The following is an 88,530-nucleotide window of genomic DNA, read 5'->3' on the forward strand; positions in this document are numbered from 1 at the left end:
CCATATATTTTTGGAAAACAGGAGTTAGAACAAATGAATCATACTAAAGATGCCCGCCGTATCGGCCTTGTCGATGTGGACGGGCACAACGGTTTCCCGAACCTTGCGTTGATGCGGATTTCTGCATGGCACAAGGCACTGGGTGATATGGTCGAGTGGTGGGACGGGATGCTGCCCTATGACCGCATCTATATGAGCAAGGTGTTTACCTTTTCACCGGATAACGATACGGTCATGCAGTCGGATGAGATCATCAGGGGCGGTACCGGGTACAGGGATTACGGCAGCCTGCCGGAGGAAATAGAAGCCATGCCGCCGGACTACTCGATTTACCCGCGTTACCCGTATGCTGTCGGTTTCCTTACGCGCGGCTGTATCCGTTCCTGCCCGTGGTGTATCGTCCCGCGCAAAGAGGGCGGCATCCGCCCTGCCGCGACATGGCAGGAGATCAAGCGTCCGGACAGCCGGACGATCATTTTTTTGGACAATAATGTGCTGGCGCACGAGCACGGTTTGCAACAGATAGAGGAAATGGGCCATGCGGATGTGAAAGTGGATTTCAACCAAGGGTTAGACACCCGGCTTATTACACCGGAGATCGCCGCAATGCTCGCTAAGCTGCATTGGGTGAAGTATGTGCGGCTGTCCTGTGATACGTCTGATATGCTGCCTGTGATCGCGCAGGCCGTCGCCTATCTGCGGGAAGCCGGTATCGGTACACACCGCCTGTGGTCGTATATGCTGGTGCAGGATGTAGAGGAAGCGTATCACCGCGCGCTTGTCTTGAAAGCATTAGGCATCCAGCCATTCGCACAGCCGTACCGGGACTATGACGGCGGGTGTGAGCCGACAGCAGAACAAAAGCGGTTTGCCCGCTGGGTAAACCGCAAAGAAATATTCTATACCTGCGGCTGGCATGAGTACCGCAGACGGAAATAGAAAGAGGTGCAATGATGTGAAGAAAATACGAAGTTACAGCAGTATCTGGTCTGTTGAGAAAGTCATATACGCGATCAATGATATGCGCCTGCCGTTCCCCATCACCTTTTCGCAAATGGCTTGGTTTGTCGCCTGCGAGTTTGCGGTGCTGGCGCTGGGCGGACTGCCGCCGCTCTCCATGATAGACGGTGCGCTGCTCAAGTATTTCGGTATCCCCGTCGGCGTCACATGGTTTATGAGCCAAAAAACGTGGGACGGCAAGAAGCCGTTCAGCTTTGTCAAGTCGTATACGGCCTACCTGCTGCGCCCTAAACAGACCTTTGCAGGCAAGGCAGTAAAATTCCGCAAGGAGAAAACAGGACAGCCCATTACGGCGGTTAGGAGCGTGATAATAGATGCAGTATCCGATTAAATATATCGAAAACAACCTTGTCTGGAACCATGACGGGGAATGCTTCGCATACTATGAGCTTATCCCATACAACTACTCGTTTTTAAGTGTGGAACAGAAAGAAGCGGTACACGATGCGTTCCGTCAGCTTATCGCCCAGAACAGGGACGGCAAGATACACGCCCTGCAGATCAGCACGGAATCCAGCATCCGTGCGGCGCAGGAGCGTTCCAAGGCGTATGCTTCCGGCAACCTGCGGGAAGCGGCGCTGCGCCGCATAGACGGACAGACGGAAGCCCTTGTCTCCATGATCGGGGAAAATCAGGTGGACTACCGGTTCTATATCGGCTTCAAGCTGCTGCTGAACGAGCAGGACAGCGGGAATATCGGCCGTCAGGCGGCAAATATCTTTTCCGGTTTCCTGCGGGATGTGAACCATACCCTGATGGGTGATTTCGCATCCATGCCGAATGATGAAATACTGCGCTATCAGAAGATGGAAAAGCTGCTGGAAAGCAAGATTTCGCGCCGGTTTAAGGTGCGGCGGTTGGATAAGGATGATTTCGGCTATCTGCTGGAACACCTGTACGGGAAAAGCGGCACCGCGTATGAGGACTATGAATTTCATTTGCCCAAAAAGAAATTAAAGGGTGAAACGCTTGTCAAGCGGTACGACCTGATCAAGCCCACGCGCTGCCTGATGGAAGAATACGGGCGGTACCTGCGCATATCGCATGATGACTGTGAGGCGTATACTGCTTATTTCACGATCTCGGATGTGGTCGGGGAGCTGGATTTCCCGTCGTCCGAGATTTTCTATTATCAGCAGCAGCAATTCACGTTCCCCGTCGATACCAGCATGAATGTTGAGATCATCACCAACAAGAAAGCCCTGTCCACTGTCCGCAATAAGAAAAAGGAATTAAAGGATTTGGACAACCATGCGTGGGAAAGCGGGGACGAGACCAGCACATCAATTGCGGAAGCACTGGACAGTGTGAATGAGCTGGAAACCGAACTGGGGCAAAGCAAGGAAGCCATGTACAAGCTGTCCTATGTGGTGCGCGTCACCGCGCCGGACGAGGAAGAACTCAAGCGGCGGTGCAATGCGGTACGGGATTTCTACGACGATATGAACGTCAAGCTGGTGCGCCCGGTGGGTGATATGATCGGCCTGCACCATGAGTTTATCCCGGCAAGTAAGCGGTATATGAACGACTATATCCAGTATGTTACGAGTGATTTCCTTGCGGGTCTCGGTTTCGGCGCGGCGCAGATGCTCGGGGAAAAGGACGGTATCTATCTTGCCTATGGCGTGGACACCGGCCGGAATGTGTATTTGCAGCCCGCGTTGGCCAGCCAGGGCGTGAAAGGCTCGGTCACAAACGCGCTGTCTGCGGCGTTCCTCGGCTCGCTCGGCGGCGGCAAGAGCTTTGCCAATAACCTGCTGGTGTATTACGCGGTGCTGTACGGCGCGCGGGCGCTGATCGTAGACCCGAAAGCGGAGCGCGGGAACTGGAAGCGTGATTTCCCTGAGATCGCGGACGAGATCAATATTGTCAACCTGACCTCGGACGAGCGCAACCGTGGGATGCTGGACCCCTATGTCATCATGCGCCGCCCCAAGGACGCGGAAAGTCTTGCGATAGATATTCTCACGTTTTTAACCGGCATTTCCTCGCGGGATGGCAACCACTTCCCCATCCTGCGGCGGGCGGTGCGCACGGTCACGAACAGCAAACGGCGCGGCCTGTTCTGTGTCATTGAGGAATTACGCAAAGAGGGTTCACCGCTTGCGGTGAGTATCGCAGACCATATTGAGAGCTTCACGGACTACGACTTTGCGCACCTGCTGTTTTCGGATGGGAACATCAAAAAGTCCATCAGCCTTGAAAAGCAGCTCAATATCATACAGGTGGCCGATCTGGTGCTGCCGGACAAGGGTACTTCGTTTGAGGAATTTACGACGATGGAGCTTTTGTCTGTCGCCATGCTCATTGTTATCAGCACCTTTGCGCTGGATTTCATCCATACGGACAGGAGCGTGTTCAAGATCGTGGATTTGGATGAAGCATGGTCGTTCCTGAACGTGGCGCAGGGCAAGACGCTGGCAAACAAGCTGGTACGTGCAGGCCGCGCCATGAATGCAGCGGTGTATTTCGTCACGCAGAACGCGGCAGACCTCGCGGACGAAAGTCTGAAAAACAATATCGGTCTGAAATTCGCGTTCCGCAGTACGGACATTGTGGAGATCAAAAAGACGCTGGAATTTTTCGGCCTTGACCCTGAGGACGAGGGTAACCAGAAGCGGCTGCGGAACCTCGAAAACGGACAATGTCTGATGCAGGACTTATACGGGCATGTGGGCGTCGTGCAGTTCCATCCGGTGTTTGCGGATTTCCTGCATGGGTTTGACACAAAGCCGCCGATGAAAGCCGGGGTGGCAGTATGACGTACGGGAGATATAATTTCAGACAGATAAAGCGTACAGCGGTTGCCTTGCTGATGATAACGGCAATCGCTGTTTTGCTGTTTACTGCTTTTTGCCCGTCTGCGGGCGCGGTGGGGCTGGTGGATGATAGTGTGGATGCGGCGCACGAGTACAGCCGCTACCCGCTGGAAAATTACCAGCTTGACTTCTACGTTGACAACGGGTGGGATTGGCTGCCGTGGAACTGGATAGACGGCATCGGCAAGCAGGTCATGTACGGCCTGTACTGCATCACCAACTTTATCTGGACGATCAACCTGTATCTTTCCAACGCATCCGGCTATCTGGTGCAGGAAGCATACGGGCTGGATTTTATTTCAGATGCGGCGGACGAGATCGGCCGGAACATTCAGTCTATCGCAGGCATTTCGCCCAGCGGACTTTCTTCGGATGGGTTTTATGCGGGATTCCTCCTGCTGATTATCCTGATTGTTGGCGCGTATGTGGCTTATGTTGGTCTGATAAAAAGGGAAACCACAAAGGCCGTACGCGCGGTGATGAACATGGTGATGATCTTCGTGCTGTCCGGTGCGCTGATCGCCTATGCGCCGGACTGTGTGAAGCGCCTGAACGAGTTTTCCGAGGACGTCAGCACAGCGAGCCTTTCGGTTGGGACAAAGATCGTCCTGCCGGACGCGGAGAACAGCGGCGCGGACAGTGTGGATTTGATACGGGACAGCCTGTTTTCCATCCAGGTAAAGCAGCCGTGGCTGCTTCTGCAATTCGGCGATACGGACACGGACGCGGTAGGCGAAGAACGCATTGATAACATCCTATCCGCGAGCCCCAGTGAAAACAATGGCGAGGATCGGGAAAACGCAGTCAAGGCCGAGATCGAGGACAACGGGAATACAAACCTCACGGTTACGAAAACGGTGAACCGGCTCGGCACAGTGTTTTTCCTGTTCCTGTTTAATATCGGCATTTCGGTGTTCGTGTTCCTGCTTACCGGCATGATGATCTTCTCGCAGGTGCTTTTCATCATCTATGCGATGTTCCTGCCGGTGTCGTTTGTGCTCAGCATGGCGCCGACGTTCGAGGGCAGCAGCAGGCGCGCGGTAATCAAGCTGTTCAATACGATCCTGGCGCGGGCGGGTATTACGCTTGTCATCACGGTGGCTTTCAGCATTTCCACGATGCTGTACCGCATTGCAAGCGGCTATCCGTTTTTTATCATTGCGTTTTTGCAGGTGGTCGTGTTCGCGGGGATCTATTTCAAGCTGGGCGACCTGCTCAGCATATTCTCCCTCCATGACGACGGTGCCCGCGGCATGGGCAGGTATATCATGCACCGCCCGCGGATGTTCCTGCACCATCAGCTTCACAGGCTCAACCGTACCATGCGCGCGGCGACGGCCAGCAGACCGAATGATGGCGGCAGTGCGCAGAACAGCCGTTCCAGCAGCGCATCAGGGGGAGCATACCGGTACCGCAGTAACCGGCCGAACGGTGGAAGCAGCGGGGCATCACAGCCGGGTGCTGTACACAGTTTACCGGAAACATCTGCAAAGGAGATTACGTCTGGTGGGGTATCCCATACAGAGGGCTATGCGGATAAAGCCGTTTCGGCTGATGCAGAGAACCGCAGACCGGATGCCCCTGCGGTTTATCTGCTTGGCGCAGCGCGGCAAGTATCCGGACAGTCCGAAACGGATATGCCGCGGCAGGCAGCAGATTCGGATAGTGCAGCGCCGGACAGTGCGCACAGGGCGACAGAAAGCAATGCGCGCCCGATGGCAGTCCCGGTTTCTCACAACTATGATATTTCGGATAGGAAAAATATGAAACAGGCGGAGCAGTCGTCCATACACGCAAGGCCGGCCGTAGCAGCTCCAGCGGCAAAGCCGGTGCAGGAGGAAGGGCAGCGGATAGCGGCAAAACAGCCTGCCCCGCCACAGCAGGAGCGCCCTGTCAGCCCGGTACACAGTACAGAGACACAGCCGCATGAGCGTCCGGCAGCGGTGGCAGCGCCGAAACTCGTATCATCTACAGGTAATGCGTCAAGCAATCCAGCGCCGCACAAGCGTCCGCTGGCAGCACAGCCGGTAAGTACAGTCCAACAGGCCGCGCCGCAGACAGAAGCGGCAAAGCAGCCCGTCCATGTCGGGATCCGGAGGACGGATGCAGTAAACCGTCCGGCTGTGCGGCAGGACGCAGAGGGCAAGCCTGTTATGCCTATGCAGGAAAACCATGCCGCGCGGGAACAGGACAAACCGGCGGTTTCGCGGCCTGCGGTGAAGGGTTCGGTTGTATCAAAGCGGGCTTCCGCAAAAGGGAAGGCGGGAAAGGCACAGCGGAAAAATGCTTCCTCTCCGAAAAACAGGGGGGATAGCAATACCAGCCGTACAGACAGCACGAAGGACGGGGGCGGCGGCAGATGAAACTGAAATATCTTGCGCTGCCCCTTGCAGGGCTGTTTGCCGCCTTTTTCTGCCTGCTCCTGTTGGTTGCCCTCCTGTTTGCATCAGACGAGGACGGCGGCAGGGGCGGCATTTACTATGGCGGCGCAAACCTGTCTGCCGAGGTGCTGGCGCACAGGCCGATGGTGGAGCGGTACGCGGCGCAGTACGGCATTTCCGAGTACGTCGATGTCCTGCTTGCGATCATGCAGGTGGAATCCGGCGGTACGCTGGAGGACGTGATGCAGTCGTCAGAATCTATGGGCCTGCCGCCAAATTCTCTGGATACAGAAAGCTCAATCCGGCAGGGCTGTGAGTATTTCTCGGAGCTGCTTGCCAAGGCGGACCGGCTCGGCTGCGATCTGGACAGCGTGATACAGGCGTACAACTACGGCGGCGGGTTTCTGGATTATGTAGCGTCGCACGGCGGCAAGTACAGCTTCGAACTGGCGCAGGCGTTTGCAGAGGAAAAGTCCGGCGGGGTGCGTGTTACCTACAAGAATGAAATATCCATCGCGGAAAACGGCGGCTGGCGCTACAACTACGGCAATATGTTCTATGTCCGGCTGGTATCGGAGTATTTGTATGCCGCACAGTTTGATAACGAGACCGTAAATGCGATCATGAATGAAGCACTGAAATACCAGGGCTGGGAATATGTCTACGGCGGTGCGTCCCCGACAACATCCTTTGACTGCTCCGGCCTGACGCAATGGTGTTATGGCGTGGCGGGTATCACGCTGCCGCGCACCGCACAGGCGCAGTATGACGTGACCCGGCACATCCCGTTCGGGGACGCCCAGCCCGGCGATCTGGTGTTCTTTCAGGGGACGTATAACTGCGGCGATTATATCACGCACGTTGGGATTTATGTGGGCGATAACCGGATGTACCACGCAGGAAACCCGATCGGGTTTGCAGATTTGACCAGCGCCTATTGGCAGGCGCATCTGGTCTGTGCCGGACGGGTAGGACAATGAATGACGAAAGGCAGGAAAATGATATGTTCCAGAATAGAAACAAAAGTCAGGAGAAACAGAAAAAACCGCGTGTCCTCAGCATTGGGACGCGGCGGCCGGTGGTGATCGCGCTGTGGGCGCTGCTTATCTGCGCGTTTGCTTTCGCGGTGTATAAGGATTTTACAGCGGTGGATACGCATACCGTCCATGAAACGACGGTAGTGCAGGAGGAAGTCACGGACACGAATGCAATAGAGAGCTTTGTGACCAATTTCGCCAAGGTGTATTACTCATGGGAACAGTCTGCGGCTTCAATAGAGCAGCGCACGGAAAATCTGAAATATTATCTCACGGACGAGCTGCTGACCCTGAACGTGGACACGGTGCGCAGTGATGTGCCGGTATCTTCTAAAGTGGAAGATGTGCAGATTTGGTCTGTGGAAGAAATTGGGGATAAAGTGTATAAAATTGTCTATTCTGTGTCGCAAAATGTCATAAACGGGGAGGAAAGCAGTGTTATAACGTCTGTTTATGAGGTTTCCGTGTATGTGGACGATGCGGGCGATATGGTCATCATCCAGAGCCCTACAATCACGGGCAAGCCCCAAAAGTCCGGCTACGTTCCTGAAACTGCCGAGCCGGACGGTACGGTATCCGCGGAAGAAACTACGGAGATCACAGAGTTTTTGACCACGTTTTTCACGCTGTACCCAACGGCGACGGAACAGGAGCTTTCTTATTATGTCAGCGGTGGTGCGCTGCCGGTGATTGGGAACGACAGCTATGTGTTTGCGGGGCTGGTGAATCCGGTCTTTACCAAGAACGGCGATGCTGTGACGGCGAATGTGGCGGTGCAGTATCTTGACCAGCGGACGGGTATGACGCAGGTGTCGCAGTTTACGTTGCATCTGCGGCAGGTTGAGGGGAATTGGAAAATCAGTTGTTAATATTAGAAAAACCATCCGTCCAATGGGCGGATGGTTTCCTTTTTATCAGTCATAGCTGATTTTACCGTTCTTATCACAGGTTATAGACATAGTGAGTTTTTTCCCGCCTGCATAATTGAAAGTGCAGTAGCCGGATACTTTGTTCCCCGACCGCGACGAATCGCCGGAATAACCATACGAGGAGGAAGCGGACCAGCTATCGGCCGTTGCCTTAGAAGTTACAGTATCATACTGAAATGTTCCATTCAAATAGAACGTGCCGATATAGGTGTTTCCATGATAAGCATCAGCTTTAGATGTTGCGGTTTTCTGATAAATGGCTCTGGTTGCTGCTTCGGGAACATACTCAGTTAGCGTTACTTTCAGGTAATAGCCGTCTCCACAATCAATAATTGTGGTGTTGGAAACATCAGCAGCAAAGGCTGGAATTGTAAAACATACAAGCATAAGAACTGCTAAAACTATGGAACAAATACGCTTTTTCAAAATGAAGCCTCCTAATTTTCTAACATTTCATCAGAAATAAGTTGCCCGTCGCTTTCTGTGTTAGAACGAGTAAAATAGAAATCTCCGCGTATAACTTGCTGTGCATGTATGTAATATGCAGCCAGCAATAGTAACAATACGATTAAAATGCCTATTACGAGAGTAATGACAAATCGATGCTTGCGCTTGCTAACAGCAATTTCAGTCTCGTCAACGCTTTCCAGCAGTTGTTCTGCAATCTGCTCAGGATTACCAACTTTTGCACATAGTTCGTTGTATGACAATTCCGAATAAGCCGATAATTCCTGTTTCAATCCGTTCAATAACTTGGAGCGTGTTGCTTTAGAACAGATTAGTTTGCGGGAAACTGCACGTACATATTGACGCACAATCTTATCCTCCATCATGCGTTGCCACCTCCGGTGTTTTGATGAATTTGCTGTATCGCTTTAGACATTTCAGCATAAACGGCCTCTATCTGTCGCAAATACGATATCCCATCGGAAGTGATTTCGTAATACTGGCGGACACGGTTATCGTCTGAAATCGCTTTTTGGCCTTCGCACACATACCCTTGAGATAACAGGCGTTGGATTACAGGATAGAGCAGAGAAATAGTATATCTGCCATCACTGCGTTTAGATATCTCTCGCATCATCTCATAGACATACATTGGTTGCTCAGATAGCAACAAAAGCACGAGCAAGGGATTCAATGCGCGTTTGAAGTAATCTGCAAAGGAGTGGCCAGTATCCTTGGTAGATTTGCTTTCCTTTTTCATGGTGCCACCAAACATGTTTGTTGAAATTATACTATCAGATCATTTCAGTTTCGTCAATATTTAGTATTGCTTAATAATTTGCATTTATATATAATTGGATTATCAAATTACATCATATAAAACAGTTTTTTACAAAGGGGTGATAGAAGAATATACTTTAGGAAGATTTACTATCTAATCGAGAAAGAAGGGTGAAGTATGTATAGTAAATGTAAAAGAATGGTTGGTTTATTACTGATCTGTGTCCTTGCATTGGGAGTTTCAGCCGCTGCGTTTGAAACGCAGATAGAGCCTCGTGATAATTGGCATGATTATACCGGTGAGCTTCCGGCGGATACTGGTGATGTGGAAGTTTCAACAGTTAAAAAGGCATATACAAACAACTATTTTGCTGTGTCTTGCAAATCATCGCGATCCGGATTAGGTTCTGTAAATGTTTGGACTGAAACCGGTTGGGGGGTAAATGCTTCATCTCCCAATCACCCCATTACCGCAAATGGAATAATTAATAATGTGAATTATACTAACAAACCGTCTATTCAAACTGAAGTCACACTGAATATTGATAATAATAGCGTTACCTCTACCACTTATCCAATTGAGGGTAGGTGGTCTCCATACTAAGCGTATTGCTATTATGAATTTAAGTTAAACGTATTGTATAACATATTATATGAAGATACCTTGGGGAGTGCTTATATGGCGACTTCCCAAGGTTATTTATGAGGTTAATATGAGTTGCTTAAGAATAGATATCAAAAGGTTATATAATTCAATTACTGTAAGGATAGTTTTGGGTGTGCTGTTTTTTTTAGCAATTGTAGATCCCTTATATTCTCGTTTTTTAACGCTTGATTCTATGTTTGCTTCATACTATGGAATCAACGCTTACCAGTATTGGCTTTTCAACTTTCCCGGTGGCATTGGATTTAAAGTTTATCATGCACTGTTTTTACTTCTTCCTGTATTATCGACTGGTTTTATTCTATTTTATGATCAGAAAACCTCTTTCAAAATATATAACATTGTTAAACAAGGTAGAGCAATATATTTGACTTCCAAGGTTATATCTGTGTTTCTTGTTACAATGGTAAACTCAATTGTCTCTTTTTCTATAAATATTTTAATAACATTTTCCATATTTCCACAAAATTCGATCATGACAGATGTCTATCGGATGTTTATTCCTATTGAACATTCTGCAGCAAATTTTTTTTACGAAATTTCACCTGTTTTATCAGCAGTTTTTTTCGCATTTTTAAATTCCCTGGCACTGTCTGTATTGGCGGCTTTAACTGTTATTATACATATGATATTTAGATTTCCAAACATATATGTGGCTTTTTTCGTTCCCTCTATTTTATGCCTATTAATAACTTATGGAAGTGACTTTTTACTACCTAAACGTTTTGTCTTACGAAATTTTTTGCAGCCGTTGAATTCGTGTTACGAAGGAGCTGCGCAGCTTAAGGACATACTATTGGTTTTAAGTGGATATTTTATTCTCGAAATATTATTATTTACGATTGCTTATAGAAGAAATAGGGATATAATATGATTCTATTTAGTCACAAAAGTAAATATTTTATTTGGGTGGGATTCCTTTACTTTATATTCCCGTTATTATGTATTTCTTTTTTTGCTGATACGCAAGATTTGTGGTTCAAAAACATTTTCTCAGACAAAACATTTGTTATGCTTATTATGCCTGCATTTGTGCTTGGTGCTGTCATAATAGATTCTTCTATCAGTCCAGTTATTATGGTACGTACAAAAAATAAGTTACATTCATTTACTTTGTTGCGTGATCAGCAGTATTGGTTTGCAATAATTTATACCATTATTTGGATGCTTTCTATCATTTTCATTACTCAGATTATTTTCGGAAAAATTTATGCAATATCCTTTTGGGGGTTAATTAGAGAATTTGCAAGATGTATTTGTGGATTTATTATATTTATAAATATATCTTTAATTATAAAAGTAAAATGCAAGAAAAAATATATGGCAGCATCATATATTGTAGTCTATATTTTTTTTACTGCAGAAATTTTTTCGATTGTTCCACTATTAAATAAGTTTTTCCCAATTAATATATATTTGATTTTTAGCTGGTTATTTAGAGATACTATAATAAGTTATTTAGTTATCGCCGGCTGGATAAGTGTTACATATTATCTTGGAAGAAAATCGTCCAAAAATATGGATGTCCTTTAAATGATAATAGTGTTGGAAAGAGGATATTATGCTTATTAAATTACAAGATGCTACAAAAATACTTGATCACAGATTTGTAATTAATAATATAAATTTTGAGTTTAAAAGTGGAAATATTTATGGGATTGTTGGACAAAATGGTAGTGGAAAGACAATGCTTCTACGAGCTATAGCAGGGCTAATCTGTTTAAATCGTGGTACTATTACTGTAGATGGCAAAGTTTTGAATAAAGATATATCTTTCCCGCCTGATATAGGAATCATTATTGAAAAGCCTGAACTATTACCATATCTTAGCGGGTTAGAGAATTTAAAATTACTTGCAGAGATAAGAAACATAATATCTTATGATGATATTAAGCATTATATGGATAAATTCGGATTAAATTTCAACTCCAAGCAGATTGTAAAAAAATATTCTTTGGGAATGAAACAAAAATTAGGAATTATTCAAGCAATTATGGAGGATCCTTCCTTACTTCTTCTTGACGAACCATTCAATGCGCTTGATGCAGAGTCGGTAGATATTTTGCGAAGTATATTACTTCAATACAAAGAACAGGGAAAATTAATCATTTTAACTTCCCATCATCAAGAAGATATAATGTCAGTCTGTAATCAAGTTATCCATTTACAGGATGGATGCATATTAAACTGATAGCAAAAATATCATAAAGATAATGCCGCTTCAAGATGAGGCGGCATCATTTCTGTTATAAGTGGTTATAATGTATTCTACTAATTCCGGCGTTAGTCCGCATATATCGGCTATTTGATAAAGAGTATAGCCGCATTGAGCATAGTCCTGAATCTCAGTTGCTGGATGCAACAGCAGCGCCATAAAACGGTTCGCTTCTGTTTCCAGCTTGTTTACAGAATAGAGCGTGTTTGCTCTCAGAAATGGTGTATTGCTTTTCGGGTGTAAGATTGCATGTCCTAATTCGTGCGCGCATACTTGCCGCTGTCGCTCTTTTGAAAGGTCTTGATTGATATGTATGAACTTGATTCTGTGTGTGCGGCTGTAATATCCTCTGATACTTCCAAGGGGTTCGTGGAGAACTCGAATACCGAGTTTTGCAGCGATTGTGAACGGGTCTCTGGTATCACATTTTCGGCATAACATATCGACCTTATGCTTTATTGACAATATGCAGCACCTCTATTTCATTTCCGGTACTTTTTTGGAGTAAACTTTTGCTTGGCAATCCGTTTGGAAATTTCAAGCTGGTTTTGCAGGCTAATGCGCAGGAGTTCCCGCGTTTCATCGTCGATTGGCTCACCATCAAACATCAGGCTTGCTTCGGCGTCGCCAAGATCACCTAAAATCATATCCAGTCTTTTTGCTATGTCACGCTCGTCCCGCCTTGTCAGGACGGGCGTTTCTTTTTGCTCCATGTTAAGTAAAAATTCAATCGGCACATTTAGGTAATCGGCAATTTTTGAAAGGTTTTTAGTAGAAAGGTTTTTCTTTCGTCCCACTTTGAGATCGGACAGCGATGCACGGCTTATTTTACATTGCCTGCATAGCTCTGTAACTGTAATTCCTTTTTCCGCGCACAATGCAGCTATTTTGTTGTACAACTCTGACATAAAATCACCCGTCCATTTGTAGTATATGCCAAAATTACGTAAAAACGAAATTTTACACGTTGACACTTACGCGACAGAATAATATAATTCACTCATAGATTTCGCTAAAACGTAATTTATAGAACAAATATATAATATTACACTTTTATGTAAATGTCAATAGAAAGGAAGTAGTTGACCATGAAAAAAAGGGAACTTTGCTCGTTTGGTAAAAAAATTAACCATCGGCTTATTGCTCTTGAGCAAAGCAAAGGCTGGCTGATCGAAGAAGTCAAGCGGCACACAGGGTTATATTTTGACCGCTCCTATCTTCGCAAAATCGAAACCGGACAGCTTGCGACGCCGAAAATCGTGGATGCGATATGCGAAATACTTGGCATCGCTGTTCAGGGTGATTATACCAAAAGGAAAGACCAATAAAATGTACTTTTTGAAAAAGGAAAGCGGATTACATATGCACCTTGAAAATTGAATATACAGGCAGCAGATACAAAACTGTTTGCGCCGAGCTGCGGTACCCATGCGCGGGGACGCCGGACAAGTCCGGCAGAGCGGTAAACCATGACGGTACGAAATACGGGGCGGCACCCGTAAAGCGACGACACGCAGACAGATAATGAGACTTCCGCCCAGCCACAGACACAAGCAATGGGGGCGGCTGATGTGAGAACCACGCAGAGGTAAAACGGCCTATGGAATCGTTCGCCAGCGATCATCTGTCTGCTTCCCCACAAGCCGGGGCGTTGAGAACAAATAGGCTTGGCAGCAGGAAAGGATGTGTCTAAAGTGTTTTAAGGTTTTGCGGCAGACGGGAGATTACTGTCTGTCGCGCGTACATCACAACAAGCAGACAGGATGTGAATGAAATGCCAGATTGGGAAATCCAACCAAAGAAACATAAATACGAGGTTGGCGAACGTGTATTAGTGCGGCCCGCAATCATAGATTGTATCTGGGCAAAAACCAGTTGCCGTAAGACCGTACCTGCTACTGTTATCTTTGTCCATCCGGACGACCGGTTCATTGTAGCAGAATATCAGGTATGTGCTTCGTTCTTTGGCAGGACGGTATCTACGATACGGGAAAGTTTTTTAATTCCAAAAGTTCAGTGTTTGGAGTGGGAGTGAAATAAATGTATAAACGTGGTGATGTGTTTTGGGCTGATCTCAGTCCTGTTATTGGTTCAGAACAGGACGGCGTGCGTCCTGTTGTAATTTTGCAAAATGATATTGGAAACAAATACTCGCCTACGGTGATTGTAGCGCCGCTTACAAGCAATTTGCATCGGGACAAGCATCTTGTTACTCATGTGCCCGTCTGTATGCAGGGCTTGCCGCAATATTCGGTTGTGTTGTTAGAACAGATACGGACAGTAGATAAAGCACGACTGGGGAATTTTGTCGGTGTAATGGATAAAGAGACATTGAATAAGATTGATGAAAGTGTGATGTGCAGTTTGGGGCTGACGGATGGATTTAGAACATAGAGCAATCGCCCGTCTGCGGTTGGCAGCGGAAATGAGCGAAGCCTATTACGGTAAGCCATTGATTATTACAGTGAGTGGCGGGAAAGACAGCGATATATGCCTGTACCTTGCCGCCACTTCCGGTATCCGCTATGAGGTCATGCACAACCATACCAGCGTGGATGCACCGGAGACTGTATACCACGTGCGCGAGCAGTTCCGGCGTTTGGAGCTCGCCGGTGTGAAATGTACTGTCAATTACCCGACTTACAAGGGCGTACCGGTCAATATGTGGATGCTTATACCGCAAAAGCTGATGCCGCCCACAAGAACAGTAAGATACTGCTGTTCGGTGCTGAAAGAAAGCGGCGGCGCTGGCCGCATGATTACGACGGGTGTCCGCTGGGCGGAAAGCGCCAGCCGCCGTACCAAACGCGGCATTTACGAGAGTATGCCGCACGATCTCAGCAAAAAGGTCATTATCAACAACGATAATGCAGATACCCGCCTTTTGTTCGAGAGCTGCAAATTGCAGGCGAAGCGGGTCTGCAATCCCATTGTGGATTGGTCGGACTATGATGTGTGGTCGTATATCCATGCTGAGAGAATACCGATAAATCCGCTGTATTCGTGCGGCTTCCATAGGGTCGGTTGTGTGGGTTGCCCGATGGCAGGACGTCGAATGCGTCTGTTTGAGTTCGGCCGGTATCCCACGTATCAGCGCGCCTACATCCGTGCCTTTGAGCGAATGCTCGAAGAACGTGTTGCACGCGGCAAGCTCGACAGCACATGGCGTGCTGGGACAACTGGCGAGGATATATTCCGCTGGTGGATGCAGGACCGGAATATCGAGGGACAAATGAAGATTGAGGGCTTTGACGGATAGAGCCCAGGTATGTACCGTGCGGATTCCCGCGCGGTTTTATTATATACACGCCAAATTTCAAGGGGGTGGTTCCAGTGTGCTACTCGGTGCATGGTTAATCCATGCAGTATCGGTTTGGAAATAAGTTTGAGATGGAGGGATGAGGAAATGGATTTTTTGAAGAAACGGCTCAAGCGGCTTACGTCGATGGGGCTGGCATTGCTCTTGTCTGCGTCGGCGTTTCCGGCCACGGCCTTTGCCGCGTCGGACAGCACCAGCACGCTTGCCGAAGTAACGGCAAAGTATATCGACGCGGAAAACGGCAAGGAGATTGCCGAGCAAGAGATATATAGCGTAACACATGAGGAACGGCAGCCGCAGGAAATCGAGAACTACACCTACGTCGATTACACGGAAAACGTCGAGTACGTCTACTCCCATAAGGATCTGACTTATATTGTCGGCTACCCGGACGAAAGCGTGCGGCCGGATGCTTCCATGACCCGTGCAGAAGCAACTACGGTCTTTTACCGTCTCTATGACGGCGAGTATCCAGAGTTTGAGCGCCGCATGTCAAACGGCACGTTCGAGGACGTCAAGACGGATTACTGGTTCTACAAAGAAGTCGAAACGCTGTATAACATTGGAATTGTAGACGGCACGGATGAACACAAATTCTCGCCGGATGCGCCCGTCACCCGCGCGGAGTTTGCCGTCATGGCGGCGCGGTTCGCCAATTTGGACTACGAGGGCGGCAATCTCTTTGACGACGTTCCCAACGGCCATTGGGCGTACAGCTATATCAATGCAGCCGCAAACGCTGGCTGGGTAGAGGGCTACCCGGACGGCAGTTTCCGGCCGGATGAGCCGATCAGCCGTGCCGAGGTCGTGCGGCTGGTAAACGGTATGATTAACCGTAACGTCACGCTGGACAAGCTGAAAGAGCTGGGCATCGAATGTCCGTACAATGATCTGGTTGAGAATCACTGGGGTTACTGCGATCTGATAGAAGCCAGCATTCCGCACAGCGCGGAAGAATGGCACGGCCTCAGCTACAATGACGGTATTTACAACATCATCGTTGAAAAATTCATAGACCAGAACGGCAAGGAACTTGCTGAAACTGTCACCACAGCGGGCAAGGAAGAAAGTTCACCCAAGGTCATCCCGGCATACGAGTACCGCGGCTATATCCGCACGATCGTTTATCAGTACACGAACGGTGATGCGATCCCGTCCATTGAAAAGACGGCGAACGCCAAAACCGCCAATGTAGGCGATACCCTGACCTATACGGTGAAGCTGACGAATGATGAAGCAGCTTCTTCCGCGTGGAAAGAAGTCGTCCTCACCGACGAAATTCCGGACGGCTTGACTTTCGCGGATGGCAGCGTGTACGTAGAAAGCAAGGCGGCAAAGCACTCGTTTGAAAACGGATTGCTTTCTGTCCCTCTGGGCGACATTGCCGCAGGTCAGACGGTTTCAGTCACTTTCAAAGCAACCGTGAACAGCGATATGTACAACCAGACGATCTACAACACCGCAGTCGCCGAGGGCGCAAACGGTATCGTTAAGGATGAAAGCGGTAGCGAAACCGGCAAGTATGAGGACACAGACGACGGTGTTTATATCAACAAGGGCGACACCGCGCCCTATGTGGAAAAACGTGCGGACAAGCCTTCCGCCGAGGTCGGCGATAAGATCACCTATACCGTCACGCTCGGCAACGCAGAGGGTGCCGTTTATGAAATCGAAAACGCTTCCATGACCGACATTATCCCGGCGGAACTGGATTTTGTGGACGGCAGCGTGCAGGTAGACGGTGTAAGTACAGGTTATTCATTCGATAACGAGACCCGTACCCTGACCGTGCCGCTGGACAGAATTGCACCGAATACAAAAACGACGGTTACTTTTGCAGCGACCGTCAATGAATCGGCCTACGGCAAAACAGTTTACAACACTGCGGTCATGTCCGGTGACAATATTTCGGACACCGAGGGCACAGACGACGGTGTTGCCATCGGTGACGGTAAAGCCCGCCCCAGCATTGAGAAGTCGGCGGACAAGTCCTCTGCCAAGGTCGGCGACAAGATCACCTATATTCTGACGCTCTCTAACAGCGAGACCGCGACTGTACCCGTAGAAAATGCGGCCGTTACTGATGTTATCCCTGCTGGCCTGACGTTCGAGTACGGCTCGGTCATGCTGGACGGCAGCGGCACGAGTGATTTCACCTATGATGAAAATACCCGCCTGCTGACGGTAAACGTCGGCAGCATTGAGCCGGATACCAGCCGCACGGTTTCCTTTGTGGCGACCGTCAACGAAGATGCCTACAATACGACGATTCAGAACCTTGCCACCCTGACTTCGGACAACACCGAGCCGGTACAGGACAAGGACGACGGCGTTGTCGTTGCAGACGGTATGACCGACCTGTCCATCAACAAGAGTGTTGATAAATCTTCTGCTCGTGTCGGTGATACTCTGACCTACACGGTACAAGTCTCCAATGGTGCGGGTGCAGAGGTAAATATCCGCGACACGGTGATGCGGGATGCTATCCCGGATGGCCTGACCTTCCGCGGCAACGTCACAGTGGACGGCTACTCAACGGTATATCAGTATGACAATGAAAACCGAACCCTTTCTGTTCCGCTGGATGCGATCGCCCCCGGCCAGACGAAAACTATTTCGTTTGATGTGCTGGTGAACAGTGATGCCTACGGCATGATGATTGAGAACACGGCGGTCGCTTCCGGCAGCAATGCGCCGGATACGGAGGACACGGATGACGGCGTCACCATCGAGAACGGCACGCCGGACGGCCGTGCGGGTGCAAAGTCAGCCAATAAAATGACCGCGCGCGTGGGTGATACAATCACCTACACGATCACGCTGGAAAATAGCGCAATGGCAACGGCGGACTGGACCGGCGTTACCGTGACCGATGCTCTGCCGGATGGTGTGACTTTCACAGGCAACGTCCAGAAAGACGGTCAGGCAACGACGGAATATTCCTACGATTCATCTTCACGCACGCTGACGCTCACGCCTTACGCAATCGCACCGGATACGCAGGTGGTGTACACCTTTGATGTGACGGTAGACGAGGGTATGCAGGGCGAATTTATCGTCAATACGGCTATTCTGACGGATGGCAACGAGCAAACGCCGCTTCCGGATGCAGGCGTGCAGATCAACAAGGGCGAAGCCGACCCGATTGTAACTAAGTCCGCGAGCGTGACCAAAGCTGATATTGGCGATATGTTCACCTATGAGATCACGGTCAAAAATGGCGATAAGGCTACTGCGCCGTGGAAAAACGTCGTGGCATACGACACGCTTCCGGCTGGCGTGAAGTTGATCGGCAACGTGTATCTGGATGGTAAGGTGGCGCTGCATAAGCTGAACGGTAACGCGCTGTCCGTGCTGGTGGGTGATTTGGCTGCAGGCGAAAGCGTAGTAATCTCCTTTGATGTGCAGGTACTTGACACAGCGGCCGGTACGACCCTTCAAAACAGCGTGGATGTGACCGGCGATAACGGCATCGGCACGGCAACAGATGACGGCGTAACCGTACCGGAGGTTGAGCCGCAAAACCCTAATGATGCCACCGGCTTCTATGTCACAAAAGATGTGGATAAGACGGTGGTTGATGTAAGTAAGGATGCCGACGAAGTATCCAGAACGGCAACATTTACGGTTATTGTTGGAAATCACAGTGATATAATGTGGGAAAACGTCGTGCTGAAAGATACGCTGGATACCTCTGTGGTAACGCCTGTTTTGCAAAACAATGTTTATGTGAACGGAGTCCTAAGTAATAAATGGAGTTTTTCAGGCAAGGCATTCACTCTGGAATTGGGTGACATTGCACCCGGCCAATCGCATAAAATTTTGCTTACCGTCCGCTTTAAGAACGATGCAGGCGGCAAGACCTACGTCAACTATGCGACCGGAGAGGGCGATAACGGCAATGCTATCGGAAAGTCGCCGGAAGTTGAAATTATCAGCTCAGTTGCTGATTTGATAACTGATATTCATTATCAGCTTTATAATGGTTATGACGAAAATATGTGGCGACCCGCAGACCGTATTTCACTGCAAGAAGCGTGCATCGTAGCATATCGTCTGATTTCCAACGGCGGGAACACGTGGCTGGACCGTGGCACGGTGACGGTGCCGGACTACGAGTTCAGCATCCCCGAAGAAGCAAAATATTTTGTCTCTATCGGTGTGCTGCCCGCAAGCGTATTCGACACAACGAAAATGACCGAAGATGTTGATTACGAAATCAATTATGAGGTTTCGGAAAAAGGCTATCTGCGAATCTGGGCTACCTCGGAACAGCTTAATACGCTTGTGAAGTATATCACTGGCACGAATGCAGGGCTCAGCGGTGATGTGTCCCGCCTGAATTTTGCCAAGCTGATTTGCCAGCTTACCGGACGGGATACCGACCCGGATACCTCGGCTTACAGCGGCCATATCCAATATTTCACGGATAGTGGTTCTTCTGAGGACCTGATTACTGAAGTCTCGCACGAACACGATTATGTGCTTGACACAGACGGGAATGAGTATTGGATTTAACAATTTTATAGGAAAAGGCAATCCCTCGTTTCGTTGTGAAACGAGGGATTTGCTTACCGATTATTTAATTCTGTTATTGTTAGTTTATCAAAAAGCTGCAAAGCGTACACTTTCTCACCTTGGACATAGGCAGAGACAGCAGTAGTTTTTGAACGGGTGTTGAGCATATTTTCTCGATGACCTTGTGAGCCATACCATTTGTTTAAGTTTTCCTGCGCATTGGTTGTAATTAAACCTATGAGTGCATTTTCAGCATTGCATCCATAACCAACAGATGCGAACACCGAGCCATCCGGTCTTGTATGAGAAATATCCCCGTCTCGTTCGTCAACAATCCAGATTTCGCGGGAACGAGTGTCCGCCCATTCCTGTACTTTCAACGAGTAAGTCAGACGTGGCAAACCGTTTTCTTCGCGCAGGTCGTTGATGGCGTCAAAGGTGGCATTGGACAGGTCATAATCCCAATAGCCGCCGTACTCGTCTACCGCAGATTTGCCGATAGGGCGTAGACTGATTTCATCTGTTACGGTCTGGTTATCGTCTGCGGTTTCGTTGTCGGTATCATCCGGCACAGGCTGTCCGTCTGGTGAAACCGGTGTTTCCGGCTCCGTCGGTTCATTTGCGTCCAAGATGTTTTCCGCGTTCATCAGCATTGTTGCGACTTCGGCACGAGTAGCTGTCCCGTGCGGATTTAACTTTCCGTCCGAGCCGCTGACAATGCCCTTGTTGACGCACCAGCTCATGGCGTTTGTTGCGTAACGGGAAACTGATTGATAGTCCGAGAAATCATAGTATTTATCTGGTATAAAGCCGGTATCTGTATCAAGGCCAAGGTGGTCCGCGTAGCGGTACAGGATGGCCGTAAGCTGCTCGCGGGTGATCGCATCATTCGGGCCGAACTGCGTATCGCTGTACCCGGTAACGAGGTCATTCATGCGCGCCCAGTAGACAGGCGCGCTGTAATAGGCGTTTGTATCTACGTCTGCATAGGGGTATCCCCAGTTGCTTTCGGGCATATCAGGTGAACCTGCCAGTCGGTACAGGATGGTCACGATCATGCCGCGGCTGGTAGTTGCGTTCGGGCTGAACGCCGTATCCGATGTACCATTCATCAGCCCGTTTTCGCAAACATAGTTGACCGCATCGTGATACCAGTCCGACGGACGGACGTCCGAAAAGTTTGAAACATTGGCGGCGCCTGCCGAACAGGTAATAGCTGCCGCACACAAGATAGATGTGATTTCTTTTTTCATAAAGTCATACCCCACAATAAAGAACAGAAAAGTTTATCATGGTTTCATTATATCATGTTGCTGTCCGTTCCGGTAGCGGGCATGGCGCACAAAAACCATGTGGGGATTTTGAATTGCAAACGAGATGCAGTAAATTGTTGCTGCATAGATGATAACCAATACGCAGGAGGGCTGTGGTTTATGGATTATAAAATTTTGACGCAGGACGATTTGCTTGAGTTGTTCCCTTTTGGCAAAACCAAGCTAAAATGCCTGCTGGAAGCAGGCGTATTGCCTGTGGTGAAAGTGGGACGGGATTATTTGACGAATGAACGTGAACTTGACCGGTGGTTTGAAGCAAATAAAGGGAAAGAGATATTTTACTGATTGAATTGCCTTTACAGAGGGACGGCGTTATAATATATGCGTTAGCTGTTTATGCTGCCGCCCCTGTTTATTTGATAGGAGCGATACGCATGAATACAGTAGAAAATATCAATAAAGTTAAGAGAATCCGCGGATATGGGGAGGGTAGTGTATATCAGCGGAAAGATGGCCGCTGGGTCGGCAAATATAAGGACGAAAAGATGTTGAAACCGCGTTATGTCTATGGTAAGACAGAAGCGGAAGCAAGACGGAAATTGCGTGAATTTAAGAAAACAATAGTGCATGGCATTACGGATTGTAGAAAAGTATTGCTTAGCACTTATATTGAGCGATGGTTATATACTTTCAAGGCCGCAGCCGTGGAGAATACCAGCTTTGATCGGTTGGAGTCTGTCTATTACACGCATATCAAGCCGACGCTTGGCGGCTTCCAACTTGGGAATATCAAAGCGGTTGATATTCAAACACTGTTAAACCAGAAAAGCACTGAATATTCTTATACTATCGTCAAGATGATCCGGCAGATACTTTCTGAGGTTTTCCAACATGCCTATACTGAGGGTGACATTCTTAAAAACCCAATGGCAAATGTTATCATGGCAAAACGGAGCAAGTTTAAGCCAGAGCGGAAAATGCTGATATTAGAGGATGCAGAGGTTAAACGGTTGGAGGAAGCAGCCAGAGAGAAGTATGGTACAGGCCGTCCGCTTTTTGTTCACGGAAACCTGATCGTATTTATGCTGCATACCGGCCTGCGGTGTGGTGAACTGCTTGCGCTGGAATGGTCTGATATTGACTTTGAAAGCAAGACGGTATCCATAAATAAAAATCTGGCAAAGATCAAGAACAGGGATACCGGAAAAGATACGTCCAAAAGCACCTTACAGGTAAAAGGCACTAAGACATCCAGCAGCAACCGGATTATCCCACTAAATAGTAAAGCAATCAACGCACTTAGGGAATTGCAGATGATTTACAGGCAATGCGGCATCAAAAGCAAATATGTTGCCTGTTCGCAAAAAGGCGGCTTCCTCACTAATAACCGTATGCACAATTTACTTGAGCGTATGTTGAAGCACACGGGGATAGACAAGCCGCTCACGATCCATCAGCTACGTCACACTTTTGCAAGCCGTGCGTTAAATGCTGGCGTAAGCATCAGCGTAGTAAGCAAATGGATGGGGCATGCCAGTATTTCCACCACATATAATATCTACATTCACGCTATGGAACAGGAACGGCTGACAGCGTTAGACGTTCTTGAAGCTATGTAGCGAAAAGGTGTAACATTGGTGTACGCCTCTCGAAAAAACGACTTAAAGCCCAGTAATATAGGCGTTTAAGGGTGCAAGAGGGGGAAAACCGCAGGTTGTCTACCCTCTTGTGCGCCTGCCGCGCGCAGCGGCACTCCCCGCCGTGGTTCACGGAAAAATTCTCCGCCCGAATAGGGTGAACCGCCTGCACGGTTCGGGCATATCCAATTCTCAATTTCGATTTTGAACAAACCATGAATTTTACAAACCCTACTTGATTTTTTTGCGCAATAGGCTTATTATATCAATGTTGGCACTCGGCGATTGAGAGTGCTAACACCGAACAACAAACACAGAGGTGTATGTAATCATGGCAACCAAGCAGTTTAAGGCAGAATCCAAGCGCCTGCTCGATTTGATGATCAACTCTATTTATACGCACAAGGAGATTTTCCTGCGTGAGCTGATCTCCAACGCATCCGACGCAACGGATAAGCTCTACTATAATGCAATGAAGGAAGGCAAGACCGGTATCACCCGCGACAGTCTGCCGATTGAGCTGACGCTCGACAAGGCAAACCGCCGCTTTATCATCGAGGACCACGGCTGCGGCATGACTGCCGAGGAAATGGAGAACAACCTCGGTACGATCGCGCATTCCGGTTCGCTGGCGTTCAAGAACGAAAACGAAAAGCAGGACGACATCGACATCATCGGTCAGTTCGGCGTTGGCTTCTATGCGGCATTTATGGTCGCAAAGCATGTTGAGGTCGTATCCCGTGCGGCAGGCAGCAACGAGGCCAACCGCTGGGAATCCGACGGTGCGGACGGCTACACGGTTGCACCGTGCGAAAAGGCAGAAAACGGCACGAAGATCGTGCTGACCATCAAGGATAATACGGAGAACGAGAATTACGATGAATTCCTCGAGCCGTACCGCATTCAGGGTTTGGTAAAGAAGTATTCCGATTATATTCGCTACCCGATCAAGATGGATATGACGCGCTCCCGCATGAAGGAGAAGCCGGCGGACGCAGGTGACGACTACAAGCCGGAGTGGGAGGAGTACACCGAGAATGAGACCCTCAATTCCATGGTCCCGATCTGGAAGAAGTCCAAGAAGGAACTGAAGGACGAGGATTACAACAGCTTCTATACGCAGAAGTTCTACGATTATCAGCCGCCGCTGTGCCACATCCATTCCAGTGTGGAAGGTGCGGTAACGTACACGGCAATGCTGTTCATCCCGTCTCACGCGCCGATGGACTACTACACTAAGGATTATGAGAAGGGTCTGCAGCTGTATTCCAACGGCGTACTCATCATGGACAAATGCGCGGATCTGCTGCCCGATCATTTCAGCTTTGTACACGGCATGGTCGATACGGCAGATCTGTCGCTCAACATCTCCCGTGAGATGCTGCAGCACGACCGTCATTTGAAGGCCATTGCGCAGAGCCTTGAGAAGAAGATCAAGAGCGAGCTGCTCAAAATGCAGAAGGATAAGCGCGAGGATTATGAGAAGTTCTGGGCAGCGTTCGGCCGTCAGATCAAGTACGGCGCTTATGTTGAGTACGGCGCGCACAAGGAGCTGCTGCAGGATCTGTTGATGTACCATTCCTCCACGGAGGACAAGCTGGTATCGCTCGCGGAGTACGCTTCCCGCATGAAGGAAGACCAGAAGTATATCTACTATGCTTGCGGCGAGACCATCGACAAGATCAAGCTGCTGCCGGTTATGGAAACGCTGTCCGACAAGGGCTACGAGGTGCTGTGTATGGATGACAGCATTGATGAGTTCTGCGTCAAGATGCTCGCTAAGTACAACGATAAGGAATTCAAGTCCATCGCGGATGCAGACCTCGGTCTGGACAGCGAGGACGAGAAGGAGGAGATCAAAAAGCTGAGTGAGGACAATAAGGATGTCCTCGAAGCGCTCGGCAAGGCGCTCGAGGGCAAGGTTAAGAAGGTCGAGCTGACCAGCCGTCTCAAGAGCCATCCGTGCTGCCTGCGTGCCGAAGGCCCGGTAACGCTCGAGATGGAGAAGGTGCTCAACCAGCAGGCTGCTGTCAACGGCGGTCAGAGCGTACACGCAGAGCGTGTTCTGGAGCTGAATGCCGAGCACCCGATCTTTAAGAAGCTGTGTGCGCTGCAGGCAGAAGGCTCGGATAAGGTAAGCACCTATGCGGATATCCTGTACACGCAGGCGCTGCTCATCGAGGGTATGCCGGTGGATGATCCGGTGGCTTACGCAAATGCTGTTTGCAATTTGCTCTCCTGAGATATATAATAATATAGTTAGTATATAATAGACCGTATACGCGGGGATAAAAGAGTGAATGATTGATGGATTGAGAATAGCGATGCGGCTCGGCTGTGTCGATACTACATTTTATTTATGAACAAAACCGGAAGGTGATGAAACATGAAGAGAATGCTGTGGATACTCAATCCGCATGCGGGACGCGGTGCAATGAGCGGAAAGATCATCGGCTGCGTAACCGCATTTCAGCAGGCAGGATATGATGTGACGATTTATATCACGCAGGGTGCGCAGGATGCAACGCGTGTTGCGCGGGAGCGTGCGGGCGAGTTCGATCGCATTGTGTGTGCAGGCGGTGACGGTACGCTGAATGAGGTGATTACCGGTCTTATGCAGGCGGAGACCCGTCCGGTTCTCGGTTATGTGCCTGCCGGTACGACAAACGACTTCGCGTTCAGTCTGGGCATTTCCAAGGTGCCCGCTGAGGCGGCGGTTATTGCGGCAGGCGATACGCTGCAGGCGCTGGACATCGGCCGCTTCAACGATCGCTATTTTAACTATGTTGCGGCGTTCGGCGCGTTTACCGAGGTCTCTTACGAGACACCGCAGCAGACCAAGAACATTTTCGGGCGTGCTGCGTATATCATCGAGGGCATTAAGGCGCTGACCAACATCAAAACCTACCACATCCGCGTGAACAGCGCGGAAACGCAGATGGAGGATGATTTCATCTACGGTATGGTGACAAACACGGTGTCGGTCGGCGGCTTTAAGACCATCCGGCCGGATGGCGTGGCGCTGGATGACGGACTGTACGAGGTGCTGCTCATTTACCCGGTCGAAAATCCGATGGAGCTGCAGTGGCTGGCGAATGACCTGCTGACGCATAATGTCGAATCTAACCGCTTCGCGTACTTCCGCACGTCAAAAATCAGTTTTTCGTCCGATGACGAGGTAACGTGGACGCTGGACGGCGAGTTCGGCGGTGCATTGCACAATGTGCAGATTACCAACTGCAGCCGTGCGATCACATTTGCCACCGGCAAGGAGCCGGAAGGCAAAGAATCATAAGAAAAGTCCTGCAGAATGCTGGCTTAACCGTGATAAGGAACGAATGCAGTCGTATTGCGGATAGCCGGCGGATTCAGGTGTGCAAGGATCACAAACGCAAAGACAACCGCCCATTTCCGAAAGGAAGGGGCGGTTGTCTTTTGCTGTTTATCAAAAGCAAACTTATTCAATTTCATGGACGAGGTGGCAATCTCCGTATCGGCAGAGCCCGGGATCATAGAAAAAACGGCGTGACTTTCACGGTCACACCGTTCTTTGCGGCACAATAATTACTTGTCACGATTCAGTGTCAGCTCTGCGGGATTTTTATACGTTGGGTGCAAGCAGGATGGGCTGAAGCTGTCTGCCGTTCATGGCCGCGTCAATGGCGGCGGGAATCAGCGTCATGTCTGCGACAAGCGAGCGCGGCTTGTTATGCGGTGCATCCTGCCGCAGCGGTACGAAATAGTAATGCCGGCGATTAAGCAGCGTGCCGAGATTTGCGGCGCTGCCGGACAGACCGTCATTGGTGGAGACCGCCAGCACGACTGGACGTTCTCCGCGCAGATGGCTTTTGACCGCCATGGTTGCAGGCGTGTCCGTCAGACCGTGCGCCAGTCTGGCGAGCGTATTGCCCGTGCATGGAGCAACGATTAGTATATCAAACAGCGCCTTCGGTCCAATCGGCTCGGCGGAAACAATGCTGTCGATAGGGGAGATGCCGGCGAGTGTGGTCAGCTCCTCGCGCCAGTGCGCGGCTGTGCCAAAGCGGGTGTCGAGTGTACCGGCGCTGTCGGACAGAATCGGCGTGACCGTGTCGCCGCGCTCGATGAGTGCTTGTATAACCGGCATGACCTTGGAAAAGGTACAGAACGAACCGGTCAGTACAAAGCCAATGCGGAGTTTGCTCATAAGATGCCCTCCTCGTGCAGAATGGTGTCCACGGTATCGAATATCGCGCGTGCAGCGCTGAGCGGTGCTACCTTGCCCGGAAGAGACAGCGCGTGCAGCACGCGGCAGCCATCCGGAAGCAGGGTATCGGCGGCAACACCGCCCGGCAGAGATGCAAGATCAATGATGAAGCAGGGCGGTTTCATGTCGGATAGTACCTCGGTTGTCAGGATCGGAGCGGGTACGGTGTTGAAAATCAGGTCAAAACCGGCAAGGTGACCGGCGAGCCTGCGTGTATCCAGTGCGTGCAGTCCTGCGGCGGCGATGCGTGCAAAATCACGCGTACAGCGTGCGGAGACTGTGACCTGTGCATCGAGAGCGTACAATTTGCGTGCAAGAAGCATGCCGATCCGTCCAGCACCAATCACCAGACAGCGTGCATTTTGCAGCGTGAACGCAGTTTGCTCCATCGCGAGCTGAAGTGCTCCCTCGCAGGTAGGGAAGGCGTTAGCGGTTTGGCGCATAAACGGGTTTGCCTTCGCATAGACTGCAAGCGAAGGAGGGATAGCCATGAAATTGACCGAACAGGAGCAGGCTGCTGTTTCGCGCGGCATGATCGAGGGTCTGCTCCGCGCTTTGCACGCGGAAGGCGTGCTGCCGCCCGAGCGTCTGGAGCTGGTGCTCGAGCTGCTGTGCGCAGGCCGCTGACATGCTGCGCGTGGCCGCCTATTGCCGCGTTTCCACCTCGCAGGAGGACCAGAGAAACTCGCTGGAGAATCAGCGGCGGTATTTTTCGGAGTACATCAGCCGCCAGCCGGACTGGGAGCTTGTGGAGGTTTATGCGGACGAGGGTCTGTCCGGCACCTCGTCCGACCGGCCTGCCTTTCGGCGCATGCTGGCAGCGGCAGCAGAAGGGGAAATTGACCTGATTTTAACTAAAGAGGTCTCACGCTTTGCCCGAAATACGGTTGACACGCTCGCGTACACGCGGCTGCTGCGCCGTCAGGGAGTCGGTATTGTATTCATTGGAGATCATATCGACACCCGCCAGAATGACGGTGAATTCCGGCTTACCATAATGGCAAGCGTAGCGCAGGAGGAGAGCCGCAAAATCTCTGAGCGCGTCAAGTGGGGGCAGCAGCGCTCGATGGAGCGTGGTGTGGTGTTCGGATGCGATAATATCTACGGGTTTTCCCTGCGGGGTGGGGAATTGACAGTGAATCCCGAGCAGGCGGCAGTCGTCCGCGAGGTGTACCGCCGTTTCTTGATGGACGGCAAAGGCACTTACATCATCGCACGGGAGCTGACCGCCGGGGGCATTCCGCCGCCAAGCGGAAAAGGAAAATCGTGGTCGTCTACGATGGTGCTGCGGCTGCTCCGCAACGAGAAATACTGCGGCGATCTTCTGCAGCGCAAAAGCTGCACGCCGGATTTCCTTGATCACCGCAAGGTGAAAAATGAAGGGCAGTCGCCGCAGGTCTACCTGCGGGATCATCACGAGGCGATTGTGCCGCGCTCGATGTTCGAAGCTGTGCGGCGGGAACTCGACCGCCGGCAGGCAACCCGCAAAGCCGGCAGCCGACCCTCCGCGCGGTACTGGTGCTCCGGAAAAGTGGTCTGCGGACGGTGCGGCAGTCGGTTTGTGCCGCGCAGGGGCGCACAGGCGGACGGTGGTCTGCGATGGGTGTGCGGGAAACGGGTGCAGCACGGCGTGGCAGCGTGTGCGGCTCCGGCAGTTGGGAATCGAATTTTGCTGGACTGCATGAAGCAAATCACGCAGGATTTGCCAATCGATATAGAGGTGGTATTGCGGCAGACCTTACGCGCGATACCTGATATCACACGCGCTGAAAGGCAGCGATTCTGTACGATTTTACGGAAAAAGCTGTACAGTAACACGGTTTACAGTGCGCTGCTCGATCATATCACTGTAACGGGGGAGGGCTTGACTGTACATCTGCACGGCGTGTCCGAACCGCTGTATTTCGACCTTTCGGGCAGAGAAAAGCCGTCCGTGCAACGCACGGACGGCTGAACACTATTCGCTTTTCTTTCCGCGTTCGTCGTAATCATCGAGGAACGAGTGAAGCACGCCGCCGGTCTTGTAACCGGGCATCATATCCAGATTTACCGAGTGGATACTGTTGAAAATGCTGCGCTCAATATTCGGGTTGTCGCGGCGCAGATGGCGCAGCAGAATCTTGACCTCCTGTCGCTTGGAACCGCCTCCGCCGTTGTCGCACATCGTACAGTTTTCGGTGAAGCGGCACGCGCACTGGATAAATTCGAGGTCGTTATACTGCTTCCACGCGAGGATATCCTCCTCGTGAATGCAGTACAGCGGACGAATCAGCTCCATGCCTGCAAAGTTGGTGCTGTGCAGCTTGGGCAGCATGGCCTGCATCTGCGAGCCATAGAACATACTCATCACGGTCGTTTCAATGACATCGTTGAAGTGGTGGCCGAGCGCGATCTTGTTGCAGCCAAGCTCCTGCGCCTTGCTGTACAGATAGCCGCGGCGCATCCGCGCACACAGGTAGCACGGGTTCTTCTCACTGTTGTTGGCAACCGCGAAAACATCGGTCTCGAACACGGTGATCGGGATATGCAGCAGTGCGGCGTTGCTCTCAATTTTATTGCGGTTGATCTCGTTGTAGCCGGGGTCCATAACGAGGAAAACCACCTCGAACGGCACCTCGCTGTACCGCTGGAGCAGCTGCATCAGCTTGGCCATCAGCATGGAATCCTTGCCGCCCGAAATGCACACGGCAATTTTGTCGCCCGGCTGAATCAGCTGATACTGACGGATCGCCAGTGTAAACGGGTTCCAGATGGTCTTGCGAAATTTTTTGATGATACTACGCTCGATCAGCTCGTGCGGCTGTAAATCTCGTTTCATAATGATGCTCCCTGTATTACTTGACTAACTCGTGATAGCACGCGTCGAAAACGGCCAGAAATTCGTGGATTTCCGCATCTGTGGTGAGGTGGCTCAGGCTGATGCGCCACGAGGACAGCGCATTGCGCCGGTCGCGGCTGACAGCGAACACCGCCCGGGAGGGAAGTCCGTCCGCCGAGCAGGCGGATTTGACCGATACGCACACGCCTTTTTCGGACAGCGCGCGCTGAAATACGGTGCCTTTCACATTCTTGACGCTCAGATTGAGGATATGCGGCACGGCGTGCTCCGGGCTGTTGATATGCACCGCGGGATACGCCGCAAGTGCCTTCCGAAGCCGTTCGCTGTGGCGCTGAACGACCGCACAGCGGCTCTCACGCTCATCGCATGCCAGCTGCAGTGCCAGTGCGGACGAAGCCGCCAGACCGAGTGCGGGCGTGCCGCTGCGGTACAGCGTCGTGCTGGCACCGCCGTTCATTTGCGGTTCGAGCGGCATACGGCTGCGCTTGAGCAGCACGCCGCTGCCGCAGATGCCGCCAAACTTGTGCGGCGCAAAGCTCAGCGTGTCGATGCCGGAAAAGTCCACCGGAATACGGCCGATGGCCTGCGTTGCGTCAACGTGCAGACGGCAGTTCGGATGGTCAGCCAGCAGCGCTGCGATTTCGTTTACCGGCTGAATGGTGCCAAGCTCGCTGTCCACCGCGCAGATGGCAACGAGAACGGTATCCGGACGCAGAAGCTCGCGCACTTCCTCCGGGTCAACCGTGCCGTCCCGTCCGATGGAGAGCAGGTCGATCTCCCAGCCGCGCTCCTGCAGAGCGGTCAGGCTACCGCTGACCGAGGAATGCTCGAGCGGTGTGGAGATGATATGCTTGCCGATATGCCGTGACGCCTGTGCGATGCCCTTGATGGCGAGGTTGTTCGCCTCGGTCGCACCCGAGGTAAAGATGACCTCGGCAGGGGACGCGCCGGTCAGCGCCGCAATCTGCTCGGTGACGCGCGCCATTTCCTCGCGGGCGGCTTTGCCCGCCGCGTGTACCGAGTTCGGGTTGGCCGGAAACCGGCGTTCTATATCGCAGAATCGCTCCAGCACCGCAGGGTCCGCGGGTGCATGGGCGGCATAATCGAGATAAATCATAGCATGGACTCCTCAAAATAAGGTTAACGGCTATAATCATAGCATTCTTATAGGAAAAAGTCAAGATGGATAGAAAAAGACTGCTGTCTCCGATGAAACAGCAGTCTTTTGTTTTACCTCATTGCGGGGTCGGTCACGCCGTTGGCCTCGAACGCGCGGATGCGGTCCAGACAGGTGCCGCACTTGCCGCACGGCTTGTCACCGCCCTCGTAGCAGCTCCACGTCAGCTGATAGGGAACCTGCAGCCGCAGACCTTCGGCAACGATCTGCGCCTTGTTCCAACGCACGAACGGAGCCTCGATGCGGACATCACCGCCCGAGCCGAGTACGATGGAGTGGTTCATCGCATTTACGAATTCCTCGCTGCAGTCGGGATAGGCATTGCCGGCGGCATCGTCGTGATGTGCACCGTAGTAAATCACGCTGCAGTTCTTGGACAGCGCAACGCTTGCCGCTGCCGACAGGAACAGACCGTTGCGGAACGGCACATAGGTCGTAACCGGCTTGCCGCCGCGCTGCGCGAGCTGCTCGGCGTAGGATTCCTCGGGGATGTCCTCAGTCGAGTGGGAAAGCAGCGAGCAGTCGCTGTACGCGAACACCGGCGTCAGGTCGAGAGACGTGCCCTCGATGCCGTAGTATTCGAGAACCGCCTTTGCAGCCTGGATCTCCTTAACGTGCTTCTGACCGTAGTAAATGGACAGCGCACACACATTCTCCTTGCCGTGCTTCTCGATGGCAAGCGCAAGACAGGTCGTGCTGTCCACGCCGCCGCTGCACAGGACCATTGCCTTTTCGCTCATCGGTTGTCCACCTTCTCCGGGTACAGATCGTGGTGGGTGAGACGCTCGAATGCAACCTCCTCCCAGCGGGTGCCGGGCTTGCCGTAGTTGCAGTACGGGTCGATCGAGATGCCGCCGCGCGGCGTAAATTTGCCCCAGACCTCAATGTACTTCGGGTCCATCAGACGGATGAGATCCTTCATAATGATGTTTACGCAGTCCTCGTGAAAATCGCCGTGGTTGCGGAAGCTGAACAGATACAGCTTGAGCGACTTGCTCTCTACCATGCGCTCGCCGGGCACATAGGAGATATAAATGGTAGCAAAGTCCGGCTGGCCGGTCATCGGGCACAGGCTGGTGAACTCCGGGCAGTTGAATTTGACAAAATAGTCGTTGTCCGGATGCTTGTTCGGGAAAGTCTCCAGCATTTCGGGCGCGTAGTCCGAGGGATACTTGTTCTTCTGGCTGCCGAGCAGCGTGACGCCGTTCAGTTCTTCTTTATTTCTTCCGGTCATGGTTGCATTCTCCTTACATTAACTAGCCTTAGTTGCCTTGGGATACAGTGCGCGCTGCAGTACGTTCACCAGAACGACACCGCAGACCGCAGGTACGGACTGACCGATGCACAGGCTGGTGGCAAGTACAGAATACGGAACGTGCAGCAGATAGCTCAGATAGCTCGATACGCCGAGACCGGGCACAAGGATGATCGGGAGGATCATCAGCCAGCGGCTCCAGCCCTTGCGGCGGATGAGCACGATGATCGCGGTAACGATGATACCGACGAAGCAGCCTCCGAACCAGTCCAGCAGACCGAGTCCGCCAAACAGAAAGTTGGCAATGAAATTAGCGAAACCAAGCGGCAAAACCAGGAACGGAAACAGGTAAGCGAGCGCATACAGAGCCGTCGCAATGCGGATCTGGTACGCACCGAAAGAGAAGCTCTGCGTAAAGTACAGCACAACAACGTAAAGTGCCATCACCATAGCAGAAACGGTCAGTTTTTGAACCTTGCTCATGTTTTCTTTTACCATATTTCGTTCACCTCCAAATAATGCACACAACAACGTTGATTGGAAACCTAAGGCAACACCGCACAATTAAGACTACGGTGCTTTGCGGAAATTTTGTGACCTGACTTTGGCTTCGGTTCCTTGCGCGAGTTCCGTCCGCGCTGCCGAAGTTTCACGGTAATACATCAAGTATTACCGCAAAACTGTGCCTCGTCAGTACGCAAAATTTACTCGCAAATCACTCTTGTTCAATTATGCGGTATTGCCTTAAAATTTTTCTGTTTCGTTGTCCCTAGTTTTGTTTTACGACAGGATGGTTTCGAACTGTCATTCCATATCCGGAAGCAAAGTGCCGAACGGCACAAACGATAGTATAGCGTATTTTTGCCGTTTATGCAAGTGTAAAAGCAGCAAAACATGGTTTTGATAGAGAGATTATGCGGTTTCACCAAGAAGCGCGGAATCCCTGCCCGACAGAGAGAAAACCGGACATTCGACAGAAAAAACGCGGTCTTGTCGAAAATTGTCGATAAATATGCGGGAAAAAGCAGGGATATCCGCTTGCGCGGACGCGCTGAATATGTAAAAATAAGATGTAATCCGTAAATCGGCATAAGATAGAGAAAGCCGGGGAAAGCAGTAAATGAAGATCAAACAAGGCAAAATGCGTATTTTACTGGCGTGTGCGGACGAGTCTCTGCTGAAACAGACAAAACAGCTTATGCAGGCGAGCAATGAGCTGGAGCTTGTCGGCAGTACGTCGAACGGCACGAAGGCGTGGGAAATGATTCGACAAAAAACGCCGGATATGGTCGTGCTGGATACCGACCTGCCGTATGCAGACGGCTTTGCCGTTGCGTCATGGATGAGACAGAATAAGATGTGGGATACGAGCATTATCCTGCTCAGCTCGTTCATCGGCGGTCAGACCTATGTGGAGTGCAGCCTGCTGCACATTAACGTGCTGCTGCGTAAGCCAATCTGCGCGGATGCACTGTATGAGCGCATCAAGCTGGCGGTCACCTGTACCAGTCGGGGAGACACGGTGGAGCAGCGGCTGGCCCAGATCCTGCGTGAGCTGGGTATGCGCGAGCAGACGATCGGCTATCAGTGTGCATTGCTGACCGTGTGCCTGTATCGGGAGACCAACGGTGCCAGCATTACCAAGATCATTTATCACAGTGTCGCGCAGCAGCTGAACAGCGAAGGCAGTAATGTGGAGCGCAATATGCGCTACGCCGTTCACCGCGCATGGGATAAGTGTGATAAAGCCGTGCTTGCCAGGTATTTCGGTGAAGCGCGTGCACAGGATAAGGAGCCGCCGAGCAACCGCGAATTCTGTGCGGCTCTCGTGGAGTATCTCCGGCAGGAAGCCTGCCGCCTGTAACCGGACAGCCTGTGCTTTTTGCAAATGCGGCAGGTACCGCGTTGCGGATCGCCAGCTCCTCGCGGGATAAGTAGTCGATGAGTGTCAGTCCGTTCTGCACCGCGCGGGCGTGTACGGAAAAAGGCACGGCACCGGCCAGCGTCAGTGTTCCGGCGGGAATGGTATCGAGTACATCGCCGATCGTGTGCTGTGCATTGGCAAGCGGCGCGTTCAGGCTGCCGTCTCCCATCTGCACCGGCATAGGCAGAATGACCGCGCGTGCATCGTCAAGGCACGCCTGCAGGTCGCTTACAGCCGTGCAGCCTGCGGCGGGACGGCGCTCGAGTGCAAATGTGCGCACGGTGTGGCCTGCTTCGTGCAGCAGCTCGGCTAAATACGCCTGACGCACATCACCGCCGACGACGGCGAGAGTCGTCGATTGATTCATAAGCAAAAACCTCCTTTGCGCCATTCTATGCCGGATGCAAAAGAGGAGTGAAAAGAGAACATCCGCTCTTTGTACAAACAGAGAGCGGATATTTTTGTATAGATTACTGATTGAGTACCTCGAACAGCGTGTCGCATGCGCCGGTGAGCGACTGCGCAGGACCGTCTGCGGTGATCTCATAGGTGTTTTCGCAGCCGATGAGGCCGACACCCGGAATCGCGATCTTCGGCTCAACGGCAAGCGTCATGCCGGACTCGAGCGGAGCCGAGAAGCCTTTGGCGAGAACCGGTGTTTCGTCCATTGTCAGACCGATGGAGTGGCCGAGGAACTTGCAGCCGTTCATAAAGCCTTCGCGGAACGCAGGATCGACGAGAGAGAGGATCTTCTCGTAAATCTCAGCCGGAACGGCACCGGCGCGAAGGAGAGATGCAGTTTCGTTCTCCAGCGCAATGCACTGCTCGTGCGCCGCACGGATCACGCCGCTCTGCGGATGCTTGTCCAGCTCGCCGTAGTAGAACGTAATACTCTTATCGGTATGGTAGCCGCGCCAGCCGCACGGAATGTCCAGCAGGACGGTGTCGCCTTCGTGCAGCTTGCGCTCAGACGAGCCGATGGACTTCATTGCGGTCGAGGTGCCGATACAGCCGGAGGGACTGTCCAGCGCGGTGGGACACAGGCTGTTTTCGCTGAAGCTGGCAATGCCGAGCACGTCCTCAGCTGCCGGCTGATTGTAGCGCGAGATACCCATGCCGCCGCGGTCCACGATGGCGGTGCAGATCTCGCTGCACAGGCGTGCTTCGCTGACGCCTTCGCGCAGGAACGCCGGAGCAAGTCCCTCGATGACATAGCGGTGCAGTCTGCCGGATTCGCGCATACAGTCAAGCTCATACGCGCTCTTGACCGAGCGCAGCGCGCTGAGCACGCCGTCCATCGGCTTGGGTGCAAACGGCAGATGCTTGTTCAGCATGGAGAGCTTTTGCAGCGTCATGGTCTTTGCGGCAACGTAGACGGTCTCCGGAATATCCGGATAGACCTCCTTGATGCCGCGGAAGCTGCCCATCGGACGGATGTCTGCAAAGGCGGATTCGTCCTTTGCAACATCAAACGAGCGGCGGACGAACAGCGTAGCCTGATCGGGTGTCACGACAAGTGCGCCATCCTGCATGGTGCCGGTGAAGTAGTACATGTCGAGCGTGTTGTCGAGCAGAAGCATGGACCACGCAGGGTCCTTCTCGGTCATGGCACAGCGCAGACGGTCGAGCCGCGTGTTCAGTTCGGCGGCGGGCACGGAAATATGGGGCATGGATGATCCTCCTGTATGATTAACGGTGGTTTACGAAAATGTTACTTTTAGTGTAGCACATATTTAACCGGAGAGCAACGCAGACGCGTTGACTTTTTATACCTTGTGCGATATGATTATAGTCTATGGAAGGACTGCGCTGTGCAGGGAAGGGAGAGATTATGATGCGCAGAAAAGTAGGCAAGCTGCTTGGCGACCGACGCGTTGTCGGCGGATTTCTGCTGCTGATGCAGCTGGCAATCGTTATGTTCGGCGTAAGCTGGGCAAGTATGGAATATCACTGGCTGACACCGGCACTGACCGTGCTGAGCGTTATCATTGTCATCTGGCTGGTGCGTAAGTACGACAACCCGATGTACAAGATAACATGGATACTGGTTATTGTGCTGCTGCCGCTGTTCGGCGGCTTGTTTTATCTGTTCTGGGGCAATACGCCGCTCAATCGGGCGCGTACCCAACATCAGTACGAGCCGAAACCGCCGGATTTCACCGACTATATGCGTACACCTGCTACAAAGGAGCTGATCGAGCAGCATCCGCGTCATGCAGCACGCGCCCGTTACATCGAGACGCTGGACGGTATGCCGGTGTGGACCAACACGGAGACGAAATATTTCCGTGTCGGCGAGGAAATGTTTGACTCCATGTGTGAGGAGCTGCGCCACGCACAGAAGTTCATCTTTCTGGAGTATTTCATCATCGAAGAAGGCATAATGTGGGATACGATCCTTGATATCCTGCGGGAGAAGGCGGCCACCGGACTGGATGTGCGCGTGCTGTACGACGACGTTGGTTCGATCTGCACGCTGCCGAAAGACTACGACCGCTATCTGATGAGCCTCGGCATTCACGCGGTGCGCTTTAACCGCTTTATCCCGACGCTGAACACCTATCTCAATTACCGCAACCATCGCAAGATGACGATTATTGACGGCAATGTCGGTTATATGGGCGGTATCAATCTGGCGGATGAGTATATCAACAAAAAGGTGCGTTTCGGCTACTGGAAGGACACCGGCATCATGCTGCGAGGTGAGGGAACAGCCAATATGACCGCCCTGTTCCTGCAGATGTGGGAGTATGTCACCGGCGAGGACATGCCGCCGCTCGAAAACTATCTGCCGACCGCCAAGCTGCCGGCAGACGGCTATGTGCAGCCGTTTGCGGATTCACCGCTCGACGACATCAATATCGGTGAATCCACCTACCTGCAGATCATCCATAACGCGCGAAAGTACGTTTATATCACCACGCCGTACCTTGTGCTGGACAACGAGATGATTACGGCGCTGACCATTGCGGCGCAGTCCGGCGTGGACGTGCGCATCCTGACGCCGGGCATCCCGGATAAAAAGCTGGTGTACATGATCACACGTTCGTACTATCAGCAGCTGCACCGAGCGGGTGTGAAGATTTATGAGTACCGACCGGGCTTTCTGCACGCGAAAACCATCGTGTCCGATGATGATACGGCGGTGGTCGGTACAATCAACATGGATTTCCGCTCATTCTTCCTGCACTTCGAGTGCGCGACCTGCTTCTACAACAGTTCGGTCGTTGCCGCTGTTAAGCAGGATATTATAGAGACCATCAATGTCAGCCGCCGGATTGACGATGAATGGCTGCGCCGAATGCCGTGGATTCGGTCGATCACGGCAAGCGTGCTGCGTCTGTTCGCGCCGCTGCTGTAATGAGAGGAGCGTGGTTTAATGGACCGACCGGAGCAGACACTTTCCGCTGTGTTGGATGCGGGAGAGCTGCTGCTGACCTCAGGTGCTGAGGCAGCCCGCGTAGAGGATACCATGCGCCGTCTGGCACGCGCCTACGGTTTTGTACGAGCGGATGTGCTGACCATCACGGCCAGCATGGCAGTAACGGTACGGACGGCGGACGATCAGGTGATCACGCAGACGCGCCGCATTCTGCGGCGCGGAACCGATATGCGCTGCATTGAGGCGGTCAACGAGCTGTCGCGCGAGGTATGTGTGAATCCTGTTCCGCCGGAGGAATTGCACGCACGGCTGGAGGCGATACGCACCGCACCGGATAAGCTGCGCTGCCGGCTGCCGCTGGCGTATCTGATCACGTCAGGCTCGTTCGCTGTGTTCTTCGGCGGCACCTGGAGAGACGGCGCTGCCGCCATGCTGTGCAGCGTGCTGTTGTATGTCATCGGCGTGCTCGGCGATCGGATTTCGCTGCAGCCGCTGGTGCTGACCATGGTCAGCTCGGCGGCGATGTGCGCGGCAGCGGCTCTCACGGTAAAAACCGGCATGGGACAGAATCTGGACTATATCATTATCGGCAACATCATGCTGCTGATTCCGGGCATTCCGTTCGTCAACTCCATGCGCGATATTTTCGTGGGTGACACCATTACCGGACTGCTCAGCGCGTTTGAAGCGGTTTTGAGAGCGCTTGCTATCGCGGCAGGCTGCGCGCTCGTGCTCATGCAGACTGGGGGCGGTGCCGTATGACAGGTGAAATCCTCCTGCAGATTGTCATGGCGATGATTAGTGCGCTCGGCTTCGGACTGCTGTTTCATATTTCCGGCAGCCGCCTGATTACGATCATGCTGGGTGCTGCGGTAAACTGGGGTGTATATCTGTTGGCGATGCAGTGGTATGATAACCGCGTGACCGCGTTTTTTGTCTCTACGTTGGCAACGGCCGCACTGGCCGAGGTGCTCGCGCGGTTGCTCAAAGCGCCTGTCATCACGCTGCTCGTGCCTATGCTGGTGCCGCTGATTCCGGGCGGCGACCTGTATTACACGACGCTTGCGCTCGTGCAGGGCGACACGGCAGGCTTTGCTCGATACGGTACGCTGTTCATCGAGGAGGCGGGCGCGATGGCGTTCGGCGTCATCCTTGTGGCGTGCTTGGTGCAGACTCTCGGCAAGCTGTGGCTGCTGCACAGTGCAAGAAAATAAAGGCAACACCGCTATGCGGTATTGCCTCAGTCTGTCAAAAAAATATTATTTTAATTTTTACGCTTCGTGCGGCAGCACGCATAAAATAGAATTTGCGGAGCAAATTCATAAATTCCGGGAGCATGTATCTCGGAATTTATACAAGGGAAGAAAAAATGTGCCCGCAGGGCGCGGTTTTTCTTCGGTATTCGCTCGAAAGCGTGGTTTCGAGCGAGAGGATGCTCGGAAAACGTTAGTTTTTCGACAGCCTCAGGCAACACCGCTATGCGGTATTGCCTAAAGAAAGCGTTCTGTAAATCTCATACAGAACGCTTTTGTGCTGTTTACAGCAGGTAAATTGTCAGATATAACGCACAGAGCAGAATGGCAATCCATACAGTGGCGGAAATCACGTTGTACACTACCCGTGCAAGCGGCAGACGCGCCTGCCGCAGAGCCTTTCCCAGCACATCCGGATCACCAAGTGCGCGCAGCACCTGACGCACAGCCTGCTCCTGTGTGAGGCTGCCGCGGCAGCGCAGCTCCTCCGCGCGGCTGAGAATATGGTCGGTCAGCTCCCGCCGAACGCGGGCACGGTAAGGCGGCCACAGGAGATGCCGGCACACGCGGTGCAGGTACGGCGCAATCAGCTTATTTGGTGACACAGGCGCCACCTCCGATTGGCTTGCGGCAGGTTTTCCACTGTTCCCGGCAGCAGGTGAGCGTTTTCACGCCCTGACGGGTCAGCCGGTAAAAACGGTGCGTGCCGTCCTCGGTCTGCCGTTCACAGGAGCGGACATCGCCGCGTGCCTCAAGTCCGTGCAGCAGGGGATACAGGCGGCTTTCGCGGATGGCAAACGCGCAGTCTGAGCGGCATTCCACCTCATGCAGCAGTTGAAAACCGGTCTTGTCCGCCTCCTCAAGCAGAGAAAGCACAAGCAGAGCCGCGCTGTCGTAAAAGGCAGCGTCTTTTTGTCCTCGCGGCATGGAGATCCCCTCCTTTATATATTCAGTATAACCGCTCGCGAGGGGTGCGTCAAATTATTTTACACAGATTTTACGATTGCAGCGCTTGCGTTTGTATGCGGAATAGGGTATCATTAACAAGTATATCTGTGTGAATATTCGCTGTTTACCATAGAACACTTGTCAGGAGGAAAAAATCGTGTTTTCATCGTTATTCAACTGGCTGATGGGCGCAGGCCGTGAACTGGCGGTTGTGCTCATCTCCATGGTTCCGCTGGTAGAATTGCGCGGTGCGGTCCCGCTGGGCGCGGTCGCAGGCGTGCCGGCGATCGAGCTGATCCCGCTGGCTGTGATCGGCAATATGATCCCGATCCCGTTTTTGCTGTTCTTCGGCGAAAAGCTGCTGGACTGGGTGTGCTCGCTCGGCCCGCTTTCCGGCTTTGCCACCAAGTACCGAGAAAAGCTGCTCGGAAAGACCGGTCAGGTCACCCGGTATGAACGGCTGGGTCTGTTCCTTTTTGTGGCGATCCCGCTGCCGGGCACCGGAGCATGGTCGGGTGCATTGATTGCAACGCTGCTCAAAATGCCGAAAACCAAGGCGCTGACTTCGATTCTGTGCGGCGTAATTGTTGCAGGCTTTATTATGCTGCTCGGTTCTCAGGGTGTAATTGGCGTTGCACATTTGTTTTAAAAGATAACAGCCATTCCCACGGGAATGGCTGTTATCTTTTGCAGCAGTGAAAGAAAAATACCCTTTTCGAAAAATTCCTCTTGCCAACCGGTGCGATTTACGATATAATAACTATGTTATGCCGGTGTGATGGAATTGGTAGACGTAGTGGACTCAAAATCCACCGCTGGCGACAGCGTACCGGTTCGAGTCCGGTCACCGGCACCATCAAGCGCCTCGGTTCCTCGGAATACGGGGCGCTCACAATACTATCCGGGTGTAGCGCAGTTGGTAGCGCGCCTGCTTTGGGAGCAGGATGCCGCAGGTTCGAATCCTGTCACTCGGACCAGATGAAACACCGCTTAAACGTCGTTTTGAGCGGTGTTTTTTGTGTTTGCGGAACAAAATAAATTTTCGGGAGGAACAACATGAAACTGACCCATTTGGATGAAAACGGTGCAGCGCACATGGTCAACATCGGCGCGAAGCCGGTCACGCAGCGCGAAGCGGTGGCGCAGTCCGTGCTGACCATGCAGCCGGAGACGCTGCGCATGATCCTTGACGGAACAGTGCCCAAGGGCGATGTGTTCGCGTGCGCGCGTATCGCGGGCATTATGGCGGCCAAGCGGACGGCAGAGCTGATCCCGATGTGCCATCCGATCCCGATCGAGAGCGTGGACATCGCCATTGAGGCTGTCTCGGAGACGCAGGTGCGCGTTGTCAGCACGCTGCGTTGTTCGCACAAGACCGGCATTGAGATGGAAGCACTTACGGCAGCCACTGTTGCTGCGCTGACCGTCTACGACATGTGCAAGGCGGTGGACCGCGGTATGCGTATTGATGAGACGCTGCTGCTGCACAAGACCGGCGGCAAAAGCGGCGATTATCACGCGGAAGGAGCGACGGCACGATGACTTTGCTGGAACAGCTGCAGGCTGCCGCGGAAAATGCTCGCAAGGGACTTCCGGCGGCGCTGACCATCGACGCGGATGGCGTACAGTACACGCGCAATTTCATGCCGCAGGAACGCCTGATTCTGCTCGGCGGCGGCACGATCGCGCAGCCGCTTTGCCGCTATGCGGCCGATCTCGGTTTTGAGCTGGTTGTGGCGGACGACCGGCCGTCTTTTGCCAATCATCCGCGCTTTCCGGAAGCAAAGCAGATCGTATGTGATCTGTTTCCGGCGGCAATCGAGAAAATCGGCATCCGAGAGAGCGATTACGTTGCCGTTATCACGCGCGGGCATCGTTATGACGCGGACTGCCTGCGGGAGCTTCTGCGCGGCACCATGCCGCGCTATCTCGGCATGATCGGGTCGAAGCGGCGCACGGTCGGTCTGCTGAACATGCTTGAGGAAGAAGGCTTCTCTCGGGCAGATCTCGACCGCATTCATACGCCCATCGGTCTGGACATTGGTGCGCTGACCGTCAAGGAGATTGCGATTTCTATCGTGGCAGAGCTGATCGCGGAACGCCGCCGCACGACCGATCGCCGTTCCAAGAGTAGCATTCTCACCGCAGAGGACATCGACCTGCCGCTGCTGGAAACCGCTGCACGCGGTGATATTCCCAAAACGCTCATGCTCGTGTACGAGACCAGCGGTTCCACGCCGGTAAAATCCGGCTCGTACATGGTGGTCGATGCCAATACGGCTACCGCAGGCACCATCGGCGGCGGCTGCAGTGAGAGCGCCGTTATGCGGCAGGCGTACTACTTGATTGGGACCGGCGAGCACAAGTGCGTCACCATCGACATGAGCAACGACATTGCTGCACAGGAAGGTATGGTTTGCGGCGGGCAGATGAAGGTGTTGCTGGCGGATTTGGGTACGAAAAAATCGACATAAAGTGAAAAAATTGTCGAAAAATACTGGAATAAAATGTTATACTCTCTCTGGCATTCATAGATTTAAAATGGTATAATAAGGATAAAAAGCAAAGCAGGGGAAGCCATGAGACTCAAAAGACGGATTTTCGGTGTATTTGCGGCAGCGCTGGCAGGTGTGCTGTTGTGCGGATGTACGGCTGCCGAGGATATGCAGGAGCACCAGACGGAAACACCGATAACGATCAAGGTGGGCAGTGACAACTATCCGCCGTTTAATTATACCGATGAAAATGGCAATCCGGCGGGCATAGATGTGGATCTGGCTAAGGAATCCTTCGGACGGCTGGGGTATGCGGTATCCTTCGTCGGTATTGACTGGGAAGAAAAGAAGAAACTGGTTGAACATGGTGATATTGACTGTATCTGGGGATGCTTTTCCATTGATGGACGCGAGGATGAATACAACTGGACCGAACCGTATATGATCAGCCGCCAGGTGGTTGCGGTCAACCGCAGCAGCGATATTTACCGGCTGAGCGATCTGGAGGGCAGGACCATTGCCGTGCAGTCCACTACCAAGCCGGAAAGTATTTTCCTCGAGCGAACGGACAGCCGCATTCCGCTTGTGCGTGAAGTATACAGTCTGGAAGATCGCGAACTGCTCTACACCTCTCTCGGCAAGGGCTATGTGGATGCAATCGCGGCGCACGAAACCGCTATTCGGCAGTATATGAAGGATTATGATGTGGATTACCGTATTCTGGACGAAAGTATTCTCACGACAGGAATTGGTGTGGCGTTTGCAAAAAACGATGCGCGTGGACTGAACGAACAGCTTTCCCGGGTTTTCGAGGAAATGCGTGCAGACGGTACGACTCGAACGATCATAGGCAGGTATCTGTCCGATCCGGATAAATATTTGGAGGTGGACTGTGCTGCAGGTTAAAAAGGGCAAAGCCACGCGCCGGTACGAACGGATTGCGGCTGCAATCGGCGCCGTGCTGGTCATATTGGTCGGCTTTCGCACGGTGCGTGCGGAGAGCGCGCAGACACGGGAACAGCTCGGCAATACGATAGATTATGTGAAGGAGCAGTGCACGACCTATACACGCTACAATGCTGCGGCTGTTACCAAAAGTCTGATGCGTATCATGGACAACGCACAGCAGGTAAACCGCAATATCGGCTATGAGGGCTCGGCTGTAGATGAAGACCGGCTTCGGTTCTATGCGCAGGAACAGCGGCTGACCGGCATTATTCTGCTGGACACAGATGGAAGAGTGCAGTGCGAGTATAACGGTGATCTGCTGAATTTTCTAACACTGCAGGAGTATATAGAGCGGAATACAGTGCTCGATGTGGTCAGGTATCCGCAGAAGACCTATGCTTCTCGGATTGACCTGCCGGACGGCTCCTATGTGGATATTTCGGCGTACGGCCGTACAGATGTGCCCGGTGTGATCGTTGTATACTATCACACCACTGCGGAGTATGCACGCAATTATACGCTGACCATACAGGGCTTGCTTGCGGGCTATAATACCAAGGACGACGGTGTGATTGTGGTGACAAACGGCGACCGCATTATCGCGTCCAACGACGAAGAACTGGCTGATACCAAGGTGGAGGACAGCCGGATTCTGCAGCAGATCAAGTCAAAACTGTCGTCCGCCGCGGTCGGACATTTCAAGTGCGATGGCAATGCCTATTTCGGTGGTCTGGACCGCAGCCGCGACTACTATATCTACGCCTATGTATCCGACCGTATGGTAGCGACTGATATGGTCAAAAATATGATGGCGGCGCTGATCATCTATCTGGTCATGCTGACCGTGATTCAAATGTTCCGCAGGCGTTCCGCGCGGGAATATCTGGCCGAGCAGGACCGGCGCGAGCGGGAATTCCGCGGGCAACTGATGGAATCCGCCAAAAAGGCCGAGCAGGCCAACCGCGCTAAGACCGAGTTCCTGCAGCGCATGAGCCACGATATCCGCACGCCGATCAACGGCATTCGCGGTATGATTGAGATTGCGAATTACTACAAGGACGATCCGGACAAGCAAACCGAGTGCCGGAAGAAAATATGGGATGCCTCCGGTCTGCTGCTCGAGCTGGTAAATGAGGTGCTGGACATGGGCAAGCTGGAATCCGGCGAGATCATGCTGGAGGAACGCGAGTTTGACCTCAAGGAACTGCTGGACAGTGTTGGCGTGGTGGTGGATAAGCAGGCGCGGGAGCGGGGCATTACGATAATAACGGATGGCTATCCGGTTGAGCACCGCTGCCTGCTCGGCAGTCCGCTGCACCTGCGTCGGCTGCTGATGAATATCATCAGCAATGCGGTCAAGTACAACCACGCAGGGGGCGAAGTCAGGCTGGGATGCCGCGAAAAGCCGAGTGCGGATCCGGAGACTGCACAGATTGAATTCACCTGTGCGGATACCGGTATCGGCATGAGCGAGGAGTTTCAGAAGCACGTATTTGAGCCATTTGCACAGGAACGGAATTTTGCTCGATCGGAATATGGCGGTACCGGTCTGGGTATGCCGATTGCGAAAAGTCTGGCGGAGAAAATGGGCGGCACGCTGTCCTTTGTCAGCAGACAGGGCGTAGGCACGACGTTTACGCTGTCGCTGTCATTCCGCATCTGCCATGCACCGGAGAAGCAAAACAAGCCGAAACGTCTGCTGCAGACCAGTTCTATTGCCGGACTGCATGTGCTGGTTGCGGAAGATAACAGGATGAATATGGAGATTGCTGAGTTTGTACTCAATGTGGAAGAAGCCTCCATCATCAAGGCAGTGAATGGTGAGGAGGCGGTACGCATTTTTGCCGATTCCAGGCCCGGAGAAATTGATGCGATTTTAATGGATGTGATGATGCCGGTGATGGACGGTCTGGAAGCGACGCGGCGTATTCGCGCGATGAAGCGTCCGGATGCGAGAACCATTCCAATCATCGCCATGACAGCAAACGCTTTCGCAGAGGACCGTCAGCTTGCCTTTGCTGCGGGCATGGATATGCATATTGCAAAGCCGCTGGAAGGCTCGGAGATGGTGGAAACGCTAGAGCGGCTTGTCAAATCCTCGCGGAAATAGGAGCAGAAGCGCAAGAAGGATGATATATAAAGGGAAAGTCAGCCGAAAATGGCTGACTTGAGGCTGTCGAAAAACTCCGTTTTTCGAGCAGCCTCTCGATTGAAACCACGCTTTCAATCGAATCTTGACGAAAAACCGCGCCCTACGGGCACAATTTTTCGTCCCTTGTATAATTCCCGAGGTACACGCCCCCGGGAATTATGAATTTGCTGTGCAAATTCTATTTTATGCGTGCTGCCGCACGAAAAGTAAAAACGATAGATTGACTTTATCGACAGACTGAAGTCAGCCGGAAACGGCTGACTTTTCCTTTATCGTGCAGTTCTGCTGCCCGTATTATACACACAGCGGAACTATTCGGCAGGATGGGAGTTCACATCAGCCTTTCCTTCGCAAGCAGGTGAGCGTAATGCTGTCTGGCGCGGCTTAAGCGCGCACGGCTGGCCTCGTGACTGATATGCAGATATTCGGCAATGTCCACACAGTTCAGATTCAGCTGATACCGCAGATACAGAATCTCTTTATCCGTGCAGGATAATTCGTTCGGCAGCAGGTCGAGCATGGAAAGGAAAATCGGTTCGCAGCCAAGATTCTGAACGCTGTCCAGCGGCACCTGCACATACCGGCTCTGCCGTTTGTACTCATCAAGCGCGAGATTGGTCAGCACGGTGTGCAGCCAGCCGGGCAGATTCGGGTGCTGGCGCACCCGGTCAAAATGCGTCAGCAGGATGGTAAACGCCTCGTTTGTCAGCTCCTCTGCTGTAAACGGGTTATGTGCAATGCGGATGGCCGCATACAGCAGCCGCTTGTAATTCCGGTCGTATAATTGGGAAAACAGCTCCTTGTCCTGTGTCGTCATAGATCGTTCACCTGATTCCTATCGGGTTATGTTATGCACGATACCCGTTTTCAAGGGGAAAATCAATAGCGCGTTCCTGATTGGTCACTTTGCGTTCCCGCTCTGCAGCCGGACGTCCATCAATCTGCGGTATAATAGAAACGGGGCAGCAGGAGACAGAACGCTTTGTGAAATATTGTCTGCTGTGCTGCTTTATGGTATAGTTAGTTCAGAACACAACAGGGAGGAGCACTCATGCGCATTATACTGTGCGATGACGATACCGCATTCACGCAGATCTTTGAAAAACGCCTGCTGACCGTTTTCAAAAAATACGGAATCACACCGGAGATCGTGTCCGCGCACACGGGCGTGGAAGCCTTGCGCGAGATTACATGCAGGCCGACGGATGTGCTGTTTTTAGACATTGATATGCCTGAAAAAGACGGCTTTTCGGTCGCGGAAGAGCTGTCAGCCATGCCGTCGAAGCCTCTTATCATTTTCCTGTCCGGCATGGAAGATCTGGTGTATCAGTCGTTTGCGTTTCAGCCGTTCTGGTTTCTCCGCAAAACGCATCTGGAGGAGCTGCCGCAGGTAACCGAGAAAATGCTGCAGCTTCTCAACAGCCGTCAGATTCACTACACGGTTACGATGAACGGCAGCAGCACCCGCATTCCAATCACGGAGATTGTGTATTTTGAGAGCCAGGGACATTATATCGTTGTACATTACAATGAGAAATCCCTGCGGTTCAAGGCACGTATGAGCGATATCGAAACGGCACTCAGCAAATACTTTTTCGTGCGCTGCCACGTTGGCTATCTGCTGAACTGCCGGTTTGTTCAAATCTGCAGCCGGACAAGCGTCACCTTGACGGACGGGACGGTCCTGCCGGTCAGCCGCGCCAAAGCAGAGGAAACACAGACCGCCTTCATGGCGTATATGAGGAGCCTGCGCCCATGAATTTCTGGTTTGAGATGGCAGTCAATGCCGTGGAAGTAACGCTGATTCTCAGTTTTCTGGTGCAGTATTTCGGATATAAGACGGAAACCTCAGCGAAATACTGGGGAACCGCATTGATATGGATTCTCTCGTTTTGCATTGTAGCGTTTTTCTCGTGGACACATTTGTATGAAAATTATGCAAGCTCATTGCAGATTCTGGTCAATATTCTATTTTGCGTTACCCTATTAAGGGGTAATATTTTCCAAAAAATATTCGTGTCCGCGTTTACTATGGGTCTGGTGGCCATTACGGCAACGCTTACAACACTGCTGGTGGCCAAGCTGTCCGGTAATCAGGTGGCGTTTCTGTTGAGTCATTTCAGCGGGATTCGCGTTACGTCCATCTGCCTGACCAAGCTGTTGTTTTTTGTTATCACGCGGATTATTCTGCGTATCAAGGAAAGCGGAAAGCTAAAAGGGATGGACGTTATCGCACTGGTAATCGTACCGATGCTGTCCGACCTGGCTATTACATTGATGATGTATGCGGCGATACAGGAACCGAGCATTCAGACGATTGTTCTGTATGCCGTAGGTATTGTATTGATACTGAATATCGTTGTCTACTTTTTGTTTATCCGTTTGGGCAAAGCCGGAAAAATCAAAACCGAAATGGCGCTGCTCGCGCTGCAGAACGAATGTCTGCAGGAAAACGCCAAGGACATTGAGAATATGTATGACACGGTTCGTGCGCTGCGGCATGACCTCAAAAATCACCTGCTCTGCATTTTATCCATGGCGGAAGAACGGGATGTCGAGGGTATCAAGCAGTACACAGGGCAGCTTCTGCAGCAGCAGAATACCGTCAACAAGCTGATCATGTTTTCGGGCAGCAAGGTGCTGGATGCGATTATCAACAGCAAAAGCGCAGCCGCGGAACGGGCAGGCGTTCGGCTGAGTGCTATTATCACAACCCCGCTGGCGGGTATTTCGCCGGAGGATATTACCATCATCCTCGGCAATGCGCTGGACAACGCGATTCGTGCCGCAAAAGACAGTCAGCGCAAGGTGGTGGATATTCATATTCAGCCGCAGGGAGCATACAGCTCGATTGTGATTGCCAATGATATCGCACATCCGGTGCTGTCGGACAATCCGGCACTGCGTACCACGAAAAATATCCGGTATCGCCACGGCTTCGGCATTCAGAATATGCGGCAGGCGGTAGAACGCAATCAGGGACTGATTCGGTTTTACGAGCAGAACGACCGGTTCATCTGCGATATTTTGCTCCTTAACGTGCAAAGCAGGAACGAATAACGACTAAGCAGGAATAGCCGGTTGCAATTTCGGTGAAAAGCAGTTATCTTACAGATAGACCATGATAAATGCAATGTACATGGGTTATCTGCTGAGATAACTGCTTTTTTGAGGTGAGTCCGATGGTATGTTGAAATGAAAACCGGTAAGGTATGGATAGTAATTAGAGGGCAAACAGGGAGGGTTAAATGATGAACAGATTTCGAAAAATACTGAGCGCCGCGCTGGCAAGCTGCATGGCGGTCTCTGCGCTGATGATGAGCGCCGGTGCGGCGAATATCGGCACAGAAGCCGCACGCGAGAAGGCCATTTACGGCAGTCAAGCGTGGACGGTGAACGGTGCGGTAACCATTCAGCACAGCGACGGCACAGTAGAGCCGGTACCGGAGTTCTCGGCGCTGTATCCCGGGTGGACAGTGCCGAAGCAAGCGGCTTCGGTATCGAGTACGGCGCTGGCTGAGGTGGCTGAGGAGGCAGGGCGTAATTGAAAATGTGGGAAAGAGCTGAAATCTTTGGGTTTCAGCTCTTTGGGTGATGCGGAAATTGTGCTTTTGCTGCTGATTGGTAGCATATGTCCTGAAACAATATCCTGTCATCCTAAAACTCGTTAAAAAGGTGCTGAACCTGCACTAAAATCAGCACTAAAATGAAGCGCCGCGATTTTGGTAGACAGCAGTGGTAGACACTGGTTTTTCACGAATTACATCACAAAACTAAACACCGTAAAAAGTACAGAAAAAGAGCTTCAAACATAAGTTTGAAGCTCTTTAACTTGGTGCGGATGGGGGGACTTGAACCCCCACGTCCTTGCGAACACTAGCACCTGAAGCTAGCGCGTCTGCCATTCCGCCACATCCGCATATTTGGTTGTTGAAAGAAGGTGGTGCGAGTGACGGGACTTGAACCCGTACGTCGATCGACACACGCCCCTCAAACGTGCCTGTCTACCAGTTCCAGCACACTCGCATTCTGTTCTCATCGAGTCGCCTCACTGTCAGCGACAAGAATTATTATATCCATGTGGACACCAAATGTCAACACCTTTTTTCAAATTTTTTTGAAAAATTTCAAAACGCGAAAAACAGACGATTTCTCTGCCACGCGGAACAGTTTGTGTGTTACAATAGAAGCAGTCAGAAAATTCACAACAAAAAGGAGGAAGACTTCAGTGCTTTCTAAAAAAAGTAAGGCAATCGGTTTTATCATTATGTCCGCGTTCGGTTTTGCGATGATGGCGGCATTCATACGTCTGGCGGGTGATCTGCCGTTCACGCAGAAAACCTTTTTCCGCAACTTGGTCGCGGTGGCAGTGGCCGCCGTGGTGCTGTGCCGCGAAAAGGTTGGTTTTAAGTGGGAAAAGGGCAACCTGCCGCTGCTCATCATACGCGCAACCTGCGGCACACTCGGCATTTTCTGCAATTACTACGCTATTGACCATCTTGTACTGGCAGATGCAAACATTCTTAATAAAATGTCGCCGTTTTTCGCTATCATCTTTTCGCTCATTCTGCTGAAGGAGCGGGCCAGCGTATTTCAGTACGCGGCGGTGCTTGCGGCATTCGGCAGCAGCATGCTGATTATCAAGCCGGGTTTTTCCTCGGCAACCTTCCCGGCAATTATCGGCCTGCTGGGCGGCATGGGTGCAGGCGCGGCCTACACCTGTGTACGCGCACTCAGCCGGAAGGGCGAAAAGAGCGCCCGCATCGTGTTCTTCTTCTCGATGTTCTCCACGCTGGTATGCGTGCCGTTTATGATCACGGACTACCACCCAATGACATGGGGACAGTTCTTCTGCCTGATCGGCGCAGGTGCGTCAGCCGCTTTGGGACAGTTCGGCGTAACGCTCGCGTATGCCAACGCACCGGCCAAGGAGATTTCGGTGTTCGACTATACGCAGGTCATCTTCTCGGCTGTCCTCGGCTTTTTCCTGTTCGGCCAACTGCCGGACGGTTGGAGCGTCCTCGGCTATCTGCTGATCTGCGGCATTTCGGTCGCGGTGTTCTTCTACAACCGCAATCTGGAGCGCAAGGGACAGTGATATGATCGAATATGAGCTGGTTCGCTCCAAACGCAAGACGCTTGCTGTGCAGGTAACGCGCGAAGGCCGTGTAATCGTTCGTGCGCCGCTGCGGCTGGCAAAATACCGCATTGAACGGTTTGTCGCGGAGCATGCGGACTGGATAGTCCGCGCACTTGCCGATCAGCAGTCCCGCCGTGCGGCACATCCGGAGCCGGATGAGGCCGGGCAGGCTGAGCTTATCCGCCGAGCGAAAATAGAGCTACCGCCCAAGGTACAGTATTACGCAAAACTGATGAACCTGTACCCGACCGGACTGAAGATCACCTCAGCGAGAACACGGTTCGGCTCGTGCAGCGGCAAAAACAGTATTTGCTTCTCATGGCGGCTGATGGACTATCCCAAACCCGCTATCGACTATGTGGTGGTGCATGAACTGGCGCACATTGCACATAAAAACCATGGACCGCAGTTCTGGGCGCTGGTGGAGCGCTATTTACCCGATTATCGTGCGCGGCGTGCCATGCTGCGCGAATGAGAACAGGAAACGAGTATGAATATGACGAATCAATACAAAATTCTGGCATTGGATTTAGATGGAACGCTGCTGGATGCGCAGAGCCGCATCACGCCGGAGAACGCCCGCGCGGTACGCATGGCGCAGCAGGCGGGCGTGCAGATTGTGCTGTGCACCGGCCGCAATGTGCGCGAGGTACGCCGCTTCAGCGAACAGCTGGAAGCCGCACCAGACTGGCTCGTCACCGCAAACGGCGCGGCAGTGCAGCATCCGGACGACAGGGAACCGGCGTTTTTCGACGGTCTGAGCACAGAAATGGTGGACATTATTCTGGACGAGTGCGCCGCCATTGACACCGACCCATGCCTGTATACCACACAGGATTTGTACTACGGACATGCCTTCCGGCATTTTCTCGAGAATCTGCAGCGACGCGGACGGGTTGTCATGGACGAAGCCGACGAGGGCTATCATTTTGTCGAGGACGGGAATGCGTGGCGCGAGGTGCTCGCGCGCGAGCCGCGCCCGTTCACCAAGGCGATTCTTTATCACGATGACCCGAATGCGATCGCGCCGCTGACAGCTGCACTCGATAAATACGGCATTTTCGAGCTGGCACCGTCCGTCATGTATGGCGGAGAGCTGCGCAATGTCGAGGTCAACCGCGTGGGTGTGCACAAGGGACGCGGACTGGAATGGCTGGCGCATCACCTCGGCTGCACGCTGGCCAACGTCATCGCTATCGGTGACAGTGAAAACGATCTGACCATGCTGCAGATGGCGGGACTGGGCGTCGCCATGGCAAACAGCGAGCCGTGCATCTGCGAAGCAGCGGACGTTATCACCGGCAGCAATATGGAAAACGGTGTCGCACAGGCGATTTACCGACATATTCTGGGGGAATGAACGATGAAAAAAGTAGTGGCAATCGGCGAACTGCTCATTGATTTCGTACCGCAGCAGCGCGGCTGTGCACTTGATGAGGTCGTGCAGTTTGAGCGTGTCGCGGGCGGTGCGCCGGCCAATGTTGCAACCGCAGTGGCGCGTCTCGGCGGCAGAGCGCAGATGATTTCACAGGTGGGAGAGGACGCATTCGGTACGCACATTCTCAAAACGCTGCGCGCAAACGGCGTGGATACCTCGAGTGTGTTCCGCACCGAACGGGCGAATACTGCGCTGGCGTTTGTTTCACTTGATAAGAACGGCAACCGCGAGTTTTCCTTCTACCGCAATCCCTCGGCAGACCTGTTTCTCGATGAAGCACAGATCACGCCGGATATTTTCGCGGACTGTGCCGCGCTGCACTTCTGCTCGGTCGATCTGGTGGATGCACCTGTCAAGCAGGCACATCGCAAGGCCATCCGGCTGGCAAAGGACGCAGGCGCGTTTCTCTCGTTCGACCCGAACGTGCGCCTGCCGCTGTGGGACAGCCCGGAAAGCTGTCAGGCAGCAATTCGTGAATTTCTGCCGTGTGCAGACCTCGTGAAGCTGTCGGATGATGAAGTTGAATTCTGCACCGGCTGCAAAACCGAGAGGGAAGCGGCAGAACTTCTGTTTTCGCAGGGCTGCAGGCTGCTGCTTGTGACACGCGGCGCGGACGGCGCGGCAGTCTACACGCCGAACGCGAGCGCCGAGACCGAAGCACTGCCGGTGACGGTCGCGGATACCACCGGAGCAGGCGATTCGTTCATCGGGTCGTTCCTGTATCAGCTTACCCGTGACGGTGTGACAGCGGAAACGCTCGCTGACATCCCGCAGGAAAAGTTCGCGGATTATCTGACATTTTCGTCCGAATGCTCGGCGTATACCGTGCAGCATAAGGGCGCGGTTATGCCAACAGAAGAAGAATTGAAAATGGAAAATGGAGAATGAATGTGTCCGCCCACAGGGCGGCAATTCAATAACACGCTTTGCGCGTAACCGCAGTTCTTAATTCGCCATTCTCAATTTTTCATTCACCTGCCACTAAAATTTATTGCACAATGTGTGCAAACGTGGTATAATTTTGAGGTTATAAAGAAATGATAACGATTCTTGGCATCGACCCGGGCTATGGCACGATTGGCTACGGCGTGGTGCGGTTCGATAATATGAAATTTACGCCGGTGCAGTACGGTGCGGCAAAAACCGCTCCCGGAATACCAATGCACCTGCGCTTATGTGAGATTTACGATGATATCTGTACGCTGGTGGACACATTTCACCCGGACGAGGTGGCAATCGAGGAGCTTTTCTTCTCGAAAAACGTCACAACCGGCATTCAGGTTGCGCAGGCGCGCGGTGTAATTCTGCTGGCGCTGGCCCAGAAGGGACTGCATCCGGTATCCTATACACCAAATCAGGTGAAGCTGTCCGTTGTCGGCTATGGCGGCGCGGAGAAAAAACAGGTGATGGAAATGACAAAAAGCATTCTCCATCTCACCAAGCTGCCGCGTCCGGACGATGCCGCGGATGCGCTTGCGCTGGCCATCTGCCACGGGCATTCCCGGCAGGCCATGCGCTATGAAGGCTTATTATGAGGTTTAAATAGATGTTTTATTATGTAGACGGCACGGTTTCCGTGCTCCAGCAGGGGCTTGTGGTGATCGACTGCGGCGGTGTAGGCTATGCCTGCCACGCTTCGCAGAACACCATCGGCAAGCTGAAAACCGGCGAAAAAGCGCGTCTGCTGACCTGGCTCAATGTCCGTGAGGGCGTGTTTGAGCTGTACGGTTTTATCGACGAGGAGGAGAAATCCTGCTTCCTGATGCTGACCAGCGTTAACGGTGTTGGCCCGAAGGCGGCGCTGTCCATCCTGTCGGTCGCACCGCCGGACAGACTGGCGCTCAGCATCATCACCGGCGATGAAAAAATGCTCATGCAGGCGCCGGGCATCGGCAAGAAGATCGCACAGCGCATTGTACTCGAGCTGCGCGACAAGATGAGCAAGGAGCAGCTGGAGACCGCATCTGCAGCGTCTCCGGCGGCGGCAGCCGCCGTTTCCGGCGGTGTCAACCACACGCAGGAGGCAGTCGCGGCGCTTATGGTGCTCGGCTATACGCAGGCAGAGGCGCTGCACGCGATGGAGGGTCTGGATGCTGCCGGCATGGAGGCGGACGAGATCATCCGTCAGTGCTTGAAAAAGCTGGTCAAGTCCTGATTTTGGACGATAAAAGCCTGATCAAGTAGGAGAGTGTACCTTTGAGTATTGAATTTTCCGGCGGCATGACGGATGATGAGCGCATCATCTCCACCCGCCAGCTCAGCGAGGACGAGACCGAGAATTCGCTCCGTCCGAAATCCATGGCGGACTATATCGGTCAGAAAAAAGCCAAGGAAAACCTGAGCATTTACATACAGGCCGCGAAAATGCGCGGTGAATCGCTCGACCATACGCTGCTGTACGGTCCGCCGGGTCTGGGCAAGACCACACTCGCGGGCATCATTGCCGCAGAAATGGGCGTGAATATCCGTGTTACGAGTGGTCCGGCGATCGAAAAAGCGGGAGATTTGGCGGCTTTATTGACAAATCTCTCAGAGAATGATATTTTGTTTATTGACGAGATCCATCGTCTCGACCGTGCGGTAGAGGAGATTCTCTATCCTGCGATGGAGGACTATGCACTCGATATCATCATCGGCAAGGGGCCTTCGGCGCGCTCGATCCGTATCGACCTGCCGAAATTTACGCTCATCGGCGCGACTACGCGTGCCGGTCAGATGACGAGCCCGCTGCGCGACCGCTTCGGCGTCATGCTCCGTCTGGAGCTGTATTCGCCGGAGGAGCTGTGCGGCATTGTTGAACGCTCGGCAGGCATTCTTAATGTACCGTGCGAGCACGAGGGCGCATTCGAGATTGCGCGGCGCAGCCGTGGTACGCCGCGAATCGCCAACCGGCTTCTGCGCCGTGTGCGAGACTTCGCACAGGTAATCGGCACCGGTACGATTGACAGAAAAAGTGCCGACATTGCGCTTCGCGCACTCGAGATTGATGAGTTAGGTCTGGATAACGTAGACCGCAGAATGCTCAAAAGCATTATCCAGAACTACGGCGGCGGTCCAGTCGGACTGGACACGCTGGCCGCGACCATCGGCGAAGAAGCAATCACCTTGGAAGATGTTTATGAGCCGTATCTCATGCAGATCGGCTTTCTCAGCCGCACGCCGCGCGGACGCTGCGTGACGCTGCAGGCTTACCGTCATTTAAATCTGGAACCGGCGGACGGACAGCAAATGCTGTAATGCAATCGTTTCCCCGCCTTTATCATACAAGAAAGTTAGGTGTTTCATTTGGGTAGATATTTTGGAACAGACGGCGTTCGCGGTGTAGCGAACTCGGAACTTGATGCACTGCTGGCATTCAAGATCGGCGCGGCAGCGGCATACGCACTTACGCAGGAGTCTGCACACGGCCGCAAGGCGAAGCTGCTGATCGGCAAGGACACCCGCGTATCCTCGGATATGCTGGAGAACGCGCTCGTCGCGGGCATCTGCTCGGTTGGCGCGGATGTAGAGCTGCTCGGCGTTATCCCGACGCCGGCGGTCGCTTTCCTCACCATCAAGCATAAGGCAGATGCGGGTATTGTCATTTCCGCAAGCCACAACTCCTTTGAGTACAACGGCATCAAGATTTTTGCAGGCAACGGCTACAAGCTGCCGGACGAAACCGAGGCAAGAATTGAGGACCTGATCGACGATTTCGAGTCTATTCCGAAGATGACCCACGAGAAGATCGGCCGTGTACTCAAAAGCGAGATCGATCCGGTAGTCGAGTACACCGACCACCTTGCAGATACCATCAAGGGCGACCTGTCCGGTCTGCGCGTGGCGGTGGACTGTGCAAACGGCTCCTCCTCCACGACGGTGGAGCGCCTTATGCGTCTGGTCGAGTGCAAGGCGGAAATTCGCTTCTATGAGCCGGACGGCATCAACATCAACGATAACTGCGGCTCCACCCATCTCGGTCAGCTGAAGGAGCGTGTCCGCTCAGGCAATTTTGATCTTGGCGTTGCCTTTGACGGCGATGCTGACCGCTGCCTGATCGTAGACGAGACCGGCGAGGAGCTGGACGGCGACCGCATTATGGCAGTCTGCGCGGCGCACATGAAGAAGGAAGGCAAGCTGCGCGGCGGCGCATTTGTTGCCACCATTTTGTCCAACATGGGTCTGCACGCCTACGCCGATAAGAACGGCATGAAGATCGAGTGCTCCAATGTAGGTGACCGCTATGTGCTCGAAATGATGCTCAAGAAGGGCTACATTCTGGGCGGCGAGCAGTCCGGACACGTTATTTTTCTTGAGTATGCGTCCACCGGTGATGGTGAGCTGACTGCACTGCAGTTTATGTCTATCCTCAAGGCGAGCGGCAAGAAGTGCTCGGAGATCGCAGCTGAGGTTGAGCCGTGGCCGCAGCTGATGATCAATGTCAAGGTGCCGAACGATAAGAAGGCTACCCTGCAGCAGCTGCCCGAGGTCAAGGCGGCTATCGATGCGGCTTCCGCAGAGCTGGGCAATAACGGCCGAATCCTGGTTCGCCCGTCCGGTACGGAGGCGCTTGTGCGCGTCATGGTAGAGGGCACGAACAGTGAGCAGGTAGATACTTTGGCAAAAAAGGTTGCCAAAGTCATCGAGTCTGTTGTATAATATAAAAGAGCCAACGGGAGTGGGTGTGGTTTGCACACCCACTTTCTTCATTCTGAATAGGGAGGTGGGAGCATTTGCGCACAATTCCATAACATGCTAAGCGCCAGAACTGCGGTGCAGCCGGTATCGCAGTTGACGAGGAAAGGGTTAATCGAAAGTATTCGGCGGGTGCCCTTCGGTCACAAGTGGGTTGATCGTCAGCAGGCTGTTAAAACATACGGGCGACCGTATCGACAGAGCAGTTATGCGTAACGCACTATTTTTATACCCAAAATTAGAAATTCACCGCATATATTGAGGTAAGGCAATACGGAATAATTAAACAAGAGCGATTTGTGAGAGAGTTTTACGGACCAATAAGGCGTGTTTGGCGGTAATGCTTGATGTATTATCGTAAAATCGCAACGCAGTCAGGACGTAAAATCTTCACAAAGCGGCGCGGCAGCGCGACCGGAGTTCGTGCAAGAAGCCGCAGCTTTCATTGTTCCGTGCTGCCTAAGGCTCATACTGAAATGTTGCGGAAGATATGTTATATTTACCGTTGCAAAGGAGTATTATTTTATGTGTGGAATCGTTGGATTCACCGGACGCGAGAACGCGCTTCCGATTCTCATCAAGGGTCTGTACAGTCTGGAATACCGTGGCTATGACTCTGCCGGTGTGGCTGCCTTCACGAAGGACGGTCTGCGCGTTGTCAAGGCGCGCGGCCGCATTGCAAACCTTGAGGAGAAGATCAAGGAGGAAGGCGGCGACATGTACTGCACCTGCGGTATCGGTCACACCCGCTGGGCAACGCACGGTGAGCCGTCCGACCGCAACTCACATCCGCATCTGGGCGGCAAGGGCAAGGTAGCAGTTGTACACAACGGCATTATCGAGAACTACAAGGAGCTGCGTGAGCGTCTGGAGGCACACGGCTACGAGTTTAAGTCCGAGACCGATACGGAGACTGTCGCGCACCTCGTGGACTATCTGCACACCGGCAAGCAGGAGGATCTGGCAAAGACCGTTCTGCAGGCCGTGCAGCGTCTGCGCGGCTCTTACGCACTGGGCGTAGTCTCGATGGATAACACGCAGGAGATTGTTGCTGCACGCCGCGGCAACCCGCTGGTTATCGGTATCGGTGAGGGCGAGAACATGATCGCATCCGATATTACCGCTATTATCAATCGCACCAAGCGTTACATTATTCTGGATGATAACGAGGTTGCAATCGTTCGCCCGGACAGCGTAGTTGTCATGAACGAGTTCGGCGATACGGTAGAGAAGGAAATCATGACCGTAACGTGGGATATGTCCGCAGCGGAAAAGGGCGGCTACCAGCACTTTATGCTCAAGGAGATCATGGAGCAGCCCAAGGCAGTTGCCGATACGGTTAAGCCGCGTATCAAAAACGATGCGGTTGTATTCGAGGACAACGGTCTGACCGACGAGCGTCTGCGTGAGATCGAGCATATCCATATCATCGGCTGCGGCTCTGCACTGCACGCAGGCATGGTCGGCAAGCGCGTGATTGAGGCGATGTGCCGCATTCGCTGCACGGCAGAGGTTGCCAGCGAGTTCCGTTATGAGAACCCGATCATCGGTAAAAAGGATATGTGCATCGTTATCAGCCAGTCCGGCGAGACGGCGGATACGCTGGCTGCCATGCGTCTGGCCAAGCAGGCAGGTGCGTTCACGATTGCGATCGTAAACGTCGTTTCCTCGACGATTGCGCGCGAAGCAGACGGTGTGCTGTATACCTGGGCCGGCCCGGAGATTTCGGTCGCCACCACCAAGGCGTACTCCGCGCAGCTCTCCGCGCTGTATCTCATCTCGGTTAAGATCGCGCGTGTGCGCGGCCTCATCTCCATCGGTGACGAGCGTGCGCTCTGCGCTGAGCTCCAGCGCCTGCCGGAGTGCATCGAGCAGACCCTGAAATGCCAGTCGGATATGCAGCGTATCGCTACGCTGTATGCAAACCGCTCGAGCGTGTTCTTCCTTGGCCGCGGGCTGGACTATGCCGCCGCGCTCGAGGCTTCGCTCAAGCTGAAGGAAATTTCCTATATTCATTCGGAGGCGTACGCTGCCGGTGAGCTTAAGCACGGCACCATTTCTCTGATCGAGGAGGGTACTCTGGTTGTTGCTCTGGCAACGCAGCCGGCACTGTTTGAGAAAACAGTCTCCAATATCCGTGAGGTTGTAGCGCGCGGCGCAAGCGTCGTGCTCGTCACCACGGACGATTTCACCGGGGATGAGTCGGTCTGCCAGCACATCGTGCGCCTGCCGAAGTGCCTGTATGAATTTTCCGCTTCGCTTTCGATTATTCCGATGCAGCTTTTGGCATACTATATCGCAGTGGAGCGCAACTGTGATGTCGATAAGCCGCGCAACCTGGCAAAGTCGGTAACTGTAGAGTAAAACGTCAACAATATTGTCATAATTACACAAAAATAGAAGCGTGTTTTTGTGTGATATAGGTAAAGATGACAATCGTTTCTTGACATTTCCAATTCTACCGCGTATAATAGCTATTGACATGAGAAATGATTATCAAATACAGCCATCGAACGGGATTCCGGATGAAAAGCTGTGCCGTCTGGCACGGCAAGGAGACGGACCTGCGATGGAGAATCTGATCCGTCGTTATACCCGTCTGGTCAAGACCTGTGCGCGGCCCTACTTTCTGGCAGGCGCCGATGCAGAGGATCTGATGCAGGAGGGCATGCTCGGGCTGCTGAATGCCGTCCGGGAGTACGACGAGAGCAAGGGCATACCCTTTGGAGCGTTTGCACGGTTGTGCATCACGCGGAAGATTTATTCCGCAGTGAAGGCGGCAGCGTCGCTCAAGCACGACCCGCTCAATCAGTCCATGTCAATCGATCGACCTCTGTTTGAAGACCTTGCGGAATCGCGTACCCGGGTAACTGCACCGAATGGTGATCCTGAATCGCTTGTTATCGGCAATGAGGAGAGGGAAGAGCGGAAAAAGAAGCTCTACTCGCTTTTGTCTGAATTTGAGGCACAGGTTTTGACGTTGTTTTTGGACGGCTTATCGTATGAAGAGATGTCCGAAGCGCTGCACAAACCAATCAAATCTGTGGATAATGCCGTCCAACGCATCAAGCGAAAATCGGCAGCCATTAAACCTATTTAGGCGATAGCAGGCGCAGTGTCTGTACGCATATATTTCAAGTTTCCCGAGGGAACAGTATCAAAGAGAGGTAAAAACCATGTACGAAGACAAGACTTTAGTATGCAAGGAATGCGGTAAGGAGTTCGTGTTCACCGCCGGCGAGCAGGAGTTTTACGCAGAGCGCGGTTTCCAGAACGAGCCGCAGCGCTGCAAGAGCTGCCGTGACGCGCGCAAGAACGCTGCACGCGGTCCGCGTGAGTTCTTCACCGCTACCTGTGCTGCTTGTGGCGGCGAGGCTCGCGTTCCGTTCGAGCCGAAATCTGACCGCCCGGTATATTGCAGCGAGTGCTTCGCAAAGATGCGTGAGCAGTGATACCGTAACGATAAAAAATCAATAAATGACACGTTAAAAGTGCCAGTAATGACTTTTCTCATTGCTGGTGCTTTTTTCTTTGCCCAAAGGAAAGGAATCGGCAAGGGAATGTGTGTTCCGAAAAATGATAAAGAAATGAAGAATCGGATCCGCAGGCGAAGGGCGGCTTGCGGCAAAAGAAAACCTCTGCTCAAAATGAGCAGAGGTTTTCTTTTGATTTTAAGCAATAACATCGTATTTCAGGATTAAGCCACGTTTCTGCCGGTCGTCAAGGTCAGCAATAGCGGCATCAATACTGGGAAATAAGCAAGGGCAGATATGGCCTTTGCTAAGATTCACGAAGCTGTACATGTTTGTTCCCTTGTGGGGGAGCAGAAGTACGTCCAGCGTTTCGTTGCGCTTAAAAATGCAGAAATGCATAGAGAAGATCCTTTACTTGGCTTCGTTGATGGTAAGCAGCTCCTCGATCGTCTCTTTCTGCCGGCGAAGAAAGCCGAGATAGAAACCGTCAGAAACGGAAAATGCGATGAATGCTGCGTGCAGCAGAAGGGCTCTGATATGTATGAGAAGAGCTATAATCTCCGCGATGTTCATATTTTTTGATGTGTAGAAGGCATAGGTGGGATTGGTGAGAAGCAGATAAAAGTCCCTTAAGATAAACGCACTAACCGGAATCAGGGCGAACGATAAGGCAATCCAAACGCGGGTGTCTTTCTTAAGGGCCTCGTATAAATGCAGAATGTCGGCGTGCTTGGATTCCAGTTCCTCGTGCGAAAAGCGGGAATAGTAATCCAAGTCACATAGTTTCTGGTACTGATGAATTCGGCTGCGCCGTTTTCATCGGACTTTGATGGTATATTGCTGGGCATAGGCGATAACTCCTGTAATTGGGGTAGTTCTTGATAAAAAGAAAAGGAAGACCCTAAAGAGCCTTCCTTATCGAAAGTGTCGGTAATGAAATTCTCATTACCGGCACTTTTTATTTGTCCGCAGTAAAAATAGGCCTCAAATAAGGAGGAAAAAGGTGTGAAAAATGAAAAAATGATCTATCTCCCATATGTTCGTTTTGAGCAGGAAGAAGGAGAAGCGGAGGGTATCGGCTGGTACTTTACGCAGTACAATGCCGAAACTGGAGAAGGTAAAGGCTGGCACGGAACAGAGTTCATGCCGGATTACTTCTTTGAAACGAACTGCGAGTGCGGCGAACCGGAAACAAAGTTCTTTGACGTGCATATCAATGAGCCGATCGAGCAGTGGAGTTGGCCGGAACCGCCGGATGACGATGCGTTCACGAACTACGATGCGTGTTCCAACACAACGCGGGTTTCGCTGTCAAGTGCCTTCAAGTGCTCGGCGAGAGAAGCCAATCCTCCCGCGTTGCGGACAACATCCAACGGCAGCTGAACAACCTCGCCCAAAGAACGAAGCGATGCAGCCGTGCTCTTTCTGCTTGGAACATCAATACCCACTGTGTTCATAGAAACACTCCTGTTTGGAATTTGCAATGGACAACGCCCTCTTTACCCATTGCCGATTCTATCTGTTTGCCTACATGAATGCGCTGGCTCTACCTGCACAAATCGAACACTGCTTTAATCCGCACACGGCGCGGGAAAAAGGTTTAGTGGCCTACGGGCAAACCTTGGTGTCTCCCTCTTGCGCCCATGCAGGGCAGGCAAGAGCGTTATCGCTTCTCAAGCGATAACGCTCCGAATAGCGGCATTCAGAAAACCGCGTTATCTCGTCGCAAATCTTGACAAAATCCTTAAAAACCGATACAATATAAAGGTTAAAAAGGACTTTCGGCTCCTGCTATGACGGCGGGAGCCTTTTTGGAGGAAACACGATGGAACTTACATTATGCTGTCCGACTTTATTCGGGCTGGAGGGCATCGTCGCGGACGAGCTGCGCTTCGGCGGCAGGCTGACCGACGTGCACGCGGAAAACGGCCGCGTGCTGTTCACCGGTGACGAAAACACGCTTGCATGGGCGAACCTGAACCTGCGGTGCGCCGAGCGTGTGCTCATCCGCATCGGCACATTCAAAGCCAAAACGTTCGACCAGTTGTTCGAGGGCGTAAAAGCACTCCCGTGGGAGCAGTTCATTTCGGCAGACGGCGCATTTCCGGTCAAGGGTCACAGTCTGGACTCCACGCTGCACTCGATTCCGGACTGCCAGAAGATCATCAAAAAGGCAGTCGTATCGCGCCTGGGCGCGAAGTACGGTCAGACCTGGTTTGATGAGATTGGTGAAAAGTATCAGATTCAGTTCGCCATCATGCACGATGTGGCTGAGCTGTACCTCGATACCTCGGGTGCCGGTCTGCACAAGCGCGGCTACCGCGCCAACAGCAATGCGGCGCCGCTTCGTGAGACGCTGGCGGCGGCTATGGTCAAGCTGGCGCGCTGGCGCGGGCGCGATCCGTTCCTCGACCCGTTCTGCGGCTCGGGCACGATCGCGATTGAGGCGGCCATGATCGCGCAGCGCCGTGCCCCCGGTCTGCTGCGCCGCTTTGACGCGGAAAGGTGGAGCTGCTTTGACAAGTCGGTCTGGCAGCAGGCGCGCGAGAGTGCGCTCGACCTTGCCCAGCCGGACGCAAAATTCGATATCGTCGGCAGCGACATTGACCCGGACTGCGTGCAGCTGTCCATCGAGAACGCGCGCAAGGCCGGTGTGGCGAACACGGTGTTCTTCGAGCGCGCGGACGCAGTAAAGCGCGATTACAGCGGTGCAGGCGTACTGTTTGCCAATCCGCCGTACGGTGAGCGTCTGCTGGACTTGCAGCAGGCGGAAAAGCTGTACGCCGACCTCGGCAGAGCGACAAAAAACAGCCCGATGAAGCAGTATCTGCTCAGTTCGGACCCGCTGTTCGAGCGCTGCTACGGCCGCAAGGCGGATAAGCGCCGCAAGCTGTACAACGGCATGATCAAGTGCGAGCTGCATATGTATTTTAAAGACCCGTCTGCATCGAACAGGGGAGAGAATAAGCACTCCGACCGACCGTCTGCTAAACGGCCTGCAAAACGCTGAGCGGTACAGGGCACTGTTCATAATTTGTTCAGAAAATTTTTGTGAAAATTCCGGATTACCCCCTTGCATATTGCGGCTCCTTGGTGTAAGATAATACTCGAAGTTAGCACTCGGGTAATTTGAGTGCTAACCCCCGACATTGTAAAATCTTATTTTTCATAGGAGGAATCCATTATGAAGCTCAAGCCCCTTTGCGACCGCGTAGTTATCAAGATGGTCGAGGCGGAGGAGACCACCGCAAGCGGCATTATTCTTACCGCATCCGCACAGGAGAAGCCCCAGGTTGCTGAAATCATCGAAGTAGGCCCGGGCGGCGTTGTTGACGGCAAGGAAATCAAGATGGAAGTTCAGAAGGGTCAGAAGGTCATCACCGGCAAGTACACCGGTACTGAGGTTAAGCTGGACGGCGAGAAGTATATCATCGTTCGTCAGAGCGACATTCTGGCAATCGTAGAGTAATTTTCAGGAGGTAATTCATCATGGCTAAGCAGCTTATTTACGGCGAGGACGCGCGCAAGGCTCTGCAGCGCGGTATTGATCAGCTCGCTGATACCGTTAAGGTAACCATCGGTCCGAAGGGCCGCAACGTTGTACTGGATAAGAAGTACGGCGGTCCGCTGATTACCAACGACGGTGTTACCATCGCTAAGGAGATCGAGCTGGACGACGCTTTCGAGAACATGGGCGCACAGCTTGTTAAGGAAGTTGCCACCAAGACCAACGACATCGCAGGCGACGGCACCACCACCGCTACCGTTCTGGCGCAGGCTTTCGTTCGTGAGGGTCTGAAGAACGTAGCAGCAGGTGCAAACCCGATGGTAATGCGCCGCGGTATCGCCAAGGCAGTCAAGGCTGCTGTTGCAGCGATTGCTGAGAACTCCAAGAAGGTTGACGGCACGAACGACATCGCACGTGTAGGCGCTATCTCCTCCAGCTCCGACGAGATCGGCACCCTGATCGCAGAGGCTATGGAGAAGGTTTCCACCGACGGCGTTATCACCGTTGAGGAGTCCAAGACCGCTGAGACCTACTCTGAGGTTGTTGAGGGCATGCAGTTCGACCGCGGTTATATCACCCCGTATATGTGCACCGACACCGAGAAGATGGAAGCAAACCTGGACGACGCTCTGGTGCTGATCACCGATAAGAAGCTGTCCAACATTCAGGAGCTGCTGCCGATCCTCGAGCAGGTTGTTAAGGCTGGCAAGAAGCTGCTGCTCATCGCTGAGGACGTTGAGGGCGAGGCTCTGTCCACCCTGATCGTAAACCGTCTGCGCGGCACCTTCACCTGCGTAGCTGTTAAGGCTCCGGGCTTTGGCGATCGCCGCAAGGATATGCTCCGCGACATCGCAATCCTGACCGGCGGTACCGTAATCTCCGAGGAGGTTGGTATCGAGCTGAAGGACGCTACCATGGATATGCTGGGTTCTGCCCGTCAGATCAAGGTAACCAAGGAGAACACCACCATCGTTGACGGTGCTGGCGACAAGCAGGCTATCGCAAACCGCGTTGCTGAGATCCGCGGCGCAATCGAGCGCACCACCTCTGACTTCGACCGTGAGAAGCTGCAGGAGCGTCTGGCTAAGCTGGCCGGCGGCGTAGCAGTTATCAAGGTTGGCGCTGCAACCGAGACTGAGATGAAGGAGCAGAAGCTCCGCATCGAGGATGCACTGAACGCAACCCGCGCAGCTGTTGAGGAAGGCATCGTAGCAGGCGGCGGTGTAGCTTATGTAAACGCTATCGCAGCGGTTGAGGCTCTGGCTGCAGAGGCAACCGGCGATGAGAAGACCGGTATGCAGATCGTTGCACGCGGTCTGGAAGCACCGATGAAGCAGATCGCTGCCAACGCAGGCATCGAGGGCGCAATCGTTGTTGATAAGGTAAAGCACGCTGACAAGGTTGGCTACGGCTTTGACGCTGCAACCGAGACCTACGGCGACATGATTGCAAACGGCATCGTTGACCCGACCAAGGTAAACCGTTCCGCACTGCAGAATGCAGCATCCGTTGCTTCGATGGTCCTGACCACCGAGAGCCTGGTTGCTGATAAGAAGGAGCCTGTTGCTCCGGCTCCGGCTGCTCCGGATATGGGCGGTATGTACTAAGCAGTACCGAAAAACGCTGAAAACACTGGAGATTTCAAGGGTTCAAAGGCAAACTTACCATAAACTTACGACAATCGTCAGTGGAAAGACGCCAGATATGTATGAGGCCGACGCCTGCAAAATGCAGGCGTCGGCCTTTTTCTGTTGTCGAAAAATTACAGATACAAATGTGCTTAATGTATTCTTCAAGAGGCTTGAGACTTACCCGGAAATGAAAACAGAGCGCTTCACAGCAGTGAAACGCTCTGTTTTTGTATGAGTATCATCGAATTTGCGTGCTCCGGAGTTTTATGCAGCCATTGCTCGAAAATCCGGATGAAGCAGTTCCGCAGCAGCCGGAGATTATTCGTACAGCGGGAACTTCTCGGTGAGTGCCAGAACGCGTGCGGAAATCTCGTCCTTCTTCTCATCGTAGTGATAGATGCAGTCTGCAATGCAGTCCGCGATGACCTTCATCTCTTCCACGCCCATGCCGCGGGTCGTAGCGGCCGGGGTGCCCAGACGAACGCCAGAGGTGATGAACGGGCTGCGCTTCTCACCCGGAACGGTGTTCTTGTTGGCGGTGATGTGAACCGAATCCAGACGCGCCTCCAGATCCTTGCCGGTGCACTCCTCGTCGGTCAGATCAACGAGCAGCAGGTGATTGTCGGTACCGCCGGAAACCAGCTTGACACCGCGTGCCTGCAGCTGTGCAGCCATAGCCTTGGCATTCTCAACGATCTTGCGTGCGTACTCCTTGAACTCCGGCTGCAGTGCCTCGCCGAAGCAAACCGCCTTGGAAGCGATAACATGCTCGAGCGGGCCGCCCTGGGTGCCCGGGAATACAGCGGAGTTAATGCGCTTTGCCAGAACAGCGTTGTTGGTCAGGATCAGGCCGCCGCGCGGACCGCGAAGCGTCTTGTGGGTGGTGGTGGTAACAACGTCAGCATACGGCATCGGGTTCTGGTGCTGACCGCCGGCAACCAGACCGGCAATGTGCGCCATATCGACCATCAGGTAAGCGCCGTAGCCATGTGCGACCTCGGCCATTTTCTCGAAGTCGATGGCACGCGGATACGCGGATGCACCTGCAACGATCAGCTTCGGGCGATGCTTCTTGACAGCCTTCTCAAGCTCAGCGTAGTCGATGAAGCCATCCTCGTTTACGCCGTAGGAAACAAAGTGGTAGTTCTTGCCGGACTGGTTGACCGGAGAGCCGTGGCTCAGGTGACCGCCCTGAGACAGATCCATGCCCATAACGGTGTCGCCCAGGTCGAGCAGAGCGAAGTAAACCGCAAGGTTGGCCTGTGCACCGGAGTGCGGCTGAACATTCGCATATTTTGCACCGAACAGCTCACATGCGCGCTCGATTGCGATACGCTCTACCTTGTCAACAAATTCACAGCCGCCGTAGTAGCGCTTGCCGGGAAGACCCTCTGCGTACTTATTGGTCAGCACGCTGCCCATAGCAGCCATAACGCCGGGAGAAACGATATTTTCGCTGGCGATCAGCTCGATATTCTGGCGCTGACGGTGCAGCTCCTCGTTCATCGCACTGCCCAGCTCGGGGTCGATCGACTGGATCATACCGATGGAATCCATCATTTCTTTGTACATTTGAACTACCTCCAAGCTTTAGTAGTATAAAGTTCTCTTTGACTATACCATTGCCCTCATAAAAAAGCAAGTCGATTTTATGAAAAATATAACCAAGCTGAGTAGCAAGAGTAAAATTAACACAAATTGATAGAAGATTTTTAGGCATTGTGTACATCATACACAATGCCTTTACTTTTTACGCTTTATCAGCACTTTTTTGGGGTAATTCGAGGTATTTTAAGCACGCCAACAAGGAGTGACTTTTTTCGCCACTCCTAAAATGAGAAAATATGCGATTTTGACGGCTTATTCCTGCTGCTGCATATACAGTTCGTACACTGTATTGGAGGTTGCCCAGCTGAGAACCTTGCGTGGATAGTTATTGATCCAGTCCTGCAAGGCAGCGATCTGTGCTGCCGTCACCTTGGAGAAGTCAGTACCTTTTGGAAACCATCGCCGGATTAGACGATTAGCGTTCTCGTTAGAACCACGCTCCCAGCTATGGTGGGCATGACAGTAATAGACTTTCGTGCGCTTCTCACTCTTGCGCAGGCCGGAGTTCTCCATGCCATCCACATTGGCAAATTCGCTGCCGTTATCTACGGTGATCGTTCGGAAAGTATCTGTGAATTTCTTTGCACCCATACTGCGTTCAAGACGATTGAGCGCACGAACTACGCTGGCAGAGGTACGGTCGCGCATCTTGATAATGAGTTCTTTGCGCGACAGGCGCTCCGTCAGTACGAGTAAGGCCGGTTTCAGCCGAACGGCTTTTGCCTTTTTCGTGGTGGTATACACAGTATCCATCTCCCAATGGCCGAGCGTTGTACGCTCATCTACTTCCTCTGGGCGATAATCAATGCTGGTTCCGGCAGATACACGCTTCTGTGTTTTGATACGTCTATATTTGCGCTTCTGTCTACCTTTCATGGGCAAATCTGTTCTGTTGATATTCAGAACGCCGGTATCAATATAGTTGTATACGGTGCGCGCACAAATTTTCACATCAAAATCCCAGCCTTTGTTGTTCAATTCGGCCACTGCCGCCGAGGGCGAGTAATTCTTTTTGATGACCAGAGTTTCCAAAGCCTTAGCGAGCTTGTGATCGTGTCCAATCTTGACCTGTGCACCTTTAGCTGCAAGATTAGTCTGATAACGCTGCTCTGCAATTTCCGGCGAATATCTAATTTCCGTAGTCAGGTCGGAATTTGTGTGTTCATACTGACCGCGTTTTAACTCGTTGCATACAGTTACATGGCTGCATCCAACAACATCTGCTATATCGCGTGTGCTATGACCCTGTAAGCGTAGATGCTCAATCAGCAGGCGTTGTGTTTGCTTTAAGTGTTGTCCTTTTCGGTATCGTTGAATAGTTGCACTCATTATATCTATCCCCTATATATTGTGGTATGCAAAAGATTATAACACATTATATATGATAAATCTTTGGTAAAAGCAAACAAAAATCAATATCTGTGATATGTAGATAACAACAATACAACATATTGTGTCAGTTGCTAATATACGAATTAAAGAAAAAAGAAAAAGACTGCGTAAGCAGTCTTTTTTGTTTATGGAATTACAGTTCCATCGGGGAATTGAAAACAGATCTTTGCTTCTGCGCCGATGGCTTCTCCGATAGCAGTCCATTCTTCTGGTGAAAGTTTTCCGGTGGAAAGGCGCTTGCTCAACAGTTGTGGTGACCAGTCTAATCGACGAGCTAATTCGGCATTGGATAGATCGCAGTATGCGAGCGCCTGCTTTACGATTTGTTTTGTTGTCATAATATTACCCCCTTGCAATGAAGTATAAACCAAAAAGTATAAAATGTCAATATTTTAGTTTATAAATATCAACTAAAGGGTTGACAATATAAACCGAATGGTTTATAATATACTTGTAAGGCAAGGAGAGTAAAACCTCTGATCTGAAAGGAAGTGAGGTAGCATGGAGGAAATGACCTGTAAGGAAATCGCCAGACTGATCGAATGGCTGAAATCCAAGGGGCATACGCCCGACGAAATCATTGCTTGCATTGAGCATATCAGCAAGTAATGAAAATGGCTTGCGGTAACGCCGACCAAAGCCACACCGCAAGCCAAAAATCAAAAGGCCAGCCGGAAGCCTTACTCCGGCTGTACCTTGATTATAACCCGAGTAAGGCACTAAAATCAAGGGAGGAAGTCTGAAAATGAACCATAAGTATGAGCAGCGCACAATCTGTCCGAATGGCGAGATCAGAACTCGGACGATTGATGCAAACGAACTTGTCGATCTGCTGTTGCAGATGCACTTTTTGAAGCAGAGCGGCGAACAGCTTATGCTGGAAAGCAATGCGAACGATGAAAACGGCTGGGCGTGGAACCAGATCAAGGTAACTCGCGGTAAAACGGTTTCATATTTCACTCGTATCGGCTAAAAGATAGTACTGTGCGAAAACGTTATCATATCGGAGTGCGACTGCTCTCAGTGCCCGACGCGCGAGCTATGCGAGGCTCTATGCGCTTATGATAACCGCTAAGCAACATCCATTTTGGCGCAATTTCTCTTGACAACACGCCAAAATGGCGTTATAGAAGAGATACAGAACACCAACCAACAGCATAGAATCAAGGAGGAAAACCATGAAAATCATCAGTAATGAAACCGGCGAAACCATTGCCAACATCCTTACCAACCACAGCATGACCCTCGACGAAGCCCTCGACCTCGTAGGTGCAGAGCCCCTCGAAGCCGAAAACTCGTGTGACCCGGATTACATCCTTAACGGCGTTGAACTCTGGTACGACGATCTCGACCTCGTACCGGATAATTACGGCGAGGAAAGCGAGGACGAGTGAACGGTCCTGCCCAGCCCGGCAAAAGCTCCCGCAGTGATAGTTGGGACATCACCGGGCAACGCCACGGCAGTCTGACCGCGATCCGTCCCACAGACAAAAGGCATTTACAAAGCGCCACCTGTGGGACTGATGCAAGACAGATCGGGTATATCAGAGGGAGCCGCCGCTCCCTCTGATATAAACAGAAGCTACAAGGAGGATAGCAACCATGAAACTTCAGTTTTTCTCTTTAACCCCGTCAGTGCCCGGTGTGAATATGCTGCGGCTGAAAGACGGTGTATACAGCCGCGTTCCGCTGTTGCCGGGTGCGCCTGTTGAGGTACGCCGCAAGGTGCTTTGCGAAGATGCAGGAGCACCGGTTTCGCAAGTGTGGGCACGAGCGCTGGATAAGGAATTGTATCCGATGCTGATTACCAGTCATCACATCGGCGTACTGGAATTTGCGATCCCGGCTGATGCTGATTATTACACCGAAGCCGAAGTACAGGCCATCGACACGCAGCGCGTACAGCGTGCATAAAGAAAGAGGAAAATCATATGTTGACTGAGCAAAACACTCCATTGCCGCTGGTGCGGCAATGGAGCAACCTTATTCCGCATTGCTGGGAGGATTTAGACGAGCTGGCCGATAAAACCCGTGCAACGCAGCCCTCTAATATGGCTGCGGATGCGGAACTGTATGCAGCTATGAGCATTGTACAGGCACACGCTGTAAATGGTGCTCTGCCCGTGGAGATCTCGCACGCATCGTTCGAGCTTTTCTGCTGTGCGCTTTGGCGGCGCAACAAGGTCGTGTACACCTTTGATGATACGCTGGCCGCAGAGCTTGTACAGCAGGCCGACGAGTGGGACGATAGTGATAATCTGCCGATCGAGGTACTGCTGCATCCGCCGTACCGCTGTGCTTTTATCTCCTGTTCCGGCGTTATTGACCCGGAGATTATCGGTTTCTTCCCGTTTATCGTGCGAGATATGGATAAAGGAACACCTGTCTTTTACGTTTGTGTGGTGTACAAAACTTTCAGTACCTTGACTATGCCGCTATATCTTAATGGCCTGACGGTTGGCGATTGCATCAATGCAACGACCAAAGCGGCAAACCGAGCAAAACATCCGGACGGCTATGAGGTAAATTTAGACCGCACCACTATTTTGCGATACCTGAATTTGTACTTATATATCTGCGCCGCTAATGCGGATATAGCATCGACACCGGCGCAGACATACCGCCCACGTTCGGCTGCCGCACCGATCCGCGACAGGTTCCGCGAGGTGCAGTCATATGATACCGGTCTGGCAATCGGCTCGGCCTTGCGCCGAGCGCAGGCCGAGGAGAAAAACACCAAAGCACAGCAGCGCGGCACTGCTCGTCGGCGCAGCGGCCACATTCGCACGCACACTCGTCGCGGACACTGGCACCACTTTTGGACTGGCAGTAAGTCCAAGCCGGAAAGCCGCAAAGTCGTTCTGCGCTGGCTGCATCCGATGCTGGTCGGTCGCAGCGATGAACCGGACACAACCACGGTTCACCCAGTCCAATAATCAACTTTACGATTTTCTCGAAAACGGCTCTAAGTGGTCAAAAAAGTTCAAAATCAATATTTCAAAGGTCGAAGCAATTCGACCTTTTTTCTATGCTCTCAAGTCGGATTTTATCAGACATCGTGTTTAGTAAGTCTGAAATTTTGTAAACAAATTGTGAACAATCATCGAAAAAGTGTTACAACCCCCCCTCTATATGAGTATAGTAGAGGCTTTTATTTTAAGGTGCTATTTTCGATAACCGAAATTCATAACTTTTTTGCCCTTTTACAAAATCCTCTGCTGTACCTTGATAACCGAACAGCATGGGTGCGCTCCTGTGAAGCAAGCGCCGGAAGTTGAACTCCGTTAGGATAAAGGGAAGATAACAGCGAGCGTCAGCGGCTTAATACTGACGCATGAGAAAACAAAGAAAGGAGGGATTGTATATGGCAAGTACCAATGAACAGATCAAACGCATCGAAACTGATATTTTGAAAGTGCAGACCAAAATCAAAGCGTATCAGGAGAAGCTCTCGCAGCTTACCGAGAAGCGCAAACAGTTGCAGGAACGCGCACTGCTCGAAAAGATCAGTGAGATTGCACCAACCTATGACGATGCGCAGACACTGCTTGACCTGTTAGCAGCAGAGCGCCCGTCAGCAGCTACTAAGGACGGAGGAAATGCGCATGACAACGAACGCGAACCGCCGCGTGACTGACGAGCAGATCGAACGCGCACGCAGCATTGACCTTGTGCAGTTCTTGCAGCAGTATGAGCCGCCCGGAGAGCTGAAACGCATTGGTCAGTCATGGACACTGAAATCTCATGACAGTATGCGTATCTCAGCAGATGGTCGATGGAACTGGTTCTCACAGAACAAGGGCGGCGGCGATGCAATCGGCTTTCTTCAAGCCGTTCATGGCATGAGTTTTCAGGATGCAGTACGCACACTGGCCGGTGAAGATTTTAAGACGATCCCCACCACGCAGGCAGAGCACAAAGCAAAGCCGCCTGAGCGCGCAGCGTTCGCCCTGCCGCCAAAGAATAACGGCAACCGCCGCGTGTTTGCATACCTGCATCGGTCGCGCGGCATTGCGGCAGAGATCATCAATCACTGTATCAAGAATGATCTGCTGTATGAGGACGCGCAGCATCACAATGCTGTGTTCGTTGGCAAGGACGAAAACCACAATGCGAGGTACGCTTTTCTGCGAGGTACGCTCACCGCTTCACACTTTCGGCAGGAAGCAACCGGCAGTGATAAAAGCTACGGATTTTTTCTGCGCGGCAGCGGCAAAACCTTGTTCGTTTGCGAAGCTGCGATTGATGCGCTTTCCATCGCAACGCTGCGGAAGTTTGATGGTCTGGATTGGAAGAAAGACAACTATCTTGCACTCGGCGGTGTGACGGCATCGGAGAGTAAACTGCCTGCTGCGCTGGAGCGAACGCTTAATACTTTTTCTTTTAAGCGGGTCGTTCTTTGTTTCGATAACGACGCAGCCGGACAGACCGCAGCGCGCAGAATTTTCACGATGCTGCGTCAGCAGTTCTCGGAAAATCTTGAAGTGCAAACCTGTGTTCCCAAAGTGAAAGATTTCAATGATCAGCTTTGTGTTAAACTGCAAAACGGAAAAAATTCGCCCTCGCGCGGGACGCGCGAAAGCACTTTATCACGCTAAAGGTTAGAGTTCCCGCAAGCATAGGGTTTTGGGTACCCAAAACCCGGCTTGTTAAGGGGATACCCCCTAATACCCCCAAGCGACCATAGAACAAGGAATTGTTAAAATGAGAAAGCGAGTACACCAAATAAAGTTCCGTTTGGACGATGATGAGCTTATGCTGCTCCGGCGAAAATTGCGTGAAAGCAATTTGTCGATGGCTGAGTATTTTCGCAGATTACTGGTATATGGCGAAATCAAAATCTATCCAAATGCGTTTGTTGCAGACCTGCAAAAACAGGTCAAAGGCGTTGGTCGTAATGTTAATCAGATCACGCGCCTTGCACACATTTCCGGCAAGGTATCGCTCGAAACTTTGCGTCAAATTTCCGAAGCGCAGGAGAAGATCGAGCAGCAGCTTGAGAGGTTGAACTAATGGCGGTTTTGCAAATTCATGTTATCCGAGAGCAGCTGCGGCATCGTATTGATTATGTAATGAACCAAGAGAAAACAGAGTGTAAAGGTTTTCACAGTTTCTTCGGAATTAAGGACACGCTGACTTCCGGTTTCACTTGCGCGTGCGATGAAGCCTATCAGCAGATGATGGAAACCAAGCAGCACGAAAAGAAAACGGATAAAGTCCTCGGATACCATTATATTCAGTCGTTCAAGCCGGGTGAAGTCACGCCGGAAGAAGCGCACCAAGTTGGGTGCGAATTTATCGAGCGATGCTTCGCAGAAGATTTTGAAGTTGTGATAGGCACTCACACAGATCATGCGCATATACACAACCACATAATTCTCAATTCAGTGTCGTTCGTGGACGGTCACAAGTTCCAATCCACACCGGCAAGTTTCTACAAGCTGAGGGAAATCTCTGATGAGATTTGCCGAGCGCATCACCTGTCGGTTATCGACGAACCCAAGACCCGCAAGGCCAAGCACTATGCGGAATGGAAAGCCGAACAGGAGTACCGCCCAACAATCCGAAATGAGATCCGGCGTGACATTGATGTCGTACTCAAGCAGTCACATTCGCTCAATAATTTTTGGGAACTGCTTAGGCTGCGCGGCTACGAAATCAAGTTCAATGAAAAGCGCAAGTACGCTGCCATTCGCCCGCCGAACGGTAAGCGTTTTATTCGTATGAAATCGCTCGGTGAGGAATACACACCGCGCGAACTTGTGAAGCGGCTGGAAGCCGCCGACAAAAGCGAAGTTGCGGCAAACCGGAGAGCCTTTCAGCAAGTCTATCAGCAGAGAAAACACCGAAAGAAATATTACGCGCTGCCATGGACAATCATTCCGCATCGGCGGCTTACGCTGCGCGGCATTCGTGCCTTGTACTGGCGCTATGTTTATATGCTTAGTAAGGTGCGCGCGCGCAAAGCACCGCGCGCAGTCCGCGGCGTAATGCTCGATGAGTTAAAGAAACTGGAGCGATATTCGCAGCAGTATTATTTCTTGCGTGATAATCGACTGAACACGAAAGCAGATGTGAACCTGTACGAAGAAGCGCTATCGAATGAAATTTATGTTTTGACAGACAGGAGAAAACATCTGTATGCAGAATGTCGAAAGCCGGATGCTGATAAGCAGACGCTCAAAGCGCAGACCAAAGGATTGACCGAAGAACTGCGTGTGCTGCGAAAAAAGCAGCGCACCTGTAAGACGGTTTTAGAAAACGCGCCCGCCATGGAGGAACGGCTGGAAGCAGCAAACACTGAGTGGCAGCGTATTGAAAGAAATGAAGATGAACATAGTAAGGAAGTGAAACCAAATGTCGGTAGAAGCAGAAGCGGCGGAACGAGTGCTGCGCATGGAGATCATGCTGACCGAATCCGCAGTCAAACTCGCGGCAACCGGAGCAGTAAACCTCGCAATGCTGCTGATCGCGGCTGTGAGAAATGAAGTCCACATGGGTGGAAGAACCAATGTGGCAAAAATGCTGGAGCAAGGCAAACAGATCACAGCATTTCCTATTAACACAGACAGTTTGACGAAGTTTGCCGAACTGGCAAAGAAGCACAAATTAGCCTGCGGCTATATCCCTGACCCGCAGAACCCAGCGACTACAAATGTTGTCATCAAGACCGAAGATGCAGAGCTTGCAAATAAGATTCGCAAGGACGCAGGTATCGAGATTTTGCCGGGTATCGACGAAAAAAAACAGAACGCCAGTCCGTTCGCCAGCGTGTCGCAGAAATCCGAAAATACAATGGCGCGCGAACTGGCATCAACAATGACTACGGCGATGACGAAGAACAGTCCGACGATCAATCCTATTCAAACTATGAATAATGGTATCACGCAAGATCAGGCAAATATGATGCTGATGCGACTTACCGCTCTGAGAGGTGTGCTGGCAAACGGCGGCAATGTTCATGAGTGCCAGGCAGCACTTATTGCGGTCACAGATGAATTGAAGCATTTGCTGACGCCGCCAGAACAGATGCAGGAAACGGACAAAGCGGAGCAGTCCAAGTCGGAGGATAGATCTGAGGAAAGAAAGGCTGCGGCCCCGAAGCCGAGCGGTAAAGGAAAGGTATCTATCCGGCAGCGCGTTGCGGATATTAAAGCGCGTGCCACACATACGCCGCAGCATACCAAGGATAAACAGTATCAGCCGAAACATTCTATCAACGATCTGACAAAATAAATGAGGAGTGAGAAAGTGAAGATCAAAAAATTTTGCGCGACCGCCACCCTGCTGGCAGCGGCGTGCGCAATGCAGGCCGGAGCGCTGGCGGCAGAAGCACCGGCAGCGACCGGAACTGCAACCCAGAGCACCGTAGGGACGGCGGTTACAGCGACCAACCAGACAGCCAACACCGATGCGGCCACCGGAGAGCTGCTGCCCAGCGATGTGCAGACAAGCTCGGACGGCTTGCAGCTGAAGAAGATCTACGATGTGGGCAAAACCACCTCGCCGGATAAAATCCCGCAAGCGGATTTTGAGCGTGGCGGCTTTAAGTACACTTTTGAGGATCTTCTGAAAATCGAACTGCCAGAGATGGATCGCAAGGTTCATTCGGAAACGGTGACGGTCAGCTCCAGCAGCAATAACACCAATGATGTGCTGTCGTTGCTGCCGAAAAGCAAATCCGTCAGCACAACAGACGGTTATACCGGCACAGCCTATCTCGATATTTCCAGCATCTCCACTAAGGTTGCAGGTACGGAGAGCGTATCAAACGATTTGAGCGCTACTCGTGAATACCCCGGTATGACCGAAATGGATATGGAGAGCATCCCAAAGAGCATTACGGAAAACGGACATACCCTGCGCTTTGCCGATGTGGAGTGGAAAGAAGCAAACGACGAAGCGGATAACTTCGGAACAGTTCAGACCACTTACACCGCTGTTGTAAACTATACCGGTACCGCGACCTCCAGCCGCACGACCGGCTATACAGTTACAGCTACCTATGCCGGTGAGGTATCTCGCCGGAACAACGAAGGTGTGCGCTACATTGCGGTTTACAACGGCACACCGATTGAAGAAATTCCGGCAATCCCGGAGGAAGAACAGGGACACGAGGAAGATCCGCCGGACTTAACCGGTCTGATCGACCCGGAGCAGCAGGACAACCAGAACGATGAACGCAAAGCGCCGTTGCTCAGTTGGGTGCTGTGTGCCATCTTTGGTATCTTGATGCTCCTGTTTGCGTTCCGGCCCCCGATGTGCCGCCGCATGATGCGGCAGATGCAGATGGGCGCGCAGGCTGTCCGCGAGAAAATCAACAATGAAACGGAGAGGATAAAAAGTGAAAGACAAGCAGAGGAAGAAAAGGAGCGTGAGCGCCAGCAGATTTTCGGACCGCTTGAAAAAGTCAAAGCCGCAATCCGAAACCGCCGGAAACGCAAGGGCGGCAAGCACAGTATCCCCGCACTCGCAGCTCCCGCAGAAGAAAAACAGTACGGCAACAGCGATGAAATCGCTGCTGAAAGCGCCGATGCAGTGGACGAAACCGAGGATTACGCCGGTCTGGAAGATGTGGAGCCGGAGTTCTCTCAGCAGGACGCTCCTGTCCAGCGCGATGGCGCTGACGATGATGGCGAGTACCCCGGCATTCGCCTCTAACCTGACCTACAATTTTTCGGGTGCATCGGCTGGTAACTTTGGCAAGTCCACCTCGATTGACCCGGTAACGACGATTGGTGCGGATAGTGTCAACCGCGATATTTCCAAGAACAGCGCATTTATCCCGCCGGAATTCGGCTCGCCGCAGGCGGATATTCTCGGCACAGGTGAGCTGCTTACGCCGGATATTTCGGGCGTTGAGCCGATGTTCCCGCACTCCACGCAGGCGAATTTCGGTCAGACTGTCACCTCGAATGGTGCAATGTCGGGCGGCGGCGAGATCATCATGCCGCCGGATGCGGAGAATACGACCGTATCCAGCGCGCCGATCTATGAGATCAGCACCGGTACGGGAGCTGTATCGGAAACCGACTCTCTCGGCGGCTATACAGGCGGCGGCGCAGATGCAGCCTACGGCTCCGGTTATACTTCTACCTCCGGTATGAAGTATTCGGACGGCAGTATCGGAAAGCTGTCTATTCCGTCCATCGGTGTAAACAAAAAGGTATACGACGGCGAAACCATTGCCAATATGCGGCTCGGTGCGGCACACTTTGAGGGTACAAGCGGCTGGGACGGCAATGTCGCAATGTGCGGTCACAATCGCGGCAGCTACGGCTACTTCGGCAATATCCACACGCTGAAAAATGGTGATACAATCTCCTATACTACCATTTTCGGCACGCGCACCTACAAGGTATACAGCGTTCGTAAGATTGCCAAGACCGATACAAGCGTACTTGACCCGTCCGATGCGAACATCATCACACTGATTACCTGCGTGCGTGATGTGCCCAGCCAGCGCTGGTGCGTACAGGCGATGGCAATTTAAGCGGCTACCTAACAAAGTAACCTCGGCAGCGAGAAAGTCCGCTATATTGGACATACCATGTGCTATTATAAAAATATGAAAAACCTCGTCAATAACACTTGACAAATAATGGAAATTATGATATGATATAGTTGAAGAAATATAGCATATCACAAATCGAAGGAGGCGGATTATATGAGGTATGTACGATGGAGAGCACCGGAGGTTGAAGCAGTAGATACTATAATGCTCGGTGGATTTGGACTTCTGCTCCTGATCCCGCATTTGATCCTGCTGCTCATCAAAACACGCTTTATCATTCCGGTGATTTATTCACTGATTGTTGATATTCACTTTCATGAATGGGAAGCAGCACATCATGTTCTGTCCAACAGAATTGAAATTGCGCTTATTGTGTTGGTGATCGTGTCGTGGATTGTAACGCTGATTCGCACTATCAAGCGCCGCCTTGACAACCGATAACCATTAAAGAGGAGGTTCTGACCATGACCAAGAGGATTTTCGTAACTGCTATTGCTGCGGCGGTAATCGCGGCATCGCTACCGACCGCAGGTGCAGCAAACGCATTAACCGCTGTGCCGACCCGAACCAAGGGACAGGCTGTTTATGTTGGCTCTACCCGCGTGTACCCGACCGGATACAACATCAACGACAACAACTATTTTAAGCTGCGCGATGTTGGTAAACTGGCAGGCTTTGGCGTGGACTGGAACGAGGACACGCGCACTGTCGAGATCAGCACTACGCGCACTGCACCGGAGCTGACCGGAATTGCAGACACTGCCGTAACCGGCGCGACCGCCAAGCCGACCGACCAGCGTATCACTGTGGACGGCAAGGATGTAAGCATGACAGCCTACAAAATCAAGGGCAACAACTATGTCAAGCTGCGCGACATTGGCAAGACCATCAATTTCGGTGTATCCTTTAACATGGCTACCAAGGCGGTCATCATTGACCCGAACGGTACTTATGTTGAGGAAGTCAAGCCGACACCCTCCACGCCTACGGCCGCTGCCATTACCAAGTGGAACAGCACCATGGACGAGTTTAACGAGGAAATGATCCAGAACCACAGCGACAAGGCCAAGCTGCTTGCTATCGCTGCGAAGTATGGCACGACCATTACCGGCAAGGCTAACGCCACCACCGCTGATGTGATCTCCGCGCTGGAGAGCATGACCGGCGCGCCGGTTGATGCGATCTCGTTCGACGATAAGCCGGTCAGCCTGTATTGGGCAAAGCAGCTCCGCAAAGCTAACGGCGAAACCGTCAAGGACGATACGAGCGTATCTGATAACCAAACCTCGACCGGTGCGACCGTTACCGATGCGATGCTCCGTCAGTGGGAGCAGGAAATGATTGTGCGTATCAACGAGGAACGCGCTAAAGTCGGTGCTCCGGCACTGGTGCAAGATAAAAACTTGATGCAGTGGGCACAGTATTGGGCAAAGCATCTTACTACCGAATTTAGACATTCTGTATGGAGCGATAATACAGCCTATGCTAAGTTGGTCGGAATTTCTGCTGATGATATTGACAGTGGCGAGAACATTGGCACAACGAATTTTTCCGATCCGGTCACTTCTTGCATGACAGGTTTTTATAATTCAGAAGGTCATCGTAGAACCATGCTTAACCCCGAATATAATCGTGTCGGAATTGGCTTCGCAGTATCTGGTAATGGCGATGTTTATTGCGCACAGGAGTTCATGAAGTAACAGAATCATAACGACTAAGAGATTAGGATTTCCTTTCCTAATCTCTTTTTTATTTGCAGAAGGAGATGAAAAAATGAGAAAAAACTTCTTGAAGCGTACCTTGGCAGGCGTGTTGTCTGCGGTAACGCTTTGCAGCAGCATGGCGGTCAGTGTGCCTACCGCATTCGCTGCTGAAGAAGATAACAAGGCATCGGCCATTGAGATCAAGGTCGGTGAAACCTACAATGTGGCGGACAAGGGCGTCAGCAAGGCGTGGTTCCAGCAGAATGGTGCACCGCGTAATGTATGGCCGATGTTCACCAAAGCATCAGACGGTACGGAAATCCGCGCATACTGCGCAGATCACGCCAAGGGCAATCCCGGTACAGGCGGCAAGCCGTACACCGTAACCGGGCAGGTCAAGGATATGCGTGTGTACGGCGTTGTTGTCAAGTCCGATAGTCGTAACACACTGAACACCTTTATCAGCGGTTCCAAGGTGCTCAACGCCGGTAACTTTACCGCAGATATGTATTTTTCTGCTTCGCAGGCTGCTATCTGGTGTGCGTTGGGTGATGCACAGATCGCGGCTAACAGCAAGTTCGGTATCACCTATCCCAGTTCCACCTCGCTCGGCTACCGTTCGTCCGGCAAGACGCTGAGTGCGTCCACTACTTCGGAAGCGCTTACACTGTATGCTGCTACTGAAATGCTGAAATACGGCAATACATTTGATAGCGTTTGGGGCAGCAGCGGCAAGGGTCATGCTCCATGGGTCGGCAACACAATCAATTATACGCCTGGCAGTGCAACCTACAATGCAGCCAATGCAAAGACCGGCTCGGTCGATCTGCCGAACGGTATTGCGAAGTCCGGTGTATTTGCCGAAAAGTCGATTGATGGTACAGATTATCTCGTTCTGCCGATGGCTGCGGCTTCTGCGACTTTCGTTCGCAGCAATCGTATCTTTGTGCGTGCATCGAATCTTCCGTCTGGCGCGTTTATCATGGACGAGGACGGCAACAAGAACGGCAGTGACGGTCTGCTGACGCTGAACAAGGTACACAGCGATAAAACGCTGTATAAGAACGGTAATGATATGGCTTATGGTCAGACTTTCCTGTTCTGTATTCCCAAAGCCACTGCCGAGCAGATGGACGCAGCAGGCACGAAGCTGACCACTTCTTTCTTAACCAGCATGAATGTTGACCGTTACAATGTCTATATTGCATCGACCAACAGCTCTGGTATTCAGCCTGTCATTTTGGTTGAGCCTGCGGTCAAGCTGGCCAGCAATAAGTTGGCGTTCAGTACTGCCACCTTCCAAGAAAAAGCAAGACTTAAAGTGTTGAAAACCGATAAGGACGGTGCACCGCTGGAGGGCTGTACTTTCCAGATTACCTATACCGATGCTGGAGAAGTTCAGACCAAAAGCAAAGATACCGACAGCAACGGTGAAGCAAACTTTGAGAACCTGCCGCTGAACACCACCGTAACCGTTAAGGAAACCGCAGCACCGGAGGGTTACACCCTGCTCCCGGCTAAAACCGTACAGACCGGCACCAAGGGCGGTCAGACGGTCGAGCTGAAGCTCGCCAACTCGGACGATCACACCTTTAAGGTTCACAAGATTTCGTCCGCCGATGGTCGCAACCTGATGGGCGCAACCTTTGAGGTTCGCGGTATCGACAACAACTTCAAGCACACCTACACCACTGATGCTCTGGGCGAGTTCACCATTCAGGGACGCGACCTGCCTAACGGTTCCTTTGAGGTGTACGAGGTTGCTGCACCGGAGGGATACGCTACCGATGGTTCGGACATTCAGACCTTTGCGTGGGACAACAGCAAGGACATTGAGCTGTCGTTCAAGGACGCTCCGCGACCGGGCATTAAAATCTACAAGTACGATAAGGACACCAAGATGCCGCTTGCCGGAGCGACTTTCGAGGTGCGCCGCGACGGTCAGGTGCTTGCAACCGTAAAGACCGATGTAAACGGCAATGCCGGTCTGTACGATTTGCCCAAGGGATTTTATCAGGTAGTCGAAACCGAACCGCCGCAGGGTTATCTCCGCGACGAGCAGGTGCACGAAGTCTACATCGACCCGACGGCCGACCCGACGCAGCTCATCCGCGAGGTCAACATTGCGAACACCAAGAAGCTGTCTATTCGCATTGTGAAAATCGACAAGGAAACCAAGGTTCCGCTGTCCGGCTGGAAGTTTGATGTTTACTACAACGATGCTCACCTCACGACGGTAACGACCAACCAGAACGGCGAAGCAATGGTTGAAAACCTCCAGCCGGGCACTTACCGTATCAAGGAAACCGGCGGCGATACCGAGCACTATAACATGGACGCCGGCGAGCAGACGGTCGAACTGGTAAAGGATCAGGCCGAAATCCCGACCCTTACCTTTGCCAATACCATCAAGAAGCATTTCGGTATTCTGAAAATCGACAGCGAAACTCACAAGCCGATTGAGGGTGTCACCTTTGCCATCTACAAGGACGGCAAGCTGCTCGGCAACTACACCACCGGCGCAGATGGCCGTATCTGGCTCCCGTATGCAGAGCCTGGCACTTATCAGGCGCAGGAGGTCATTACCGACCCGAAGTATGTGCTGAATGAAAAGGTATTCACCATCGAAAATAATTCCGAGTATCCGACTTTCTTTACCATCCCCAATGTAATGAAGAAGGATATTACCGTCACCAAGATCGACAAGGATACCGGCAAGCCGTTGCAGGGCGTTGTTTTCCAAGGCTTTAAGGACGGCAAGAGCATCGGCTACTTTACCACCGGCGCGGACGGCAAGTTCACGATCTCCTACGCCGACAGCGGCACTTACACCTTCAAGGAGTATCACACGTTGGCGGGTTATGTGCTGAATAAGGAACCGGTCACCATCGAGCATACGACGGACGGCAATGTGGATATTATCGTAGATAATACCGTTCAGAAGAAGTTCGAGGTCATTAAAGTGGACAGCCAGACCAAGCAGCCGCTGGCAGGCGTACAGTTTAAGATTTGGCGCGATGGCGTTCTGCTCGGCGATTACACCACCGACGAGAATGGCAAGATCGTTATCGAAAAGGCTCCGGCAGGCACCTACAAAGTACAGGAAACTGCTACTTTAAAGGAATATATCCTGAACGATAAGCCTTACGAAATCGAGCATACCACCGACAAGGCAACTTCTATCACCATCGAGAATACTAAGAAGCCTGGTCTGTCGATCACCAAGATCGATGCAGAAACGAAGAAGCCGCTGCCGGGTGCTGTGTTCAAGCTGACCCGCGCGAACGGCGATGTTGTTCGTGAGGACATCACGACCGGCGAGGACGGTACTGCCTTCGTTGAGGGACTGGATGCCGCAGATTATATCGTAACGGAGGTAACGGCCCCCGGCGGCTACATCATCGACAAGACCCCGCACCCGGTATCTCTGGAACAGGGCAAGACTTACACGCTTACCCTCGAGAACACGAAGAAACCCGGTCTGCTCGTAAAAAAGGTTGATGCACAGACCAGCAAGCCGCTGGCGGGTGCATCGTTCAAGATCACGCGTGGCGATGGCAGCGTTGTCCGCGAGAATGTTGTAAGCGATGTGGACGGTGTTGTTCATATCCCCGAACTGGATACTGGCGTATTTATCATCACCGAAGTTAAGGCCCCGTCCGGGTATGTGATCGACGAAACGCCGAAAACGGTACAGCTCCGCAAGGGTCAGACCTATGAAGTCACCTTCACCAATACGAAGCAGTCCGGTCTTACCATCAAGAAAATCGACGAGGAAACCCGTCAGCCGCTCAAGAACGCGAAGTTTAAGATTACTAAGTCGAATGGTGAACTGGTTAAGGAAGCAGATACCGATGTAAACGGCACAATCACGCTTACTGGCCTGCCGGATTGCTCGCTGGTAGTGACCGAGATCGCCGCGCCGACCGGCTATATCTTGCAGGACACCCCCAAGACCATTGAGGTCAAGGCCGGTCAGTCCTATGAGCTGACCTTTACCAACAAAAAGGCGTATGGCCTGCAGATCCGCAAGGTAGTCAAGGGAACCGGTGAAGCACTCGCAGGCGCGAAATTCAAGGTTGAGAAGGTGTCCGGTGAGCGCATCGGTGAGTATACCTCCAATTCTGCCGGTCTGGTCAACATTTCCGGTCTGGAGGACGGCATCTATGTCGTAACCGAGATCAAGGCTCCCAATGGCTACCGTATCGACACAAATCCGAAGAATGTTATTGTAAAGGCTGGTGAACTGGCCACAGTGGAATTTGAAAATGCCAAGATGTCCAGCATCCGCATTAAGAAGATTGACAGCGTGACGAAAGACCCCATTCCGGGCGTGCGTTTCCTGATTAAAGACAAGAATAAGAACATCGTTGGCGAGTATACAACCGACAGCGATGGCTATATCGAGTTGGAAAATGATCTGGAAGAAGGCAAGTATTATGCCGAAGAAATTCAGGCCGCACCGGGATATATCCGCGATACACAGGAGCGCACCTTCCGCGTCAAGAAGGGTGAGACGACTGAAATCATATGGGAGAATACCGCACAGTATGGTCAGATCCAGATTACGAAGAAGTCCAAGGACTACAACAGTATCAATGGTCTGCCCGCAGGTACGCTCCTGCAGGGCGCAACCTTTGAGATCTACGACAAGGCACAGAATGTTGTAGACACTGTGGTTTCCAACGAGCGCGGCCTTGCAATCTCCAAGCTACTGCCGCTGGGTCGTTACACCATCAAAGAAACCAAGGCACCGAACTATTACGGTGTATCCGGTGAAACCTTTGAAGCGGAAATCGAGTTTGCAAGCCAGATCGTCCGTCTGGAGGTTCTGGACGAGAGCGTTTACACCAATGTTGTAATCGGCAAGTCCGGTCCGAAGCAGGTAACGCCGGGTATGCCAATTAAGTGGACGATCTCGCGCGTAGCGAATAACTCCACAATCCGTCTGAACAGCTTCTACTGGCGCGACAATCTGCCGTATCAGGCGGTACAGCTGGATAAGATCGTAACCGGCACTTATAACACCCGTATCCCCTATAAGGTGGTTTATAAGACCAACTTCAATCAGACACCGCGCACGCTGGCAGATAACCTTGACCCGTCTGTCAACCGCGTACTGCAAGCAACGCCGACCGCACTCGGTCTGAAATCCGGTGAAGCGGTAACGCAGATTATGTTTATTTTTGGTACGGTGCCGTCCGGCTTCCGTATGGTGGATAACGCCTATATTTACGGTACGGTTCGCAAGTCGGCTTCCGGCAGTTCGTTTGTTAATAAGGCAGATGTTGGCGGTCTGAATGACAGCCAGCAGTGGATCATGTCCAATGACGCATGGACTACCACCATCTACCGCGCACCGACTTATAAAAAGCCGACCCTGCCGACTACCGGCTGGTAAGGAAAAGAGAGGAGAAAGAATATGAAAATCAGACGATTGATCTGTGCGGCGCTTGCCGCATCGCTCGCCCTGTGTCCTGCCGCTTTTGCGGCGGACACGCCGAAAACGGATCGTATCGTCACCACACAGAACGGCACCGGTTACTCGGTGTCCTCTGTGGGGCGGCATATCATCCCGGTGTCTGACAGCAGCCAGAGCTTTGATTTCTCGCCGCTGGACGGCTACGATCTGTCTACGCTTATCATCTCGGACGGTAAGTATACTGACCGCGCCAATGTCGTACATCTTGACGGCGATCTGAAGCTCAACGGTGTTACTTATCCTGTCCATTATCAGTCCAGGACGGATGCAGGCGGCGAAAGCGTGATCCGCGCGACCGTCGATATTCCGGCAGCATCGGACGATGTTACGCTGTCTGCCGAAGCGGTAAGCACCGCGTTTGCAGTCACAGCTACCTCGCAGACCGGCGCGACCGTATCCGCTGCCACGACTACGCTCAATAAGGGCGATGCGTACAGCATGACGGCAACGCCTGACCGTCTGTACAGCATCGTGAGCGCGGACTTGACGATTGGCGGCAGCAAGTCTACGGTACAGCTCTCCAAAGGCTGTGATGTGACCTCGAACGGGTTCCGGTTCCGCGTGGATGCAGCAGGCGTACTGGCGGTCTATTCCGGCGGCGTTACCTCTGCGACCACGATTGAACTGAAAACCGCAGAACGCCAGCCGGACAATGATGAAGTGCTTATCACTGTCCGCACCGGTCGCGGCCTGAGCAGCGATATTTCGCGTGACATCGTGAAGAAAGGCAGCAACTATAATGTGTCTTTCTCCGCAAAACGCGGCTATACGGTCGATGCTCTGACACTTTCGGCAGACGGCAAGACGGCATACTCCACGCCGAACACCAATACCGTCTTTGTCGGTACGAACGCCTATCGCGTATCCGGCAACAGCGACGGCTGCACTGTTTATCTGACCGACCTCCAGAGCAATATCACCGTCAGCGCCGAGAGCAGCTACGACACCGACCACCTCACCGTTGACACTTCGGCAGGCTCCGGCGTTCGTATCCGCAAGGACTGCGGCAGCACCGTAGACAACGGCACAGACATTGAGTTCGAAATCTATGTCACCGATGATGACCGCTACGAGCTGGACGAGGTAACTCTCCGGTTGGATGATAGCAGCCGCACCGTAGATGCAGATGCGACCTCTATCCGCGTTGCGGGCAAGACCTGCAAGATGGAAACCGACAGCGACGGCGTGCTGCATCTGTATGTGAACGATGTAGACAAGCCGGTGTCTGTGTCGGCTACGGCAAAGCGTATTGACACCAGCCACAGCATTACCATCAAGTCGGCGTCGCACCTCACGATCAGCAAGGATATTTCCGGCTCGTCAGTGCGCGACGGCAAGGATGTTGCTTTTACGGTTAAACCGTCCTCCGGCTATGCGGTCGATGATATTACACTCAAGATCGGCACGAAGTCCAACACCGTATCGGCAGGTGCGTCTTATATCCGCGTAAACGGCGTGGATTACAACATGACGCGCAATTCAAACGGCAATGTGACAGTTTATGTGGACAGCATCAAGAACAATGTCACGATCTCCGCGACCGCTGTGAAATCAAGTTCTGTGGTCAAGCCGACCACCGGTAATGGTGCAAACGGCAAGATTTACATTGACCGTTCGGTTAAAACGCCGTTCTTTGTTGGTTATAACTCGCGGTTTCATCCGAAGCAGAACCTCACGCGCGCCGAAGCCGTACAGCTCCTTGCACGCATGACAAACGCAAGCGGCAGCAAGTATACCAACAGCAGCGGTTTCTCCGATGTGCAGGTAAACAGCTACTACTCTAATGCACTGTCTGCGTTCGTATACGGCGGCATTGTAGACAGCAGCACTTATTTTAATCCCAATGCGGCGATCACGCGCGCGGATTTCGTTGAAATGATCTACCGTCTGGATACCACTTCGGACTATAACGGCTCCAATCGCTTTACCGATGTGTATTCCACCGCGCCGAACGCTGCGGCGATCGCTTACTGCTCGGATCGCGGTTGGGTGCGCGGTGATCCGTCTGGCACATTCCGTCCGTATGACTATATCACGCGCGCTGAAGCTGCGGCAGTAGTCAACCGCACGATGGGACGCACGCTCTCGTCCACCGATGTAAGCGGTATCCGCTACACCGATGTTCCGATGAACTTCTGGGCGTATAACGATATTCTGATCGCGTCCGGCAACCAGAGGTAACACCTATGCGACCGGACAAAAGAGGTTCGGCAGCGAGCACCACCACTCTGGTGGTGTTCGCTCTGCCGGTTATCTGGCTCGGATTGATCGGCGGCAGCTGCGCTGCGCCGGGACGAACGCTGATTGACTGGATAAACGCTTTCGGCACAGCAATAGAACAGCCCTGGCATTTTTCCTTTAACCAGTACAGCTTGAAAGCCATACTGATCGCACTTGCTGCTTATGCGCTGTGCATCATGCTCTACCGGGACAGTCAGCGCAAGCGCCGCCCGGGCGAAGAATACGGCTCTGCCGAATGGGGCAACGCCAAGCAGATAGACAGCAAGTACCGGTATCACGATAAATTTACGGTCGAAGTAAAACAAACGCTTCATCGCATAGCGAGTTTCTTCGCTTTATGTGCAGAATTTATCACCGGAAAGCTAACAGAAGAAGAACGCCAGCGCCGCAAAGAACAGAAAGCGCTTGCGGTTCATGTAGACCAGAACATACCGCTGACCATGCATACACGCATTGGCCTTGATGTATTCCGGCACCAACGCAACCTCAATATGATGGTTATCGGCGGTTCCGGTACAGGTAAGAGCCGTTCGGTGTCGAAACCGGAGATCTTGCAGGCAAACTGCTCGTATATTATCTGTGACCCGAAGGGTGAGTTGCTGCGCGACTGTGCAGAGTTCCTGCTCCACGAGGGTTACGACATCAAGGTGTTTAATCTCAAAGAAGGCGAACGCCGCTGCGGTAATATGTACAATCCGTTCCGCTATCTACGTTCCGAGGTAGACTGTGTGCAGCTTGTAACGCTGCTGTTTCGTGCGACCACGCCGAAAGGCTCGCACAGCAGCGACCCATTTTGGGAGCGCGCCGAAGAAACGCTCGTAACGGCTCTGGTGCTGTTTATCTATCTGGAGTGTGATCCGGAAGATCAGAATTTCGCAACAGTGATGTTCCTGCTCCGCAACGCGCAGGCCAGCGAAGAAGACGAGGGTAAACAAAATCCAGTAGATACTCTATTTGCTGAAATTGCCCAAGAGCACCCAGAACACATTGCCAATCAGTATTGGGAAGCCTACAAACTCGCCGCAGGTGTTGTATGCTCTAAAAGACTTCTTAATCAATCGGTTGGG

General features: G+C 52.3%; 85 protein-coding genes, 4 tRNA genes and 1 pseudogene. 66 read left to right on the top strand and 24 right to left on the bottom strand.

Annotation, left to right across the window (positions count from 1 at the left end; all coding sequences use genetic code 11):
* The first annotated feature begins 33 nt into the window (after positions 1-33).
* Genes DW806_RS05845 through DW806_RS05870 form a run of 6 tightly spaced genes read left to right on the top strand, consistent with a single transcriptional unit; the run spans position 34 to position 8,126 of the window.
* Positions 34-939, top strand: coding sequence for a radical SAM protein (locus DW806_RS05845; RefSeq protein WP_117492376.1), 906 nt, complete (start codon positions 34-36; stop codon positions 937-939).
* A 16-nt stretch (positions 940-955) separates the two neighbouring features.
* Positions 956-1,351 (top strand): conjugal transfer protein, encoded by a 396-nt coding sequence (locus DW806_RS05850; RefSeq protein WP_117492374.1) that lies wholly within the window; start codon positions 956-958, stop codon positions 1,349-1,351.
* On the top strand, positions 1,335-3,782 hold the full coding sequence (locus tag DW806_RS05855) for an ATP-binding protein (protein WP_117492372.1): 2,448 nt from the start codon (positions 1,335-1,337) through the stop codon (positions 3,780-3,782). Before DW806_RS05850 ends, DW806_RS05855 begins: the two co-directional genes overlap by 17 nt.
* Positions 3,779-6,202: a CD3337/EF1877 family mobilome membrane protein gene (locus DW806_RS15385; RefSeq protein WP_442861143.1), complete on the top strand. Its 2,424-nt coding sequence runs from the start codon at positions 3,779-3,781 to the stop codon at positions 6,200-6,202. The genes DW806_RS05855 and DW806_RS15385 overlap by 4 nt, the downstream gene beginning before the upstream one ends.
* Positions 6,199-7,200: a bifunctional lytic transglycosylase/C40 family peptidase gene (locus DW806_RS05865; RefSeq protein WP_117492370.1), complete on the top strand. Its 1,002-nt coding sequence runs from the start codon at positions 6,199-6,201 to the stop codon at positions 7,198-7,200. Before DW806_RS15385 ends, DW806_RS05865 begins: the two co-directional genes overlap by 4 nt.
* A 23-nt stretch (positions 7,201-7,223) precedes the next feature.
* Positions 7,224-8,126 (top strand): conjugal transfer protein, encoded by a 903-nt coding sequence (locus DW806_RS05870; protein ID WP_117492395.1) that lies wholly within the window; start codon positions 7,224-7,226, stop codon positions 8,124-8,126.
* A gap of 45 nt (positions 8,127-8,171) precedes the next feature.
* On the opposite strand, the gene DW806_RS05875 is transcribed toward DW806_RS05870, so the two are convergent.
* From DW806_RS05875 to DW806_RS05885, 3 genes are read right to left on the bottom strand one after another with little or no spacing between them, the layout of a single operon-like run.
* Positions 8,172-8,612, bottom strand: coding sequence for a hypothetical protein (locus DW806_RS05875; RefSeq protein ID WP_110436182.1), 441 nt, complete (start codon positions 8,610-8,612; stop codon positions 8,172-8,174).
* 11 nt (positions 8,613-8,623) lie between these two features.
* Positions 8,624-9,019, bottom strand: coding sequence for a hypothetical protein (locus tag DW806_RS05880; RefSeq protein WP_110436183.1), 396 nt, complete (start codon positions 9,017-9,019; stop codon positions 8,624-8,626).
* Positions 9,016-9,393 (bottom strand): PadR family transcriptional regulator, encoded by a 378-nt coding sequence (locus DW806_RS05885; protein WP_158574423.1) that lies wholly within the window; start codon positions 9,391-9,393, stop codon positions 9,016-9,018. The genes DW806_RS05880 and DW806_RS05885 overlap by 4 nt, the downstream gene beginning before the upstream one ends.
* A gap of 198 nt (positions 9,394-9,591) precedes the next feature.
* Here DW806_RS05885 and DW806_RS15015 point away from each other — a divergent pair, with 198 nt between their 5' ends.
* The 4 genes from DW806_RS15015 to DW806_RS05900 all read left to right on the top strand — a co-directional run bounded on the left by DW806_RS15015 (position 9,592) and on the right by DW806_RS05900 (position 12,268).
* Positions 9,592-10,017 (top strand): hypothetical protein, encoded by a 426-nt coding sequence (locus DW806_RS15015; protein ID WP_147323851.1) that lies wholly within the window; start codon positions 9,592-9,594, stop codon positions 10,015-10,017.
* Positions 10,018-10,126: 109 nt separating this feature from the next.
* The gene (locus tag DW806_RS05890) at positions 10,127-10,951 is read left to right on the top strand and encodes a hypothetical protein (RefSeq protein ID WP_110436185.1); all 825 of its coding nucleotides are present in this window, start codon (positions 10,127-10,129) and stop codon (positions 10,949-10,951) included.
* A complete protein-coding gene (locus DW806_RS05895; RefSeq protein WP_118285584.1) occupies positions 10,948-11,610 on the top strand; it encodes a hypothetical protein in 663 nt (220 codons plus the stop codon). The genes DW806_RS05890 and DW806_RS05895 overlap by 4 nt, the downstream gene beginning before the upstream one ends.
* Positions 11,611-11,638: 28 nt before the next feature.
* Positions 11,639-12,268: an ABC transporter ATP-binding protein gene (locus DW806_RS05900; RefSeq protein WP_117555250.1), complete on the top strand. Its 630-nt coding sequence runs from the start codon at positions 11,639-11,641 to the stop codon at positions 12,266-12,268.
* A 30-nt stretch (positions 12,269-12,298) separates the two neighbouring features.
* Here DW806_RS05900 and DW806_RS16045 read toward each other — a convergent pair whose 3' ends face one another.
* The gene (locus DW806_RS16045; protein WP_110437197.1) at positions 12,299-12,733 is read right to left on the bottom strand and encodes an ImmA/IrrE family metallo-endopeptidase; all 435 of its coding nucleotides are present in this window, start codon (positions 12,731-12,733) and stop codon (positions 12,299-12,301) included.
* 41 nt (positions 12,734-12,774) lie between these two features.
* Positions 12,775-13,200 (bottom strand): helix-turn-helix domain-containing protein, encoded by a 426-nt coding sequence (locus tag DW806_RS05910; protein ID WP_117492477.1) that lies wholly within the window; start codon positions 13,198-13,200, stop codon positions 12,775-12,777.
* Between the two features lie 180 nt (positions 13,201-13,380).
* Between DW806_RS05910 and DW806_RS05915 the strand changes: the two genes are divergently transcribed.
* The 4 genes from DW806_RS05915 (at position 13,381) to DW806_RS05930 (ending at position 20,129) form a co-directional block, all read left to right on the top strand.
* Positions 13,381-13,620: a helix-turn-helix domain-containing protein gene (locus DW806_RS05915; RefSeq protein WP_117492475.1), complete on the top strand. Its 240-nt coding sequence runs from the start codon at positions 13,381-13,383 to the stop codon at positions 13,618-13,620.
* A gap of 712 nt (positions 13,621-14,332) precedes the next feature.
* Positions 14,333-14,686, top strand: coding sequence for a type II toxin-antitoxin system PemK/MazF family toxin (locus tag DW806_RS05920; protein ID WP_117492473.1), 354 nt, complete (start codon positions 14,333-14,335; stop codon positions 14,684-14,686).
* Complete coding sequence (locus DW806_RS05925) at positions 14,670-15,551, top strand: phosphoadenosine phosphosulfate reductase family protein (RefSeq protein WP_118360935.1); 882 nt, start codon at positions 14,670-14,672, stop codon at positions 15,549-15,551. Before DW806_RS05920 ends, DW806_RS05925 begins: the two co-directional genes overlap by 17 nt.
* 147 nt (positions 15,552-15,698) lie before the next feature.
* A complete protein-coding gene (locus DW806_RS05930) occupies positions 15,699-20,129 on the top strand; it encodes an S-layer homology domain-containing protein (RefSeq protein WP_158557315.1) in 4,431 nt (1,476 codons plus the stop codon).
* Between the two features lie 53 nt (positions 20,130-20,182).
* Here DW806_RS05930 and DW806_RS05935 read toward each other — a convergent pair whose 3' ends face one another.
* Positions 20,183-21,382: an S-layer homology domain-containing protein gene (locus DW806_RS05935; protein ID WP_117492470.1), complete on the bottom strand. Its 1,200-nt coding sequence runs from the start codon at positions 21,380-21,382 to the stop codon at positions 20,183-20,185.
* Between the two features lie 180 nt (positions 21,383-21,562).
* On the opposite strand from DW806_RS05935, the gene DW806_RS05940 reads away from it, so the two are divergent.
* The 4 genes from DW806_RS05940 to DW806_RS05955 all read left to right on the top strand — a co-directional run bounded on the left by DW806_RS05940 (position 21,563) and on the right by DW806_RS05955 (position 26,335).
* A complete protein-coding gene (locus tag DW806_RS05940; RefSeq protein ID WP_110436195.1) occupies positions 21,563-21,748 on the top strand; it encodes a helix-turn-helix domain-containing protein in 186 nt (61 codons plus the stop codon).
* An 89-nt stretch (positions 21,749-21,837) separates the two neighbouring features.
* Positions 21,838-23,022 (top strand): tyrosine-type recombinase/integrase, encoded by a 1,185-nt coding sequence (locus DW806_RS05945; RefSeq protein WP_117492469.1) that lies wholly within the window; start codon positions 21,838-21,840, stop codon positions 23,020-23,022.
* A gap of 349 nt (positions 23,023-23,371) precedes the next feature.
* Positions 23,372-25,282: a molecular chaperone HtpG gene (htpG, locus tag DW806_RS05950; RefSeq protein ID WP_118729425.1), complete on the top strand. Its 1,911-nt coding sequence runs from the start codon at positions 23,372-23,374 to the stop codon at positions 25,280-25,282.
* A 144-nt stretch (positions 25,283-25,426) separates the two neighbouring features.
* Positions 25,427-26,335 (top strand): diacylglycerol/lipid kinase family protein, encoded by a 909-nt coding sequence (locus tag DW806_RS05955; RefSeq protein ID WP_118729426.1) that lies wholly within the window; start codon positions 25,427-25,429, stop codon positions 26,333-26,335.
* Between the two features lie 306 nt (positions 26,336-26,641).
* Here DW806_RS05955 and DW806_RS05965 read toward each other — a convergent pair whose 3' ends face one another.
* Entirely contained in the window at positions 26,642-27,226 is a 585-nt protein-coding gene (locus DW806_RS05965; RefSeq protein WP_118729428.1) for a dipicolinate synthase subunit B, read from the bottom strand.
* A complete protein-coding gene (locus DW806_RS05970; protein WP_158578305.1) occupies positions 27,223-27,675 on the bottom strand; it encodes an NAD(P)-dependent oxidoreductase in 453 nt (150 codons plus the stop codon). Before DW806_RS05970 ends, DW806_RS05965 begins: the two co-directional genes overlap by 4 nt.
* Before the next feature lie 100 nt (positions 27,676-27,775).
* On the opposite strand from DW806_RS05970, the gene DW806_RS15160 reads away from it, so the two are divergent.
* Complete coding sequence (locus DW806_RS15160) at positions 27,776-27,913, top strand: hypothetical protein (RefSeq protein ID WP_158574396.1); 138 nt, start codon at positions 27,776-27,778, stop codon at positions 27,911-27,913.
* 1 nt (position 27,914) lies between these two features.
* Positions 27,915-29,240 carry a recombinase family protein gene (locus DW806_RS05975; RefSeq protein ID WP_118729430.1) on the top strand — a complete coding sequence of 442 codons (1,326 nt, stop codon included), beginning with the start codon at positions 27,915-27,917 and terminating at the stop codon, positions 29,238-29,240.
* Between the two features lie 3 nt (positions 29,241-29,243).
* Here DW806_RS05975 and DW806_RS05980 read toward each other — a convergent pair whose 3' ends face one another.
* The 5 genes from DW806_RS05980 to DW806_RS06000 all read right to left on the bottom strand — a co-directional run bounded on the left by DW806_RS05980 (position 29,244) and on the right by DW806_RS06000 (position 33,055).
* Entirely contained in the window at positions 29,244-30,104 is an 861-nt protein-coding gene (locus DW806_RS05980; RefSeq protein ID WP_118729431.1) for a tRNA 2-thiocytidine biosynthesis TtcA family protein, read from the bottom strand.
* Positions 30,105-30,120: 16 nt separating this feature from the next.
* A complete protein-coding gene (locus tag DW806_RS05985; protein WP_118729432.1) occupies positions 30,121-31,242 on the bottom strand; it encodes a cysteine desulfurase family protein in 1,122 nt (373 codons plus the stop codon).
* 113 nt (positions 31,243-31,355) lie between these two features.
* Complete coding sequence (gene queC / locus DW806_RS05990; RefSeq protein ID WP_118285180.1) at positions 31,356-32,042, bottom strand: 7-cyano-7-deazaguanine synthase QueC; 687 nt, start codon at positions 32,040-32,042, stop codon at positions 31,356-31,358.
* A complete protein-coding gene (gene queF, locus DW806_RS05995) occupies positions 32,039-32,536 on the bottom strand; it encodes a preQ(1) synthase (protein ID WP_118285179.1) in 498 nt (165 codons plus the stop codon). The genes queC and queF overlap by 4 nt, the downstream gene beginning before the upstream one ends.
* Positions 32,537-32,554: 18 nt before the next feature.
* Positions 32,555-33,055 (bottom strand): QueT transporter family protein, encoded by a 501-nt coding sequence (locus DW806_RS06000; RefSeq protein WP_199677276.1) that lies wholly within the window; start codon positions 33,053-33,055, stop codon positions 32,555-32,557.
* Positions 33,056-33,677: 622 nt separating this feature from the next.
* Between DW806_RS06000 and DW806_RS06005 the strand changes: the two genes are divergently transcribed.
* Positions 33,678-34,421 carry a sporulation initiation factor Spo0A C-terminal domain-containing protein gene (locus tag DW806_RS06005; protein WP_118729433.1) on the top strand — a complete coding sequence of 248 codons (744 nt, stop codon included), beginning with the start codon at positions 33,678-33,680 and terminating at the stop codon, positions 34,419-34,421.
* 127 nt (positions 34,422-34,548) lie between these two features.
* Here the strand turns inward: DW806_RS06005 and DW806_RS16050 are convergent.
* A pseudogene (locus DW806_RS16050) lies at positions 34,549-35,028 on the bottom strand (dipicolinate synthase subunit A N-terminal domain-containing protein); the annotation flags it as partial.
* A complete protein-coding gene (locus tag DW806_RS06015) occupies positions 34,952-36,151 on the bottom strand; it encodes a M24 family metallopeptidase (RefSeq protein ID WP_118729435.1) in 1,200 nt (399 codons plus the stop codon). The gene DW806_RS06015 and the pseudogene DW806_RS16050, both read right to left, overlap by 77 nt.
* A 161-nt stretch (positions 36,152-36,312) precedes the next feature.
* Here DW806_RS06015 and cls point away from each other — a divergent pair, with 161 nt between their 5' ends.
* Genes cls through DW806_RS06030 form a run of 3 tightly spaced genes read left to right on the top strand, consistent with a single transcriptional unit; the run spans position 36,313 to position 39,077 of the window.
* Positions 36,313-37,842 carry a cardiolipin synthase gene (gene cls, locus DW806_RS06020; protein ID WP_243022657.1) on the top strand — a complete coding sequence of 510 codons (1,530 nt, stop codon included), beginning with the start codon at positions 36,313-36,315 and terminating at the stop codon, positions 37,840-37,842.
* An 18-nt stretch (positions 37,843-37,860) separates the two neighbouring features.
* Complete coding sequence (locus DW806_RS06025; protein ID WP_118729437.1) at positions 37,861-38,625, top strand: threonine/serine exporter family protein; 765 nt, start codon at positions 37,861-37,863, stop codon at positions 38,623-38,625.
* On the top strand, positions 38,622-39,077 hold the full coding sequence (locus DW806_RS06030; RefSeq protein ID WP_118729438.1) for a threonine/serine exporter family protein: 456 nt from the start codon (positions 38,622-38,624) through the stop codon (positions 39,075-39,077). Before DW806_RS06025 ends, DW806_RS06030 begins: the two co-directional genes overlap by 4 nt.
* Positions 39,078-39,400: 323 nt before the next feature.
* Here DW806_RS06030 and DW806_RS06035 read toward each other — a convergent pair whose 3' ends face one another.
* Together DW806_RS06035 and DW806_RS06040 are read right to left on the bottom strand one after the other, a co-directional pair.
* Positions 39,401-39,721: a permease prefix domain 1-containing protein gene (locus DW806_RS06035; protein ID WP_118358757.1), complete on the bottom strand. Its 321-nt coding sequence runs from the start codon at positions 39,719-39,721 to the stop codon at positions 39,401-39,403.
* Positions 39,708-40,043, bottom strand: a complete 336-nt coding sequence (locus DW806_RS06040) for a PadR family transcriptional regulator (RefSeq protein ID WP_110436934.1) — start codon at positions 40,041-40,043, stop codon at positions 39,708-39,710. The genes DW806_RS06035 and DW806_RS06040 overlap by 14 nt, the downstream gene beginning before the upstream one ends.
* Positions 40,044-40,221: 178 nt before the next feature.
* Here DW806_RS06040 and DW806_RS06045 point away from each other — a divergent pair, with 178 nt between their 5' ends.
* The 7 genes from DW806_RS06045 (at position 40,222) to DW806_RS06075 (ending at position 45,617) form a co-directional block, all read left to right on the top strand.
* Positions 40,222-40,713: a COG2426 family protein gene (locus DW806_RS06045; RefSeq protein ID WP_227109541.1), complete on the top strand. Its 492-nt coding sequence runs from the start codon at positions 40,222-40,224 to the stop codon at positions 40,711-40,713.
* Positions 40,714-40,833: 120 nt separating this feature from the next.
* Positions 40,834-40,920, top strand: a tRNA-Leu gene (locus DW806_RS06050).
* A 45-nt stretch (positions 40,921-40,965) separates the two neighbouring features.
* Positions 40,966-41,041 (top strand) — tRNA-Pro (locus tag DW806_RS06055).
* A gap of 79 nt (positions 41,042-41,120) precedes the next feature.
* Positions 41,121-41,606, top strand: a complete 486-nt coding sequence (gene moaC, locus DW806_RS06060) for a cyclic pyranopterin monophosphate synthase MoaC (RefSeq protein WP_118479657.1) — start codon at positions 41,121-41,123, stop codon at positions 41,604-41,606.
* Complete coding sequence (locus DW806_RS06065) at positions 41,603-42,538, top strand: XdhC family protein (protein ID WP_118729439.1); 936 nt, start codon at positions 41,603-41,605, stop codon at positions 42,536-42,538. Before moaC ends, DW806_RS06065 begins: the two co-directional genes overlap by 4 nt.
* A 105-nt stretch (positions 42,539-42,643) precedes the next feature.
* The gene (locus DW806_RS06070) at positions 42,644-43,465 is read left to right on the top strand and encodes a substrate-binding periplasmic protein (protein WP_118729440.1); all 822 of its coding nucleotides are present in this window, start codon (positions 42,644-42,646) and stop codon (positions 43,463-43,465) included.
* Complete coding sequence (locus tag DW806_RS06075; protein ID WP_118729441.1) at positions 43,452-45,617, top strand: ATP-binding response regulator; 2,166 nt, start codon at positions 43,452-43,454, stop codon at positions 45,615-45,617. Before DW806_RS06070 ends, DW806_RS06075 begins: the two co-directional genes overlap by 14 nt.
* Positions 45,618-45,990: 373 nt before the next feature.
* On the opposite strand, the gene DW806_RS06080 is transcribed toward DW806_RS06075, so the two are convergent.
* On the bottom strand, positions 45,991-46,476 hold the full coding sequence (locus DW806_RS06080) for an RNA polymerase sigma factor (protein ID WP_118729442.1): 486 nt from the start codon (positions 46,474-46,476) through the stop codon (positions 45,991-45,993).
* Between the two features lie 234 nt (positions 46,477-46,710).
* On the opposite strand from DW806_RS06080, the gene DW806_RS06085 reads away from it, so the two are divergent.
* From DW806_RS06085 to DW806_RS06095, 3 genes are all read left to right on the top strand, one after another.
* On the top strand, positions 46,711-47,418 hold the full coding sequence (locus DW806_RS06085) for a LytR/AlgR family response regulator transcription factor (protein ID WP_118729443.1): 708 nt from the start codon (positions 46,711-46,713) through the stop codon (positions 47,416-47,418).
* Positions 47,415-48,719 carry a sensor histidine kinase gene (locus tag DW806_RS06090; RefSeq protein ID WP_118729444.1) on the top strand — a complete coding sequence of 435 codons (1,305 nt, stop codon included), beginning with the start codon at positions 47,415-47,417 and terminating at the stop codon, positions 48,717-48,719. Before DW806_RS06085 ends, DW806_RS06090 begins: the two co-directional genes overlap by 4 nt.
* A gap of 188 nt (positions 48,720-48,907) precedes the next feature.
* Positions 48,908-49,207 carry a hypothetical protein gene (locus DW806_RS06095; RefSeq protein WP_147358085.1) on the top strand — a complete coding sequence of 100 codons (300 nt, stop codon included), beginning with the start codon at positions 48,908-48,910 and terminating at the stop codon, positions 49,205-49,207.
* Positions 49,208-49,492: 285 nt separating this feature from the next.
* On the opposite strand, the gene DW806_RS06100 is transcribed toward DW806_RS06095, so the two are convergent.
* Positions 49,493-49,578: transfer RNA gene (locus DW806_RS06100), tRNA-Leu, on the bottom strand.
* Positions 49,579-49,600: 22 nt separating this feature from the next.
* Positions 49,601-49,685 (bottom strand) — tRNA-Leu (locus DW806_RS06105).
* A 202-nt stretch (positions 49,686-49,887) separates the two neighbouring features.
* Between DW806_RS06105 and DW806_RS06110 the strand changes: the two genes are divergently transcribed.
* The 12 genes from DW806_RS06110 to DW806_RS15020 all read left to right on the top strand — a co-directional run bounded on the left by DW806_RS06110 (position 49,888) and on the right by DW806_RS15020 (position 60,612).
* Positions 49,888-50,757: a DMT family transporter gene (locus DW806_RS06110; protein WP_256372134.1), complete on the top strand. Its 870-nt coding sequence runs from the start codon at positions 49,888-49,890 to the stop codon at positions 50,755-50,757.
* Between the two features lies 1 nt (position 50,758).
* A complete protein-coding gene (locus DW806_RS06115) occupies positions 50,759-51,274 on the top strand; it encodes a M48 family metallopeptidase (protein WP_118729447.1) in 516 nt (171 codons plus the stop codon).
* Between the two features lie 21 nt (positions 51,275-51,295).
* Complete coding sequence (locus DW806_RS06120; protein ID WP_158578307.1) at positions 51,296-52,159, top strand: Cof-type HAD-IIB family hydrolase; 864 nt, start codon at positions 51,296-51,298, stop codon at positions 52,157-52,159.
* Between the two features lie 3 nt (positions 52,160-52,162).
* Positions 52,163-53,125, top strand: coding sequence for a carbohydrate kinase family protein (locus tag DW806_RS06125; RefSeq protein ID WP_118729449.1), 963 nt, complete (start codon positions 52,163-52,165; stop codon positions 53,123-53,125).
* A gap of 149 nt (positions 53,126-53,274) precedes the next feature.
* Positions 53,275-53,772, top strand: a complete 498-nt coding sequence (ruvC, locus tag DW806_RS06130) for a crossover junction endodeoxyribonuclease RuvC (protein ID WP_337764176.1) — start codon at positions 53,275-53,277, stop codon at positions 53,770-53,772.
* Positions 53,773-53,783: 11 nt separating this feature from the next.
* A complete protein-coding gene (ruvA, locus tag DW806_RS06135) occupies positions 53,784-54,392 on the top strand; it encodes a Holliday junction branch migration protein RuvA (RefSeq protein WP_118729450.1) in 609 nt (202 codons plus the stop codon).
* A gap of 41 nt (positions 54,393-54,433) precedes the next feature.
* Entirely contained in the window at positions 54,434-55,474 is a 1,041-nt protein-coding gene (gene ruvB / locus DW806_RS06140) for a Holliday junction branch migration DNA helicase RuvB (protein WP_181967744.1), read from the top strand.
* Between the two features lie 48 nt (positions 55,475-55,522).
* Positions 55,523-56,875 (top strand): phosphoglucosamine mutase, encoded by a 1,353-nt coding sequence (gene glmM, locus DW806_RS06145; RefSeq protein WP_110436909.1) that lies wholly within the window; start codon positions 55,523-55,525, stop codon positions 56,873-56,875.
* A gap of 561 nt (positions 56,876-57,436) precedes the next feature.
* A complete protein-coding gene (gene glmS, locus DW806_RS06150; protein WP_110436908.1) occupies positions 57,437-59,275 on the top strand; it encodes a glutamine--fructose-6-phosphate transaminase (isomerizing) in 1,839 nt (612 codons plus the stop codon).
* A 205-nt stretch (positions 59,276-59,480) separates the two neighbouring features.
* Positions 59,481-60,011: a sigma-70 family RNA polymerase sigma factor gene (locus DW806_RS06155; protein WP_243022659.1), complete on the top strand. Its 531-nt coding sequence runs from the start codon at positions 59,481-59,483 to the stop codon at positions 60,009-60,011.
* 76 nt (positions 60,012-60,087) lie between these two features.
* Positions 60,088-60,363, top strand: a complete 276-nt coding sequence (locus tag DW806_RS06160) for a zinc-ribbon domain containing protein (protein WP_117490422.1) — start codon at positions 60,088-60,090, stop codon at positions 60,361-60,363.
* 48 nt (positions 60,364-60,411) lie between these two features.
* On the top strand, positions 60,412-60,612 hold the full coding sequence (locus tag DW806_RS15020; RefSeq protein WP_147358086.1) for a hypothetical protein: 201 nt from the start codon (positions 60,412-60,414) through the stop codon (positions 60,610-60,612).
* A gap of 183 nt (positions 60,613-60,795) precedes the next feature.
* Here the strand turns inward: DW806_RS15020 and DW806_RS06170 are convergent, their stop codons facing one another.
* A complete protein-coding gene (locus DW806_RS06170) occupies positions 60,796-61,158 on the bottom strand; it encodes a hypothetical protein (protein ID WP_118729452.1) in 363 nt (120 codons plus the stop codon).
* 231 nt (positions 61,159-61,389) lie between these two features.
* On the opposite strand from DW806_RS06170, the gene DW806_RS06175 reads away from it, so the two are divergent.
* From DW806_RS06175 to groL, 4 genes are all read left to right on the top strand, one after another.
* Positions 61,390-61,767, top strand: a complete 378-nt coding sequence (locus DW806_RS06175) for a hypothetical protein (protein WP_118729453.1) — start codon at positions 61,390-61,392, stop codon at positions 61,765-61,767.
* Positions 61,768-62,209: 442 nt separating this feature from the next.
* Positions 62,210-63,394, top strand: coding sequence for a THUMP domain-containing class I SAM-dependent RNA methyltransferase (locus DW806_RS06180; protein WP_118729454.1), 1,185 nt, complete (start codon positions 62,210-62,212; stop codon positions 63,392-63,394).
* 174 nt (positions 63,395-63,568) lie between these two features.
* Positions 63,569-63,853 carry a co-chaperone GroES gene (locus DW806_RS06185; protein ID WP_110436870.1) on the top strand — a complete coding sequence of 95 codons (285 nt, stop codon included), beginning with the start codon at positions 63,569-63,571 and terminating at the stop codon, positions 63,851-63,853.
* A gap of 20 nt (positions 63,854-63,873) precedes the next feature.
* On the top strand, positions 63,874-65,499 hold the full coding sequence (gene groL, locus DW806_RS06190; protein WP_118285517.1) for a chaperonin GroEL: 1,626 nt from the start codon (positions 63,874-63,876) through the stop codon (positions 65,497-65,499).
* A gap of 342 nt (positions 65,500-65,841) precedes the next feature.
* Here groL and glyA read toward each other — a convergent pair whose 3' ends face one another.
* The 3 genes from glyA to DW806_RS06205 form a co-directional block, all read right to left on the bottom strand.
* Complete coding sequence (glyA, locus tag DW806_RS06195) at positions 65,842-67,095, bottom strand: serine hydroxymethyltransferase (RefSeq protein WP_118729455.1); 1,254 nt, start codon at positions 67,093-67,095, stop codon at positions 65,842-65,844.
* Between the two features lie 288 nt (positions 67,096-67,383).
* Entirely contained in the window at positions 67,384-68,460 is a 1,077-nt protein-coding gene (locus DW806_RS06200; protein ID WP_117751798.1) for an IS30 family transposase, read from the bottom strand.
* A 188-nt stretch (positions 68,461-68,648) separates the two neighbouring features.
* On the bottom strand, positions 68,649-68,861 hold the full coding sequence (locus tag DW806_RS06205) for a hypothetical protein (RefSeq protein WP_117488166.1): 213 nt from the start codon (positions 68,859-68,861) through the stop codon (positions 68,649-68,651).
* 407 nt (positions 68,862-69,268) lie between these two features.
* Between DW806_RS06205 and DW806_RS06210 the strand changes: the two genes are divergently transcribed.
* The 16 genes from DW806_RS06210 to DW806_RS06285 form a co-directional block, all read left to right on the top strand.
* Positions 69,269-69,496 (top strand): hypothetical protein, encoded by a 228-nt coding sequence (locus tag DW806_RS06210; protein ID WP_116705647.1) that lies wholly within the window; start codon positions 69,269-69,271, stop codon positions 69,494-69,496.
* Positions 69,497-69,701: 205 nt separating this feature from the next.
* Positions 69,702-69,917 carry a hypothetical protein gene (locus DW806_RS06215; RefSeq protein ID WP_116705646.1) on the top strand — a complete coding sequence of 72 codons (216 nt, stop codon included), beginning with the start codon at positions 69,702-69,704 and terminating at the stop codon, positions 69,915-69,917.
* A gap of 208 nt (positions 69,918-70,125) precedes the next feature.
* Positions 70,126-70,437 (top strand): hypothetical protein, encoded by a 312-nt coding sequence (locus DW806_RS06220; RefSeq protein ID WP_117488168.1) that lies wholly within the window; start codon positions 70,126-70,128, stop codon positions 70,435-70,437.
* A 17-nt stretch (positions 70,438-70,454) separates the two neighbouring features.
* Positions 70,455-71,459 carry an AcrVA2 family anti-CRISPR protein gene (locus DW806_RS06225; protein WP_117488170.1) on the top strand — a complete coding sequence of 335 codons (1,005 nt, stop codon included), beginning with the start codon at positions 70,455-70,457 and terminating at the stop codon, positions 71,457-71,459.
* Positions 71,460-71,887: 428 nt separating this feature from the next.
* Positions 71,888-72,160, top strand: a complete 273-nt coding sequence (locus DW806_RS06230) for a hypothetical protein (protein ID WP_118667833.1) — start codon at positions 71,888-71,890, stop codon at positions 72,158-72,160.
* Positions 72,129-73,121: a DUF3991 and toprim domain-containing protein gene (locus tag DW806_RS06235; RefSeq protein ID WP_158576729.1), complete on the top strand. Its 993-nt coding sequence runs from the start codon at positions 72,129-72,131 to the stop codon at positions 73,119-73,121. The genes DW806_RS06230 and DW806_RS06235 overlap by 32 nt, the downstream gene beginning before the upstream one ends.
* A 106-nt stretch (positions 73,122-73,227) precedes the next feature.
* Entirely contained in the window at positions 73,228-73,536 is a 309-nt protein-coding gene (locus DW806_RS06240) for a plasmid mobilization protein (protein WP_117488174.1), read from the top strand.
* Positions 73,536-75,011, top strand: a complete 1,476-nt coding sequence (locus DW806_RS06245; RefSeq protein WP_118729457.1) for a relaxase/mobilization nuclease domain-containing protein — start codon at positions 73,536-73,538, stop codon at positions 75,009-75,011. The genes DW806_RS06240 and DW806_RS06245 overlap by 1 nt, the downstream gene beginning before the upstream one ends.
* Positions 74,920-75,759 (top strand): DUF3801 domain-containing protein, encoded by an 840-nt coding sequence (locus DW806_RS06250; protein WP_158576730.1) that lies wholly within the window; start codon positions 74,920-74,922, stop codon positions 75,757-75,759. The genes DW806_RS06245 and DW806_RS06250 overlap by 92 nt, the downstream gene beginning before the upstream one ends.
* A 15-nt stretch (positions 75,760-75,774) precedes the next feature.
* Positions 75,775-77,184 (top strand): hypothetical protein, encoded by a 1,410-nt coding sequence (locus DW806_RS06255; RefSeq protein ID WP_118667837.1) that lies wholly within the window; start codon positions 75,775-75,777, stop codon positions 77,182-77,184.
* A complete protein-coding gene (locus DW806_RS06260) occupies positions 77,153-78,016 on the top strand; it encodes a class D sortase (protein WP_242988028.1) in 864 nt (287 codons plus the stop codon). The genes DW806_RS06255 and DW806_RS06260 overlap by 32 nt, the downstream gene beginning before the upstream one ends.
* Before the next feature lie 174 nt (positions 78,017-78,190).
* Positions 78,191-78,478 carry a hypothetical protein gene (locus DW806_RS06265; protein ID WP_118729458.1) on the top strand — a complete coding sequence of 96 codons (288 nt, stop codon included), beginning with the start codon at positions 78,191-78,193 and terminating at the stop codon, positions 78,476-78,478.
* 23 nt (positions 78,479-78,501) lie between these two features.
* Positions 78,502-79,737 carry a CAP domain-containing protein gene (locus tag DW806_RS06270; protein WP_118667839.1) on the top strand — a complete coding sequence of 412 codons (1,236 nt, stop codon included), beginning with the start codon at positions 78,502-78,504 and terminating at the stop codon, positions 79,735-79,737.
* Positions 79,738-79,810: 73 nt separating this feature from the next.
* Positions 79,811-85,141: a SpaA isopeptide-forming pilin-related protein gene (locus tag DW806_RS06275; protein WP_118729459.1), complete on the top strand. Its 5,331-nt coding sequence runs from the start codon at positions 79,811-79,813 to the stop codon at positions 85,139-85,141.
* 21 nt (positions 85,142-85,162) lie between these two features.
* Positions 85,163-87,403 carry an S-layer homology domain-containing protein gene (locus DW806_RS06280; RefSeq protein WP_118667841.1) on the top strand — a complete coding sequence of 747 codons (2,241 nt, stop codon included), beginning with the start codon at positions 85,163-85,165 and terminating at the stop codon, positions 87,401-87,403.
* 5 nt (positions 87,404-87,408) lie between these two features.
* Positions 87,409-88,530 (top strand): type IV secretory system conjugative DNA transfer family protein (locus tag DW806_RS06285; protein WP_199677278.1); only part of this gene is annotated, 1,122 nt, incomplete at its 3' end.

The organism is Butyricicoccus sp. AM32-19 (assembly GCF_003480365.1).
GTDB classification, from domain to species: Bacteria; Bacillota; Clostridia; order Oscillospirales; family Butyricicoccaceae; genus Agathobaculum; species Agathobaculum butyriciproducens.

Coding starts and splice junctions, on each gene's coding strand:
- DW806_RS06005 (WP_118729433.1), top strand. CDS start 33,678: ATGAAGATCAAACAAGGCAAAATGCGTATTTTACTGGCGTGTGCGGAC.
- DW806_RS05980 (WP_118729431.1), bottom strand. CDS start 30,104: ATGAAACGAGATTTACAGCCGCACGAGCTGATCGAGCGTAGTATCATC.
- DW806_RS05935 (WP_117492470.1), bottom strand. CDS start 21,382: ATGAAAAAAGAAATCACATCTATCTTGTGTGCGGCAGCTATTACCTGT.
- htpG (WP_118729425.1), top strand. CDS start 23,372: ATGGCAACCAAGCAGTTTAAGGCAGAATCCAAGCGCCTGCTCGATTTG.
- DW806_RS06205 (WP_117488166.1), bottom strand. CDS start 68,861: ATGACAACAAAACAAATCGTAAAGCAGGCGCTCGCATACTGCGATCTA.
- DW806_RS06155 (WP_243022659.1), top strand. CDS start 59,481: ATGGAGAATCTGATCCGTCGTTATACCCGTCTGGTCAAGACCTGTGCG.
- DW806_RS06240 (WP_117488174.1), top strand. CDS start 73,228: ATGAGAAAGCGAGTACACCAAATAAAGTTCCGTTTGGACGATGATGAG.
- DW806_RS05890 (WP_110436185.1), top strand. CDS start 10,127: ATGAGTTGCTTAAGAATAGATATCAAAAGGTTATATAATTCAATTACT.
- DW806_RS05955 (WP_118729426.1), top strand. CDS start 25,427: ATGAAGAGAATGCTGTGGATACTCAATCCGCATGCGGGACGCGGTGCA.
- DW806_RS05965 (WP_118729428.1), bottom strand. CDS start 27,226: ATGAGCAAACTCCGCATTGGCTTTGTACTGACCGGTTCGTTCTGTACC.
- DW806_RS06180 (WP_118729454.1), top strand. CDS start 62,210: ATGGAACTTACATTATGCTGTCCGACTTTATTCGGGCTGGAGGGCATC.
- ruvA (WP_118729450.1), top strand. CDS start 53,784: ATGTTTTATTATGTAGACGGCACGGTTTCCGTGCTCCAGCAGGGGCTT.
- DW806_RS06065 (WP_118729439.1), top strand. CDS start 41,603: ATGACTTTGCTGGAACAGCTGCAGGCTGCCGCGGAAAATGCTCGCAAG.
- DW806_RS06000 (WP_199677276.1), bottom strand. CDS start 33,055: ATGGTAAAAGAAAACATGAGCAAGGTTCAAAAACTGACCGTTTCTGCT.
- DW806_RS06280 (WP_118667841.1), top strand. CDS start 85,163: ATGAAAATCAGACGATTGATCTGTGCGGCGCTTGCCGCATCGCTCGCC.
- DW806_RS06030 (WP_118729438.1), top strand. CDS start 38,622: ATGACAGGTGAAATCCTCCTGCAGATTGTCATGGCGATGATTAGTGCG.
- DW806_RS05870 (WP_117492395.1), top strand. CDS start 7,224: ATGTTCCAGAATAGAAACAAAAGTCAGGAGAAACAGAAAAAACCGCGT.
- DW806_RS06250 (WP_158576730.1), top strand. CDS start 74,920: ATGGAGATCATGCTGACCGAATCCGCAGTCAAACTCGCGGCAACCGGA.
- DW806_RS06025 (WP_118729437.1), top strand. CDS start 37,861: ATGGACCGACCGGAGCAGACACTTTCCGCTGTGTTGGATGCGGGAGAG.
- DW806_RS06265 (WP_118729458.1), top strand. CDS start 78,191: ATGAGGTATGTACGATGGAGAGCACCGGAGGTTGAAGCAGTAGATACT.
- DW806_RS05970 (WP_158578305.1), bottom strand. CDS start 27,675: ATGGAGCAAACTGCGTTCACGCTGCAAAATGCACGCTGTCTGGTGATT.
- DW806_RS05930 (WP_158557315.1), top strand. CDS start 15,699: ATGGATTTTTTGAAGAAACGGCTCAAGCGGCTTACGTCGATGGGGCTG.
- DW806_RS06230 (WP_118667833.1), top strand. CDS start 71,888: ATGGCAAGTACCAATGAACAGATCAAACGCATCGAAACTGATATTTTG.
- DW806_RS06270 (WP_118667839.1), top strand. CDS start 78,502: ATGACCAAGAGGATTTTCGTAACTGCTATTGCTGCGGCGGTAATCGCG.
- DW806_RS05915 (WP_117492475.1), top strand. CDS start 13,381: ATGAAAAAAAGGGAACTTTGCTCGTTTGGTAAAAAAATTAACCATCGG.
- DW806_RS06210 (WP_116705647.1), top strand. CDS start 69,269: ATGAACCATAAGTATGAGCAGCGCACAATCTGTCCGAATGGCGAGATC.
- DW806_RS06225 (WP_117488170.1), top strand. CDS start 70,455: ATGTTGACTGAGCAAAACACTCCATTGCCGCTGGTGCGGCAATGGAGC.
- DW806_RS06070 (WP_118729440.1), top strand. CDS start 42,644: ATGAGACTCAAAAGACGGATTTTCGGTGTATTTGCGGCAGCGCTGGCA.
- DW806_RS06215 (WP_116705646.1), top strand. CDS start 69,702: ATGAAAATCATCAGTAATGAAACCGGCGAAACCATTGCCAACATCCTT.
- DW806_RS06015 (WP_118729435.1), bottom strand. CDS start 36,151: ATGCCCCATATTTCCGTGCCCGCCGCCGAACTGAACACGCGGCTCGAC.
- groL (WP_118285517.1), top strand. CDS start 63,874: ATGGCTAAGCAGCTTATTTACGGCGAGGACGCGCGCAAGGCTCTGCAG.
- DW806_RS06125 (WP_118729449.1), top strand. CDS start 52,163: ATGAAAAAAGTAGTGGCAATCGGCGAACTGCTCATTGATTTCGTACCG.
- DW806_RS15020 (WP_147358086.1), top strand. CDS start 60,412: ATGACTTTTCTCATTGCTGGTGCTTTTTTCTTTGCCCAAAGGAAAGGA.
- DW806_RS05855 (WP_117492372.1), top strand. CDS start 1,335: ATGCAGTATCCGATTAAATATATCGAAAACAACCTTGTCTGGAACCAT.
- DW806_RS06200 (WP_117751798.1), bottom strand. CDS start 68,460: ATGAGTGCAACTATTCAACGATACCGAAAAGGACAACACTTAAAGCAA.
- DW806_RS06095 (WP_147358085.1), top strand. CDS start 48,908: ATGATGAACAGATTTCGAAAAATACTGAGCGCCGCGCTGGCAAGCTGC.
- cls (WP_243022657.1), top strand. CDS start 36,313: ATGATGCGCAGAAAAGTAGGCAAGCTGCTTGGCGACCGACGCGTTGTC.
- DW806_RS06275 (WP_118729459.1), top strand. CDS start 79,811: ATGAGAAAAAACTTCTTGAAGCGTACCTTGGCAGGCGTGTTGTCTGCG.
- queC (WP_118285180.1), bottom strand. CDS start 32,042: ATGAGCGAAAAGGCAATGGTCCTGTGCAGCGGCGGCGTGGACAGCACG.
- DW806_RS05940 (WP_110436195.1), top strand. CDS start 21,563: ATGGATTATAAAATTTTGACGCAGGACGATTTGCTTGAGTTGTTCCCT.
- DW806_RS05845 (WP_117492376.1), top strand. CDS start 34: ATGAATCATACTAAAGATGCCCGCCGTATCGGCCTTGTCGATGTGGAC.
- DW806_RS06085 (WP_118729443.1), top strand. CDS start 46,711: ATGCGCATTATACTGTGCGATGACGATACCGCATTCACGCAGATCTTT.
- DW806_RS05910 (WP_117492477.1), bottom strand. CDS start 13,200: ATGTCAGAGTTGTACAACAAAATAGCTGCATTGTGCGCGGAAAAAGGA.
- DW806_RS05865 (WP_117492370.1), top strand. CDS start 6,199: ATGAAACTGAAATATCTTGCGCTGCCCCTTGCAGGGCTGTTTGCCGCC.
- DW806_RS06080 (WP_118729442.1), bottom strand. CDS start 46,476: ATGACGACACAGGACAAGGAGCTGTTTTCCCAATTATACGACCGGAAT.
- glmS (WP_110436908.1), top strand. CDS start 57,437: ATGTGTGGAATCGTTGGATTCACCGGACGCGAGAACGCGCTTCCGATT.
- DW806_RS06120 (WP_158578307.1), top strand. CDS start 51,296: ATGACGAATCAATACAAAATTCTGGCATTGGATTTAGATGGAACGCTG.
- DW806_RS05985 (WP_118729432.1), bottom strand. CDS start 31,242: ATGATTTATCTCGATTATGCCGCCCATGCACCCGCGGACCCTGCGGTG.
- DW806_RS16045 (WP_110437197.1), bottom strand. CDS start 12,733: ATGTTATGCCGAAAATGTGATACCAGAGACCCGTTCACAATCGCTGCA.
- DW806_RS05880 (WP_110436183.1), bottom strand. CDS start 9,019: ATGATGGAGGATAAGATTGTGCGTCAATATGTACGTGCAGTTTCCCGC.
- DW806_RS05920 (WP_117492473.1), top strand. CDS start 14,333: ATGTATAAACGTGGTGATGTGTTTTGGGCTGATCTCAGTCCTGTTATT.
- DW806_RS05895 (WP_118285584.1), top strand. CDS start 10,948: ATGATTCTATTTAGTCACAAAAGTAAATATTTTATTTGGGTGGGATTC.
- DW806_RS06185 (WP_110436870.1), top strand. CDS start 63,569: ATGAAGCTCAAGCCCCTTTGCGACCGCGTAGTTATCAAGATGGTCGAG.
- ruvC (WP_337764176.1), top strand. CDS start 53,275: ATGATAACGATTCTTGGCATCGACCCGGGCTATGGCACGATTGGCTAC.
- DW806_RS06160 (WP_117490422.1), top strand. CDS start 60,088: ATGTACGAAGACAAGACTTTAGTATGCAAGGAATGCGGTAAGGAGTTC.
- DW806_RS15015 (WP_147323851.1), top strand. CDS start 9,592: ATGTATAGTAAATGTAAAAGAATGGTTGGTTTATTACTGATCTGTGTC.
- queF (WP_118285179.1), bottom strand. CDS start 32,536: ATGACCGGAAGAAATAAAGAAGAACTGAACGGCGTCACGCTGCTCGGC.
- DW806_RS05885 (WP_158574423.1), bottom strand. CDS start 9,393: ATGAAAAAGGAAAGCAAATCTACCAAGGATACTGGCCACTCCTTTGCA.
- moaC (WP_118479657.1), top strand. CDS start 41,121: ATGAAACTGACCCATTTGGATGAAAACGGTGCAGCGCACATGGTCAAC.
- DW806_RS06115 (WP_118729447.1), top strand. CDS start 50,759: ATGATCGAATATGAGCTGGTTCGCTCCAAACGCAAGACGCTTGCTGTG.
- glyA (WP_118729455.1), bottom strand. CDS start 67,095: ATGTACAAAGAAATGATGGATTCCATCGGTATGATCCAGTCGATCGAC.
- DW806_RS06260 (WP_242988028.1), top strand. CDS start 77,153: ATGATGGCGAGTACCCCGGCATTCGCCTCTAACCTGACCTACAATTTT.
- DW806_RS06245 (WP_118729457.1), top strand. CDS start 73,536: ATGGCGGTTTTGCAAATTCATGTTATCCGAGAGCAGCTGCGGCATCGT.
- DW806_RS05925 (WP_118360935.1), top strand. CDS start 14,670: ATGGATTTAGAACATAGAGCAATCGCCCGTCTGCGGTTGGCAGCGGAA.
- DW806_RS15385 (WP_442861143.1), top strand. CDS start 3,779: ATGACGTACGGGAGATATAATTTCAGACAGATAAAGCGTACAGCGGTT.
- DW806_RS06220 (WP_117488168.1), top strand. CDS start 70,126: ATGAAACTTCAGTTTTTCTCTTTAACCCCGTCAGTGCCCGGTGTGAAT.
- DW806_RS06090 (WP_118729444.1), top strand. CDS start 47,415: ATGAATTTCTGGTTTGAGATGGCAGTCAATGCCGTGGAAGTAACGCTG.
- DW806_RS05945 (WP_117492469.1), top strand. CDS start 21,838: ATGAATACAGTAGAAAATATCAATAAAGTTAAGAGAATCCGCGGATAT.
- DW806_RS05975 (WP_118729430.1), top strand. CDS start 27,915: ATGCTGCGCGTGGCCGCCTATTGCCGCGTTTCCACCTCGCAGGAGGAC.
- DW806_RS06235 (WP_158576729.1), top strand. CDS start 72,129: ATGACAACGAACGCGAACCGCCGCGTGACTGACGAGCAGATCGAACGC.
- DW806_RS15160 (WP_158574396.1), top strand. CDS start 27,776: ATGAAATTGACCGAACAGGAGCAGGCTGCTGTTTCGCGCGGCATGATC.
- DW806_RS05900 (WP_117555250.1), top strand. CDS start 11,639: ATGCTTATTAAATTACAAGATGCTACAAAAATACTTGATCACAGATTT.
- DW806_RS06040 (WP_110436934.1), bottom strand. CDS start 40,043: ATGCCGCGAGGACAAAAAGACGCTGCCTTTTACGACAGCGCGGCTCTG.